This is a genomic window from Robinsoniella peoriensis, from assembly GCF_000797495.1.
Classification (GTDB): Bacteria; Bacillota; Clostridia; order Lachnospirales; family Lachnospiraceae; genus Robinsoniella; species Robinsoniella peoriensis.
In genome coordinates this window covers 115,344-205,635 of sequence record NZ_JTGN01000013.1, presented here as the reverse complement: position 1 = coordinate 205,635, position 90,292 = coordinate 115,344, and the positions used below count along the sequence as shown (strand labels likewise).

At 42.5% G+C, this 90,292-nt stretch carries 59 protein-coding genes and 4 pseudogenes (1 of these 63 running past the window's edge); 12 read left to right on the top strand and 51 right to left on the bottom strand.

What is annotated here, in order from left to right; translation table 11 throughout:
• Nucleotides 1–175, top strand: a pseudogene (locus QR40_RS33330) (IS110 family RNA-guided transposase); the annotation flags it as partial.
• 177 nt (nucleotides 176–352) lie between these two features.
• On the opposite strand, the gene QR40_RS23410 reads toward QR40_RS33330, so the two are convergent.
• From QR40_RS23410 to QR40_RS23390, 5 genes are all read right to left on the bottom strand, one after another.
• Entirely contained in the window at nucleotides 353–1,723 is a 1,371-nt protein-coding gene (locus QR40_RS23410) for an ABC transporter substrate-binding protein (protein WP_152614267.1), read from the bottom strand.
• Between the two features lie 419 nt (nucleotides 1,724–2,142).
• A complete protein-coding gene (locus QR40_RS23405; RefSeq protein WP_044296976.1) occupies nucleotides 2,143–7,272 on the bottom strand; it encodes a 3-keto-alpha-glucoside-1,2-lyase-like domain-containing protein in 5,130 nt (1,709 codons plus the stop codon).
• 233 nt (nucleotides 7,273–7,505) lie between these two features.
• Nucleotides 7,506–7,730 carry an HPr family phosphocarrier protein gene (locus QR40_RS23400; RefSeq protein ID WP_027295253.1) on the bottom strand — a complete coding sequence of 75 codons (225 nt, stop codon included), beginning with the start codon at nucleotides 7,728–7,730 and terminating at the stop codon, nucleotides 7,506–7,508.
• 298 nt (nucleotides 7,731–8,028) lie between these two features.
• Nucleotides 8,029–9,087, bottom strand: coding sequence for a Gfo/Idh/MocA family protein (locus tag QR40_RS23395; protein ID WP_044296974.1), 1,059 nt, complete (start codon nucleotides 9,085–9,087; stop codon nucleotides 8,029–8,031).
• 11 nt (nucleotides 9,088–9,098) lie between these two features.
• Nucleotides 9,099–9,830 carry a ThuA domain-containing protein gene (locus QR40_RS23390; protein ID WP_044296973.1) on the bottom strand — a complete coding sequence of 244 codons (732 nt, stop codon included), beginning with the start codon at nucleotides 9,828–9,830 and terminating at the stop codon, nucleotides 9,099–9,101.
• Nucleotides 9,831–10,007: 177 nt separating this feature from the next.
• Here QR40_RS23390 and QR40_RS23385 point away from each other — a divergent pair, with 177 nt between their 5' ends.
• Nucleotides 10,008–10,793, top strand: a complete 786-nt coding sequence (locus tag QR40_RS23385; RefSeq protein WP_027295255.1) for an AraC family transcriptional regulator — start codon at nucleotides 10,008–10,010, stop codon at nucleotides 10,791–10,793.
• 11 nt (nucleotides 10,794–10,804) lie between these two features.
• On the opposite strand, the gene QR40_RS30260 is transcribed toward QR40_RS23385, so the two are convergent.
• The 3 genes from QR40_RS30260 to QR40_RS23365 form a co-directional block, all read right to left on the bottom strand.
• Nucleotides 10,805–18,394, bottom strand: coding sequence for a family 20 glycosylhydrolase (locus QR40_RS30260; RefSeq protein ID WP_052431025.1), 7,590 nt, complete (start codon nucleotides 18,392–18,394; stop codon nucleotides 10,805–10,807).
• A 443-nt stretch (nucleotides 18,395–18,837) separates the two neighbouring features.
• Entirely contained in the window at nucleotides 18,838–21,039 is a 2,202-nt protein-coding gene (locus QR40_RS23370) for a protein translocase subunit SecDF (protein ID WP_044296972.1), read from the bottom strand.
• 62 nt (nucleotides 21,040–21,101) lie between these two features.
• Nucleotides 21,102–21,533, bottom strand: a complete 432-nt coding sequence (locus QR40_RS23365; protein WP_044296971.1) for a hypothetical protein — start codon at nucleotides 21,531–21,533, stop codon at nucleotides 21,102–21,104.
• Nucleotides 21,534–21,773: 240 nt separating this feature from the next.
• On the opposite strand from QR40_RS23365, the gene QR40_RS23360 reads away from it, so the two are divergent.
• The gene (locus QR40_RS23360) at nucleotides 21,774–22,220 is read left to right on the top strand and encodes a cupin domain-containing protein (RefSeq protein WP_138001819.1); all 447 of its coding nucleotides are present in this window, start codon (nucleotides 21,774–21,776) and stop codon (nucleotides 22,218–22,220) included.
• A 126-nt stretch (nucleotides 22,221–22,346) separates the two neighbouring features.
• Here the strand turns inward: QR40_RS23360 and QR40_RS23355 are convergent, their stop codons facing one another.
• From QR40_RS23355 to QR40_RS33325, 4 genes and pseudogenes are all read right to left on the bottom strand, one after another.
• Nucleotides 22,347–24,287: a glycoside hydrolase family 127 protein gene (locus tag QR40_RS23355; protein ID WP_044296970.1), complete on the bottom strand. Its 1,941-nt coding sequence runs from the start codon at nucleotides 24,285–24,287 to the stop codon at nucleotides 22,347–22,349.
• A gap of 146 nt (nucleotides 24,288–24,433) precedes the next feature.
• Entirely contained in the window at nucleotides 24,434–25,267 is an 834-nt protein-coding gene (locus QR40_RS23350; protein ID WP_044296968.1) for a carbohydrate ABC transporter permease, read from the bottom strand.
• A gap of 1 nt (nucleotide 25,268) precedes the next feature.
• Nucleotides 25,269–26,174, bottom strand: coding sequence for a carbohydrate ABC transporter permease (locus tag QR40_RS23345; protein WP_027295263.1), 906 nt, complete (start codon nucleotides 26,172–26,174; stop codon nucleotides 25,269–25,271).
• Between the two features lie 21 nt (nucleotides 26,175–26,195).
• A pseudogene (locus tag QR40_RS33325) lies at nucleotides 26,196–26,330 on the bottom strand (DUF6783 domain-containing protein); the annotation flags it as partial.
• Here QR40_RS33325 and QR40_RS33320 point away from each other — a divergent pair.
• Nucleotides 26,307–26,423 (top strand): annotated as a pseudogene (locus QR40_RS33320) (DUF6783 domain-containing protein); the annotation flags it as partial. The pseudogenes QR40_RS33325 and QR40_RS33320 sit on opposite strands and share 24 nt — an antisense overlap.
• Before the next feature lie 4 nt (nucleotides 26,424–26,427).
• Here the strand turns inward: QR40_RS33320 and QR40_RS23340 are convergent.
• From QR40_RS23340 to QR40_RS32700, 16 genes are all read right to left on the bottom strand, one after another.
• Nucleotides 26,428–27,789, bottom strand: coding sequence for an ABC transporter substrate-binding protein (locus tag QR40_RS23340; protein ID WP_027295264.1), 1,362 nt, complete (start codon nucleotides 27,787–27,789; stop codon nucleotides 26,428–26,430).
• A 114-nt stretch (nucleotides 27,790–27,903) separates the two neighbouring features.
• Nucleotides 27,904–29,070 carry a sugar ABC transporter substrate-binding protein gene (locus tag QR40_RS23335; RefSeq protein ID WP_242858578.1) on the bottom strand — a complete coding sequence of 389 codons (1,167 nt, stop codon included), beginning with the start codon at nucleotides 29,068–29,070 and terminating at the stop codon, nucleotides 27,904–27,906.
• A 40-nt stretch (nucleotides 29,071–29,110) separates the two neighbouring features.
• Nucleotides 29,111–30,622: a response regulator transcription factor gene (locus QR40_RS23330; RefSeq protein ID WP_044296966.1), complete on the bottom strand. Its 1,512-nt coding sequence runs from the start codon at nucleotides 30,620–30,622 to the stop codon at nucleotides 29,111–29,113.
• Nucleotides 30,603–32,444: a sensor histidine kinase gene (locus QR40_RS23325; protein ID WP_044296964.1), complete on the bottom strand. Its 1,842-nt coding sequence runs from the start codon at nucleotides 32,442–32,444 to the stop codon at nucleotides 30,603–30,605. The genes QR40_RS23330 and QR40_RS23325 overlap by 20 nt, the downstream gene beginning before the upstream one ends.
• 163 nt (nucleotides 32,445–32,607) lie before the next feature.
• Nucleotides 32,608–39,600 carry a LamG-like jellyroll fold domain-containing protein gene (locus QR40_RS23320; RefSeq protein ID WP_044296962.1) on the bottom strand — a complete coding sequence of 2,331 codons (6,993 nt, stop codon included), beginning with the start codon at nucleotides 39,598–39,600 and terminating at the stop codon, nucleotides 32,608–32,610.
• A 653-nt stretch (nucleotides 39,601–40,253) separates the two neighbouring features.
• A complete protein-coding gene (locus tag QR40_RS23315) occupies nucleotides 40,254–41,672 on the bottom strand; it encodes an MFS transporter (protein ID WP_027295269.1) in 1,419 nt (472 codons plus the stop codon).
• A 16-nt stretch (nucleotides 41,673–41,688) separates the two neighbouring features.
• A complete protein-coding gene (locus tag QR40_RS23310; RefSeq protein ID WP_044296961.1) occupies nucleotides 41,689–42,594 on the bottom strand; it encodes a sugar phosphate isomerase/epimerase family protein in 906 nt (301 codons plus the stop codon).
• A 94-nt stretch (nucleotides 42,595–42,688) separates the two neighbouring features.
• Nucleotides 42,689–43,522 carry a sugar phosphate isomerase/epimerase family protein gene (locus QR40_RS23305; RefSeq protein ID WP_027295271.1) on the bottom strand — a complete coding sequence of 278 codons (834 nt, stop codon included), beginning with the start codon at nucleotides 43,520–43,522 and terminating at the stop codon, nucleotides 42,689–42,691.
• A 24-nt stretch (nucleotides 43,523–43,546) separates the two neighbouring features.
• A complete protein-coding gene (locus QR40_RS23300) occupies nucleotides 43,547–44,554 on the bottom strand; it encodes a Gfo/Idh/MocA family protein (protein ID WP_200889767.1) in 1,008 nt (335 codons plus the stop codon).
• Between the two features lie 325 nt (nucleotides 44,555–44,879).
• Nucleotides 44,880–45,908 (bottom strand): LacI family DNA-binding transcriptional regulator, encoded by a 1,029-nt coding sequence (locus QR40_RS23295; RefSeq protein WP_044296957.1) that lies wholly within the window; start codon nucleotides 45,906–45,908, stop codon nucleotides 44,880–44,882.
• A 122-nt stretch (nucleotides 45,909–46,030) separates the two neighbouring features.
• A complete protein-coding gene (locus QR40_RS23290; protein ID WP_044296956.1) occupies nucleotides 46,031–46,708 on the bottom strand; it encodes a YczE/YyaS/YitT family protein in 678 nt (225 codons plus the stop codon).
• Nucleotides 46,709–46,781: 73 nt separating this feature from the next.
• Nucleotides 46,782–47,198, bottom strand: a complete 417-nt coding sequence (locus tag QR40_RS23285) for a MarR family winged helix-turn-helix transcriptional regulator (RefSeq protein ID WP_044296955.1) — start codon at nucleotides 47,196–47,198, stop codon at nucleotides 46,782–46,784.
• Between the two features lie 185 nt (nucleotides 47,199–47,383).
• Nucleotides 47,384–47,650 carry a 30S ribosomal protein S18 gene (gene rpsR, locus QR40_RS23280; protein ID WP_027295275.1) on the bottom strand — a complete coding sequence of 89 codons (267 nt, stop codon included), beginning with the start codon at nucleotides 47,648–47,650 and terminating at the stop codon, nucleotides 47,384–47,386.
• Between the two features lie 66 nt (nucleotides 47,651–47,716).
• Nucleotides 47,717–48,169, bottom strand: a complete 453-nt coding sequence (locus QR40_RS23275; RefSeq protein ID WP_027295276.1) for a single-stranded DNA-binding protein — start codon at nucleotides 48,167–48,169, stop codon at nucleotides 47,717–47,719.
• Between the two features lie 19 nt (nucleotides 48,170–48,188).
• Entirely contained in the window at nucleotides 48,189–48,476 is a 288-nt protein-coding gene (gene rpsF / locus QR40_RS23270; protein ID WP_044296953.1) for a 30S ribosomal protein S6, read from the bottom strand.
• 949 nt (nucleotides 48,477–49,425) lie between these two features.
• Nucleotides 49,426–49,548, bottom strand: coding sequence for a hypothetical protein (locus tag QR40_RS32700; RefSeq protein WP_276325460.1), 123 nt, complete (start codon nucleotides 49,546–49,548; stop codon nucleotides 49,426–49,428).
• Between the two features lie 98 nt (nucleotides 49,549–49,646).
• Between QR40_RS32700 and QR40_RS23260 the strand changes: the two genes are divergently transcribed.
• Together QR40_RS23260 and QR40_RS23255 are read left to right on the top strand one after the other, a co-directional pair.
• Nucleotides 49,647–50,357, top strand: coding sequence for a DUF1361 domain-containing protein (locus tag QR40_RS23260; protein ID WP_027295278.1), 711 nt, complete (start codon nucleotides 49,647–49,649; stop codon nucleotides 50,355–50,357).
• Nucleotides 50,358–50,459: 102 nt separating this feature from the next.
• Complete coding sequence (locus QR40_RS23255) at nucleotides 50,460–51,557, top strand: NADH:flavin oxidoreductase (protein WP_044296951.1); 1,098 nt, start codon at nucleotides 50,460–50,462, stop codon at nucleotides 51,555–51,557.
• 154 nt (nucleotides 51,558–51,711) lie between these two features.
• Here the strand turns inward: QR40_RS23255 and QR40_RS23250 are convergent, their stop codons facing one another.
• The 7 genes from QR40_RS23250 to QR40_RS23220 form a co-directional block, all read right to left on the bottom strand.
• Complete coding sequence (locus QR40_RS23250) at nucleotides 51,712–51,894, bottom strand: DUF951 domain-containing protein (RefSeq protein ID WP_027295280.1); 183 nt, start codon at nucleotides 51,892–51,894, stop codon at nucleotides 51,712–51,714.
• Between the two features lie 12 nt (nucleotides 51,895–51,906).
• Nucleotides 51,907–52,620, bottom strand: coding sequence for an NAD-dependent protein deacylase (locus QR40_RS23245; protein WP_044296950.1), 714 nt, complete (start codon nucleotides 52,618–52,620; stop codon nucleotides 51,907–51,909).
• Between the two features lie 63 nt (nucleotides 52,621–52,683).
• Nucleotides 52,684–53,520: a class B sortase gene (gene srtB, locus QR40_RS23240; RefSeq protein WP_052431024.1), complete on the bottom strand. Its 837-nt coding sequence runs from the start codon at nucleotides 53,518–53,520 to the stop codon at nucleotides 52,684–52,686.
• Entirely contained in the window at nucleotides 53,517–54,695 is a 1,179-nt protein-coding gene (locus QR40_RS23235) for a sensor histidine kinase (protein WP_044289560.1), read from the bottom strand. The genes srtB and QR40_RS23235 overlap by 4 nt, the downstream gene beginning before the upstream one ends.
• Complete coding sequence (gene vanR, locus QR40_RS23230) at nucleotides 54,685–55,380, bottom strand: VanR-ABDEGLN family response regulator transcription factor (protein ID WP_027295283.1); 696 nt, start codon at nucleotides 55,378–55,380, stop codon at nucleotides 54,685–54,687. The genes QR40_RS23235 and vanR overlap by 11 nt, the downstream gene beginning before the upstream one ends.
• Before the next feature lie 11 nt (nucleotides 55,381–55,391).
• Nucleotides 55,392–56,783: an asparagine--tRNA ligase gene (gene asnS, locus QR40_RS23225; protein WP_044296949.1), complete on the bottom strand. Its 1,392-nt coding sequence runs from the start codon at nucleotides 56,781–56,783 to the stop codon at nucleotides 55,392–55,394.
• A 107-nt stretch (nucleotides 56,784–56,890) separates the two neighbouring features.
• Nucleotides 56,891–57,748, bottom strand: coding sequence for an AraC family transcriptional regulator (locus QR40_RS23220; protein WP_044296948.1), 858 nt, complete (start codon nucleotides 57,746–57,748; stop codon nucleotides 56,891–56,893).
• A gap of 64 nt (nucleotides 57,749–57,812) precedes the next feature.
• Between QR40_RS23220 and QR40_RS23215 the strand changes: the two genes are divergently transcribed.
• Both QR40_RS23215 and QR40_RS23210 read left to right on the top strand, forming a co-directional pair.
• Nucleotides 57,813–58,871, top strand: coding sequence for a uroporphyrinogen decarboxylase family protein (locus QR40_RS23215; protein WP_044296946.1), 1,059 nt, complete (start codon nucleotides 57,813–57,815; stop codon nucleotides 58,869–58,871).
• Nucleotides 58,872–58,977: 106 nt separating this feature from the next.
• A complete protein-coding gene (locus QR40_RS23210; RefSeq protein WP_044296945.1) occupies nucleotides 58,978–60,192 on the top strand; it encodes a DNA polymerase Y family protein in 1,215 nt (404 codons plus the stop codon).
• A gap of 194 nt (nucleotides 60,193–60,386) precedes the next feature.
• Here the strand turns inward: QR40_RS23210 and QR40_RS23205 are convergent, their stop codons facing one another.
• The 6 genes from QR40_RS23205 to QR40_RS23180 form a co-directional block, all read right to left on the bottom strand.
• Nucleotides 60,387–61,628 (bottom strand): Gfo/Idh/MocA family protein, encoded by a 1,242-nt coding sequence (locus QR40_RS23205; RefSeq protein WP_044297009.1) that lies wholly within the window; start codon nucleotides 61,626–61,628, stop codon nucleotides 60,387–60,389.
• Between the two features lie 106 nt (nucleotides 61,629–61,734).
• The gene (locus QR40_RS23200; RefSeq protein ID WP_044296944.1) at nucleotides 61,735–62,559 is read right to left on the bottom strand and encodes a carbohydrate ABC transporter permease; all 825 of its coding nucleotides are present in this window, start codon (nucleotides 62,557–62,559) and stop codon (nucleotides 61,735–61,737) included.
• A gap of 1 nt (nucleotide 62,560) precedes the next feature.
• Nucleotides 62,561–63,427: a carbohydrate ABC transporter permease gene (locus tag QR40_RS23195; protein WP_027295290.1), complete on the bottom strand. Its 867-nt coding sequence runs from the start codon at nucleotides 63,425–63,427 to the stop codon at nucleotides 62,561–62,563.
• A gap of 81 nt (nucleotides 63,428–63,508) precedes the next feature.
• Nucleotides 63,509–64,918: an ABC transporter substrate-binding protein gene (locus QR40_RS30255; RefSeq protein WP_052431023.1), complete on the bottom strand. Its 1,410-nt coding sequence runs from the start codon at nucleotides 64,916–64,918 to the stop codon at nucleotides 63,509–63,511.
• Between the two features lie 208 nt (nucleotides 64,919–65,126).
• On the bottom strand, nucleotides 65,127–65,705 hold the full coding sequence (locus tag QR40_RS23185) for a flavin reductase family protein (protein WP_027295292.1): 579 nt from the start codon (nucleotides 65,703–65,705) through the stop codon (nucleotides 65,127–65,129).
• A 21-nt stretch (nucleotides 65,706–65,726) separates the two neighbouring features.
• The gene (locus QR40_RS23180) at nucleotides 65,727–67,379 is read right to left on the bottom strand and encodes a putative manganese-dependent inorganic diphosphatase (RefSeq protein WP_044297006.1); all 1,653 of its coding nucleotides are present in this window, start codon (nucleotides 67,377–67,379) and stop codon (nucleotides 65,727–65,729) included.
• Between the two features lie 320 nt (nucleotides 67,380–67,699).
• Between QR40_RS23180 and QR40_RS23175 the strand changes: the two genes are divergently transcribed.
• A complete protein-coding gene (locus tag QR40_RS23175; protein WP_081999027.1) occupies nucleotides 67,700–68,719 on the top strand; it encodes a S1 RNA-binding domain-containing protein in 1,020 nt (339 codons plus the stop codon).
• A gap of 411 nt (nucleotides 68,720–69,130) precedes the next feature.
• Here QR40_RS23175 and QR40_RS23170 read toward each other — a convergent pair whose 3' ends face one another.
• From QR40_RS23170 to QR40_RS23150, 6 genes and pseudogenes are all read right to left on the bottom strand, one after another.
• A complete protein-coding gene (locus QR40_RS23170; RefSeq protein ID WP_044296943.1) occupies nucleotides 69,131–70,678 on the bottom strand; it encodes an ABC transporter substrate-binding protein in 1,548 nt (515 codons plus the stop codon).
• Between the two features lie 220 nt (nucleotides 70,679–70,898).
• Nucleotides 70,899–71,789 carry a carbohydrate ABC transporter permease gene (locus QR40_RS23165; RefSeq protein WP_027295296.1) on the bottom strand — a complete coding sequence of 297 codons (891 nt, stop codon included), beginning with the start codon at nucleotides 71,787–71,789 and terminating at the stop codon, nucleotides 70,899–70,901.
• Nucleotides 71,790–71,803: 14 nt separating this feature from the next.
• A complete protein-coding gene (locus QR40_RS23160) occupies nucleotides 71,804–72,721 on the bottom strand; it encodes an ABC transporter permease (protein WP_027295297.1) in 918 nt (305 codons plus the stop codon).
• A gap of 275 nt (nucleotides 72,722–72,996) precedes the next feature.
• A pseudogene (locus QR40_RS33315) lies at nucleotides 72,997–73,179 on the bottom strand (DUF6783 domain-containing protein).
• Between the two features lie 45 nt (nucleotides 73,180–73,224).
• Complete coding sequence (locus tag QR40_RS23155) at nucleotides 73,225–75,513, bottom strand: helix-turn-helix domain-containing protein (protein WP_242858579.1); 2,289 nt, start codon at nucleotides 75,511–75,513, stop codon at nucleotides 73,225–73,227.
• A gap of 225 nt (nucleotides 75,514–75,738) precedes the next feature.
• Nucleotides 75,739–78,153, bottom strand: coding sequence for an ABC transporter substrate-binding protein (locus tag QR40_RS23150; RefSeq protein ID WP_044296939.1), 2,415 nt, complete (start codon nucleotides 78,151–78,153; stop codon nucleotides 75,739–75,741).
• A gap of 262 nt (nucleotides 78,154–78,415) precedes the next feature.
• On the opposite strand from QR40_RS23150, the gene QR40_RS23145 reads away from it, so the two are divergent.
• Together QR40_RS23145 and QR40_RS30250 are read left to right on the top strand one after the other, a co-directional pair.
• Complete coding sequence (locus QR40_RS23145) at nucleotides 78,416–79,087, top strand: response regulator transcription factor (protein WP_027295300.1); 672 nt, start codon at nucleotides 78,416–78,418, stop codon at nucleotides 79,085–79,087.
• Entirely contained in the window at nucleotides 79,088–80,383 is a 1,296-nt protein-coding gene (locus QR40_RS30250; RefSeq protein ID WP_052431022.1) for a sensor histidine kinase, read from the top strand.
• Nucleotides 80,384–81,137: 754 nt separating this feature from the next.
• On the opposite strand, the gene QR40_RS32695 is transcribed toward QR40_RS30250, so the two are convergent.
• The gene (locus QR40_RS32695; protein WP_276325459.1) at nucleotides 81,138–81,260 is read right to left on the bottom strand and encodes a hypothetical protein; all 123 of its coding nucleotides are present in this window, start codon (nucleotides 81,258–81,260) and stop codon (nucleotides 81,138–81,140) included.
• Nucleotides 81,261–81,430: 170 nt separating this feature from the next.
• On the opposite strand from QR40_RS32695, the gene QR40_RS23130 reads away from it, so the two are divergent.
• On the top strand, nucleotides 81,431–82,171 hold the full coding sequence (locus QR40_RS23130; RefSeq protein ID WP_044296936.1) for a peptidylprolyl isomerase: 741 nt from the start codon (nucleotides 81,431–81,433) through the stop codon (nucleotides 82,169–82,171).
• A 164-nt stretch (nucleotides 82,172–82,335) separates the two neighbouring features.
• On the opposite strand, the gene QR40_RS30245 is transcribed toward QR40_RS23130, so the two are convergent.
• From QR40_RS30245 to QR40_RS23115, 3 genes are all read right to left on the bottom strand, one after another.
• The gene (locus QR40_RS30245; RefSeq protein ID WP_052431021.1) at nucleotides 82,336–86,181 is read right to left on the bottom strand and encodes an alpha-galactosidase; all 3,846 of its coding nucleotides are present in this window, start codon (nucleotides 86,179–86,181) and stop codon (nucleotides 82,336–82,338) included.
• Between the two features lie 104 nt (nucleotides 86,182–86,285).
• Nucleotides 86,286–89,921: a glycoside hydrolase family 98 domain-containing protein gene (locus QR40_RS23120; protein ID WP_044296935.1), complete on the bottom strand. Its 3,636-nt coding sequence runs from the start codon at nucleotides 89,919–89,921 to the stop codon at nucleotides 86,286–86,288.
• 202 nt (nucleotides 89,922–90,123) lie between these two features.
• Nucleotides 90,124–90,292 carry the 3' end of a cob(I)yrinic acid a,c-diamide adenosyltransferase gene (locus tag QR40_RS23115; protein WP_044289563.1) on the bottom strand. 365 nt of this gene lie beyond the right edge of the window, so only the last 169 of its 534 coding nucleotides appear in the window; its start codon lies beyond the right edge, outside the window — the gene reads right to left on this strand; its stop codon occupies nucleotides 90,124–90,126.

Genomic DNA, 90,292 nt, shown 5'->3' with positions numbered 1-90,292 from the left:
GGAATATGGTGAATACTATGCTAAAAAATATGCTGAAGTAACCAAACATCAGCACAAGAGAGCACTCGCGCTTACATCTCGTAAATTTGTACGACTCGTTTTTGGTTTGCTGGTCAAAAACCAACTGTACACCGGCGAACAATTGGACGCCGAATATAATATTGAATCGAACTGATATTCGAAACTGACTTCATTTTTTCGAATGTTTATTAAGTGCACCCTTTTTTCAGAAAAACATATCAAAATCTTTTTCATTTTAGTCTTGACATATCACCAGAATGCTTTTTAAAACTGCCGTAAAACTTTTGTTTTACGGCAGTCATCCCATTTCTATTTATTCTGTGCCAGAGTTTTAATCACGCTTCAGCCATTCATCAAATTGTTTCTGTTTGGCCTCAATCACACGATCGATTCCGGCTGCTTCCAGATCTTTCAGAAATTTAGGAATGTATTCTTCCGGATTTACAGATCCGCTGTTTAGAGATCCCCGGTACTGTGACACCACATTTGCCAACGCTGAGACATCACTTTCTACCGCTGAATCGTCAAATAAAAATCCCATTGCTTTTGAATCCTTTGCACTCTTATTAAATTCCTCCATTTTTTGCCAGAGCTTTGGATCACTTCCATTCCATTTGTGGGCAATAAACTGATTGGGCAATTCCCATCCCAGGTTCAGGCTGTATCCTACATTATCCGTGGTAATTCCTTCCGGATAATTGATAATATCATTTTCCTGATCCTCGATGACATAGTCTGTACCTTCTTCACCCCAGTTCAGCAGATTCATAATTTCCTTACTACCATAGATATAATCTAATACCTGCATTGTCTTATCCGGATTTTCACAGTTTTGTGCCAGCGAGAAAATAATACCGGAATAGGTCTGACAGTTTTTAATCGGGTAATCCCTGAACTTCACTATTTCAAAATCGTATCCTGTAGAACTTTTAAATTCCACTGGTGTACCCGGATGATACGCAAAGAACAGTGAGAACAGATTTCCAGCCTTGCATACCGTTCTCCAGTTTTCGGTTGCCGTACCTGCATCCTTGCTGATATATCCTTTCTGGTACCAGTCATAAAGCATCTTTGTAGTCTGCATGTACCAGTCGCTTGCAAACAGATTTTCAATCTTCGTATTTTCGGTCTGATCCATCAGTACGCCTAAGCCATTTGCATCTGACAAAGTATCTCCCGGAAATAACCTGTCCAGAGGTGTATCCCCACTGTTAATAGAAAACAGCATGGTCATATCCGGTTCTCCTTTTTTAACAGCCTCAAAGACTTTTTCCAGATCTTTAGGTTCCTTAATTGCAGATGTGTCAATGTTATATTTTTCTATCATATCCTTACGCATGAAAACTGCCGGTATACTTCCCCTCTCGATTTGGTTTGGCACACCATAGAGGAATCCATCTATGGAATTCAGTTTTAATACCTCTTCCCCATAAATTTCTTTTAAGTTTGTCCCATATTTTTCTACCAGCTCTGACATATCCATGATCTGGCCTGCATGCATAAACTTCATTGCCCCTGTGGCATTCGTGTAAAAACAGTCAATTTTCTCATCACCGGATAGCATTAACTGCAGCTGCTGGGATGCACTTGCCCAGGGAAGCATCACAATATCCAGCTTGGCATTCAATTCTTTTTCCAGAATTTCATTGATCTTTCCTTCAATTCTCTCTTCATCCTGGGGCTGGCTTCCCTGCAGAACCATGGTTACCGTATAGGGTTCTCCTTTGTCATTCGTCTCACTGTCACTGGCTGCACTCCCGGTTCCGGCTGTGTCGGCTGTATTTCAACCTCCGCAGCCAGCCAGAGACAATGTTAATATACCTGCTAATAAAAGGCTGATCCACTTACTCTTTTTCATTAATTTTCCTCCTGCTTTGTCATACGACTGATTATAGTTGTATTATAACGGTGATTAAAAAAGATTGCTATAACTGGTCTGACTTAAAACTATCACTGGTTTGACATTACATTTTCTGAAAATTACAAGTTTATCTTGTATCACACAATGCAGAGAATAAAAAAAGACAGAGGCCTGTTATGGCTTCCTGTCCTTTTTTGATTTCTTTCTTATCAGATTTTCTTTAACCTTCTGATATATATCTTCCGGCTATTATGCGGCTCCTATTTAATCCTGACGCTCTTCACCTTACTATAACTACTATAGTATTTATGGTTTTTCACAGTCTTATAAGACCTTACCTTCACAAAATATTTAGTTCCTTTTTTCAGTTTGGACACCGTCTTTGTGATGGTTTTTGCATTTTTGACACTGACGTATTTCTTTCCTTTTGTAAATTTACTGTTCCTTGCATAAACGATTTGATATCCGGTTACTCTGGAATCTTTCTTCCAGGTTACTTTCATTCTGCCTTTGCCTGCTGCAGATACTTTTGAAATCACTGCCTTTTTCGGACGTACTTCGAATGTGATTGTCTTAAAAGCCTCATTGTATTTGCCAGTAGCAGATGCTTTAATTGTAATCTTTGCTTTTCCGTAATTTTTAACGATAACTTTACCGGAAGAGCTGATGGTAACAACTTTTTTATTATCAGACTTGTAAGAAAGCTTTCCATCGCCATTTGTCTTTACATTTAATTTGAAAGGCTTTGTTCCATATATTTTAGAAATATTCTTAGCACTGATTGTCTGATTCTTTTTCACCGGTTTAGAAGGTTCCACTGGTTTTACAGGTCCAACTGGCTTTTCTGTCTCCTGTGGCTTCTCTGTCTCCTGCGGCTTCTCTGTTTCCTGCGGTTTTTCTGTCTCCTGCGGCTTCTCTGTTTCCTGCGGCTTCTCTGTTTCTTCCGTTTCTGTTTCATCTGGTTCTTCCGGATCCGTCGGCTCTGCTACACGATTGTCTATTGCATATTTTGAAATCGTAAGCAGGCTGGATGCCAGATCATAATCCATCTGATTTCCTGTGGCTTCCTGAAGGGCTCCTGCATCTGCAATGGCTGTTTTCAGGCGCGCGAGATCTGCCGGTCTTGCTTTCGAGGTATCTGTTCCGGACACCTGTGATTTGGTATCATCCAGTCTCTGCGCATTTGCTGAAGTATCTTCCAGATATCCTGTATCCATCATCAATTCATTAGACTGTGCTACCACAATCTGTCCGGATGACAAGCCTACCAGACGGAAATAATATGTACCATCAAACGGTACTCCAAATGCAACTTTATCTTTTGTAAATACACCTCCGCCTTTATAGTTGTTGAATTTTACATCCACAAACTCGTTGGTATATACACCGGGTTCTGTGCCATATTGTACCTTGTAAGATGCAGCAGTTGTCTTTGGATATGTAATCTGGAATCCATCCTGGAATGATTCTGCTGTGATGTCGAATTCCTCGACTTCAATCTTAGAATAGATCTCTTTTTCTTCTTCTGTCAGGGTGCGTACCTGTATATTATCCACTTCGAACTGCCTGTTATATCCGCGAAGCCCTACACGCCCAATCTTGTGAGAACTGTCAGCAATAGAATAAACCTTGGCTCCGTCAATAAAGAAATTCAATTTGGAACCGTATGCAATTACCATAAGATGATGTGCCTGGTCAGGTTTAACCAGTTCCGATTCCACTGTTCCGCTTATTCCGTTCCACTTTTTATCCGTTGCTTTTCCAACTTCAAAGCTTCCCTTACCCTTGCCATATCCTATTCCAAAATAATAACCATTGTAACTGTCTGCGCCGCTTTCTTCCTTGGAAGACCGGAAAATAAGACCTGCATTCTGACCTTCTCCCCGCAGTGTTACATCTGCTTCATATACAAAATCTTTCCACTGATATGGCTCTGCTGTTACCAGCTTCATATCTGTACTTGATCCAAGTACCACTTTTTCATCCACAAACTGAATATCTGCCTGATTCGGTACCTTCAGCCAATTCTCCTGGGATTTCTGTGCATCACTAAAATCATCAGTGAAAAGTACTTCGTTCGGCTGTTCTCCCGGTTCTTCCTCAGTTTCCTCAAATACCCCAAGGTCTTCTTGCACAACCGGTCTCACATCTACCCCATACGCGGTAAATGCCTCATTGTAGGAACGGAAACCAATTGTTCCTTTTGTGAATCTGGAATCGCTGAATTTTGCAATAAATTCATAATCTGCATCGTCATGAGCTTTTAAATAAACAGCAAACTGGTCACCAAACGCTACTACCTTAATATCATACTTTGTGTTCGTCTGAAGTTCCGGCATGGAAAATCCCTTAATGTCATGCCATTGTCCATCTGCATAGCCAATCATAAGTCCCAGGCCATGGACATTGCCATCATTGTAATCAACTCTTCCAATACCAGCAAAGTATCCTGCATAAGCATCCGGATCATTTCCAAAATTACTTCCGCGGAAGATAATACCTGCATTATTTTTTGACATCTCATCAACAGATACCGTTCCGGTAACTACATAATCCGTCCAGTTCTGTGCCGAACCGTCCGCCGGCTCATAAGTCATCTTAACTCTTTCATTTTTACCGATTTTTGCTACCGTTCTGCCTTCATTTTCATCCTGTATATACCTGATATTATTTCCCGGATCATACTTCACCCATCCTGCTGACCCGTCCTCCATATAGTTCAGGGTTGTGAATCCGGAATACTGGGCATTGGGCGCACCCGGATTTGGTTTTAATCCGCCACCGTTGACTTCCTCAGCCTTTAATACAATGACATCGCTTGCTTTATCTTCACCATGAACCTTTGCAACGATCTGTACATAATAGTCCAGCGTGGGATCAATTCCTGTAATATACGCCGTCTGGGACTCAAATCCGATAATACTGTTGGTAAAATCCCCTTCTTCCGTTGTCTTATACAGAAGTTCATATGGTGTCTCCTGAGCATTTAAATTGGTATTAATCTTAATGTAATCATCTGTACGGCTATAGCTTTCAATATTAATATCCGTAATTTCCATATTTACCGGTGTAACCACCAGTCTGTCTACCTGAAGCCCTTCAGTAAACCGAAGGTTATTAAAATGTCCGTTGGTGAATTTGAAATTACCGTCTGAAATTAAGGTTTTCAGACCCTCCAGTGTTGCAGAGCCCAAAGTAAGATCAACTGACACTTTTCCTTTATTATTTACAATAACCTCTCCCTGTCCGCTTCCTTCTACCGTTAAAGTATAATTCTGAGCAGCCGGTACAATAATATTTTTAAACTCCTGATAGATATTACCCAGATGCTTAATTTTACTGCTGTCACCCTCTACCTTCACAACATCTGTGTATGGCTCTCCAATTGCCGGGAACTGGGATATACGCAGTCTGCCGCTGCCGTAAGGGATTAATTCTATATCGGTCTGTAAGCTTTCATCTGCCGGTGTTGCCCCAAATGGCTGAGGTCCTGCAATATTGCCATCATAGGTCCACTCAGGAATTAACTGTCCGGTAGCTTTGATGGTAACCGGTGCTGTCTGGGTGCTGAATGGCTGCAGAGCCACCTCATCTGCGTATGACACTTCAAATCCATCTTCTACAACCAATCCATAATTCCACTGGGATGCCGGATATACTTCTCTAAGCGGAGATTGTTCCTGATGATCTACCTTTAATTCCCTGGCATCATTGCTTTCCTCTACCCGCCAGTCCTCTTCTATCTTAAGCCCGTAAAGTAGCGGTCCTTTTTCTACTGCAACAGAGTCGTTGTACCAGGATGATGTTGCAATCTCACTTGGGAATCTCAGATCAATGGTATCTCCTTTTTTCCATTCCCTGTTTACTTTATAATATTCTCCATTTACAACACCTTCAGCCTCAGTACCATTTACTTTAACAACCGGATCTACTGCCCATTCGGGAATTCGAAGCTGAAGTTCAAAATCTGCCGTTTCACCCTTATAATCCAGGTGTACATCTTCTTTAAACGGATAATCGGTCTGCTGAACAAATTCAGCGGTTTTTCCGTCTGCCACCTTTGCTGTAATCTGATTTGGTCCGTAAGCGGTCAGCGCAAGTCCGTTGTTCTCAGTTGCCATCCACATATTCTGAACAAACTTCGGCCATCCCATATGTGTGTTGGAATAGCAGCAGTCAAATCCCAGCGGTGCTCCGAATGCCGAGCTGTCGCCATGGTCGCAGTCAAATTCATGATTTCCCAGTGTTGCCATAACCTGATTCTGCAGGACATAGTAGACATGTCCGGACATATCCGGTGTATAAGCAGCCGGAAGAGCATTATAAGCCAATTTCTCAATTCGGTCACCAATCCATGCTTCTCCCAGCACTTTCTCTGCGATCTCTGATGAAAGCAGCCCTTCCACAATACCACAGTTCTCTGTACCTCTGGTACTTCGGTTATCCCTTGCTGCCTCATCCGAATTGGGAAGCCCGTCTACCCGCCCATGGTCAATGGACATATTCAGCAGCCCGTTCTGAAGCGCATTCTTATCTCTATCATTTTTTGAATACTGATAATATACAGCCGGAGTCTTCATGCCCTGGCTGGTATTTACCACGTGCTGGCGGACAGTCGTATCATTATACTGACCTGTCCAGTCTGTTGTCTGCTCTTCCAGTATGTTACCCAGGTCAAGCAGCCAATCAGATGACTGCGGATCAGAATCATTATAAAGTCGGTTGTACAGCCAGTAAACACTGTCAATATTATCTCCGCCCCGGGCATCCGCCCAGTTGCTTAAGTGATTGTTCGGCAGTGCTGCTGCCTGGTACCGGAAATAACTTTCCATAAAAGGAATTACCCGCTCATCCGTTTCTCCTGCTGCTTCGGTTGCTTCATAATAATCCCTCATTGCCATAAGAACCGGCATCTTCGCCCACCAGTCAGTCTTGCTGCCTGCTCCAAAAGATCCGTCCTCCTTCTGGCTTGCCAGAATTGCTTCTACCCACATCTGAGCCTCTGTCTTCAGTTCCTCATCATCCAGCACATATGCCAGCGCAACAAGTCCTCTCATATAATAAGGACCTCTCTCCCAGCTTTCCCCATTTTCTGCGCCAAGCCATGCACTGGTAGCTTCATTATAATCATTGAACAGATGCATGTTTCCCGTTAAATTTACTTTTTGTAATAACAGCTGGTTTTCAAGCCATCCATTTGCACGCACCGCCCCCACCGGTAATTGTACAAATGGAGTGGTAATCAGCTCTCCCTGATTGGAAACATAATCTGCATTTCCCCGCCTTGCGCTTTTGTTTTTCATTTCTGCTGCATCAACTGCTCCTACTGATCCAGCCAGAAGTGATGCTGCCAACACCACAGACATAGTCTTTTTCAATACCTTTCTCATCTTCCCGCCTCCATTATTATTTTATAATATTCTTATTTTAATAGAAAAAAATACCAATATCTATAAAAATATCATGGAATTTGTTGTAATTTTTTAGCATAGTTGTAATTCTTTCAAAAGCCTGCTTTTTAATTTATCTATAGACATTAAAATAGCCCGAAGATTGACGTTTTCACCAATCTTCAGGCTATATCATTCCATTATACATTGTCTTTATCTCCATTCTCAGGTTTTCATGCATATGCTGAAACGTTTTCTACCAGATCCTGACAATCATTTGTATTAACGAGCATCTCTAAATCACTGGATGGGCTTAACACGATTGCACTGACAATGGACTTGGCATCCAGAACACAGTCACCGGATTTAAGCTCTACATCATAATTGTAGCGGCTTACGATATTCACAAATTTTAATAAATCATTGGCTGTGTTAAAATGAACGGGAATTCTTGTCATGTTGTCTTCCTCCTCTCTGCTTAGTCTATAATAGTATTATAAACCTCTATCGTGGACAAAATAGTAAGAATTTGTGAACAATTTAAGAACTTTCACTAAAAAATTTCTTTCTTTTGTTTATATTTATTTATGATTTGCACAATAATTTGTTTTATTTGTATTATTATCATCTTCCTTGTCTAAATAGCCCATATATTGTTTCGCATATAATTGCTATCAAAGTGTACTTAACAAAATGCCAAAAAAACAGAGATTAGTCTATTTTCATAGCATAACCCCTGTTTTCACATTTAATTTATTATATCCTTGTAGCCAGCTCTAAATAACTGCCTGCATTGCTGCTTTTCTCAAATCCGGTCATGATTTCTAATACATGTAGCATCTGATCGCCATTTGCCCTGAATTCATCAAGTCCTCTCAAGGCATCAGCCATATTAGACAATCCTAGTCCCCTGCTGTTCTCGCTGTAGTCAAATAATAACGGCATATCCCGGTATTCATTTTCTTTTCCACTTAAAAGCTTAACCGGTCCTCCGAAGGTATTCGGGTCGGGTACAATTAAAGTACCTTCTGTACCGTAGATTTCAAATCTTGCCTGCTGAGTATAATATACATCGAAAGTGGTGGTAACCGTAGCCGTAGCCCCACTTTCAAAATCAAGAATACCATTATAATGAGTGGGTACCTCTACATCAATTGTCTTTCCATATAAAGGTTCACTGGTAATAACCCGATGTTCAAAGTTTTTCTTCGCTATTCCGGTCAGTCCTTTTACGCTGCCCATAAGATTCACAAGGGCAGTCAGGTAATAGGGGCCCATATCCATCATTGGTCCTCCTCCGGTCTGATAGTAGAACTCCGGAGCCGGATGCCAGCTCTCATGCCCATGACAGATCATAAACGCCGCAGCTCCTATGGGCTTGCCGATAAATCCCGAATCTATTATTTTTTTACAGGTCTGTATTCCCGCCCCCAGAAATGTATCCGGTGCACCTCCAAGCAGTAAGTTTTGTTGTTTTGCCAGAGCAACTAACTCCTTACCTTCCTCAAAAGTAGTTGCCAGCGGTTTTTCACTATATACATGTTTCCCAGCCAGAAGAGCTGATTTTGTAACATGGTAATGCTCCAGCGGTCTGGTTAAATTAAGCACAATTTCGATTTCGGGGTCATCCAGCATTTCTTCCATATTTTTATATACTTTTGAAATTTGGTACTCTTCCTGTACTTTTTCTGCCTTTTCTTCAATCAGATCATAGATCCCCAGAATTTCCACATTCCGAAACACACTGCTAAGATTTTTTAAATAAATGCCGCTGATGGCACCCAGTCCCAATATTCCGATTTTTACTTTTTCCATAACGGTCCCTCCTAATACATTTTTGCGGTGCTTTCAAACCGCTCTGTTGTAAGTCCGTGATCCAGGGCATACTGCCTGCCCTCTGCTGCCCATAGAAGCCCCCGCTCCATGATTATCTGAGCGGTGGGGAATTTTTCAAATACATCATCGTGGTGCCCCAGGGAATTATAAAATACTCTTCCATTCCCCCAGAATTTTGTCCAGACTACCGGCATATCCACACATTTATTAGCACTGTGGTAATAATCCACAACCGGAAAACGTGTTGTTGCGAGCACCTCTACCGCCGGATCTACATGGAGATAATACTGCTCACTGCAGACATGAAAATCCGATACTCCTTCTACAATAGGGCTTGACCCAAACTTGATGTTGACTTCATAATCCACACCGTCTCCCCCCGGATGGCTGACCCACTGTCCGCCAGTCATAAATTGCCATTCCACATCATTTCGAAAGGAATCGCACATACCGCCGTGGCATCCGGCAAGCCCTACTCCGGCACCTACTGCTTTCACGATATTCTGGCGGTATTCCGGTTTGATCTCACCCATGGTCCAGCAAGGAACAATCAAGTCCAGCCCCATCAGCATATCCAGATCTCCTAAAACCTCCTGGGTATCTGAAATAGTACATGTATACCCATGTTTTTCTAATAGATCAGAGAACCTCCGTGCTACCTTATCCGGCTCGTGTCCGTCCCAGCCGCCTTGAAAAATAAGTACTTTTTTATTTGTTTCCATCTTAAATCTCCTCTCTTTTTTTCACCATTTAATTTAATTGAATTATGCGGTAATCCTTTTTAATTTAATTGCATTATAGCAGTAATCCATTTATAATGATTGTCATATCACATTATTTTGTAGCCAAAAATTGCTAATGGTTGTTGTAATAAATGCCTGAAGTGAGAGAGGTGAAATATGAATCCATTTTACGAGAAGAAGTTTGAGAAGCCACATATTAATAATATTCAGAATCTTAATTTCCCGGCTCATCTCCACGATGCAGTAGAAATTATTTATGTAAAAAAAGGCAGAATACAGGTTACCATTCAGGATCATACTCTGGAAATGGCAAAAGGGGAACTAGCGGTTGTCTTCCCGGAAACCGTACATGCATACCGAACCGAGGCGCCAAAAAGCTGCGATGTTATTCTCTTTATTTTTGATGAGAATATGTTCGGTCCATTTCTAAACCAGTTAAAAAGAAGCCATCCTCTGAATCCATATCTAAAATCTCATCAGGTCCACGGGGATATCTTATATGCCTTAGACAGATTAGAGGCATCTTCAAAAGAAGACGCCTCCGGATTTCTGCTGGGGGCCTGGATTCAGGTCATCCTGGCCCATGTACTGCCTTTATTTACTTTGGAAAAGAATGCCCGGCCTGATAATACGGATCTGACTTATCGTCTGGTTCAGTATATTTCCCTGCATTTTCAAGAACCAATGTCTCTGGATACGCTGGCACGGGAACTGAACGTAAGTAAATATTATTTGTCCCATATTTTTTCCAAAAAGCTTAAGATGGGCTTTCACGAATATTTAAATAATATTCGGCTGGATTACGCTCAGTATCTGACCCGTTCTACCAACGACACACTTACCAGGATATGGATGGATGCCGGATTTGAAAGCCAGCGTACCTTTAACCGGGTCTTTAAAGAAAAGTATGGGACAAGTCCGAAGGATTACCGGCTAAAATAAAATGCTGCCGGTTATTTCCGTTCCACAATTACCCTTATTCTTTTTGTAATTTTATTGCACGTCACGGTTATATGACAGCTTCCGGCTTTCTTTGCGGTTATAATGCCTTTTTTATCAACCTTCGCTATCTTACTGTTTGACGAACGGTAATCAATTTTATCGGCAGCTGTGACCGGTTTCCTAACCACTTCTATCTTTTGCTTCTCTTTTACTTTTAAAGTAACCTTTTTCGGCACCTTGATTTTGGTTGTTTTTACCGGAGCTTTTTGAACTGTTAATACGCAGCTTGCCCTCGCTCCGCTCTTCATGAAAACGGTAATTCTTGTCTTTCCGGCTTTTATGCCTTTTATTTTTCCTTTGTGATTGACACTGGCTATTTTCTTTTTGCTGGACGTGAATTTTACAACTTTATCCGTTTTTATTTTGCTCTTAATGGTTATGGCTTTTGTTGATTTTCCTGCCTGAAGCTTAGCCTTTTTTGCAGTAAGGGAGATTTTTGGCGTTTTTACCGTTACATTCACTGTAGCCGTCCCTTTTCCTGACGTGGATACGGTAATAGTTGCCGAGCCTTTTCGGATTCCTTTAATGACTCCTGCCGAAGTAACAACTGCCACCTTTGTATTGCTTGACTTATATCCTGTTACAGCACCTGCCGCTGCATTGGCATTTACAGAGGTCTTTATTGTCTGTGTGGCGTATAAGGAATATTCCGTCTCTGTAAATGATACCTCTGGCTTTGGCTGCGGCTGCATCATTTTTTTCCACTGGGCATACAGCGTCATATCGCTGGTTACCACCGTTGCTTCTGTTACCTTTGTACCTCCGGTTTGGGCGGTAAACCAGCCCTGGAATTCATATCCTTCCCTTGTGGTGGACGGCAGGCTTCCTATGGCTTTTCCGGACTCTGTCTCTATACTTGCCGGATTTACGGCTGTTCCTCCATTTGCATGGAATGTCACCCGGTAAATAACTGCTGGCGTCTGAAGGCCTGCAACGACCACCGTATATGGCATTACAGCTTTTTCCAGAATCGTGTTGGTTCCTTTTCTCTTTGTTACTTCCATTAATATCGTAACCGTCTGATCTGTATCTTCCCTGACAACCGTTCCATCCAGCGCTATGATGTCTGAATTGCCTGAGGCGATAATACGGGAACTGTAGGCGCCTGGCATTTCGCTTATTGGCAGATGTGTGTCCGTTAATTCAAGCCTTTCCGGAATTCCCAGATAATTCACCGCATCCCTTGCAGTTTCATTCACATATGGCTGCGGCTTCAGAAGCCTGTATAGCTCCGCTTCTTTTATATTGATGCCTGCCTCCGGGTTTACCTTGAATATGACCCTGATCTTAGATGTTGTCACATCCTGTCCCAGGTCTATGGTTAATTTTTCCCCAACAATTCCCACCGACTGGTCCAAGGCTGACAGCAGGTCTTCATATTTGCCATTCTTAAATACCTGTATCTCATAACCTTTGATCTGGGCAGTCAGAGTTTCACCTGTAATAGGTCCAAGCCCTTCTTTGATTACTAAAGTGTTAAATGTCTTTTCTTCCGCCAGTGTAAATTCTACCGGAACCTCTTTAACGCCCCTTTTCGTTGCTAATCTGGACTCCAGTGCATCGTCACCGTCTACCATTTTTTCCGGACCAAAGCCTGTGTGGCACTCTACCGACGTAGCTGCATAGGCGTCCGCCATGAGATTGATATCTGCCGGGTCTGCAGGAGCTTTCTCCACCTCTGCCTGCAGGGCCTGAGCTGCGCTTTTAATCTGTTCTTCTGTAAATGCCGGATTCGCCAGCACATTTGCCGCTGCTTTTACAGCGTTTAACATTGCGGTTTTTGCTTCCGGATCTTCAGACAGTCTGCCGGAATCCAATAATTCATTTGCCTCATTTACTTTTGCCGCCAATGCTCTGGAAGCATCTCCTTTCATATTTGTCATCTCCAGAATCTCATCTGCTTCCAAAACCCTGTTATAAATCCTGAAATCATCCGCAACGCCTTTAAAAGCGTTTGTCTTGCTTCCCAGAACTGACGTAGGCAGCATCAGTGTCTCAAAATAGGTGGGAATAAAATTGGGCTGTCCGCTTGGCTTGGCAAAGTTAGAATCGAAATTTAGGTTTGGCCATGGCTTGTCTTTTAATTCATCTATGAAGATTCCGTTTGCATATAATTTTACGCCATAGGCATCCCCTGTGAGAGCAATATGGGTCCACCTGCCTTCCGGTAAACGATAATGAAAATAATGGTCATAATTCCCTACCGAATAGCCTATTTTACCGGTTTTGCCCTGCTTCAGCTTAAGCGTTCCCGTCTTTCCTTCCATAAGGACTGCATCTGCGGCATTGCCCTCATCCGGATTGATCCACATTCCTACCGTCCAGTCAAAGCCTGTAGAGTCCACATCCGACTCAATATAGCTGTCTTTGCCGTTAAATCGAATTCCGGTTCCGTCCTTCCCTTGTGCGTCGCTTCCTACATTTACCGGATCTAATTGCATATCTGTCTGCTTGGATATATCATCTTCCTCTCCCAGATCCAGGATCTTGTCCTTGGTAAACCTGTTGTTCCGGTACAGGAAATCACTTCCGGGCGCATCTCCAATGATTTCTCCAAGCCGTTTAAACTCCGTGTAATTCATGGATGCATTACTTTCATCCACTGACCAGGATTTCTGGGCTATGGCTGGTATATTATACTGGATACGGAAGCTGATATCACCAGTTGATATTCCATTTCCAATCCAGTCATTCCATACTGCAAACTGTCCGCCCACTACTCTCGGGTGGCCCTTGGGAGCGGGCGCTCTGTCTCCGGAGAAGCTGATATCCCATGCCCGGTTGTCATTTGGAAGCCATGTGTTATACAAATGTTCCCCTCTTCCATACTGATTTACATACCATCCACCTCCGGGAACGATATAGGTCTCCATTTCATCCATCGTCAGCACCCGGTATCCTGCCTCCAATGCCTTTAGCGCCTCTGAATAATCCCAATACCAGGCATACATTAAGGCATCTGTAGTAACTGGCGTCGTTCCGGCGTTCTCTCTTAAGCATCCCCAGAATGCCGGTTCTTTTCCCCGGTTCTTCACATGCTGCAGGAGCTGGTCTATATATCCGCGAAAAGCTTCTTTATATCTGGCTCTGTCTGATTCGGGAAGGCCATTCGTTTTATATTCGTCTGTTCCTACATTTACTTCGGGACCAATGAAAACCTCTTCCTTACCATCCTGAGGCAGAATATATTCATCAAATAAAGCCTTGACCTTTTCTAAAACCTGAGGGTTTGTAACATCCAGATATTTTGCATTGTCCTCCCGCGCCAGTTCCGGCCAGACTCTGGTAAATGCAAGAGAGTGCCCTGGTGTATCGAATTCCGGAATGACATTTATCCCCAGATCAACGGCATCATACTGGAACTCCCTGAATTCATCCTTGGTATAGGACCCATCTTCTGCCGTGAGTCCAGGCACATTGCTTTCCAGACGAAATGCAGAATAGCGTTCCTGTCCCAGCTCCAGATTACCCCAGTTTTCACAGTCGTTCAGATGTACGGAAAATGTATTCATCTTATACCATGCCATCTGCTTTAAGGTATCCTCCAGGTATTCAAGCGGCAGATAGATACGTGCCGCATCCAGCATGTATCCCCGCTTCTCATATGCCGGATAATCCCTGCCGATCCCCCTTGGAAGGCTCAATGCCGTATTCTGCTTTAAGATCTGCAGGATCGTGATTCCACCATATAAAATGCCTGTCTTCTGAGGCGCCCTTACAATTACGGAATCATCGTCTCCATTTTGCCCGCCAAATTCTATCATATATCCTTCAGCCCCAAGTGATACCGGAGCGCCCTGGGCTGTAAAATAAATATCTGCCGTACCCGGTTCCTGATCCGTTACAATCGGAAGGTCAAGACCGGTCTGTGCCTTCAGATCTTCCTTAAACATATTCACCTGGGTATAGAAGTTGTCTGTCTTACTCAGGTTTTCGTTTACATGCGCAGCATCATCTTGTCTGAAGCTCTCTGAGTCCACAACAATTCTGGAGGTATTGGTGAGCTTGATCTCCCCGCTTGCGCCCTTCCATTCTCTTAAAGCAGGAATTACCCCGGGCTTTTCGTTGCTTCCGGACACAAAATCTTCCATCGGCGTCGCAGGAATTGTAATCTGCGCATTTACATTTGTCTCCAGGACCTCACCGGTTGCCCGGTTAGTCAGCTTGTAGATCAGGTTCACCGTAACATCCTCCAGTGGTCTGGTTACAGAATTATCCAGTCCAACCACCTCTTTGCGGTCAGACCCAAAGAGTTCAATCTCCCAGCCATCTGCCACTTTAGGCAGCGTGATATGCGTGTCTCCCTGATTCCATGCAGGAGGTACGTGAAAGCTCCTGTCCGGAGGCGTCACCGGGCCGCCGTCTTCTTTCCACCTGTATACATAGAATTCTGCTGCGGTAATAAGATTTTTTCCTGACGAATCACTTACCGCATCATATGCCCGGATTTGTATCCTCCTAGCATTTACTTTTTCAAAAGTGATTGATTTCAGCGTACTGTCTCCTTCCCAATAACCGATTCCACGTGGTATGGGTAAAAATTCCCCATCTTCCGTTTTACTGTAGAACAGCCTGTATTTTGTAATGGTGCCATTATTCTGGTTCTGCCTTGGCAGATACTCCAGTTTCTGTATGTTATAGTTTCCACCCAGATCTATGGTAAATCCGTTTCTTAACCCTTCTTCAAAGTCTGGCTGCATTGCTGCCGTTCCTGACCAGTTGGAATGCCAGTAAGTATTGCTGTTTCCATCGATGGCACAGGATGCCGGCCCCTCGTCCTCCTCAACACTTTCCGCTTCTGCGGTGAAACCGGAAGCGTCCATTTTAATCAGCTCCTTTTCCGGAACTACCGGCTGACTCTCCTTAAATACTTTAAAATAATCAAGATTTAAGTTTGTTCCGCTGGAGCTTGGATTCTTCATTCCCGATCTTTCTATTTTAATGGTATGAGTTCCGCTTTCGGCAAATGTCCGGGTAAATGCCATCCTTCCAAATGTCTCCTTCCCCTCATACTGGTCATCAGTGGCCGCCTTCTGTCCATCCAGATAGATATTTGCAACTCCTGCTGCCCCTCCGCTCTTGGTATATACAGAAATCGCTTTACCCGTAAAGGTGTATTCCGCTGACGCCCCATCCTCATCAGAACTGATGTGGAATCCGCCATGCGCACCGCCTGGATTAGTTTTGAATGCTGCGTGTTTGCTGACGCGTTCATCCTCTCCCTCCACATATTCGATTGTGAAATCATCAAATTCCGAAGGCTCTTCCGAAACCTCGGTGATATCGCTGAAGTCCTCATATTCTGTTTTTTCTACAGACACTCCATTGTATACACCGATATTAGGCGCTTCCCCAGCCGTTACAGGATTCCCATACAGATCCTCTTTCACACCGTCTTCCATCACTGTCCCGGCATTTAAAGCCTGGGAAGCGTGAGCCAGCATCGCCGCTGCCATGGCCTCTTCTATTCCTTTTGGAAGATACTGGTCTCCACCCTTTTCCACAAGGACTCCAGCTAACCCTGGCATTGCTGCTGAGATATTTTCATTTCCAGACGGCTCATCCTGAGGATGCACCCCCGCAAAAAGGTTATGGTTAAATATGGTTTTCGATCCCACATCATAAGCATCTGTTTTATTTTTCATTCCTTTATTCACCAGATAGAAGATGTTGTTCTCAAAGGCTATCTCATCTCCTTTATAAACAGGACGGACGGTCCTGGTGTTGAAAAATGTATTATTGTATACCCTGGCAGATTCAATTTTAGTTTTCGCATCCTCACCAACGCAGACTACAATTGCCTGGTGTGGTGCATAATTATGGGTGTCATTTACACTCAGATTGTAACGGATCGTATTATTGCGGTTATAGGAGTTTGTCCTCACATGAAGCATCGTGCCCCCGCCCACATTGTTATGGATATAATTATACTGGATAACGCCATTTTCCGTCATATCATCCAGATTAAAAGCCATCCCATCCATAGTATTCTGTCCGTTACAGACTTCATTGTACTGGAATACCATATCATTGGCACGGTCACACCAGATTCCGCAGCCATAACCTTCGGTAGTCTGCTGGAATGTATCTACTTTATTATGCTCCACCAGCGCCCCATCTGTATAAAGGGGAACAATACCTGCCCTCTGTACATTAGTGATGCAGTTTCCGCGGATAACAACATTTTTATGCCGGTAATCCCGGTTATCCATTTCACCTTTCACATTTGTGGTAGTAATTCCATTGGCGTCACAGTTCTCAATATTGTTTCCCTCAATCAGGACATCGTCAAATATCGTTGGCTCACTGTCTGATATTTTTCCCGGATTTGTTTTATCAGACGCATTATTTTCCCTGCCTGTATAACTGCAGAAATTTATGCCGCCTGTACGGTGAGTCGTCCTGGAACCAAAAAAGGTCGTTCCGCCGCCCACCGGGTCCACATCCCAGATGCTGTCCTGCCCCCGGTATCCCCTTACGTTAAATATTTCACAATCCTTAATATAAATATGGCGGAATATGCCGCCCCCGCTGGCCTCTACGCGGATGCCGCTCCTTTCACGGTTTGCTGCATCCTCATCCCAGTTCGTAACTCTTAAATCAGAAATTTCCCAATACTGGCTGTTGTGGAGATAAACAGCAGCAGCAGCTTCACCAAAAGGCCCTTCTGCACCATACTCCTGCTGGCCGCCATAGCGTCCATCGCCATCAATCAATGGTTTTTCTCCTTCTCCGTATGCATCCAGCAGAATTGGCTTATCCGCCGAACCAGACCCCTTTGGGTAAAGCAGACCTCTGAATACAGAACCGCGTTTGATAAAGATATGATCTCCCGGAGCAAACTCCCTACGATTTATTTCAAAAAGGGTGTTAAAAGGCGATTCCTGTGATCCGTCGCCGTTTTGGGCAGCTTCAGAATCCAGATAATAATCCGTATCACCAGGTGATACAATGGTGTCCCCGGCTTCTTCCTCTTCACATTGAATTACTTCAAAATAATCAAAATTAAACCATGGGCTGCCGTTAATTCCATTGGGGTTCTCGTCTGCAGCCGTCAGCACAATTGTATGCTCTGCATTTTTTTCACTTAAATTTAGTGCCTCGTATGTCTTAGACTGAAACTCCGGACTCCCACTTACATACTCATCTGCTTTCCCATGAAGCTCTCCATCAATGTCGACCCGCAGGACACCTGCGCCGCTTCCCTTTTTAGCATAGAAGCGAATGCCTGTCCCTGTAAAGGTAAGGGTTACAAATGCCCCGGCTTTCTGGGTTCTGATATGCTTCCCGCCATGAGATGCGCTATCGGTATCATCCGAAAAATCTCCCGGCTCATTTAACTGCGCATTTTCTGCCTCTACGATGAGAGTCCGCTCTTTTCCATTTGGATTGCCCGCCCTGGCTTCATCTGCTGTATTTTCTGGGATTTCCTTATAAGATGTTCCTTCTGCACCTGCCGAAATGATAAAACTGCTAAGACTTAGCGTAACCGCTAAGAAGATTGATAAGATTCTTTTCCATAATTTTAGTCTTTTCCCCATCCTGATACCTTTTGCATATTGCAGGAAAGCCCCGCAATACCGCCACGATATACTAGAGTGTGTTTAACACGCTCTAAGCTAAAAGAATTCTGTTGTGGCTCCTTTCTTTTTTAATTTCTTTCAGCCTGATCCCCCTTGAATCATTGTTATATTTAAATTATGCTCTTGCATTCTGCCAATGCTGCGGATCATTCAGATGCCTTCCAACTACCGCTCCTCACCCCTTTACCATAATTATTTCTGAATTTTCGCCTGCATAAGAACATACCTCATTAGTCTTATAAAAACAAAAAAAACCAATTTTAAGAAGAATATATTCTTCCTAAAATTGGTTTTGCCTGCTTAACAGTAACAACCCATCGTTAAATTCAGTTTATTTGGATTTATTATACCTATTATTCTAAATAATGTCAATTAAAATCTTGAATTTTTCTCATCTGATTTTATTTCTTTTTTCCCTTGCTCGTTTCGATCTTATCACTCTTCTTTGCACGGAACTCTTTCCAGGTTACCCAAAGTGGTCCTGCAATGCATACAGAAGAATAACATCCGCTGATGATACCTACCAGCAATGGCAATGAGAACACACGGATAGATTCTATATGGTAAATCAGGGCGAATATAAGAACGATTGCAACACAGATAGCGGTTGTGCATGCTGTCTTTACCGAACGTCCGATAGTCTCAGTTATGCTTCGGTCTACCAGTTCACACAAGGTTTCTTTTTTGCTGCCCGCCTTATTCCGGATATTTTCCCGGATTCTGTCATAGAGTACAATGGTGTCGTTAATGGAATACCCGATAATGGTCAGGGTAACCGCCACGAATGCATCATTTACCGGGATCTTAAATACTCCAAAAACGAAGAATACCAGAATGACATCATGTATAAGTGCAATTACCGCAGATACACCAGCCGATAATCCGGACAGGGATTTAAAACGCACCCATATATAAGCAATAATAAACAATGCGGATAATACAATTGCAATTACTGAATTATTTAACGCTTTTGCCCCGATATAAGGCTCTACGGCAAAGGTTTCCGATAATTCATAGGATGTATCGCCAAGTTTGTTAATTTCTTCTGTTACTTTCTTCTGATCATCCGGATTGATACCTTCATTTCCTGCAAGGGTCAGCACTAACTTTTTGTCACCCGTAGCGGAGTCCTGGGAGGTCTGTACGCTTACAGGCCTGTTCAAAGCAACGTTTACCGCATTGCCGATCTTTTCTGTATCTGTTTCACCGGAATATGTATATTTCAATATAACGCCTCCGGTAAACTGTGTATCCAGTTTTACTCCATTTACTCCTGTGATCACAGCTCCAATAATCAATACACATGCTGTGAATATAAATACCCATTTTCGTTTTGCTGCAAAACGGATCATTTTACGGTCTTTTTTCTTACGGAACAATTTTACTTTATCAAATATATCGTAGCGTATTACAGATTCCAGCATAAATCTGGACATCCACACACCTGCTGCCAGGTTGATGATCACACCTGTAAACAACGTATATCCAAAACTCAGCATTGTACCGGAACCAAACATCATTAAGATTAATGCCACTGCAGCTGTAGTCAGATTGCCGTCCAATACCGACGAGAATGCGTTTTGATAACCTTTTTTAACAGCCGCGCGGATACTTGAACCGTCTCTCAATTCCTCACCAATTCGTTCACTGATGATAATGTTGGCATCCACAGCCATACCAACAGAAAGGATCAGACCGGCGATACCAGGCAGGGTCAGCGTATACTGCGGAAATGAAAGTGCCAGTATCTGCAGGCACATCTGGAATATAAGGGTCAGACAGCTGATGAATCCGGGCAATCTGTAAATACTGATCATAAATATGATAACTAATAACAGTGCTACTATAGAAGCTGTTACCATTGCCTTCAGTGCCTGACTTCCAAGTGAGGGACTGATGGTATTGTAATTACTTGTCTTCATGGAAAATGGAAGTGCACCTGAATTTATTTTATCGGATAATGACTTTGCTTCATCGCTGTTCGCCATACCGTTAATAATTGCTTTACCACCAGTAATTGCCTGCTGTACCTTAGGATTAGAGATCATCTGTTCATCCATATAGATGCCCATCTGTTTGCCCACCAGCTCCTGAGTTGCCTTTGCAAATGCCTCCGCTCCAGTCTTATCAAACTGCAGTTCTACTACATATTCTCCTGTTTCCTGATCCCTTGTTACGGAGCTGTCTGACACATTTTCTCCTTCTACAAGTACATTGCCGTCAGGATCCCGGAAGGTAAGCTTCGCTGTTTCGCCCAATTCAGAGATTGCAGATTCTGGATTAAAGTCTTTTTCATCGGATTTCCATGGGAAACGCACGATAATATGACCTTCACTTTTATCCACCGTAACTTCACGGTCCGTAATATTTTCTGCATCCAATCTGCTTTCAATAACATTACGTGCCGATTCCATCTGCTTTTCTGTGGGAACACCGGTAACTCCAACCGGTTCAAATACTGCCTCAACACCGCCCCGGATGTCAATTCCAAAACGCATGTCCTGAATCCCTTTTACTTCCTTGCCCGCTCCAAAAATAGTAAGCAAAAGAAAGGCTGCGATAAGGGCTAACGCAAACCAAATATGATTTTTTTTATTTTTCAAAGTACGATCCTCCTGATTATCTTCTTTTTGTGAATTTCACTTCTTAAATTTTTAATGAAATACTAAAAGATAACAGTACGTTTCTTTCCATCGGATTGGTGTAAGATATGAACCTGACTGATCAGAATACATGAAAATGTAAGACAAATAGACAGTATCCAGAACAAACTGCTCCGTGCGCTGCCCAATAATACATTTGTTGCAATATACAATAAAACCGCCAGTACGCTTCCGTTAAACTGCCTTTGGTTATTCCGTTCTTCCACAAAATTCGTAATTCCCTGTGTCAGTACTTTTTCCTGGATTCCAGCCGGAGCATCTGCCGGTGTAAGCTTCGCAAAAATGCGGGGCTGGCCATAAGTGTAACCGGATCCACTGGCGTCAGCAGTCGCACTGGTTCCTGCGCCGGTTACAAGATGGGCTTCTGCCTTCACGTAAAAAAGGAGTCCAAGAAAAAAGAGTGTAAAAATAAACATGATGATATTCTTTTTCATGGGGCTCCCTCCTTCATAATCCGCAAATCGCAGCGTGCAGCTGCCGGAAAGCAATTTAATCTCGCTCAAAGCATATAGGCTTATTATATTTTATTTTAATCTGAATTGCAATTCTTTTCCCACTAAAAACCAGTTTTGTAGCCAGTTTATGTAACCAGTTTTCCTGCAATTCTAACATAAATTCACATTCACAATGAAATTACATATTTTAATATAGAAACCTGATTGGAGAATCTTCTTATGAATAATAATTGCTGTATGAGGCAGACCGATTATGGTCCTAACCCCTGTATATTGAGAGTTGAGGAAATGGCAGAGCAAAATAAAAACTTCCGTACCGCAGTGTGGACGGGATGCCATGTACAAATGACATTAATGTGTATCCCTCCATGTGAGGATATTGGCTGGGAAATGCATCCTGATACGGATCAGATTATAAGAGTCGAACATGGGAAAGCCATTGTAATGATGGGTTCCTGCAAAGGCCGGCCGGAATTTCAAAATGAAATGTGCCCCGGAGATGCTGTATTTATTCCTGCCGGAACCTGGCACAATATTATGAATCCCGAAAGATGTCCTTTAAAGCTTTCATCCGTTTATGCACCTCCCAGGCATCCATGGGGAACCGTACACCAGACGAAGATGGACGCTAACAAGCGTGAGAACAACGCTTCCTGCCAGTGGTAATTCCAAATAAATCTGTATTGAAATTGTCTGCTGTAGAGCGTGTTTGAAAATTGCTTTCGAAGCGCATTTTGAAAGAGCTGAGTCAAATATTTGTCTCAGCTCAATGTCTAATACTTTCGTATATAATTATAAAATCTCTCTCACCCAGACTAACATTTCTCCGGTAATCCGGTTTCCCCAGTATGCATACGGTACAAAAGTCAATGCTGCGTCTTCCATCTTTGGCGCACATTCCTTATACAGCTCTCCCTCTTTCCACTCATCTGATACAAGCCTTTTGCCCTGTGCTCTTATTACGGTTACTCCTCCCAGGAGATCCGGTTCAAAGTGTTCCTTAAGTGCTATGCCGGAATCCAGGAACAGGCCTGGCAGATTATTTCCATTGTCTGTTTCCTCCAGACAATACACGCAAGGTCCTTTCATGACTGCAACTTTTCCGGTATCCGCTTTTACAAGTGGATTTGCATGGAGAAGCCGCGGCTCCATGGAGAATTTCATTGTAAGTTCCATCTCTTTTCTGTCTACTGTGAAAAATGCATATCCCTTTTCTGTTTTATCCGGCATGATCTTTTCGCTGCCACTATAGAAAACGGGATCTTTTGTGTATTCCGGAATGCGGACTGCCAGAGAAACCTTTACATTTTCCTGGTTTTCTATGTGGATAGTTGTCTTGCCTTCATTTGGGAATCTGGTTTCCTGTTTCATCTGTATACAGCCAGACTCCAGTTTCTGCTGAACCTCACTTGTGACAAACAGGTTCACCCATACCGTATCCCCCTGTGTGCTGTAGATATACTGTCCCAGGGATGCCAGTGTCCGGGCAATATTCGGTGGGCAGCATGCTACTCCAAACCATTTCTGCCTTACCGGCTTTACATGTTCCTTGGAAGTTCTGGGCATACAAGCATCCGGCCAGACTTCTAACGGGTTTACGTAAAAGAAACTGCGGCCATCCAGGGCGATCCCCGCCAATATGGTATTATAAAGGGCGCGTTCCACTTCCTCCATATACTTGCCGTCTCTGGTGATCTGATTCATACGCAGCCCAAAGAGTGCAAGACCGATAGATGCACAGCTCTCAGAATAATTGTATTCATTCGGCAGGTCATAATCCGTCGTAAAGCGCTCCAGGATTCCCGATGAGCCAATGCCTCCCGTAATGTACATACGTTTACTCACCATATTGTTCCACAGGGTCTCACAGGCTTCCATCAGTGAATCATCCTGATACTCATAAGCCAGATCAGCCATTGCACAGTACATGTATACGGCACGAACGGCATGCCCTTCTGCTGTTTTCTGGTCACGCACCGGAATATGGGACTGGGAATACTTTGTATCATAATCTGCAAATTCCGGAAAAATCCGTTTATGTCCGTCCTTTTTCATTTCTTTTAGAAAATAGTTCTCACCCACGCCTCTGATATCGATAAAATACTTAGCCATATCCAGATATCTGCGTTCCTTTGTAATACGAAACAGTTTAATCAGACCAATTTCCACTTCCTGATGTCCGGGATACCCATGGATTTTACCCTCTTCTTCCCCAAATGTCTCACAGATCAAATCTGCAAATTTGCACATACAATCCAGAAACTTCCTCTTTCCCGTTCCTTCATAATAAGCTGCAGCCGCCTCCATCAAATGGCCCGCTGTATACAGTTCGTGTCCTTCACAGAGGTTGCTCCAGCGTTTGTCCGGCTCTTTTATCGTAAAATAAGTATTGATATAACCATCTTCACACTGTGCATCTGCTATCAAATCTATCACTTCGTCTGCAGTTGCTTCCAGTTTTTCATCTGGATTGCCTGCCAGTGAAAATCCTACTGCTTCCAGCCATTTTGCAATATCCGTATCCTGAAATACCGCGCCGTAAAAGTCTCCGCTGTTTTTCCCTGCTGCTATTTTGAAATTCTCCAGGCAGTGGCTGGACTCGGCATCCGCCACCCGGTCATTCATGATCTCCCACTGATAAGGGATTATTACATTTCTCACCAGGTCCACGTGTCTGGACCAGAATTCATCACTTATTTTAATATTCTTTAAATCCAATGATTTTAGTTTCATTCATTTTCCCATAATATACTGCAGTGCTCCTGCAATACAGCCACTATAAAACAGGTTGAAAGAACTACCGTGGCTTCCTTTCTGCATCAAATTTTCTATCAACATCAGTACCTTGTTATTCGTGTATTTTGTTATTCGTGTATTTTCTAAGCCTTAACAGCACCATTCGTAAGTCCGCTGACAATATATTTCTGCATAAAGATAAAGATTAAAATAACCGGGAAAATTGCAATAATACCAAATGCCATGGTGGAGTTCCATAAGGTCTGATACTGTTGTACATAATTGTAAATACTGGATGTAATCGGTCTCTTATTCGGGTCTGTAATAAAGGTAATTCCGTAGATCAGATCGCCCCATGCATATACAAAGGAAAATACGGCAGCTACCACTATGCCCGGTTTTGCAATAGGAAGCATGATTTTTACAAATGCAGTAAGATGTCCGCAACCATCTATTTTTGCTGCCTCATCCAGCTCTTTCGGTATGGAGAGGAAATAGGTTCTTAGGATAATAACGGAAAATGGAATACCAAGTGTTGCATCTGCCAGTATCGGCGCCATGTATGTATTTAAAAGTTTTGCGCCTGAGAACATGATGTACAGGGATGTTAATACTAACGTGGAAGGAAGCATCTGTGTAATTAAGAAAAGAAGGATTATAATCTTTTTTCCTCTGAATTTAAACCTTGCCAGTCCGTATGCTGCCGGAATTGCCAGTATGGTGGAAATTGCCATTGCCCCAAATCCGATTATTGCACTGTTTTTGAACCCTCTAAGCGTATCACTGGAAGCGGATAACTGCTTTTGGAATGCTTCGAATGTCAGCTCTTTCGGCCAGAGAGGCGTCGGTATCTGGAAGATTTCTACCTGCGATTTTAATGCGGTAACCAGCATCCAGTACAGTGGAAATATAAAAATAACAAATACGATTGCTCCGATTATTAATAAGATAATTTTATTTTTCGTCTCTTTTTTCATGTTACATCACCTCGTCATCATCAATAGTCCTGATGTAGAAAAATCCTACAAACAGCAAAATCAAGAACAGGATATTCGATGCTGCCGCACCCTTACTAAACTGAAACTCTTCAAAGGAAAGCCGGTATGCATAAGTGGAAACCAGTTCCGTAGCATTTACCGGTCCGCCTTTTGTCATTACCCATACAAGGTCAAATACCTTGAAGGTGTATACAAATCCCAGTGTCAGCACCGACATAATTGCCGGTTTGATCATTGGCACTGTTATATGAAATAAGGTCTGCCGTTTGGAAGCACCGTCCAAACTGGCACTCTCGTAAATTTCGGTTGGAATAGTTGTTAATCCGGTCAGAATTAACATCATATTAAATGGGATACCGATCCAGATGTTGGCTACTACAATTGCCACCATAGCGGTATTTCCATTAAGCAGCCATTCTATGGGTTTATCCAGAATACCTGCGGATGTAAGGAACTGATTAATAATTCCGCCATTTAACTGGAACATAAATTTAAACAAAAGTCCCGCTACCGTTACCGGTAAAAGCCAGGATATCATAGTCACCCCACGGAAAAAGGAGCAGCCTGGAAATTTTTTATTAAACAACAATGCAAGTCCAAATCCGATTACAAACTGAAAAAATATAGAAGCAAGTGTAAAAATTAATGTATTGCCGATTGATTTCATTAAAATAGAATCGGCTCCGCTGAACAAATCAACATAATTCTGCAATCCCACAAAACTCTGGGAAGCCGTATCTGCAAATGTATAAACATCTACATTTTTAAAACTTAATAACAGGTTCTTTACCATGGGGTACCCTATCAGCACCATCATATAAATCAAAGCGGGAAGTGCAAATATAACTCCCAGGTAAGCCGGTGTCTTTTTTTTACCATGTCTCACGTTAATCCCTCCTCATATCTTTTAAAAAGGGACTGTCGGAAGCAAGTCTACCAGGCAGTCCCTAGAGCGTGTTTGAAAATTCATTCCTGCCATCTGCACGCCCCACTTTGCGGCATATTTGCCCCGAATTCAGGTTACGTAGCCCGCTACGCGCCCTTCATCCGGAACAAATCTCCCACAAACTGTGACGCACAGGTGCCAGAAAGCAATTTTAAAACATGCTCTAGAGCGTGTTTAAACACGCCCTAATATTTTATTTTACTGCGTCTACAGCAGCCTGAGTACTGTCTGCTGCCTCCTCAGGCGTCTTTGCACCTGTCATAACTTCCTGGAATCCATTCTGGATTGCAGATGAATAAGATGGCCAGGATGCGGATGGTCCTCTTGGGATTGAAGTCTCAAGCTGAGTAATAAATGCTGCCTGAATCGGATCATCTGTCCAGTAAGAATCCTGTGCTGCTTCCGTTTTTGGAGGGAAGGAGCCATATTTCTTCATTGCATCGATCATAACTTCATTTTGGTCATAGTATTTCATGAAAGCAACTGCACCTGCGGTATCGTCTTTTTTCACAACGCCCATATTCTCACCGCCGAGGATTGATGTTGCCTGACTGGAATCTTTATCAAATTTCGGTAATACTGTTACGCCATAGTTTAAGTCCGGAGCATCTTTTTCGATACCTGGGATCTGCCATGGTCCATTCTGCTGCATTGCAATGTTTCCGGCCATAAAGTTGTTATTAACATCAGACTGTGTCCAGTTTACACATTCTTTTGTCCAGGAACCTGCATCAATCATTTCTTTCATTAAATCGTAAGACTTTACGCCGCCCTTAATATCGGTGTAAGTGCCGCCTGCTGTGTACAGCCACTGCAGACACTGGAAGGTACCTTCATCTGTACCAACTGCTGCATTACCAAATCCGGTTACGCCGTCTTTTGTTAACTTCGCTGCCATATCCTTGAAATCATCCCATGTGGTATTTTCATCGGGATAAGTTACGCCTGCTGCATCAAATAAATCTTTATTATAGAATAATGCGGTACAGTTTGTTGCAAAAGGAATGCCGTAATGTTTGCCATCCATCATTGTGGACTCCATTGGACCCTTCAGGTAATCATCCCACGCAATTGATGCATCGGATACATCCGCCATAAGTCCCAATTGTATGAAAGAAGCCATACTGCATCCGTCCATGATAACCAGATCCGGTAATTCACCGGAAGCAAGTCCTAAAGTAAGCTGTTTCTGATAATCCGCAAACGGCACATATGTATGTGTAGCCGTAAACTCACTCTGTGATGAATTAAATCCATCTATCAAAGTCTGCATCATTTCCTTCTGGGCATCTGTCTCAAAATAATCCCAGATCACAACCTCTTTCTTTTCACCGGTGGAAGCTGCTGCAGTTTCTGCCTGGGTCTCTGCCTGGGTTTCAGCCGCTGCTGTCTCCTTCGGTGCATCCGTTCCTGCTGTCTCAGCTGCAGTCGTCCCTGTTGTTTCACCTTTTGCTGCTTCGGTGGTTCCGGAGGATGAGCTTCCTCCACATCCTGCTGCCATTGTACAAACCATCGTTGCCGCAAGAGCCATTGCCGTAAGTTTCTTTAGTTTCATGATAAAAACCTCCCTTATATTTGACTCCAGTATCTTTCCTGGTAAGTACATTATAAGAGAGGTTCCTTTAAAGATTAATTCTAATATTTTAATAATGGTGGATAATTCTTGGATTTAATTTTCAGGCAGCATATCCACCGCTTCTTCCGGGGTTTTTTCCTTCGACACCATCTGATAAAAGCTCTTTGGTATCTGCTTTGAGATAGCAGACCATGAAGGTATGGAAGTCCTTGCAACCGCTTTTTCCATCTGTTCTTCAAAGACCCTCAGCTGTTCGTCTTTCTTAACCACCTTTTTTGCCTTTTTGATTTTGGCCGGCAGGGATCCGGTCTTTATGCAGAAGGATTCCATAACTTCCCCGTTCATACAGTACTGGAAAAATTTCAGGGAACCTTCTACATTTTTCCCTTTAATAAAACCAATATTTTCACCGCCGGTAATCATACTGCTCACCCGGTTCACCGGCAGTTTGGTGATTCCATAAGAGATGCCTGCTTCCTGAAGCATCGATAATATCCATGGCCCGTTTTCAATCATTGCCGCTTCGCCTGCTATGAATTTTCTGGCAACATCGATCTGTGTCAGATTGATGCATTCATTTGACATGCTTCCATCCTCCACCATACTATCTAAAAATACAAAAGCTTCCTTTGTCTTCTCACCTCCGATTTGATCCGGATTTTCTCCGGCTGATAAAATCCATGGCAGGATCTGGAATGCCCCCTGTTCAGAATCAACCGCGGACATTAAAAATCCTTTGCGCTCTCCCACTGTGAGCTCTTTCGCCGCAGTCTTTAATTCTTCCCAGGTACCCGGCGGTTCCACCCCGGCTTCCTTTAACATCTCCTTATTATAAATCAATCCCAGGTTATTGCAGATAAATGGAATACCATAATATCTTCCATCCAGGCTTACCGTTTCTACTGCCGCCTTATAATATTCTTCTTCCAGCTTCCAGGATTCTATCTGCTGTGTGATATCCTCAAATACACCCAGGCGTATAAATACCGGCATGTCGGGATTATCAATAAGAACCATATCCGGCAGGCTTTGCTCTGTATATGAACGGGAAAGTTGTTTGTCAAAATCGGTCATGGGGACATACTTCCAGGAAGCACGGTACTGGGTCTGGGACTGGTTGAACCCGTTTACAAGGTTATCCAGACCTCTTCTCTGGGCATCGGTCTCATAATAGGACCAAAGAACCAGTTCCTCCCTTGCCTTGCTTTCCTCCTGCCCGTCACTTTCCTGGTTCCTGCAGCCTGCCATCTGGACTGCCATCAGTAAAATAAGAAAATAACTGCAGGCTTTTCGTCTTCTTTTATGACTGCCTGTAATCCCCCGGCGAGACTCCGACCTCTTCACGAAAAACCCTGTTAAAATATTTCGGGTCACCATATCCAACCTCATTTGCCACTTCATAGATCTTGAGCTCACTTCCTTTCAGCAGCCGTTTCGCCTGGCTGATACGAAATTTCTTAAGAAAAGTTGAAAAATTAATCCCCACCTCTTTATTAAATAAGGTACTGAGGTATTCGGGGGTAATGTCCAGACGTCTGGCCATTTCTTCCAGGGATATCACTTCCATATAATGTTCCCGTATGTAGCTGATTGCTCTGTTTACCGTATAATTACGGATATCATCTTTCTTATTTACCGTCTTTGCCAGAATCTGAATAATCTTTTGGAAACAGGTCTCCAGTTCCGATAAGGTAATGGCATTACCGAGAGTTTTAATAGGATTCTGCTCCTGTATCAGCCGATAGCCCTCCTCTGCAACCTCCTGGGAAATATTTAAAATGTAATTTACCATTTTCATATACCCCTGACGGATATGATAAGGTTCACATTTCTGATCCCTCATATATGACCGGAATTTATCCCCACAGCTTGTTAACTCCTCACTATCTCCCTTGCATACAGATACTTTGATCCTGTTTTCCAAAAATACCGGATATGTAAATTCCTCCGGAGTAAACAGGCTGATTTCCCTTTTCGTCAGCAAATGTGTATATCCCAATGCCATTGCATAAGAAGTAAGCTTTCGCAGTTCATTTACCTGGCTGCGCAGCTCTGTAAGAGACGGGATGCTTCCGGCTGTCCACACTGCCTGCCCCTCTCTTACATTCTTCAGATATACTCTGTGGCTAATCCTCTTATTCCATCCCTCCATCGGATTTTCGCTCTGAATGACACACACATATTCCTGCGTACTTTCAATAAATACCATATAAATGCGGTCCTTGCCGTATTTCACTTTCATTTCCTCAAGCTGGTTTTTGCAAAATTCAACATATGCCGGCTCTGCATTTCCAAGATAGCCTGCATAAAGAAAACACGGTGATTCCAGATCTAATCCGCCGATATCGGCAAGGCGCTGGTAATTCTCCCTGGTTTCCGCCAGGCTGCCCAGGATAATATCCCTGATATATCCCTGAGGCGTTCCTTCAATCTGCCTTTTTTCCAGATCCAGTTTTTCTTCAATCCTATCCAGTACCTCTTTTACGTCTTCCGCCGCAATGGGCTTTAACAGATAGTCATCCGCTCCCAGGGTTATTGCCTTTTTCGCATATTCAAATTCTGAATATCCACTGAGAATAACACTATGGCAGGCAACTTTGTCCTCCTGAATCTTTGCCAGCATTTCCAGCCCATTCATGACAGGCATTCGGATGTCGGTGATGATCAGCTCCGGGCGAAGCCGGATTGCCATCTCATATCCCTCCATTCCGTTTTTTGCTTCTCCAACAATTGTGTGACCGCTCTGAGACGAGATCAGTTTTGATATTCCAACTCTGATCTTTACCTCATCTTCAACTATTAATATCCTCATTTTCCTTCCTCATTTCATCAATAACCGGCAGGCGCAGGGTGATGACCGTTCCCAGGCCTTTTAAGCTGCTGATTGTCCAGCTGGCTTTATTTCCATAATACATATACATCCTTGAGAATGCATTGTTTAGTCCGATGCTCCTTCCATCATCAATAATTGCCCGTTTCGGGTCATTAAACTCCTGTACCTTACTTTCCGGCATGCCCACTCCATTATCCTCTATAATAAATACAACCCCCTTCCCGTCATCTGAGAGTGAACATTCAATTCTCAATAAGCCTCCCGCCATCATTCCATCAAACCCATGTATAATAGAATTCTCAACAAATGGCTGCAATAGCAGCTTATATACTTTCACCTTTTCTGTATTTTTGTCTATTTGCAGATTGTACGTAAATGCATCATTAAATCTCATTTTCTGGAGACTGATGTATTTATGAAGCCAATCCGACATTTCCCATATGCTGACTCTCTGATTACTCTTATTTACACTGTAACGCAGTATAACACCTAAGTTTCTCAGCATGGTACTGATCTCATACTCTCCCTTTTCAATTGCCATCCAGTTAATGGAATCCAGGGTATTATATAGGAAATGCGGGTTAATCTGTGCCTCCAGCGCACGGATTTCTGCATTTTTCTGACTGTTTTGTGCCTCTTTTACGGTAGTGACCAGCTCTTTCACTTTTACGGTCATGGTATTAAAATTTCGTGCAATCAGACCAATTTCATCCTGGGTATCTTCCGGAATCACCACATCCAGATGCCCCTGCTGTACCTGTCCGATTCCTTTTAATACCGAACGGACTGACCGGTTTAACTTATATACCGTATAACTAATAATGCACGTTACGAAAATAACTGCGGCAACGCCTACAAGCAGAAAAATCTTCTGGGTATTTACCAGATCCTTCAGCATATAGTCTTTATCATACACGTTGTAAAAAACCCATCCTGTCTGAGGGTCTCTGTATTCGTTGATAGCCGTTTTTTTATCCCGCAGATATCCTGTAACTTTTACAAATTCCGCTACCGTTAGCCGGGGATTCATTTTCAGAGTCACAAAACTCTCATCCGGATAGGTAATTACCTGCCTGTTTTCATCCAGAATAAAATTCAGGCTGTGCTGGGACAGTTCCTGGTTGGCACTATCCTCTGGCTTATTACAGATTTCCTCAAGGATCCGTTCATCAATAGACATAATAATGGTAGCAATGCTTCCCTGTTCCAGATGGTCAAAATCAAATACCCGTTTGGACATATGAAAATAATACCCTTCCGTTCCGTTCTCCTGAAACTTCATAGTGGGCGTAATGACCATGCTTGGTTCATCAATGCAGTCTATGTAAGGCTTCGTCGTTCTCAGATCCGGATAGCCTCTCCATAAATTATCAATTGCAGAATCTGTCTGAAAATCAGCTACCACTGAACTGCCGTCCGCACACACCAGACTGATACACCGGATACCCAGATTGTCATTGTTATACTGCTTCAGGCAGTTGTATGCTCTGTTGTATGCAAATGCTTTCTGGCTGTCTGTAATATCCATCAGAGTTTTTATACTCTCTGTCAGCTGTTCATCCGTGTACAGTTGGTATAAAAGGCTGGAATAGGTTTCCATATTTAAGTGCACCCGTTCTGATATCTGGGTCAGATTACTAACCATTAACTGATCTACCTTTTCCGTTACTATATTTTTATTTACATAGTATCCTATTAACTGTATAGACAGAATCGGTATAATTGAGCCAAACAAAAAACCGAATAACAATTTTCTTCCAAGTGTCCAGTTATTATATCGTACGATTATTTTTTTCAACATGTTTACAGGCTCACTTTCCGCAATACTCAAATACCATTATTTTACACTTATCCGGATATATATCGCAAGCTTGCTTAAAATATAATCTAATAAGTATTGTTCATTTTAATTATTTTTCTACAACACAAGCCAGCGTAAGAACGCTGGCTTGTGATTCTGCTTTTTACTTAATTACTACGCTGCTCTTCTGTCCTCTGTTTTTAAATACTTTTTTATATGTCTTCACTTTAGACTTCGGAACTCTAATCACTGCCTTGGAAGAAATATTCTTCAAACAATTGCTGTATGCATTCTTCAGTACTTTTGACTTAACAGTGATATTGGTAAGCTTGCTGTCCCCATAGAATGCCTGTTGTCCAATCGCTGTTACATTTGCACCGATTGTTATCTGCTGCAGCTTCTTGTAATTCTTAAATGATTTTTGTCCAATCTTTGTTACCTTGCATTTTACTCCTTTTAAGGTTACCGTAGATGGTACCGTTACCTTCTTAACGGACTTGCTGGATGCTCCAACCACCATTACAGTTGCTTTTCCTGCTGTTGGATTGGTAACTTTGTAGCGCAGTCCTTTGTAAGTAAGGATCTGGCCCTTTTTCAGTGCAGGTACTACCGGTTTTGGAGTCTCTGCAGGTTTCATTTCCAGTGCTGTAGCTGCTGACATCAGTTTTGATGCTGCCAGATCAATCTGATCCTGTGTTGCATTTGCATTATTTAAAACTGCTGCTGCCGCTGCCACTGCATCTTTTAAAGCTTTTGCGCTGTTGTCTGTATATTTGCCGGTATCAAGTCCTGCATAGGCATTATATAGTACCTTTAATGTTGTTGTATCTGTGGTAACAGTTGGTTCTTCCGGTTTTACCGGCTCTTCTGTCAATTCTGCTGCTGCCTTAGCCAATGCCGACGCTGCCTGGTCAACTGCTGCCTGATCTGCATCAGGGTTATTCAGAACGTCTTGTGCACCTTGACGTGCTGCAAGGAATGCATCGGTACTTTCTTTTGTATACTTAGCGGTATCAATGCCTGTATATGCATTGTAAAGTACGCTCAGTACGGAGAAGTCTACCTCTACTTCCGGTTCTTCCGGATCTTCCGGCATTACTGCAAGTGCAGTCGCTGCTGACAGAAGATTTGCTATGGTATTGTCAACTTCTTCCTGTGCTGCATTTTCTTTTCCGATTACCGTCTGCAGACTGCCTAATGCTTGTGTAAATGCTGCTGCACTTTCTTGGGTATATCCGGAAAGATCCAGGTCTTTGTAAGCACTGTATAATGCTTTTGCTAATGATTTATCAATTACCGGTTTCGGTTCTTCTGCTTTTTTCTCCAGTCCTGCAAGGGCTACCAGTAATCCTGATTCTGCTTCTGCTGCTTCCACTTTTGTAGCATTTTCTTTTTGAATTACTGCGCCTGCATTTTCCAGTGCATTTTTCAATACATCTGCGCTTTCCTCTGTGTAGATGCTCATATCCATCTGTGAAATAGCATTGTACAGGGACTGTAACTGTGTCAGATCAGCCAGAATACTTTCCAGCTGGGCAATTGCTTCTTCAAGCTTGCCAATCTGCTCATCTACTGCATCCTGATCCGCATTCTCATCTTCGAAAACTTTCCTTGCTTCAGCAATTGCTGCTTCCAGTACGGCGTAACTCTCTGATGTATATCCATCCGGAATGTAAGCTTCTGCTGTTTCCAGCGCCGTCTGTAAAACAGTCTTGTCTACATTGTTGTCATACTCTGTATAAAGCTCGTTAATCTTTTCGCTGTTTACCGCACCGTTGTAAATTCTAAGGTCATCCAGTTCCAGATTGTTCGGATACTGTGAGTCATTGCTGTAACCGTTCTTTCCTACACGGTTTACTGCTGTCTCTGATCCGGTAATTGTCTGCGGATCTCCCAGTACTGTGACTTCCTGTTCCTGTCCATTCTTATAGATCTTACCCGTTTTGCTGTCTGAATCCCAGGTTACTGCAATATGTGTCCATTCATTTAATGGAAGGAAGTCATTCGGGTTCTGTGCTACATAAATTCCATTGAATCCATCCATTACGAAGAAGGATGAGTATTCATCGCCTACCGGATAATTTGTATAGAATCCTTTTCCATTATAGGCTGATTCATCTTTTGCCCATAACAGGGAGTTATTTCCTGATAATTCTTCTGTACGCTTAAACCAGTAGGAGATTGTGATATCCCTGGAAGCCAGGTTTGCACCTGCCGGAATTTCAAATGAGGTATCTTCTCCGTCAAATTTAAGTGCATCGCCGCTCTTGCCTTTTACAAAATCAATATCTTCCAGTTTTGGAACTGCTACCGTATAATTACTAACAGAATTGTCCTTGATCTGGGTAAGATCATCCTGTTTATCAAAGCTATAATGTAATACCAGTTCTGCATTTTCAATCTTATCCAGTTGTCCCATTGCTGCCTTTAATGCTTCTACTGCTTTATTTACATCTGCTTCAACGGCGTCTTCCGACTTTAATATTTCTTCTGCATCGATAATTGCTTTGCTAAGTACTGCATAACTTTCCTCTGTGTATTTTGCAGGATCAAATGTTTTTGCTTCCTGCAGAGTCTTTTGCAGTTCTGTCTTTAATCCTACTAAACCGGAAACTGCAGTGTTCAGATCATCCAGTGCTTTGTTAATCTGTGCCTGTGTCACATTACTGTCCTTTAAGAGTTCTTCCGCTGCCGTAATTGCATCTGTTAACTTCTTAAATGATTCTGCGGTATAATCCTTAGCTGCATAATCTTTTGCCTTAATCAGTTCTTCTGACAATTTGGAGGTATCTACGGACATTCCTCTTACATTAACCGTCATTTTTGCTTTTGTTGTTGTACCTTCAACAACTCCTTCAATGGTAAATGTTCCTTCCGCTGCAACCTGGTCTGCGGTAATCTCAGGCCATGTTACCTTGACACTGACATTGTCCTTTACACCATTGTTGTACAGAACCATAACGGTCTGCGGCATATATGGAAGGTTTCCTGCCAGGGTGTTGACTGTTGTGTCGTCGACGGTTGTAATGGTTGCTTTATCCATATCAGACCTTGCTGTAATGGTCGCCGTAACAAATTTACCGGTTTCTTCATTTACACCATTGATTGTAAACTGTCCGTCTGCAGCTACCTGATCCTGTGTGATAGCATCCCAGAGTACTTTTACGGATCTCAATTCGCTGTAAGAAGTTTTTGCAATAATATCTTTTGGCATTTCCGGAATGGTTCCGGTTTTTGTTCCTTTGAATACCGGAAGGATTTCTTCTACCGGTGTGCTGTATACTTTCCAGCGGTAAATTCCGGTTCCTGCTGCGGAAAGCTTCATATTCATGCGCAGTGCGGTTGTGGTTACCGGGATCATATCGATGGTATTATATTTGTTCTTCTTATTCGCATCCTGGAAATCGGTAATTACATTAGCGTCAACCCATTCGCCTGCATCATTTCTGTATTGGATCTGAATGGAGGATGGAACGCGGGTTCCTCCGTTATCATCGTACCAGTAAATATCATTCTTGTAGATATTGACAGCTTCTTTCCAGGTGTACTGTACCCAGTGGTTAGATCCGGCTCCGCCTGAAACGCCCCAGTTGCCCCAGCCTTTGCCAGTACCGCCAGCAGATTTTGTCGGCTCAAATGCTGTATTATTGATTCCGTCCAGTTTTTCCCAGCTTGCTGTATAATCTGAACTTGCAGCAGCAGAAGGCGCAACATCTATATCTGCCTGTGTATCTGCTTTTTTAATCTCTACGGAAAGTTCTTTTACTGTTTGTATTTCCCCATCATCTGCTGTGAATCTTACTTTGTAAGCTCCTTCTTCGGAACCGATTAACGAAGTATTTAAGGCTTTTTCATCGCTTAAGTAAGCAGATGCCGTATCAGATGGTTTTTCGGTTACTTCCCATTTATAAGTAAGTGTCTTATCATATGGCAATCCGTCATCTGTACACTGTGCGGTCAGTGAAGCTTTCATATTCTCCAGCTTCTCTGTATTTACTTTTACTGTTACGTCCGGCGCCTGGTTTTCTACTGCCGGACGGTCTCCGCCCTCTTTAAATAGCTGGACTTCTGTAACTGCCGTATATCGTCCCGGCTGATTCGTTACGGTTACCCGTACTTTGTCTGTGGTAATTTCTTTAAATTTGTCCTCGTTGTAATTTGCCCTTGGAATTGCAGGAGTCCTGTTCTGGTTTTCTGCATGCTTCCATGCACTGCCGTCCCAGTATTCCAACGTGTATTTCGTCGGTTCTGCATAACCTCCGCTTTGACGGTCATTGTAGAAATAAATATCCATCATATCGATATTCTTCTGTCCGCCTAAATCAATTACCAGGGAATCTGCTGCATTGGTACTCTGGTCATTGCCCCAGAATGGCATATTAACGGTCATTCCATCGGTTACAGCCTGTGGGTCCGGAGCTGTCTCGTTTACTGCCTTTGAGGTAGCGTCACTTCCATCTGCGCGATGCTTCTCTGCCCATGTTGCAGCTCTTGCTTTAGCCGGAGTATAAGATGCGGTTACAGCTGCACCTTCTGCTTCATTTGTCAAACCATTGATTCCGGATTTTTTCAGCAATTCAACGGCATTTCTGTCTGTAATAGCAACATCCATTGCTGCCGGTATCTCAGAAACAGAAGCTTTTGAAAGTACTGTAGTTTTTTCATTTTCCGGGAATTCCAGTTCGCCTGTCTTAGCGTCATATACAACGTGAACCAGATCATTTAATACAAATGCAGATTCGCCGTCGATCCATACTGCAAAACCTTCCGGTACATTGTCACCGTAATATTTATTTCCGTCCGGTTTATCCCAGCTGATTGTTATGTCCTTGCCATGATAACGAATATTATTTACCATGAAATGGTCATAGCTGAAATCGATTGGATCCAGTTCCAGTTTTTCATCGGAACGGGGCTGTACGCCTGCCATATCTTCAATAAAGAGATAGGTATAGTTACCAAGGATATTGTGGTAAATCCAGGAACGGTAGTAGGTCTCTAATGTCTTATCATCAATATTGAAGAATTCGTTATTATTTGGATAACGGATGTCTCCGCCATTGGGATACATATTCCATGCGCACCACTCAACCATGAGGGCAAGCATATCATCCGTTACATATTCCTGCTCTACGTCATAGGTACGCAGTGCTGCTTCATATGCTCTTGCCTGAACAGTAAAGTTAATATTCGAGAAGTTATTGGATCCCGGAAGCTGCTTATTGTGTACCTGATTTGCCGTATAATACGGGAAGATCGGGAAATCGTCTCCATTGGTAAAGGTCTTAAGTGCTTCTTTATATTTTGCAATGGATGCTTCGTCTGTGGGAACTGCTCCAACAGAGAAATAATTGTAGTTATTGGATTCTGTCAATTCTACCAGATTTGGTTTGTCCGGATTATGGGAAACAAAAGAGCCGGTAGGATTTACGGCACGTGTTTCAAATTTCTGACACTGGTCACACCACAGGTACTCCAGAATATCACTTTGAATATTATCAGCCAGAGTTTTCATTTCCTCTGATTTTTCAATATTTCCTAACATTCCATAGAGGTCAGAAGCAGATTGAGCGGCTGCATATACGTATGCATTTTCTCCATGTGTCTTCCAGTTTCCGATTCCTTTTACATGCATGGAAATCGTATCTGCATCGTTTCCTGTCATATAATTATTCTGGTAATCAATCAGATAATTTTCAGGAGTGGTTGCACTTGTATGGTTGCCGTAGTGGTCAAGTTGTCCTTTGGCATCATGTTCAAAATAATATGCCAGGTTTTCAGCCAGTTCTGCACCGCCGCCAATAACATTAAATGCCTCTAATCCTGCGTCTGCGATATACTGTCCATAATGGTTATTCCAGTTTGAACGGTTACCCGGATTGTCCAAAAATGCGCTGCTCTGGGAACTGTTTCCTACTGATAACAGCTGACCCAGCGGTAAGTAAGCATTTCTTAACCATTTCGTATCCTGTAAATGCATTGGCTGAGTCAATGCAATTGCATTGTTATAACCCAATACACCTTCAACCGTTACCGGGTACTGGAAATCATATCCTGGAATATTAGCATCCATTGTATTAAAACGTTCCAGCCACCAACGATAGTCAATAGCCTTCTGGACTGCTTTATTCGGTACGTCTATGTATGGAAGGTTGTCCGCCCAGTACTGATTGTACTCTGCCTTCTGTGCTTTTAATGCGCTTGTACCATCCAGTTCCAGAAAACGTACGTAATCTGTTGTGGACTGTGGAAGTTCTTCTGTGGTAAAAGCCATAACAACTTTTACTTCTACTGTTTGTCCTGCCGGGATGGTGACTGTTTTCACCATGGACTTATTAGATCCTTCCGCATACTCAAATCCATTTCCGGATAAGCGGGTAGTGATCTTTGTTAAATCAGCTGTAGAATTCATAGATCCGGTAAGTTCCTGCTGGGTTTCGCCTCCCACCGTCACTTCATCACGGCTGCTTACAAAGTTGGAATTTACATTAACCGTTATCGTTTTGTCAGATCCCTCTGTATTAGTCAGATTAACCGTCGTTACCGCAACATTTTCATTGCTGATGAATTTCTCCACATCTGCTGTCAGGGAACCAACCTGATACTGGCTTACCCAGTTACTTGGATAATTCACACGCTTACTTGTTACTTCTTTGGAGCTTAATGTGCTGGAACCCTCCGAAAAACTAATCGCATACATGTCTCCTCCCAGGGAACTGCCGGAAGAACTGCATCCATAGCTGGTTTTGCCGCCAAAACCAATAATGGCCGGATTGCTGGTGTACATATAAAGTGCCCGGCCTCTGGTCATAAACGTATTGCCATCATCATCCCCATTATTGCCCGCGTTGCCATTTGCCACTCCATAACGCGCCAGAATACGGTCCATATAAAAGGAATCTCCTCCGTTATCCAGATCCTGCTGATAGAGCGCTTTCATCATTTCTTTTGAATCATACGTTACGCCTCCCAAATCGTATACATCCGCCAAGCTTTCCGTGTTCTTAAATGTCGGATGTCCAATTGCTAATGCCCCCGGTTCTGTTCCGGTACCTGTGTTGGCAAACGCTGTCATCGCACTGCCTGGCAGCATAGAAACCGCTACTGCAACTGCCAATGCCTTCGTCGCCAATTTTCGTTTACTTTTCTTCCCCATAACATTCTCCTTTTCCGTGCTTATTTTGTTACAATCTCATTATAGCGTTATCAATTGCTTTCAAAAATTGCATTATCTTAAGGAAGGTGTACTATCTTATAGTATTATTTTAATATATTTGACGCTGCAGACGGAAAATCCACTATACTTCTGATAGAAAGAAGGATGCCGGAAAGGCATTAGAAATAAAAAAAGAATTGACATTTATTGCAAAGTGTTATATTATAAAAGCATGCAAAGCAACTATGTATTCTAGATGCACGAATCCCCACGGAGCCTATTTCCGTGGGGATTTTTCTTTAGCTGTCTTTGTTGTTCTTTTCTATCCATCTGCAAACATAATATCCAGCTATGCTAGCTGTTACTGATATTATAAAAGCAACTATGTATTCCATAGATGCACCTCCTTCCTGCTGGAAAGAGTCGACAGCATATATATTATAATTCATAACCTATCCCTTGTCTATAGTCTAATAGTGATTTATTTCTATTTATTCTAATTTTTATATACATTATGTTGTATATAGCCGGGTACAGATAATTTTAACTTTTATCGTTACATCGTTTCTTACAACAATAAAATGAGCAGATACAAAATTTATCAAATTCTGCATCTGCTCATACCATTTTTTCATCTAATTGTTTTTAATAATCTAAACCTCTTGCTCCCTTTCCATCAATTCCCCCATCATGCGGTCATACTTTCTGTCCAGCCGATAACAGGCAGCTATGAGAAACATGATAAGCCAGATTCCTATGGGAACATAGAGATAAAACGATTTTATTGCCTCAATTGCCGCCGGTGCCTGTTCAGCGGCAGTTGCTTTTAAACCATCAAATGCAGCCATGGATAAAATTGCCCCCATAATTGCCGATGTGAATCCCGATCCGGCTTTTTGCCCCATACTCATGGATGAGAACATCAACCCTTCTATGCGTATTCCGGTCTTCCAGTGGCCGTATTCTATCGCATCACTTGGCAGAGAATATTGTACTCCATAAAATGGTGCTATGCCTATCCCACGCATGATACAGGTCAGGATGCCCAAAGGAACGCTTGTTATGTTAAGAAGAAATATGAGCTGCCCTGCAATTCCCACTAAACATCCTGCACAGATGAGGCTGCGTTTCCCGAACCTGGGAAGTATTCTGGGCAGCAGCGCAATACCGGCAATGGTAGCTATTTTTTCTGCCGCAGATAATGGCATGACCAGGTCCACATCATTTAAAACATACTGGCAGTAATAGGTTAAATCTGTCCCGATGATGATCTGGTAAACCGTATAGAAAAGCATTAACCCCAGTGCTATCAAAAAATATGGGTTCGTAACAGTTGCCTTTAAGGCTTTAAAAAATGGAATATTCTCTTTCACCTTCTGTGCCGTACATACACGTTCGGTACAGGTCATATAAGTATTGATCAGTACGAATACAGAGATTACTGCATATACCGCCGTAACAATAATCCATGCAGCCTGTTCATTCCGAATCACCCCTGCAAGCTTGTTAATAATGGGCAGCGTAAATGCCGTAATAACCATACTTGCCGTAATGGAAAGTATCATACGAATATTGCAGATAACATCCCTCTCTCTGCGGTCCCTGCTCATTAAGGAACCCAGCGCATGAAACGGCTGGCTGATTGCCGTATAAACCACGGTATTCATGATATTATAAGTGACAAAGGCATAAATAACTTTTCCCATATCACCCATTCCCGGCATTGTAAAAAGAAAAACCGCAGCCAAAGCATAGGGCACCGCCAGACGCAGAATCCAAATCCTTGCCTTTCCGTATTTGGAATGTGTCCGGTCAATGATTGTCCCCATGATTACATCCGAGACACCGTCGAATACCCTGGATACCAGCATAATCATACCTACTGAACCGGCTGATATTCCCACTACATTTGTGTAGAAATAAATCAACAGAGTAGTTGTCATGGTGTACATCAAAGTAAGTGCCGGATCACCAAAGCAATATGCCAGCTTCTCTTTAGCAGGAACTTTGGCAAACTCATTCATGTCTTTTCCTTTTTGCTTAAAATTTAATAACTCTGGTATTCTCCCCATACATTATCCTCCGGCTTTATTTTCCCAAGAGCTCATTTTCTATCATTTCCCTTGCACGCGGCGCTTCTATATTCATTCGTTCCGGATAGCCAAAAATAGATACACAGGAAATAGCATCTCCTCCGACCGGAAAAGTTCTGTTTGCAAAGTCCATTTCACGCAATTTTGCAAAGATACCGGAAAAGTCCACATCACCTTCTCCCATAGGATTATGCTGGTGAACGGCCACATCTTCTTTTCCCATGCGGTTCAGCCAAGGCGGATTCAGAATATATCTGCAGTCTTTTACCTGATTGAACGTATCTGCAAACAATACATGGCTTAAATCATCCCCTGCATATCCGAGCATGGAACGGACATCCCCTTTTCCCTGATCATAGAAAAATCCATGAGGTGCAGAATACACATATTTCAGATTCTCGGATCGGTAACTCTTTACCATATCGCAGGTTTCATTGTTCAGTTCGCAGAAATCCCAGGGATGAGACTGTATCTCAACCCGGATTCCTTCTTTTTCAAATAGCGGCAGCAGTTCATCCATAGAGCGAAACCACATCCCATTGCAGATTTCCTGCTGGTTCGGATCTCCCGAAAGCTCCGTATTGATAACCTGTACCCCCATATTCACTGCAATTTCCACAATTTTCTTCCAATTTGCTACTGCTATATTTCGCTGCTCTTCCGTTGGCCCAGACCATCGGTAAACAACTATAAAAGATGATATCTCAACACCGGTTTCCTTTAATGCTTTCCGGTATTCCATTTCACATTCAGCCGAAAAAAGCGGGTGCTTGTAAAATGGATTAATACGTGGGTGAGGGGACTGTTCTATGTACTTGTATCCCCAGTCGGCCACCTGATGCACCATATCATTAATACTCATTTGTTTTGCTAAAACATCCACATCAAATGCTATTTTCATGATTTGCATTCTCCTTTTTGTGATATGATCCGGACTGTGATCTCAGATCACAACCTGGGGCTTCTGGTAATGCGGCACCATATCATAGATGCAGCTATTCAAAATACTTTGCAACAAAACTCCTGGTTACCTCTGCCGCCTTTTTTACATTTTCATCATGAGTCATCTCATAATATTCCGGACGGAATTCTTCAATTGTACATACACCGTCAAATCCAATTTCCTTTAGCGCTTTAGCTATACCGGAATGATCAACAACTCCCTCTCCAGGCCATAGACGTTTGTCATCTCCACAAGAACCCAGTGGAAGATCTTCACAATCATTTAAATGATACGCGAAAATCTTCTTGCCATCGGCATTTCGAAGATCTTCCAGTTTCGAGCACATTTCATGAAAGTGAAACGTATCCAAAGTAACTCCCACGTTTTCACGGTTTACCGCTTTCACTACATCGTATGCCGTTCCAAACTGATTAATGGAACAGTTTGGAGCACCACAGAATTCCAGGGAAATCTTAATCCCGCTTCCTACTTTATCGGATAGATAACGCAGTCTGTCCACTGCTTCTTCTTTAATGTCAGTGACTGATATATCCTTTACGTCAAAAGATGGAACTGCAATGAGCATTTTCATATCAATTGCCTTGCAGACCTTTATGATGAATTCTGTCTCCGCATCAATTTCTTTCACTCCGGCTTCATCTCTCTGATTGAAAAAAATCAGCGTATTATAAGCCCATGGTTTTAAGTGATGGTTTTGAAACCATTCTGCAAGTTCCTCTAATGTATGATCTTTCAGATAATCCTTTACGCAATCAAAACGAATCTCAATATAATCAAATCCATACTTCTCACATGCTTCCAAGTCCGCCATTAAGGACTGACCTTTGCATTCCAGTGCCGTTGCTTCATTAAATCCAATCTTCATATCAATTCCTCCATTTTCATATTTCTATTGATAAAATTCTGGTTTTTCCATATCGGTTTTTATAAGTTCGACGTTACCGGTTTCCTGAGCCTTTACAAGTGCATCTGCGGTAACTGCTGCCAGATACCCATCCCATGCGGTAGGTCCTGTGACAACTCCTTTTTTTGCATTTTCAACCCAGTTCTGCATTTCCGTATCATAGGAATCACGGAAACGAACAAAACAGTCCGTATCAATTGTCGTTGATAATGCAGCATTTCTCCGGATAACAGGATATGCCGGAGCGGGCATCTTCACAACGCCATCTTCACAAACAACCTCACAATTAATGTCATAACCAAATTTACAATTTACAAAGACCTCTACATCAATACAGATGCCCTTTTTTGTCCTAAGAAGCATAATCTGAGGATCTTTTAACTTAGAATGTGAATATTTTGTACAGCCTGGCATAATAACCTGTGCTGACTCATACTCATCATCAATCAGCCAGTGCAATACATCTATCTCATGGATTGCCGTGTCATGCACTGCCATGGGTGTGGTATAATTTGTGCCTACCTCGGGGTTTCTATGGGTGCAATGGAGCATTAATGGCGCACCGTACTCTCCGGAATCCAAAGCTTCCTTCACCTGATTGTAACCCTTGTCGTAACGGCGCATAAAACCTACCTGAACCAGATGTTTTCCGGATTCCAGCTCTGCTTTTACAATCCTGAGACAGTCATCTGCTGTTGTTGCCAGGGGTTTCTCACTAAATACCGGCTTTCCTGCCTTAATTGCCTCTAAAATAGATTCCGCATGTGCAAAACCAGGGGAGGTAATGACAACTGCATCTACTTCAGGATCATGAATCAGCTCCTGACTATTGTGATAAACCTTCGCCTGGCAGATAGCCGCCGCTGCTTTAGCCCCTTCTTCAAATACATCTGAAACTGCTGTAACTTCCGCCCCCTGAATCTTGTCTGTAAGTCTCTTAATATGATCCTTACCCATTCCACCGCATCCAATAACTCCAACTCTTAACATCATTTTTCCACCTTTCTTATTATCATTTTGGTTAACTGATTTACTTCTTACATAAGGTTTTTTTAACTAAACTATCTTTCTGATACGGCTATAATATCATTGCGTGCGCGTGAACACAATTGCTTTTTTATACAATTTGCCAACGGTATTTTTGGAACATTTTGCTATTTGTTAAATGATAAACAAAAAATATGTGCAACATGATTGATGATTGTCTTTATCATCAACACATCTTGCACATATTTTGGTTATTTTTACCAATTTATATAAAACATTATTTTTTCTTTGGTCATATCTTAGTTACTTCATTTTTCATTCTTGATCAACTTTATATATTATATCTATTTTTTATAACAATTTCAGTATAATTATATTCCTTATCCGGCTCAATACCGTCAAAAAGTTTATGAAATAAAATCATTACAGAGTTATTCCCCTGAGCAAAAGGATCCTGCCCCAGCAAAAACTGAATGGTTCTTTTTTTTAAATATTCTTCGTTCTTACCTGTTAAGTCATTGGAAATAACTTTTACCCTGCCTGCCATTCCATAATGTTCGATTACTTTGCATACACCTTCCACACCTGATGCAGTCAGGTATATGCCCGCTAATTCCTCTGTATTATGCAATGCTTCTTCCACTATCTTCTCAGCTGCCCAATCATCGTCATATGCATATTTCATATCCAGAAGTTCCACATCCGGTCTGCAAGCCTTCAGCTCTTCCACGAAACCTTTTGCTCTGTTCTTATGACCCTGATTCGTTGGATGTCCAGATATGACCAGCACTTTACCATGAGTACAGACAATTTCACTCATTAATCCTGCCGCTGCTTTCCCGCTTTGTAAAGTATCCTGCCCTATAAAGCACAGACGTTTAGATCCTGCTATATCAGAATTAAAGGTAACAACAGGAATCTGATAATCCTGCACAAATGTATCTACCGTAGTCTTTAAAAACTCATCTTCACTTGGTACAAGCGCAATCGCATTGCATCCGCTCTCCCTCATTTCTTCCATATAAGCAATTGCAGCGGAAGCATCAATACCCCTGATTTCTTTTATTTCCACCCCGGCCCCCATGCGCTGGACCTCTTCCTTTGCAGATTCAACGCCCTCTTTTACCTGCTGCATAAAAGGGGTATCTATCGACTGTAAAATAACACCAATCCTGATAGAATGCCTGGACATCGCCAATGCTCTGCCTGCTCTGTTAGGCTGATATCCCATTTCTTTGGCAATCCGCTTAATCCGTTCCTCTACTTCCGGATTAATCCGCCCCCGGTTATTCAATGCCCGGTCCACAGTACCTCTCGATACCCCTGCTTTATCAGCTATTTGCTGTAATGTAACCGCCATAATTTCCTCCTATGTTACATTTTCTGTCACTAATTATATGCTTTTTCCATATAAACCGCAACTGCTTTGTTATCTGTTTTCTTCCTCAGGGTGTGGTCCAGACAGCCCTCATATTATCGGGGTTACACATTCTCTATCAGTTTGTCATGTTCTTTTTCCGTGGCCGTAGTAAACAATATTTTTTCCATAAATCCCAGCCTTTTGCCGAAGAACTTTGCAACAAATCCTACAACCAAAGCTGCAACCACAGTTCCTTCCCTAACTCCTTGTATCTCCTGAAATATTACAAAAGAAATAATTCCTGCCATAATTGTCATAGAAGCGTCAAATACCACCTTTGTTGGTCCAAAATCCTTTTTCCACGTAAGCGTAACTGCCTGGACAAAAGCTTCTCCCGGAAGCATCACCACATTTGCCAGTACTTCCAGATATACTCCAAATCCCAAAATTATACATCCGGCAAGCAACATGATAATTTTCATAATGTATGCTCCCGGATTCACCCAATTGATCAAGAGCATGGTGAGATCAATAAAATATCCAAACAAAACAGAAACTGGAATTTGAAGCAAAGATTCTTTTCGAAACCCTCTACGGAGTATTGCTATTTGAAGCAATATAAGAAGCAGGCTGAATGCAATTGTAAATTCCCCCAGAGTCATATCGTATTTCAGACTCAGCGTATAGGGGATGGATGAAATAGGAGAGGTTCCAAGATCCGCCTTTGTAACAAAACTCACCCCCAGGGAACTGACAAATAAGCCTGCCATAAATACTCCATAACGTTTTAATTTCTCCACTTTTTATTCCTTCTTTCCAAAGTATGTCTTAAATTTTTTATATTTAGAAGTGAGATACAGTTTAATACCTGCTCTATTTCTCATCGGAAATATTTTGATTTATTTTCATGAACATTTCCATAAAACCCGTTCTTTCCTCCGCAGAAAATCCTTTAAATACCTCCTCTTCCAGTTCTAAAAAGGCTTTTTGAATTTTTACGATCTCCCTCTTTCCCTTATCTGTTAAAAACACATGAAGTGATCTTCTATTTCCCGGTTGGTTTCTCCGTTGTACCAAGCCTGCTTCCTCCATACGGAGTAAGAGACTGGTAACGGTAGCCGGGTCAATCTGACAAGCTGATGCAATATCCTTTTGTACACTGCCGTCATGATCCTTTAAGTAATCTAATACTTTTGGCTGCCCTGAAGTCAGACCTGTCTCTGCAATTTTTGCAAAAAACTTTCTTTGGAACACTGCCTGGTTTACCATTAATAATACGTGAAAATCCATTGATTGGAGTCTCCTTTTTTATTTGTATTCTAATACTTAGAATTCTAACTATTAACACATAGTATTATATACAGAATTTACCAAGGTGTCAAGTATGATGTTTTCTTGCTTGATCATCTGGCTGTTACAGACAAAAAAACCGCCATTGTTTCAAACAATGGCGGTTAAGCTATCAATTTTAATGATTAGTCCATTACGTATGGCATTAAAGCGATATGACGTGATCTCTTAATTGCAACTGTAAGAGCTCTCTGATGTTTTGCACAGTTTCCTGTGATTCTTCTAGGAAGAATTTTTCCTCTCTCAGATACATATCTTTTTAATTTATTAACATCCTTGTAATCGATTTCGGTATTCTCTTTACCACAGAATACGCAAACTTTTTTTCTTCTACGTCCGCCTCTTCTCTTCATTGGAGAATCGCCGCCTCTATCATTTCTATTATAAGCCATGTTTGTTACCTCCTTTTACAAATTTCGAATTCATATAATGTATGAGATCTGCTTCTCATTTTAGTTTTAATTAAATGGTAATTCCTCATCAATGCCATCCGGGATGTTCATGAATCCGTCTCCTGATGCCGCACTTGGTGTCGGTCTGGATGATGGTGCAGCTGACTGCATGCCCCCTTCGCCGCCAGCCATAGATGCGTTCTTGCTCTCACAGAATTCGTGATCTTCAACAACAATATCCGTAGTGTAGACTTTCTGTCCGTCTTTGTTTGTATAACTTCCTGTCTGAATACGTCCAGTAACAGCAATCTTCATACCCTGACGAAGATACTTTTCTGCAAACTCAGCCTGTCTTCCGAATCCAACACAGCCGATAAAGTCAGCGGTTGCTTCTCCGTCACGTTTGAATCTGCGGTCTACTGCTAATGTGTATCTTGCTACTGCCATGGAATTTTCTCCTGATGAATAACGAACCTCAGGATCTCTGGTTAAACGCCCCATTAAAATGACTTTGTTCATACTTTCTCCTCTTTTCTATCTATGCATCCTGTCTTACGCATAAATATCTGATAACATTTTCCATGATACGGACACGTCTTTCAACTTCCGCTGGGCATGTTGAATCAGATTCGAAATGGATGAAGTAGTAAAATCCTTCTTTCATTTTCTGAATTTCGTAAGCTAATCTTTTCTTACCCCATTCATCAACGTCTGTGATTGTTCCACCAAAACGGGTAATGTATTCTTTTACCTTTTCGATAGTTGCTACTCTTACATCTTCTTCGATTTTTGCGTTGACAACAACGGCTAATTCATATTTGTTCATGCTCTTGGCACCTCCTTATGGTCTCTGGCCCCCTATCTATGTGGGGAGCAAGGAAATTAATAAATAATATATCACAAGTTAAAATCATATCATAAGGCTGGCAATTTTTCAAGTACTTTTTTCCAATTTTCGCGTATATCTGCAGCTCTTACTTATTTTAATAGTTTTTAGACCTTTCCTGTGTTAGAATAAGCCTAGAGCTACAGCGAACAGTTTCTTAAATTGGGGTTTAGCTGAGGAAGACGCTTTGTATATGATAGGTAGTGTACAGAAAGAGAAGGGGGCGGACCAGGACATTGGTTTGGAAGGCTTACCGCAGAACTGGCATTTTCTAACCTTCCCGGAGCACTTTTTGGCGGCACGCGGGCATTCGCTCCGAAATCCTGATGCATTTCGCAGCTCACTGCCCGCTTACAATCCGATGGGAGCCAGTCGAATTGTATCCGCCAAAAAGCACTCCGGGAAGGTAAGTAAATGCTCAGCTCTGCTATACGCCTTCCAAACCAATGTCCTGGTCCGCCCCCTTCTCTTTCCGAGATAGCATTCGTTGATACAAAGCTGGTTTTCTCAGCATGATGGGACCCCGGGGTTGTGGCATGCCGGACGCGATTGGCTGAAAGCAACTGATCTGGAGAACGGAATTTGTTTTTCATTCTGTAACCAGAAAAAGGAGCAAACTTTCATCTTCTTTTACGCAAACAGCCGAACCATACTGCGCAGCATCCAATAAAGAACAGCCCGCCACAGCCCAAGGGTCTCCACTCGGCTGAGAAAACCAGCTTTGTGGCGACAACCTGGATCTCGGAAAGATGGGTGTGGGAAACTGGTATGGGCGGAGGAAGCGTAGAGCAGAGCTGAGTATTTACTTACCTTTTCGAAGTGTTTTTTGGCGGATAGTATTCGACTGGCTCCCATCGGATACTAAGCGGGCAGTGAGCTGCGAAATGCATCAGGATTTCGGAGCGAATGCCCGCGTGCCGCCAAAAAGCGCTTCGGAAAGGTTAGAAAATACCAGTTCTGCGGCCAGCTGACGGAGCCCATGCCAGTTTCCCATGCCCATCTTTCCGTACACTACCTACATCTACAAAGCGTCATTACTCAGCTAAACCCAAATATAAGATGAAATTGTTCGCTGTAGTACTAGAGCTTGTCTGAAAGGAGAAACGGATCATGCTAAAAACTTTAAAAAACTATCATATTATCATCTATCCTGTGATCCTGTACTGGTGCATCTGCTTATTGATGTACCTGAAATTCCCACATACACTATATTTAATGCTGGGCTGGAATGTTTTACTGGCTGCCTTGCCGCTGTTTTTTATTGGAATTTCTATATATTTTTATAACAGGAAAATGAAGTTATGGGCTGCTCTTTTCTCTTTATCCTGGCTGTTATTTTTCCCAAATTCTATCTATATCATTACCGATTTTATCCATATTTCTAATGACAGCCTGGTATGGATAGAAAAAGCAGGAGAACTGTCAGAGAAAGGTAGAACCGTATATAATACGGATATTTTTGCTTGGTTTAAAATGTTTACTATAGGGATTGGTTGTATCTACGGAGTTATTCTTGGATTGGAATCTCTTCGTTTGTTTTTAAATATGACGGCATCATTTACTTCACATTTTATATCCTGGATCTGCATAGCAGCCGTTTCTCTTCTGAGCGGATTCGGTGTCTATCTGGGAAGATTTCTCCGCTTTAACAGCTGGGATATCTTACAGCCCATAAGCCTGATAAAAGGTATTTTGGCTGAAATGGATATCTTTGTTTTACAATTTACCCTTTGCTTTGCAGCCGTGATACTTTTACTATTTTTCTTTTATCTGACTATAGTCCGCCTGATACGATCAGAGTTAAAGATACAACACTCATGAATACAGGTCCGTGTACTTTTTCAGAATGAATTCTTGCTTTTTTAGCCTTTTGGGTCTACAATTTAAATGTAATATATTTTTATGTTGATAGGAGTTGATAACATGAAACAGCTATTTGAACCTCTTAAGATAAATTCTATGGTGTGCAGGAACCGTTTTCTGCGCAGTGCTACTTGGGAGGCTCTATCTGACGACCAAGGACACATCACTAATAAACAAAAGAAAATATATACGGAACTCGCCAAAAATGAAGTTGGGTTAATTTGCACCGGATATGCCCGCATTTTGGAAGAAGAACAGCCAAATGAAAGAATGATGGGGATTTACAATGACAGCTTTATTCCTGAGTATCAGGCTTTAACGAAATCCGTACATAAGTATGGTGCCAAAATTATGATGCAGCTGGCATATGGCGGCACAAAAACCACCTATCAGACAAACAGCCGAAGGATTTTTGCTCCAGGCGATATCGCTGAGAAATCCACCGGTACCGTTGGGATTCCAATGACAAAAGAAGATATTCACTATGTAACAGAGGCATATGTACAAGCCGCTCTGCGGGTTAAGGAAAGCGGTTTTGATGCTGTCCAGATACACGGTGGACACTCTTACCTGTTAAATCAATTCTTAAGCCCTTATTACAATAACCGATCGGATGAATATGGCGGCAGTATTACAAACCGAATACGTATTATACGTGAAATATATACTGGAATCCGTCAGGCAGCCGGAGAAGATTTTCCGATCTTAATTAAAATTACCTGCTCTGATTTCTTTGAAGGCGGACTGACATTTAAAGAAGTTCTTCCAATCTGCAGGGAACTGGAGGACATGGGATTTGATGCCATTGAAGTATCCGGAAATATACATGGGAAAGCGAACAGTATGTCCGGTCAGATCTTCGACGGCTATCCTCTGACAAGAGGCGGATATTTTATAGAATACGCTAAAGTAATTGCAGAAGAAGTTAACATTCCCGTATTGGTAACGGGAGGTGTTTCTCATTTTGACAAAACATTGGACTGGCTCCAGAACAGCCGTATTGCCGGTTTTGGTTTTTGCCGGGCACTGCTTACCGAGCCTAACCTGATAAAACGTTGGAAAGACGGAGATATGACTCCTGCCAGATGTCTGCACTGTTCGAAATGCAGGACCAGGGAAGGAAACTATTGTACTGTGTTTCATAAAGGAAGTTTTTAAGATGTGTTTTTCTGAGGATTTCTATATTAAGATATGCGTTCCAGCTTATGGTAGGAATGTGTCAAATTTATTCAGCGAACTCACTGAATAAATTTGGCTCATTCCTGTTTTTTTGATTTTGAATATCAGATAACTTTGTATTTCATTTTCAACTTTACATTTTCTTCTGAAGTCCCTTAGTATTCTTCTCAACCAGCTTCCTGGCAATCATGATCTGATGTCCGCACCCCATGCATTTCAGGCGAAAATCAGCGCCTACCCTAAGGATTTCCCAATCATTGCTGCCACATGGATGCTGCTTTTTTAATTTTACGATATCGCCAACTTCATAAACCATATTTTTGCCTCCTTATATCGCTGCAAATATTTCCCCGATGCTTCCCTGCACAAGTAAGTCCGCATTATGATCCATTGGAGTTGTTGTTTTATTCACTAAAACCAGTTTATTCCCTCTGTAATAATCAATCAGACCTGCTGCGGGATACACTGCCAGAGACGTACCGCCTACAATGAGCACATCCGCCTTGGCAATATAGGATATTGCCCTGGACATTATCTGCTCATCCAGTCCCTCTTCGTACAACACCACATCCGGTTTTATAATACCGCCGCATTCACAGGATGGTATCCCTTTAAATTCCAGCATATACCCGGCATCATAAGGTTTTTTGCATTTCATACAGTAATTCCTATGGACACTGCCATGCAGCTCCAGAACTTCTTTGCTTCCGGCTTTCTGATGCAGACCATCAATGTTCTGGGTTATGACTGCCTTTAGCTTTCCTTCTTCTTCCCACTGTGCCAGTTTCCGGTGGGCAGTGTTAGGCTTCGCATCCAGACAAAGCATCTTATTCTGGTAAAAACGATAGAACTCTTTTGGATCCCTCATAAAGAAGGTATGGCTTAATATCGTTTCCGGCGGATAGTCATATTGCTGATTATACAGGCCGTCTACACTTCTAAAATCCGGAATCCCACTTTCTGTAGAGACTCCCGCTCCTCCGAAAAACACAACATTCCGGCTTTCTGCAATCATTTGTTTTAATTGCTCTGTTTTATCCATTTCCATTCCTCCTTCACTTATTGTTTCCATATCTTTGAATAACGATAACTTTGATTGTTAAAATTATTTCACTTTAATAGAATCCACAAGTACCCCTTGCACCACAAACCTGGTTGCTTCATTTCCGGTACAGGTTGAAAGAGTTACTATATGGTCTTTTGCTGTAACCTTTGCTGTGCTTTTCACTACGGAATGCTCCACAGCTTCATCCAGATAATCCTGGAAATCTTTATCTTTAGCAAAAGATATCTGATAGGTATTGCTCACTGCTCCTACTTCATGGCAGGAAAAGATCTCATATTTATAATTCATCTTTGGCGTATAAATCCAGAAATAATGGCTTTTTTCAAACACTTCTTCTTCACGAAACTGCTTCAGCGTTCCAAACATGGATCCATTTTTCATATTGTGCCCATAGATAATCGTATTTTGATCCTTAAGGTTTGGATTATTCAGATAATCCATGAAAATAGAGCCGGCAAAATTATCTTCCTTCTTAAATGTCCGGTGCAGATAGTAGTCATTATCTGTTCCACGTACCATTGGATAGCTGATATCAAGTGCTTCTACATTTAACCAGCCGATTACATCTTTATTAATCGCTTTTAGACCGGCGAAATCAACGGGACTTTCCATATAACGTTCTGTTTCACCCTGCTCATTGGTTTCAACCCTGACATCTGATCCTTCAGACTCACTGCCAGTACTACCGGATATATTGGCAAACCCTTCCAGGGAAGAATACTCATCAGTTCCTGCTTTATACTCAAGGTATATTGTCAAAAGACGAAAGCCGGAATATACAAATACTCCAATTGCGATCAGCAGTGCAATAATACGGAACACATCTCCCGCTGTCCGTTTTCTCTTTTTCGGTCTTCTATCTCTGTTTTCTGTCATATATTTTTTGTTCCTGCCTTCCCGCGCACACGGCGTCTCTTTGCCATTCGATCACGGTAAACCGGCAGATGCACAATAAACGTTGTATAATGCGCATCACTGAATGCCTCTATGGTGCCGCCATGCAATTCTACAATTTCCTTTGCAATGGACAGCCCAAGCCCCGCTCCGCCTGTCTGGCTGGAACGTGCATTGTCTACCCGGTAAAATTTTTCAAAGATGGACTTTAACTTCTGAGGCGGAATCTGGGGACCCTGATTCCGAAAGTTAATGATAATGTTTTCATTCTGGAGAAATGCTTCTATATTAATATCCGTACGGGGATAACTATATGCGATAGCATTTCTTAAAAGATTATCAAATACTCTTGCCAGTTTGTCCGGATCCCCGTCCACTACCAGCTCTTCATCCGTCCTGATAGAACAAGTTAAATCCTTATCCGCTAATACGCCATAACTTTCATCTGCAAGCTGCTCTAACATCATAGACAAATTCAATTTTTCCTTCTCCAGGACTATGTCCTGCAGGTTAAAGCGTGTAATTTCAAAAAACTCGCTGATTAATTCACCCAGCCTTGTAGCCTTTTCAAGTGTGATATGCGTATATTTTAAACGCTCCTCTTCCGGCATGTTCGGCTGTTCATCCAGCATTGTTAAATATGCAATAATGGAGGTCAGCGGCGTTTTCAGATCATGGGCAAGATATACCACAAGGTCGTTCTTACGCTGTTCACTTTCAATTGCCGCATACTCTCTTTTTTTCAAAGTCATTTTCAAAGTGTTAAGTTTCTCCGAAATCGGGCCCAGTTCCGGAACCAGATTAATCGGCGCATCTTCATCAGTCAGAATCATATCGATTTCCCTGCCGATATCATCCATATAACCGGTAAGTTTAGAAACCGCCATATAGAAGAACACAAGAAATAAAATGATAAAGCCCGTAGTCAGAAAAATTTCTTTATTATCCATAAAGATTTTCCCATACATTTCATTGGCTGTATCATAATCCATATTGAATTTCATCATGAAGCTGATAAACAGGCTGGCAAAGCTGCTTTGAAATACCCCGTCTATCAGGAATTTCACAATCACAATTCCAACCACTAAAGCCAGGGCAGCAACCAGGACTGCCCTCAGCAATATTGTTCTCTTTAGTTTGCCATAATTATTTTTCAACTTTATAACCAACTCCCCAAACGGTTTTTATAAATTCCGTCTTGCCGGTAGGTCCGCTCATTTTCTCACGCAAATGACGAATATGAACCATTACGGTATTGTTACTGTTCTTGTAATACTTTTCTTTCCAGACCTGCTCAAAAAGCTGTTCCGAACTAATTACCTGTCCTCTGTTTTCGCATAAAATCCAAAGAATATCAAATTCGATCGGCGTGAGTGTCAGCTCCCGTTCATTATAAGTACATTCATGGGTGCTTCTGTTAAGCACTAATCCAGCAAAATCAATAATGTCTTCCTGGGACTTGCTTCCCTCATTATACTTGGTAAACCGGCGAAGCTGCGCTTTTACTCTTGCAATTAACTCCAGCGGATTAAACGGCTTTGCAATATAATCATCTGCACCTAACGTAAGCCCGTTGATTTTATCCATATATTCCGTCTTGGCTGTCAGCATGATAACCGGAAACGTATGCTCTTCCCTTATTCTCTGCAAAATTGTAAATCCATCTATATCCGGAAGCATGACATCTAAAAGTGCCATATCCAGCTTTTCATTTTTAATACATTCCAGCGCATCAGTCCCATTATAACATTTTACAACATCATAATTTTCATTTTTCAGATATAGCTCCACTACATCTGCAATCTCCCTTTCGTCATCGACGATTAATATCTTACTCCCCATCTATATTCCTCCTATAAGTCGCAGTTACCTACTGTTCTTGGGAACGGAACTACGTCACGGATATTTGACATTCCAGTCAGGTACATTACGCAGCGTTCAAATCCAAGTCCGAATCCTGCATGTCTTGTAGAACCGTATTTACGAAGATCCATATAGAACCCGTAATCTTCCTCTTTTAATCCCAGTTCATTCATGCGGTTCAGCAGTTTATCATAGTCATCTTCCCTCTGGCTTCCACCGATAATTTCACCGATTCCAGGCACCAGACAGTCCATCGCGGCAACTGTTTTGCCGTCTTCGTTTAATTTCATATAGAATGCTTTGATCTCTTTTGGATAATCCGTTACAAATACCGGACGCTTATAGATCTCTTCCGTCAGATAGCGTTCATGTTCTGTCTGAAGGTCACATCCCCAGAATACTTTATAATCAAATTTGTCATTATTCTTTTCCAGAATCTCAACTGCTTCCGTATAAGTAACATGAGCAAAATCAGAAGCCGCCACGCTTTTTAAACGTTCTAACAGACCCTTGTCCACAAATGAATTAAAGAATTCCATTTCTTCCGGTGCATGTTCCAGTACATAATTAATCACATATTTTAACATGGACTCTGCAAGCATCATATTATCCTGCAGATCTGCAAATGCGATTTCAGGCTCTATCATCCAGAACTCTGCTGCATGTCTGGTCGTATTGGAGTTTTCTGCCCGGAAAGTCGGACCAAATGTATAAATGTTACGGAATGCCTGCGCATAAGTCTCACCGTTAAGCTGTCCGCTGACTGTCAGACTTGTCTCTTTTCCGAAGAAATCCTGGCTGTAATCGATTGCTCCATCTTCTGTTTTCGGAATATTATCCAGATCCAGCGTGGTAACACGGAACATTTCACCCGCGCCTTCACAGTCACTTCCGGTAATCAGTGGTGTATGAACATATACAAAATCTCTCTCCTGGAAAAACTGATGGATTGCATATGCGATCATGGAACGCACGCGGAACACTGCCTGAAATGCATTTGTTCTGGGTCTTAAATGAGAAATGGTCCTCAAATACTCAAAACTGTGTCTCTTCTTTTGAAGAGGATAATCCGGTGTGGAGTTTCCTTCCACTTCAATCTCGGCTGCCTGGATTTCAAACGGCTGTTTTGCCTGAGGTGTGGCAACCAAAGTTCCTTTTACAATAATGGCTGCTCCCACATTTAATTTGGAGATTTCCTGAAAGTTATCCATTTTATCATGATATACAATCTGAAGTGTCTCAAAGAAAGTTCCGTCATGCAGAACGATAAAACCAAATGTCTTTGAATCACGAATGCTTCTGATCCAGCCGCCAACGCGGATTTCCTGATCTAAATATTTTTCTCTTTCTTTATAAATCTCTCTAACTGTTACCAATTCCATTGTTCGAACTCCTTTGTTCTTTATTCTTTCTCACTATTTTTCTAGTATAGCCTATTCCTGGCTGGTGTGCAAGCCACTAACACTATTTTTCTCTCACATTTCCTTCTCTATCCATTCAATCTCTTTTTGCGGTATTCCCTGGGAGGCACCTTCTCGTATTTGCGGAAAAACCTGGAAAAGTAAAACGGATCACAAAACTGAAGCTCATTGGCAATCTCCTGAAGCTGAAGATCTGTTGTAAGCAAAAGGTGTTTTGCTTTCTTTAAAAGCATTACTTCCAGATATTCTTTAATTCCAATTCCGGTATCCCGCTTAAAATTCCGGGACAGTGAATAATAAGACACATGCATATCTTTCGCCATATTTTCTATTTTAAGCTGAGCCGAAAGATTCTTTTCTATATAATACAGACTTTCCTTCTGTCTGTAGTATCCGCTTAAATCCATCTGTGCTATACCGTCTTCCTTCATTTTTATATAGAAGTGTCCAAGAATTTCATTTAATGCCCCTTTAAAAAACATTTGGTCACCCAGCGTCCCGCCCTCCAGGAGATCTATTAGTCTTTTTGTTTTCTCTGTATCATATGGCATGGACATTGCCCTGCCCAGACTCTGAAACACATCAATTCCCGGAAGCCGCTGCAATTCAAAATGAAAATATAACTTTATAAACGCACTCATTCCTATGTAATTATACTTTGTCCCTGCCGGAATCAAATATACATTTCCAGGGATTAAATTATGGTGATATTCCCCATTTTCAATACATCCTTCTCCTTTTATTACAAAATACAGACGGTTAAAAGGAGATACTACCTCTTTGTGATTCCAGTCTGTATCCCCGTACAGAAGTCCGTGTTCAATTATTTTTATCTGCAGACCGTTGAAATCTTCATCTATCATACGAAACTTTTTATCTTCCATAACAAAAATATCCATCTTTCTTCCTGTTATCTTCATGTACATTCCAGATACCTTTTTATATAATGATCATAACATATAATCTTAGAAATAGAAAGGAAACTGCCATATGTCACTGCAAAATGGTTTAAGCGCACTCAATTTGGAAATGCCTGACAGGATTCCCCGCACGGAGTATTCCGCACATTTCCACTGGGACCTGGTACAAAAAGTTACAGGTATTCCGGTTTCTTCAAAGAGCACCGCAGAAGAACAGACAAACGCATCCCGTGAATTTATAAAAGCATGGGATTATGGTCTCTTCTGGAATATTCTCCCCTTTGGCTCAATTTTTGGAGAAAAGAAAACGAAAATGGGGCATGCCTCTTATCAGGCTGATGCCGTAGATTACTCTAATGAAGTAAAAAGTTTTATAGAAGAACCCGAAGATGTATTTGATTTTGATTTTGATCAGGTCTATGGCAGAAGAAACAGCCAGGATCTGATTCAGGGTTTTCAGTCTGATTATGATAAAATGTGCCTGGAACACCCCGATACGGTAAATATGACCGGTATGTATACGACCTGTATGTCCGGGATCATCGAAATACTGGGCTGGGATATGCTGCTGCTGGCTGCAGGTATAGACTCCAGAGAATTTGGAGAATTTATAAACCGGTATGTAACCTGGAACCTGCAGTACTTTGAGGCACTTGCGAAATGTAAGTCGGACGTAATCATGGTTCACGATGATATCGTCTGGGGTTCGGGTGCCTTCTTATCTCCGGATTTTTACCGCACCTATATTTTCCCAAATCACAAAAGACTGCTGGCTCCTTTATTGGAAAGCGGCAAAAAAGTCCTTTTTACCTCGGATGGAAACTTTACACAGTTTATTGATGACATTGCAGACCTTGGAATCCATGGGTTTGTGATGGAGCCCTGTACCGATATGTCCTATATCTGTGAAAAGTACGGAAAAAGCCATGTAATCATTGGTAATGCGGATACCCGCGCACTATTATATAAGGATAGGGAATACATCGAAAATGAAGTAAAACGCTGCATCGGTCTGGGACGCGGCTGTCCGGGCTATTTTCTTGCAGTAGGCAACCATATACCGCCAAATACACCTGTAGAAGCCTGTCTGTGGTATCAGGAATTCTACGAAAAGTATAGTAAACGATAAACAGATGCGCCTGCCGAATCTTTCCTTGCGAAGGAACGGACGTTCTTGTATAATATGATATAGATAACCTGTCTAAATTATATTTTATTTGAAAGGCCGTGAGCATATGAAGCGCATTATCTTCCATATAGACGTTAATTCCGCATACTTAAGCTGGACTTCTGTGGAAAATTTAAAGAATCCGCAAGGGATTGACCTTCGTTTAATTCCTTCGATTATCGGAGGCGACCGTTCAAGCCGGCATGGGGTTGTACTTGCAAAATCAATCTCAGCCAAAGCATATCATATACACACAGGTGAGCCCATTGCTGCTGCATTAAAAAAATGCCCGGATTTATTAATCTATCCCCCAAACCACAACCTTTACTCTGAATACAGCCACCGCCTTATGGATTTTCTAAAGGGGATTACTCCGGATGTGGAACAGGTGAGCGTGGATGAATGTTATATGGAGTTTTCCGGGATTTCCCATCTGTATGATTCCCCGGTAAGTGCAGCCACACAGATCAAAAACAACATTTATGATAAATTCGGCTTCACTGTTAACATTGGAATATCATCAAATAAACTGCTGGCTAAGATGGCTTCTGACTTCGAAAAGCCCGGGAAGGTTCATACCCTGTTTCCCTCTGAAATCCAGACCAAGATGTGGCCTCTGCCTGCTGCGGAACTGTATATGGCCGGGAAAGCATCCGTAGCAACACTGAATAAACTTGGTATTTACACAATTGGGGATCTGGCGGTAACAGATCCGGCACTGCTCACGCCTCATTTAAAAAGTCATGGAAAGATGCTCTGGGAATACGCAAACGGCATAGACAGCACCCCTCTGGTCTCTACTCCCGAAAAAGCTAAGGGAATCGGGAATTCCACTACTCTGTCCATGGATGTAACCTCCGCCAAAGATGCAAAAGCTGTTCTGCTGAAACTGGCTGCAAGTGTATCCGGCCGTCTTAGAAAAGCCGGGCAGCTTGCGGGAAATGTCTGCGTGGAAATAAAATACAGTACCTTTAGCGTATCATCCCACCAGATGCAGCTACTGTCTCCATCCAATACGGAAAAAGCAGTCTACCGTGCCTCCTGCCAGCTATTTGATGCGTTATGGGATCAAACGCCCATACGCCTTCTTGGAATCCGCTGCTCAAAACTTGTATCTGACGATACGCCGGTTCAGCTAAGCCTCTTTGATTTACCAGCCTCTGATAACGCAAAACAGAAAAAGCTGGATCAGGCATTGGATTCCATCCGGCTGAAGTTTGGTAATACTGCCATCACCCGTGCAAGTATGCTGCCGCCTAAGGATGACCCGGAGGATGTCTGATAATGGAGATGTCTGATAACGGAGATGTCTGATAACGGAGATGTCTGTAAGCTGAGGCGTAAAATATCTAATGCATTTTACTTAAATCTTATCAAAAATAAATCATGGAGAAGCCGCTCTTTTTATGGCTCCCCCATGATTTTTAGGTTATTCCTATTTTCGATAACCTCTTGCAAAATCCATATATTTTTATGTTATAATACCACAACTTCCCCGTCATGTTTTCTGGAATACTCTGCTGCAAAAGCCATAACATGCCCCTGCAGCGATAATTCCGCACCAAATCTCCTGCTTTCTTTATCCGGATTTAACAGTGCCTGGGTAAAATTACGCATAATACATTCATCCCCACCGGAATGTAACGTCCTGGGTGTATGTATTTTTATGGTTGTCTCATTTCCTGTGGCAAAGTCCCTGACCACATACTGGTCTTCATCAATGCTTCCCTCCAGTTCCCCTTTCGTTCCCATAATCTTTGTCTGGCGTTTGATATCCATCGTAAATGCCGATGCCTGCCAGGACACTGTCACCCCGTCTTCATAGACCATGCTCACCACCTGATGGTCTGCCGCATCATTATCACATTGATAGACGCATCTGCTGTATGGCGACTCTTTTAAATGGGCAAGAAAGGCTTCCCTGTCATCTGTCCGCATTACAATATCCCTGAAGTTCTGCCTCATTTCCCGGTCATCCAGATAATTGTAGGCAGAGTACAGACAGGTCTTATTGTGGGGACATCCATCCATACAGTTTTTTGTAGCATGTTCCGGCATATTTGCCCTGGTGAAATAAGACAAGGAACCAAACGATGAGATTCGTTCACATTTTTTTCCTCCCAGCAGGAAATTAAAGATATCCGTATCATGGGAGCATTTTGCCACGATCATTGGCGTTGTTTCTTCTGTATTACGCCAGTTTCCCCTGACATAGCTGTGGGCAAAATGCCAGTACCCGATATTTTCAATGTGATGTATAGACTTTACTTCTCCAATCACACCGCTGTCCAGCGTCTCTTTTACTGACTGGAAGAATGGTGTATGCCGCAGTACATGGCATACCATCAGCAATACGCCCTTTTCTTTTGCTGCCTCCACGATTGCCTTTGTTTTTTCAGCTGTTTCCGCCATGGGTTTTTCCAGCAGCACATTTAATCCTGCCTGTATCGCAGCCATCGCAGGCTCATAGTGCTGTCTGTCCTGGGTTGCAATAATAACGCCATCCAGTTCATATCCTTTCCCAATCATGTCCTTCCAGTCTTCGTATCTGTCCTCATCCGCAATGCGGTGCATCTTCCCAAATGTATTGCGCCTGTCTGCCAACGGTTCTGCCACACAGACAAACTTTACCTCTGAGGGGAACTTAAGCGCATAGGGCGCATAACAGTTCGCCCCTCTTTCCCCGGCACCAATTAATCCTAACTTTATCTGTTTCATAAAAGCTTCATTCCTCTCCGGCATACCGCCCTGTCTATTTGTACTTTTTATTCGCAAATAATTATTTTGCACCATTGTGATACATAAGCCTTTTTTTCTTTTTCAATCAGCCCTTTACCGCGCCTGCAGTCATACCTGCTATGATATATTTCTGTCCGAAAGCATATACAACAATGATCGGCACGAGAATTAAGACCATGATGACGCAGACCAGGTTCCAGCTTCTCTGGAATTGCCCGAAGAAACTGTACACCATTGTGGTAAGGGGCATCTTTGATGAACTGTTCATTACATAGAACGGAGTGATAAAATCATTCCATGCATTCATGAAGTTTAAAATGATAACCGTTACGGTTACCGGCTTTAACAGTGGAAATACTACTTTCCAGAAAAGCCCCATGCAGCCGCATCCGTCAATAATTGCAGCCTCATCGATTTCCCTTGGCACCGACCCGATAAACCCATAATAGAGAAATATGGTAAACGGTGTTACTAATGCCGAATACAGCAGTATCAGTCCGGCCAGCGTATCCATCAGTCCCAGCCTCTGCAGAACCAGAATGGCAGGTACCATATTCAAAGGGGCTACCAGTCCCAGTAAAAAGAACAGGTACATAAAACGGTGGAGCTTTGTTCTCCTTCTTGACAGTACAAAAGAACAAAGTGCTGCACCAGTTGTGGCTATAATGACGGTACAGACAGATACAACCAGGCTGTTGCGGAAAGCGCCAAACACATCCACCTGGCTCACAACCTCCTGATAATTGGTAAAAATCCATTGCTTTGGCAGTGAAAAACTCATATTTACCGCGTCACCCTGTGCCTTAAAGGAATTCAGCAGAATAATAATCAGCGGCACAAAAACAAGGATGGAGAAGCCCCAGAGAACGATACATTTTACAATTCTCCCGATTTGGTTTTTTCTTGTCATTTCAATCCTCCTCCCTGGTCATGCCTTTTAAAACAGAAAATGCCACAATACAGGTAAAAATAAAGAGAATCATTCCCAGCGCCGTAGAAAATCCATACCTTCCGGAACTGTATTCCTTATAAATAACCGTATTTAAAACCTCTGTCTTTCTGGCCGGACCACCGTTGGTCAGCACAAATACCAGATCAAACACTTTTAGTCCTGCGATCAGATTCAGCACCAGATTTATGGTAATGGACGGCATCAGCTGGGGAATTATGACATAGATTAATTTTTGGAATCCGTTTGCCCCATCAATAGAAGCCGCTTCCAGATAGTCTTCGGAGATAGCCTGCAGTCCCGCTATATAAATGACCATGTTCTGTCCCACCAGGCGCCAGATCTCCACACAGATTACCGCTCCCAAAGCGGTGTTCACATCCCCCAGCCAGTCTCTCTGTAAAAAGTCCAGACTTATGAAACCCAGGAATCCATTAATTACACCATATTCCGGATTAAAAATGGATTTGAACACCAGACCGATAATCAGTGGTGAGAGCATAACCGGGAAAAAGAAGATTGTTCTTAGAAAATTTCTGGTTTTAAATCCTTTATTCAGAGCCAATGCCATTCCCAGCCCGATTGCATTCTTAAAGATGGTGGTGACCAGGGCAAAAACAATAGTAGTAAAGATAACCAGCAGGTATCTCTGGTTCGTAAATATTTCTTTAAAATGTGACAGTCCTACAAAATGGATCTCGTCATTCATTGCATTCCAGTCTGTAAATGACAGAGCCAGCCCCATGGCGCTTGGCACGATGAAAAATACCAGATATAACACCAAAGGAAGCAGAATAAAATAGGACGGGTATATTTTTTTATGATTCATTGAGCTTCCCTTCTTTCTCCGCTCCGGTTTTTCACACAGCCGGTGTACCAGACACCGGCCGGAAAACCAGGCTTATTTTATTTAGAATCCTTCCTGATCGGAATCTTTTGCAAGAGCTCTTCTGGTATTATCATACTCTTCCAATACCTGTTCCGGTGTCAGGGAACCGGTGAACATTTCCTGGCAGAGTTCGCTGATCTTGCCGCCGTCATAGAAATATACACTTGCTTCTGCACCCTGAAGCTGTTTGTCACCGACAATATTCATCAGGTCTTTATATGCCTTTGTAGGGCTTGCTTCAATCCCTTTTACGGAGGAGGAAACGTAAACTGTTTTTTCTTTATACAGTTTTTCCAGGTTCTGTTTCTCTGCCAGGAAATCAAAATATTGTTTTGCTTCTTCAATGTGTTTGCTGCCGGCACTAATGCATTTTGTAGTTCCTCCAGCGGTCAGGGTAGCATACTGGTTATCTGCCAGCGGGCTTGGGAACATGCTGTATTCCTCCGGATTAACGCCATTGATATTATTGACCATTTCGTTTGGATAAGATCCGTGAATAATAATCATTCCATATTTGCCGCTTGCAATTGCGTCATAAGAATTATCGTAAATATTAGACATATGGTTTTCACCAAAATATCCGCTGTCCGCCATTTCCTTGAGCTGTGTCAATGCGGTAACAAATTCAGGTACATCTGCAAATCCGATTTTATTGGTATTCAGGTCATCATAAAGTCCGGGATGGTTTGCTGCCGCAAGGGCACTTGCACCTTCCATCCAGTAATGGGTATGCCACAGATCTTTTACAAATTCATAGACCGGGGTAATGCCGCCTGCCTGCAATTTATCACATGCTTCTTTAAACTCAGCGTAATTGGTGGGTACTTTGATTCCAAGTTCTTCAAACACTGCCGGCTTATAAAGAACTCCGTTGGTGTCATCCACCCCAGCCGTATTCTGTGCATAAAGCCTGCCTTTGTAAGAGCATCCGTCGATTGCCCACTGCTCTAATTCACTTACCCAGGATTCCTCTGACAGATCAACCATATTTTTTTCAGGATTAAAATCCTTTAATTTCGTTCCGGAATAGGACATGAAGATATCTGGTCCTTCACCTGTATTCAATTTGGATTTCACAATGGTCTGATACTGGTCATCCGGACTTAACTGGAAATTGATTGCAATACCGGTCTTTTCCTCAAACTCTTTTGCCAGTTCCTTATCCACATCTTCGATCCAGTTTTGTGATGCCGCAAAATTTAAAGTAACTTTCTCACCGCTTCCTTCATCATTATCCCCAGCCGTTGTCTCAGCTTTTGATTCCTCTGATTTTCCATCCTCTGTCTTTGCCGCTTCTGTCAGCGTCCCGTCAGTCTTTGCTGTTGTATCCGCCGTATCTTTCGTATTCTGATTCCCACATCCTGCCAGGGATCCAATTGCTAATGTCAGGCACATTCCACCTGCTAATAACTGCATTTTTCTCTTTTTCATGTTTGTTTCCTCCTTTAACTTGAATTGTTGAGTTCATTATAGCCGATGGCATCGTGGTTGGAAATGCACAATGTGAGACTCTTATGTGGATAATCTTGAACAGTATTCTTACACGCAAAATAAGGACAATAACCATCAAACGGGTTATTGCCCTTACCTCAGAGTGTATTCTATAAAAATAATTATTCTGCCTATTCGTGTTTCTGTATTATCTGCGTTTTCTCTTTTTCTTTTTAACGGAGTACCCAAATGTCCCCAGATGTTCTCCAAGTCCCAGATATTCACCATGGGAATAAGCCAGAAGTCCGGTCTTATTCAGTTCAAATTTACCATTTTCATTCATGTAAGCCTCGTCTACATGGACTGCAAGTACATCCGCAATAAACATATGGTGTGAGCCCAGTTTTTTTATTTCTTTTACCCGGCATTCAATGTTAACCGGACACTCACCAATCATGGGAACTTTGACCTGCTCTGCTGCCTCAGGCGTCAGATGAAGCTCCTGAAACTTGTCTACATCCCTGCCGGACCGGACACCGCAGTAGTCTGTCGCCTTCGCCAGTTTCTGGGTCGTAAGATTAATCACAAATTCCCCTGTTTCCCGAATCATATCATATGAATACCGTTCCGGCTTCACCGATATATAAACCATGGGAGGATTAGTACAAATCGTGCCTGTCCACGCTACCGTAATAATATTCGGCTTTTCGCCCTCCCTGGCACAACTTACCATCACTGCCGGCAGCGGATATATCATATTGCCCGGCTTCCAGGTCTGTTTACCCATAGCACAACCTCCCTTTTTTCGTTATTGCTGTAATGCATTCATAAATGCAGGAATCAGCTGTTTCTTCCTGGAAACTATCCCTGGCAGATATACCGAATGATCCTCTGGCTGCTGATGAAAAGCTTCTCTTACCAGGTCTTCCGAATCTCCGCCAAAGCATAGCAGCTCCGTGGATTCATTCATGATATCCGTGAGCATGAAAAACAACATCGACTCTCCATGCTGCCCCAGTGCCTTTTCCAGATAAGGAATCAGCCTACCCTTAATATCCTTTAATTCCGAAGCATTCATAGAATTGATCTGCCCAACTCCAAAATTTGCCTGGTTAAGTTCAAACTTTTTAAAATCTTGATAAAAGATTTCTTCCGGGGCCTTTTTCTTTAAATTACTTCCAGCTGCAAACATTTCAGATGCAAAGGTTTCAATTTCAATTCCCGCAATCTGTGCAAGTCTCTGTGCCGCGTCTCTGTCCACTGCCGTACAGGTTGGGGAGCGGAACATCAGAGTATCCGAAATAATTGCGGAACACAGCAGCCCTGCTATATTGGACGGTATCTCAATTCCCTTTTCCTGATAGATCTGATAAATAATTGTCGCCGTACATCCAACCGGCTGATTCCTGAAAAATACCGGCGCCATGGTTTCCAGCGAGCCAAGTCTGTGATGGTCAATAATCTCCAGTATCTCTGCACTTTCAATGTTGTCCACTGCCTGAGAAGCTTCATTATGATCTACCAGAATCAGTCTGTTCCGCTTCATACCCAGTAAGTTACGTCTGGAAATCATACCCACATAGCAGCCGTGCTTGTCCAGTACCGGGAAATCACGGTATCTCTTCTTCGCCATGGTATCCTTAATATTATCCGTAAAATCATCCAGCTCAAAAGTCAGAAGGTCATTTTTCTTCATAAAGAATTTGACCGGCATACTTTGGTTTATAAGTCTTGCTACGGTGTAGGTGTCATGGGGTGTGCTGATAATCGCACAGTCCTTTTCATGAGCCAGATGCTGAATGGTTCTGGATACCGGAGCGCCCTCACATACAATAATACAGCTGGCATTCATTTCGATGGCACATAACTGGGATTCATACCGGTTTCCCAGGATGACCAGATCATCCTCTCCAATATAGTTTTCCATCAGATCAGGGTTTGCAGCTGCAACAACCACTTTTCCTTTCACAAAATAGGCATGTTCATTTCCAACCACCATATTCCCTTCCAGGGTCTCCAGAATATTGCTGTATTGGGTTCTTGCCGTAGACAAAATTTCATTGTCTAATATATCCATATAAGACTGTGCAATATCGCTGATAGTAATAAGTCCCTCCAGAATATTATTATCCTTTGTAATCGGCAGTGTATTTACATTTTCATCTTTCATAAGCGTCCATGCCTTTTTCAGGGAAATGCTGTGGCTGACACCCGGTATTCTTCGGATATCCATATCCTTTACTCTGGTTCCCACATTTGGAACATAGCCCGGAGGTTTTATTCCAAACCGGTCCAGAACAAACTGCGTCTCCTCGCTGACCTGTCCGGCTCTTTTCGGGACATAGATTGCATCACCTATCTTATTCTTTACATCTGCGTAAGCGATAGCGGAGCAAATAGAGTCTGTATCCGGGTTCTTGTGTCCGATGATATATACTTTTTTCTTCATTGTCTCCTGCATTTCATCGTTATCCTTTCCGATTAATGTACTCAATTCTCAATTACCTCTTTTACTAAATTTTTTCATATCCTCATGTTCTATCAGTGCACCGCCATCTTTGATTCTATTCATCATTCTGATGAATTCCTCTGCAATCCTGTACACATACTATATTTTTCACATAATTCTTTGTCATTATCCGACTTTCATCATATCATACTTCTTTTTGCTTTTCAAACACTGTATTGCCTATTCTGCCCATTTTAAGCCATTTCTGTTGCTTTTTTTATACAAAAATGTTATAGTTTTATCATTCTATAGTGGGAAATAAGGAGGATCATATGTCAGAAGAATTAATCAACGAAACAACTGCCACACCGGAAACCGCTGAAGCCGTAACAGAAACAGAAACTGCTGCCGGCATCACACCAGAAGCTGAAACTGCTGTACCTGATGAGACTGCAGCGGAAAGCATGGCTGATTACGAAAAAGAGCTAACCGCTTCTCTGAAACAAATCCATGAAGGTGATATCATTACAGGTACCGTAATCGGGGTTACGGAAACAGAGATCACTTTAGACCTTAAATATTACACCGAAGGTGTGATCCGTCTGGAAGATTATAGTGCAGACCCGAGCTGCTGTCTGAAAGAATCTGTTCATATTGGCGACGAAATCTCCGCAACCGTTGTCAGAAGAGATGGCGGACAAGGTCAAATCATGCTCTCCAGCAAAGAAGCTAATGAAGTGCTGGCATGGGATAAATTAAAAGAGCTGAAAGAAAATCAGACAAACCTTACCGTAAAAATAGGCGGCGTTGTTAATGCCGGTGTCATTGCATATGTAGAAGGCATCCGCGGATTTATTCCGGCATCCAAGCTTTCTTTAAATTACGTGGAAGACTTGAACGAGTGGCTGGGACAGGAAATCCAGGTTCGTGTCATTACTGTTGATGAAGAAGACAATAAGCTTGTATTATCCGCAAAAGAAATCTTAAGAGAAAAAGCGAATGAAGACAGAAAAGCAAAAGTGTCAAATGTAGAAGTAGGCCTTGTAACGGAAGGTACCGTTGAGTCTATTCAGCCTTACGGTGCATTTATTAATATCGGAAACGGTCTGTCCGGACTTGTACATATTTCACAGATCTGTGAAAAGAGAATTAAAACTCCAGCAGCAGTTCTTACAGTAGGAGATCAGGTAAAGGTAAAAGTTATTAATATTAAGGACGGAAAACTCAGCCTTAGTATGAAAGCACTGAACGATGTTGCTGCGGAAGAAGTGACAGAAGAAACGTTCGATCTCCCTGAAACAGAAAGTGTTTCAACTAATCTGGGATCTCTTTTCGCTAAAATTAAATTATAATCGGCAAACTATCTGTCATTTTGACTTTTATATTACATCAATTTAACGCGGTACTTTGTCGTAATTCACTAAAACAGGTTCTTGACGAACCTGTTTTTCGTTATTTTTTACAATAAATTCACTTAGAGTTCATACTTCGTTCACAATTGATTGTTATACTTTAAACATCTTCAAAAGAGATAACTTCCGGTTTATAGCGTAATGTTTTCATTACACATATAGATAAATTTTTTCATAATAGCCTCGGTGTACCAGACACCGGGGCACTCCTCATTTTATGGGGGAAATAAGGGTTTGCATCTTACACGAGGCAAATCACAGGTGTTTTTAAGATTCCCATCCGTATCAACTGATACTCATAAGCATATCTTTCATCTAGCGTCCGCCATTCAATCGGACCAAACCATTTTTTCATTTTTGATTCCCTTTTTCATTCATAAATGCATCAAACTGCTTTTGCAGCTCTTCCATAAATTTATCCAGTCCTGCTGCTTTTAGTTTCTCAATTGCCTTATCAATATTTTCATCGTAATCTTTGAATCCATTGGAGATGGGATTCAGGTACTCGGATTCTACAGCCTGCAGCTGCGCATACTCCGATTTTACAGGCTCCGTGTCAAAAATGAAATTGGTGGACTTCATGGTAATACTTCCCTCTGCCTGTTTGTTAAAAGTTTCAATCTGTTCATCTGTAATATAGCTTGGATAACGGCGGAATTCCGTATTAACCGGCATCCAGTTATGAATGATTTCATCCGTACAGATCCTTTCCACACGACCATTTTCAGTCAGCTTATAATCGGTTCCTTCAATTCCGTATATCCACAGATCCACCCATTCCTGGTTCTTCTGGAACAGGTTAATGACCTTGATATATGCTGCCAGCTCATCCGGGTCCTCTACTCCTGCGCTGATCCCAAAGGCGGTAACGTAGGTTCCCCAGCTCATCAGAGGCTTTTTGGCTGTATCACCCAGATATACATTTTCAAATACTGCATTTGATGCAGAGGAACGGACGCTTTCCATCATCTCGAAGATACGGTCATTGGAGCTTACTGCAAACATGGCTCTTCCGGCGGCAAATTCACTGCTGGACTGCTCTCCGTTTGACAGCTGGTAGGATGGAATGATTCCCATCTGGTTCCAGCGCTTTGCAATCTCACTTACCTGCTTATACTCTTCGGACTCATAGTAGCTGTAGACTTTAGGATCATCCGGGGCATTGGCATCCGTCATGGCAAAATTGTTGATAAAGTTCATATTGATGTCAGATGCTATGGCTCCATTTAACACCTTAGGATTCAATCCTCGCCCCAGGCCAATATAATCGGGATGTTTTTCTTTGCATAGCGTATAGAAATTTTCTAAATCCTCTATGCTTTTAATTTCTGAGACTCCTGCCTCATCCATCAAATCTTTTCTCACCATCATGAGATAATCTTCACCGGCATTTGGCTTATATCCAACCGGTATGGAATATATTTTGCCGCCAATGGTAAATGCTTTTGCAGCATTTTCTTCGTCACAGTATTGATACAGTTCCGGGGCATTATCCTTCAGCAGTCCTGTAACATCCGCATAATAACCCTTTCCAACCATTTTTGCAGTGACTTCCGTATTGGTGTAGCACATGAATTTTTCACCTGCGGAAAACATCAATTCCGATTTCCCCCCTGCATATTCAGTCCAGGGAAGATACTGGATTTCCAGGTCCACATTGATCTCATCCAATACTTTTTGATGAATTTCATTGGCCATCAGCTCTTTCATACGGGGAGATTCTTCCCCGAACATCACCAGTTTCACAGGAACGGCATCCTGAGAGGCAGTATCGGAAGCTTCTGCATTTGTACCTGCTGTCTTCTTTTCCTCTGAGGAAGCACATCCTGTAAACATGGCTGTTACCATAGCCCCTGCCGCTAATAATGCTGTTACCTTTTTTAAACTCTTCATTCTCATACCTTTTCTCCTTTTCTGTGTGACCTCGTGTCACACTTACCTTTTTCTGTTCGATCTCGTGTCACACTACCCTTTTCTGCGCGACCTCGTGTCACACTTCCCCTTTTCTGTGTGACCTCGTGTCACACTTACCCTTTTCTGTGCGACCTCGTGTCGCACTTACCTTTTTCTGTGCGACCTCATGTCACACTTACCTTTTTCTGCGCGACCTCATGTCACACTACCCTTTTAAAGCACCCACAGTTACACCCTTTACAAAATATTTTTGTACAAACGGATAGACCAGTACGATTGGTCCGATGGCAATACAGGTAATTGCCATTTTGATCGTCTGAGTGGGCAAAACAATATGCCCTGCTCCCATCCCATTTGGATTCGTCGCCAGATACTGGATATTGGCATTCATTATGTACAATATATACTGCATGGAATAGTACTCATCTTTGTTAACCAGCATTAGCGGAAGATAAAAGTCATTCCAGTAGGTCAATGCGTAAAATAAAACAATGGTTACAATTCCTGCTTTTGACAGGGGCAGGACTACTTTCCAGAAAATCTGAAAATATCCGGCTCCATCAATTTTAGCACTCTCCGTCAGTTCATAGGGCAGCCCCTTGATAAAGTTTCTGATCAGATACATATAGAAAACATTCATGCTGTAAGGCAGAATCAACCCCCACAAGGAATTTCCCAGATGGTAATACTTTGTGCAAACCAGATACCAGGGAAGCATCCCCCCGCTGAACAGCATGGTAAAGTAAGCAAAAAATGCCAGTTTGTTCGCATGACGGAAATCTTTAACCGAAATAACATAGGCAAAGCAAGTTGTAATAATTACGGATAAGATGGTTCCCAGTATCGTAGTCGCCAGAGTTACCCCATATGCACCCAGCAGCGTGTCTCCCTGGCTTTGGAAAACGTATTTATAGGTATCCAGGGAAAATCCTCTTGGTACCAGAGAAAATCCTTTTGTGGCAATTTCTACTTCATTTGAAAACGAGCCGGAGATTGCCAAAACGATGGGAAGCAGGCAGATCAGGGAAAATATTCCCAAAAGTACATAGAAGCCGCCCAATAAAATACGATCCGATTTTAAAGTCCTTTTTCTCATTTCTAATTTCCTCTCTAAAATAATGAAGTGTCTTTATCGAATTTTTTCGCTATCTTATTGGAGATTATAACTAAAAGGAATCCGAATATAGACTGGTAAAGGGAAACTGCTGACGCAAATGCCATGTCTCCATTCTTTACACCGCTGCGGTAAACAAATACATCAATTACATCCGTTACTGGAAGAAGCATTGGATTTAGATTTGTAAGTCCGATCATCATGTTCAGATTTCCTTTCAGCATATTTCCTACGGAAAGGAGAAACATAATGATAATAGTCGGCCTTAACAGCGGAAGTGTTATCTTGCGGATCTGCTGCCATTTACTTGCCCCATCCACCTGTGCTGCTTCATATATAGAAGTATCAAAGCCTGATAATACACCGTAATAAATAACAGAATTATATCCGGTACTCTGCCAGATCACGACTAAAACTAAAATGATGACCCAGGCAGCAGGACTGGAGTAAAAGTCAAAATGAATCCCTGCTCCTTTTAACAATCCGCTGATAACTCCCACTTCAGAGCTTAACAAAGCGTTTAGTATGGCGCCCATAACCATCCAGGAGATAAAATAAGGAAAGAACATAACGCTCTGGCTTCCCTTTATAAACTTCTTACTTTTTATTTCACTGAGCATGATGGCTATTGCCACCGCAAAAATCGTCCCAAATACAAAGAACAGGATATTCAATCCAATAGTATTTCTTGTGGCTCTAAGTGCCGTATCCATATTATTGAAAAAGAAACTAAAGTTCTTAAACAATGGATCAGCCCATTCGCTTCCGAAGATCCCCCCTTTAAAATGGTAATCTTTAAAGACCAGTATCAGGCCCGCCATAGGAACATAGGCAAAAGCAAGCAATACCACAACTCCCGGAAACGCCATCAGATAGAGCGGCAAATCCTTTTTAAATGTGTGTTTTCGTTTCATAGCCTCCCTCTTTCTTTTTATTTTCACTGTACGTACTTGTGTTATGGATGCATCTTATCGTCATTTTGACTTATTATCAATCATAAAAATACGTATTTTATATAACATCATCTAATATAATACTGTTTTTATAATATTAATTTCATCTCGTATTGTTTATTTTATACTTTTCTTGTTGTTAATGCAGATTATTTTGTGCATTATTACTCTGCTCCAGACACAAAAAACAAGCAGGAAATCAGGCTTTTCGCCCGCCTCCTGCTTCTGATCTTATATTAATTCTTAGTTATAAGGGAATCTGCGTTTGGCACACGCGGGAATGCCCTAGAGCGTGTTTGAAAATTCATTCCTGCCATCTGCACGCCCCACTTAGCGGCATATTTGCCCCGAATTCAGGTTGCGTAGCCCGCTACGCGCCCTTCATCCGGGACAAATCTCCCACAAAGTGTGACGCACAGCTGCCAGAAAGCAATTTTAAAACACGCTCTGGTTCTGTTCTTATCTTAATCCTTAGTCTTAACCCTCCGTATCTGGGACGGAGATACTCCGTAAAATTTTCGAAATGCCGCCGAAAAATAAGAGGAACTGTTAAAACCAACTTCCTTTGCAATTTCCTGTATTGTCATGTTTTGCTTTTCCAAAAGCATTTCCCGTGCTTTTTTAAGCCGCAGCTGACTGATATAATCAGGGAATGTTTTTCCTGTATGCTGGTTAAAAAGCTTACTGAAATAAGAAACGCTCAGTCCATAGTGCTCAGCAACTGCCTCTACTGATAACCCGCAGTCACGGTAATTCTCCCCCACATAGACCTCTACTTCTCCCATAATATATACCGCATTAGGCTGCCGGCTGCTTTTTAGCTGGGCCCTGACTTGTAAGAACAGCTGGCAGAGCCACTCCTCTATGTCCGCCTGCCCGATAAAAATCTGATTGGTGAGAAAATCCTCCAGATACATCTCATACTGTTCACTCTTTTCCCCGGAAATGCTTTCTGAAAGCCGAATCACATCCGCTATGAGCTCTTTCAGATACTTCTGTGCCTCCAGGATATGGTAGGAGGTAAGATTCTTAAGAAGCCTTTGCATACATGCATTCAGGTCTTCCTCTGTATCATTCTTAACAAACCTTAAAATGTGCTCCCGTTCGGGTTCCTGTACCGCTCCCTGCCGTTTTGCCTTCAGTACGGATTCGTCCGTTACCTGCATATCTTTTGCCAGTATATAATACTCCGTCAGCAGTTCTGCACGGTGATATGCTTTGGGAAGCCTGTCCGGCCTGCTGCAATGGGCAATTCCCACACAGCCTTTCATTCCATATAGGGTTTTTAATTCCTCCAGAAGTTTTCCCGCCTCTTCTTCAAGGGGGATACTGTCTGACCTTTCCTCCGTCATCCCATGGCTGTCATAGCACACCGCATGGGGGCCTCCCTCTTCTCTCATACTATAATCTAAAAATATAATCTCTCCCTGAGAAGCACGGTAACAGTGCATACCGCCTTTTCTATTTTCTCTCTGCACCCAGCGAATTTCCTTTACATATGCAAACAGTGCTTCATTTTTAGACCAGTCCTCCAGAAAATACCGCAGTACAATTACCGTAAAATTATCCGGTTCACAGTCTCCAAACTCAAACATTTTCTGATCAACCACATCCCCACTCCTGCCATACCGCAAAAAACGCACGGCTGCATTATTACGGATCTGGCTCTTCAGCAGGTTCATATTCTGGTTTACATCTTCCAGCGCATCTGTTGCCAGAATCAATTCATCTTTTCCTTTTACCGTTTCTTCCCCGCTCTGTGCCAGTTGCAGTATATTGCGGAAAATAGCACCCACAGGACGGTATACCCAGCCAGACAGCACCCACACTGCCCCTGCAATAACCAGCATCCCCAAAACAGTGGCAAATAATATAGTCTGAAGCGCCCTGTTTATCTGTATCTGGCTTCCCGACATATCCTGTATCCGTAGGGATAAAAACCTTCCATCCCCTTCCCTTACATAAGAAATTGCCCGTTTTTTCCCGTCTACGGACTCATTAAAGGAGCCTTCGTCAATTTCCTTTGTACAAATTTCCTGAAACATTTTCTGGGCTTCTTCCTTGTTTTCATTTCTCTGGGCAGCAACCAGTTCTCCGCTCTTATGGAATATGTAGATGGGATTTACTGCCTTTTGGTTCCATGGTATGACTTTTTCCTGCACAGCATCCATATTAATCGCCAGCGCCACGCCATAGTTACTGGGCGCATTTGGATAATCCCGGTCACTCCACAGAATAACCATATGTTTTTGATATTTGCGGTCATTGGGCCACACGTAGAAGATATCTTTATCCGACACCGTATCTGAGGCTGCTTTCACTAACTCTTCTTTTGCAGCCACGGTTACCATTCCCGTATCGTAGCTTGCCAGAATATCCTCTTTATAGAATAAGATAACGGAAGAGATGCCGGTCATATTTCCAGCCATAGCTTTCATGGATTCATAGATCGTATCGATATGGGAATCTTCCCGCCCTCCAGATACCAGGAAAGCCTTCACATTCAGATTCCGATACAGGAGTTGTGCCTGATCCTGATACTGCATGACCTGATTCTCATAAGAGTTATTCAGATTACGCAGCATTTCCCTGGTTTCCTTATCCGTATCCTCCCTGATATTTGCAGACAGCCCGCGAAATACTGCAACATCTGTAAACCCGATGGCCAGCACAGCCACGGCAAAAAATGCCAGCAAAATCCGCATTTTGTATTTTAACCTTCCGCTTCTTTTCAGCCTCTTACAGAACCCCATCTTCTCCACGTTTTGCGCCCTCCCATATACTTTCCCTCAGGTTACATAATATCTCAACAGAATAGTAAAATTATAGCAAAATCCTATTGTTTATTCAATTTTTTGGTCTATTAAAATCATTGTATTCTGTCAAAAACATCTTATTTTGCATAAAAAGGAGGGAAGAAACCAAAATATTTGATTTCTTCCCTGCATTTTATCTATATTTTCAAACACTCGTCCCCGTCACTCAGCCAGATAGATACTGATCTTCTTCATGACATTTTTTACCGCGTCTTCTACCGACTCCCCTGTGATCAGACACTTCTTTCCTTCTTCCATCACCGTCTTATTAATCATATCGTCCAATAGAGCCGGAGTTTTTAAACTTTCGATTTTCTGCTTAAAATCATCAACATCACTAGTTGAAGGCCAGATCCGATCCAGATGAAACTCACCTCTTCCAGTATCGTCTACCAGCTCATAACTGTCTTTGAATTCCGCCGGCTTTTCCATATTTTTATCAAATACCTTTTGATTTAGAGGATAACCTAAGACCGAGATCGATTGCATATCCGACTGAAGCATCATTGTCATAAAGCGTTTTGCCAGATCTGTATTTTCACTTCTGGAACTGATTCCCATTGGATCAATAGGGATATATACCTCACCGGGTGCCGTTTTATATTCTGCATCACCCAATCTGCTCCTCATGGACAATATCCAGCATAGATCTTCTGCATTGGCTGCATTAGAAACATTAATTTTAGTATCCTCATACCCCATCATACCCAACAGATAAGTACTGGTTGTCATAAAACTTACCATTTCCAGCATCTGAGTGTCTGACAGGGTTTCCCCCTGAAATTCTCCATCATCTGCGTTCCCTGTTGTTCCCAGTTGTGCATCCTGGATTTTACTCAGAGAACTAAAAAATGCTGTCAGACTATTTTCATCTAAAGTTCCATCCTCTGAGATCCAGAATGGCGCTGAGTTTGCCATGAATAGTCGGATTAATACATCTGCCGGCATACTTCCCAAAATGCTCTGCGCCCCGGGATTTTCATTTCTCAGCTGTTCTGCCAGTTCCGCCATAGAATTTAAATCCTGATACCGGGATACCAGTTCTGTTTTACCCATGACCACCGGAACTGAAAACCGCATTGGTACTGCTAAAATTTTATCTTCTTTTTTGTAAGATGAGGCAATGTTTTCAAAAATACCATCTGTATCTGAAACTTCTGCTATCACATCACTGATATCCGCTAATAAGCCTTTTTCCATATAGGATTCCGTGGGCATTCCATTTAAAAGCAGAATATCGGGACCCTGTCCGGACATGATATTCGTATTCAGGGTTTTTATGGCATCGCTTACAGTTATGGCATCCTCGCCGGTAAGCCCTATATCAAAATTCACAAATACATCCGGATTATTTTTCTGAAATACAGTAACTGCCTGCCGGACAAGGGAATTGTCATACAGCGAATAGATCGTAAGCTCCTTCTCAGGCACAGCTGTCACATTCGGATCATATTGGTATCGTACCAGTGACATACTGTCTGCAACATAGTAATTTAATATAAACGAGTCCTCATTTATAACCGTTCCCCCCACAAGATAAGCAGCAGGGTTGTACATTTTCCCCAATGCTCCGTTGAAAATCTTTTCTACAACGGAACTGTCCAGGGTATATTTATAGACACCGGTAATATCTGCTATATAGATATTTTTATTTACAGGATCTGTCATAAATTTGGGCATGTTCGTCTGATTAGCCACCTTTTCCTTACTGGAAAAAAATTCATTGAGTACCTGGTTTTTTTCCTCTGCCTTATGGGATGTCAGGTCATATGTATCCACCTCTATATCTGCCGCCTCCCAACTGTCATTAAACTTGCTGTAAGCCACAAAAAGCTTACCGCCTATGGGAATCAGATCCGGAGATGTGAAATTTTCTCCATTGGATGCCATATTATAAGTATGCACTATTTCTCCTGTGCTGCAATTGATCTGAAAAATATTCCCCTCCATATCACAGCATATTAATTCCCCCTCTTCGGTGAATTCGGCTGCTGCAATTTCATTCAAGTCTCCGGATAAGGATATATTGATTTCCTTTCCATTACCATCTTTATCTATATATTTGTATATTCTATCCTCACCCTTTTTTGTTTTGTAAAATAAACTGCCATCATATCCAATTGCTATAGGTAGAACGCCTCCGCTCTCTAGAACAAATGACGTGGAAGATTTGCCGGAAGCCGTTTCCGTATCCCCCTTATCCTGCATATCATCCGTCAGCTCTTTAGGCTGCTTCTCCCAGGCAACCCATGTGTCACCGCTATCCCGGGATTCATAAACCCCTTTTTCGGTAAACGCCCTAAGGGTTTTGTCAGAAAGCGTTTTGACTAGTGTGGAAAGATCTCCCTGGGGTAAATTCAAATCCTGTTCTATAAATCTTCCAAGAGATTGATTGCCTGTTGTCTCCAGACTTGCATTCCCCTGTTCTCCTTTTTTGTCTTCTGGTGCAGTTTCATGTTGTTTACACCCGCCCAGAATAATCATTACCATCATTAATAAAACCGATAAAACTATTCTTTTTTGTCTGTTCATTGCAAATCCTTTCCTGGAGCGTACCTGATTATTCTTTCCCACCATTTGCACGCCTCCTCTCAGGAAATTAGCCCGGGCATTCTTATACATTTCCTGTCTGTGATCTTATTATAACACAGACCTTTTTTTGCTGCCTCTAAGAAACCTTTATCTTATCTCTAATTTATCTCTAATTTTCCCGAAACAACCAAAAGGAGTTATTGATATGCTATAATATTCAAAAGATTCTGGATTTCTGCATTTTAGCTTTTGCAGTTGTTAATACCTAATAAACCGGATTGGATTCTATACAAAGGAGCTTTAAAATATGAGAATTTTAATTATTGATGATGATGTCAAACTGTGCCAGTCTCTTTCCTACAAATTAAAGAAAGAAGGCTTTTCTGTAGATATATGCCATAACGGGGAAGACGGGCTTTATCTGGCTTTCCAGAATGCCCATGACCTGATTCTTCTGGACCGAATGCTTCCGTCAATGAGCGGAACCATGCTTCTATCCAAATTAAGAGAATCCGGCAGTACCACCCCCGTCATATTGGTTACTGCTCTTGGCGAAATTAACGACCGGGTGCAGGGGTTGGACACAGGTGCGGATGATTACTTGGTTAAGCCCATTGCTTATGAAGAACTCATGGCCAGAATCCGCTGTATCAGCCGGCGTCCAAGAAAAATAGAAATTATGCAGCATATAACCTGTGGGGATGTGACCTTCCACACGTTGGAAAAAGTATTATACAGAGACAGTCTCTCCTGTTCCCTGTCTAAAAAAGAAGGGGAACTGATGGAAGTATTTCTAAGAAACCCAAACCGGGTACTCCCCCGAATGCTGCTGCTGGTAAAGGTATGGGGACCGGATGCCGAAATCGAGGATGGCAATCTGGATAATTACATTCATTTTTTAAGAAGACGCCTGGGAACGGTAAACAGCAGCCTTACCATTAAAACGATCCGTGGGATCGGATATCGGCTGGAGGTCTGAATGTTTCATAAAATTCATATAAAAATGACTCTTTTTAATACCCTTGCCACCAGTGCAATCCTGATTGTTATGTCCCTTGCCGGGCTTTTTGTGTTTGAAGGCCTCTTAACAAAAAATGAATCTGCGGTCTTTGACAAAAATCAAAATGCGATCCTGACTTATCTGGACGGACAGAATATCATTGACCATGAGAAACTTCTTCGACTGGCTGATAACCGGTATTATACGATTGTACTTTTGGAAAAGGGCAGGCTGCTTTTTCAAAATCAAAGCAGGCAGGATTCCTTGCAGAAAGACCTCATAGACACTGCATACCAGACCGCAAAAAAGGATTACCAGTTCGATATTGCAAATCCTCCTGTCTCCAAAAGGATGGTTAAATATCTGGACTTCGGAATGTCTTCACAAAACAAAAAATATTATGTTTCGGTGGCTTCCCTGCCGAATTCCACAGGAGTATTATGCGCTGTTATCCTGTTCGACCGCTCCCAGCTGTTCTCCCAGATCTTTCAGCTGCGCCTGACATTTTTCTGCATTGACGTAACTGCGATTTTACTGCTGTATCTCTTTGCCCGGAGATTTACCAGGCAGATGCTGTCTCCAATCGAAGAAAACAGAAAACAACAGGTGCACTTTGTAGCCTCTGCCTCTCATGAGCTTCGTTCTCCCCTTTCGGTTATGCTCGCCAGCGTCACTGCATTAAAAGCCGCTGATGAGGAAGACCGTGCAGTCTTCTATGAAGCAATCGAGAGTGAGGGCGGACGTATGAAGCGTCTGATCGATGATATGCTGACTCTGGCCAATGCCGATAACCAATCCTGGTCGGTCCATTTTGAAGATACACAGCTGGATACCCTGTTACTGGATGTCTATGAGAAATACAGCCCCGTTGCAAGGAGCCGCCGGATGACTCTGCATATCACCCTGCCGGATGGACCGGTCCCCCAATGCATTTGCGACAAGCAGCGTATTGAACAGGTCCTTTCCATTCTTCTGAATAACGCTATCAGTTATTCTCCCGGGGGCAGTTCCATAACGCTTGGCATTTGTCAGACCGACAACAAACTGAAACTATGGGTTGCCGATAAAGGTTACGGAATACCGGATGAATTGAAGCAAAAGATTTTTCTGCGGTTTTTCCGTGCTGATCCGGCACGCAAAGACCGGGAGCATTTTGGTCTTGGACTTTGTATCGCCAGTGAAATCATCCGTCTCCACCAGGGTAAAATATGGGTGGAAGATAATCCGGGCGGCGGCAGCGTCTTTTATTTCACACTTGCCTCCCGCATACTTTAGTACTACAGCGAACAGTTTCTTAAATTGGGGTTTAGCTGAGGAAGGGGACACTTTGTATATGATAGGTAGTGTACGAAAAGAGAAGGGGGCGAGCCAGGACATTGATTTGGAAGGCTTACCGCAGAACTGGCATTTTCTAACCTTCCCAGAGCCCTTTTTGGCGGCACGCGGGCATTCGCTCCGAAATCCTGATGCATTTCGCAGCTCACTGCCCGCTTACAATCCGATGGGAGCCAATCGAATTGTATCCGCCAAAAAGTGCTCTGGGAAGGTAAGTAAATACTCAGCTCTGCTATACGCCTTCCAAATCAATGTCCTGGCTCGCCCCCTTCTCTTTCCGAGATAGCATTCGTTGAAACAAAGCTGGTTTTCTCAGCATGATGGGACCCGGGGGTTGTGGAATGCCGGACGCGACTGGCGCAAAGCAACTGATCTTGAAAACAGAATTTGTTTTTCATTCTGTAACCAGAAAAAGGAGCAAACTTCCATCTTCTTTTACACAAACAGCCGAAACATACTGCGCAGCATCCAATAAAGAACAGCCTGCCACAGCCCAGGGGTCTCCACCAGGCTGATAAAACCAGCTTTGTGGCAGTAAACTGGATCTCGGAAAGATGGGTGTGGGAAACTGGCATGGGCGGAGGAAGCGTAGAGCAGAGCTGAGTATTTACTTACCTTTTCGAAGTGTTTTTTGGCGGATAGTATTCGACTGGCTCCCATCGGATACTAAGCGGGTACTGAACCGAGAAATGCATCAGGATTTCTCGGTGAATACCCGCGTGCCGCCAAAAAGCGCTTTGGAAAGGTTAGAAAATACCAGTTCTGCGGCCAGCTGACGGAGCCCATGCCAGTTTCCCACACCCATCTTTCCGTACACTACCTACATCTACAAAGCGTCATTACTCAGCTAAACCCAAATATAAGATGAAATTGTTCTCTGTAGTATTAGAGCGTGTTTTTAAATTCCTGTTTTCTATTTACTTTATATAGCTTTATGTACTATAATATTACGCGTACAATCAATTAGAGAAAGGACAAGTTAATATTATGAGAAAACCATTTATTATGCTGGGCGCTCTTTTACTGGCTGCCGCTGTTTTCACCGGATGCGGGCAAAAGGGATCAACATCTGATACGCAAAGTAATACTACGGCACAAACGGAAACAGTTAAGTCCAGTGAAGCTGCCTCAGCAAAAGAAGCCGGCGAAACTGACACAACTGCAGAATCTGCTACCGCTGACACCACTAAAACCACGGAGGCTGACGCTGCCGCTGACTCAACCTTACTCTCAGGCAAGCATCATGTAGAAATCACGGTGAAAGATTATGGTACCATTAAAGTAGAACTGGATGCAGATAATGCTCCTATCTCTGTAACAAATTTTGTCAATCTGGCAAAGAACGGATTCTATGACAATCTTACCTTCCACCGCATTATCAGCGGATTTATGATTCAGGGCGGTGACCCTGAGGGAAACGGAATGGGCGGTTCCGATGAGACAATAAAAGGCGAATTTTCCAATAATGGCGTTGAAAATCCCCTGAAGCATACAAGAGGTGCCATTTCCATGGCGCGCTCCCAGGATATGGACAGTGCCAGCTCCCAGTTCTTTATCGTTCACGAGGACAGTGACTTCCTGGATGGCGATTATGCTGTATTCGGTTATGTAACCGAGGGAATGGAAATCGTAGATAAGATCTGTGAAGATACGAAGGTTCAGGACAGTAACGGAACGGTATCTCCGGAAGACCAGCCAACTATTGAGAGTATTAAGGTAGTCGATTGATCTGACTATGCTATCATTATAGCTTTCACAATAGCTTCAACTATCGATTTCATTGTGACTAGATCGTTGATCAGGTTGTTTACCTAACTATTCTTATCTTATTACAAATTACAAAAAGCGGCGTGCAAGGAATTAGTTTCCCCTGCATGCCGCTTTTTATAATTTCATAATACCATTTTGTATTTCTTTATATTGGAAAAGCTGCCGTAAATCACCTGATTTTTATTTTTAACATAAGCCCTGACTTTAAAGTAATATGTTTTTCCTTTTTTTAATCCGCTCTTTATGGCTGTTGTCTTCGTACTGGTGGCTGCCTTCTTATAAGAACCCTTTCCATTCTTCATCCATATTTCATATCCGCCTGCTTTTACTTTTCCATAGTTTAACTTTACTTTTGATGTGCGGTACCTGCTGACGGATTTTAATTTGACTTTTTTGGGCTTTGCTGCCGTATACACCTGTGATGAATATTTCCCCTGCCCTGCTTTATTGACCGCAGCAACTTTTACGGTGTATTTCGTTCCCGAAACCAGTTTTTTTATCTTTATGGATGTCTTTGTAGTTTTTCCAGCCAGGCGCCATTTGCCGCTTTTATAAATATACACCTTATAGGATTCAGCATTATTCAATTTCTTCCAGGAAACCGTCAGATAATCAGTCTCCGCTTTCGACTTCAAACCAGATACCTGTTCCGGCTTTTTTAGAGCTGGCTCTGGTGTTGGATCGGGCGTCGGTGTTGGATTGGGCTTTGGGTCTGGCGTCGGGTCAGGTGTTGGATCGGGCTTTGGATCTGGTCCCGGGTCTGGTGTTGGATCAGGCTTTGGATCGGGGTCCGGATCGGGTTTCGGCGGATCTACCGGATCCTTTAGTTGTAGCTGATCTTTTGCATCTCGCAATTGTTTGATACAATCACTGATCTCCCCATCCATTGCATTTTCATCCTGATACACCTTTTTAGCGGCTTCTAAGGATTCTATAAATAAAGCAGCGTCTTTATAAACGGTGGTATCTACCTTTCCGTATTCATCCAGAAGTGATAACAGTTCCTCTTTTGATCCCCTGATATAGCTGCTATATTGCACTGCATTCATTAACTCTGCCCACGCTCTGTCTATTTCCGGCTGGGATGCATCCTGGCGTTCTGCTATGGAGACAGCCTTATCATAAGAATCGTTCAGCTGTTCTTTTATGGCAGGAATAATCTCATCTCTGTCCAACTGCCCAGTATAAGATATTACTTTAGCAAGGTTATCTCTGCTGATATTTTCTGTCTGTATATCCTGCGGGATTGGTCCGGGAAGCCCGATCCAACTCTTATCAACTTTTTTTCTTATTTTCAGCATGGCATTCAGAAGGTATTTCTGTTCTTCATTTACAGCCCCCTGGGTTACATCATCCGCTGCCAGAAGCTGGTTGGCACGAACTAAGGATACCCCCAGCTGGTCTTTGTAATTGCCATCTGCAAAACTGTTCATATCGTATTGGTTTGCTATAACAGTCAAAGCCCGGAGGTCCGCCGTCATTACTTTAGCAGGAACTTCTTCTCCTTTGATGTAAGTCAGCCTGTCAATATCAATTACCGGTGTCTCACATTCTATTTTAATCCTGTGGGAAGCCAAGTCCAAGCCGCTGATTTCAAACAATTTAATATTTATTCCAGGTTCTCCCATGCATGATACGGTCTTGACATAGGTTCCGTCTATATATATCCGTGCACTACCAAAGTTAACGTCGTGCTGTCCATACCAGGCAGCACCTGTTCCATAGAATGCCAATTCTACAGAAGCTTCTGCTTCTTTTGTATAACGGGCTCCTCCTCCATGGTATCCGTCATTTTCTTCCCTTACCCAATCCCCTGTATATACCAGTTCAGGATCATTTTCCTCTACTGTTACCGCCCCCTCAGGATCCGGTACAGGTCCAGGTCCATCCGTATCCGGTTCGCTGATTTCTACTGCTTTTACCAGCAAGTAATCGCTGAAAGGGTAAGAAAATACAGCATTGCTACTGGTTACATTTGTGGCAACTACCTGATTATTTACATAATCTACGATGCGGTACAGCTTTCCGTCTTCCAGCCCTTTTAATTCGATATCCGGGTTACCGGACGGACGGTACCGGTTTCCGTCTTTATAGAATGCATAATACATGATTCCGTCTTTATACACCGTATAGGTTTCATAAGGGTCATATCCGTAACTGTACAAATCCCCAATAAATGTCCCTTTATGCAATTGGTTTTCCTGAGCAATTTTAAGCCATTTTGCATACTCCTCCTCTTCCCAGCCTGACAAGTCACGTTTTTCAATCAGTATGGCTCCCGTTCCTATGGTTGAAGGATACCAGACTTCATTATGATCTGTCGTAACAGGGAAATAATCACCGCATAGTGCTTTATATGCCTTTACCCTTCTCCTTGTCTGATCCACAGAAGTGGGATCGGCAGTAGGCACCTGGGTTACATAGGGCAGAGAATAATAATCCTGTGGCGTTCCGCAGTTGCATAGAAGGTGAAATGCATTCGGGTCATTGTCTGTCATAGCCTCATAAACTGCCCGGTAGAACACAGCCTGCTGTTCTGTGGATTCTTCCGGGTATTCATGGTGATGGTCCTGACTGTAGCACTTTGGAAGGCTCCATACATAATCACTTTTAAATCCATCAAATCCCCATTCATTCATAGCACGGTTAATAAAATCAACCTGGCTCTGTACTGCCCCTTCTGACAAAGGACACAGCGCATAACCGCAGCTTCCCAGAAAACTGTTCCACTGTCCCGGTCCTGCCAGCTTCCCAAAGCTTCCGTCCTGGTTTTTTATAAAATACTCTGGATGCTCTTTAAATAATGCGCTGTCTTCCCTTCCACCGTCACAGGGACGCCACCACAATACTGCAGTCATCCCCCTTTCATGAATTGCATCAGTCAGATGCCGCATGTCCAAAGCACCATTAGGAAGCTTCCAGTTGTTCAGCCCCCATTCTCCTGCGGCATTATACCAGCCGTCATCCAGGGTAATCTGTTTGATTCCCATCTCTTTTAACTCGTCCAGCTTATTGATAATCAGTTCCACTGTCCAGTCAAATTCCCATCCCCAGCTCTCCCAGCGGAGATCATAGCTGCTTTCAGGAATCTGTTCCCGGGAGAGTGTGGTAAATCCTATCTGCTTCATACCATCGGCATAACCCCGCAGCCCCGAATAATAGTCGCCTCTGTGTACATTGACAAAGCTCTGGCTGATTTCTGTTTCCCTTTGGGTAATAACTGCACCTGGATGTTTCACGGACACATAAGCGGTACCATTCCTCTCGTTTACCGGAGTGGAAAGCTGTCGCCGGGTCACACTGGCATCACCCACCGTAATACCCCCGTCTTTCCCGTAGATATCCGCCACCGGAATACCTGCCGCAGTTTGATTCTGTAAGTTCTCCCTATAGAAGCTTTCACCATCCGACAGATCTATTTTCTGTAGAGTATCGTATCGGCTCTGGGCCCCCTCACCGCCGCCATTGTAACTCCAGACTGTATCTGAGGGATTATCCAGGCTGAATCTGCTGTCAATAAATTCGTCTGCATCTACCTCTTCTTCTGCCCTATAAGAACTGCTGATATGGAGCAGGCCTTTTACCTCATCTACCGTCTCAATGACTACCGACCGCTGAATCCCCCTGCCGCTGGAAATGGAGGTGATTGTCATCCGGCTGCCGGCTCCCGCAGCTCCGGTTACGTTTTCCTGTACTTCACATTGAAAGTCTGAAAAGTCTGTTACTTCCTCCCCACCCACCACCGGATAAGAGACCTCTGAGTTCCTGGTCATAAAAGCAGTATTGCCATCATCCTCTATACAGGATAACTGCACCGTGCCATCTTCCTGAAAAAACGTCACCGATACCCCGTTTCCGGTTATTTGTGCCACCTCCCTTGGCGAGGCTTTCACCTCTAATCCGTTCCCGCCCAATGTACCTGCAAGCATTAGAAGTGCTCCCAGCATTGCAAAAGTTTTATTCTTCATCGTACTTTTCCTTTCTGATATTCAGACACGATTCAGCTACAGCCGGACCAGATAGCTTTTCTACTATTCAAGTCCGGCTGTGTATTTAATTCATTTGACTATTTCTATTTCGCTTTTACGCTGATATCTGCACTGTAACTGCCTGCAATATTTTTTTTGCCAGATTTTTTGTAAGCCTTTACTTTATAAGTATATTTCTTATTCTTTTTCACATCTTTATCTTTATAAGATAATTTACCGGCCTTTAGTTCCGCTGCCTTTCTCCAGGTCTTTCCTGTCTTTTTCATTACCACATAGCCGGAAACTCCGCTTACCTTTTTCCAGGATATAGTCACAGATCCCCGTAAAACTTTGCTCTTGGCAACAGGTGCTGCCGGAACGGCTTTTTTGGTAATTGTCCGATTCTGGCTGTAAACTGTTTTGTGATCAATTACTTTATAGGCTTTTACGGAAAATTGGTACTTGCTTCCCGGAGTGGTATTTTTATAAATATAAGAAACCGTTGCATTTCCTTTTATATTCTTTACGGTTGACCATTTGCCTTTATTTTTGACCTGAATAACGTAGCCGTCCGCATCCGCTGCTTTTTTCCAGCTAAGCTTAATATTCTTAGACTGATAAGGTACAGCTTTTAATGTTAACCGGACAGACTGAAATTGTAATTGCTCCAGACGGGTTTCTGCTGCAGTTAAAACCGAATAATTTTTAACCAGGTTTTTCTGTGCAGGAGTCAGTTTGTTATATGCATTACGCGCTTCTTTTATAAGAGCTTCACTGTTCAGAGTTACCGTTTTGATCCCGTTGATCTGGTTTATCACAGGCTCTGCCGCGCGGGCATCCAATTCTGCCTGAGCAGGCAGCTTCTTCAACCCGGCAATTGCTTTCACCAAAGCGGCTGTACTTGCATCAACCTGCTGCTGATCCGCTTTTTCACTATCTGCCACTGTCTGAGCTGATTGAATGGCATCTGCCAGCACTTTATAAGTATCCGCTGTATATAAGGATGCATTTATCCCTTTTGCTTCTTTTAACTTACTCAGTAATTGCTGCTTATCCGCTTTTATTACTTTATGAACCACAAAATTAACCCACCCATTGCTGTCTATGGATATTTTGGCTTCCTTTGTTGCCGGGTCATAGGTGACCTTTGGAGTGCTGTACTGATTGTGGTTATTACCGGAATCATACATTCCGTCTATCACTTCAATTACCGGCTCCTCTTCCTGATTCGTCAGGGTAATTACAGTATTGCGGAACTGCTCATCTCTCCTTGCCCCATCCGGCATATAATTGTTCAGCAGATACTTAGGCCACAAGTCGTTATTATCCGAATCCCAATGCTGTGTCTCTCCCGGCCCGGTAGCAATATATCCTTCCCAGATATCATCCTTATCAACAAGGAAGTTATTCAGATTTACCTTATAAGCATTGTCTTCCTCTTTTAACAGAAGATAGGTGTAGTTATCATATTCCACATGAATATCGGTGTTGCTGTCATTGGTGGGAAGGGTTACTTCCTGTCTCATCTCCTGCTGCCATTTGCTGTTGTATGTATACCAGGTATTATCCAGTTTGTACGCATATCCGGTACCGGTATAAGTCTGAGGATAAGCTCCATCAAACAGCTCTTTTAGTTTTTCAGGTGAATTATAGGAATTCCTGATATCGGATTTTGTCAGTGTCAGAATATTTCCGTTCTTCTCCTTAAAATCTTGTATCGCTCTTGGAATAATGGATGGCAATATGCCGTACCTTCCTGTAGTCTGGGTCATGAAGGTTTTTTCATCTCCCTGTTTCCCCCCATCTCCGTACAGGGTGCCTACCACATTCCATCCCATGGAGCCTGCAAAGTTATTGAGAGATCCATCTGTGCTGTCATAGGCGATTTTAGTTTTCGCCAGCATTTCTTCCTTATCCGGTATTTTTTCATTCAGCATATAATCAACTGCTTTACTGATCGCATGATTATATACGGGTCCTATCTGGTTACGGATACCGGTTGAATTAAACGGATGTTCAAAGGAATACACCGTAGCACCACTCATAGACTCCTGGATCATACGCATGGGATAGAGCAGTTCCGGAAATGCAAATGCACCTCTGCACTCTTCCGGTCCATGGCTTCCAATACTTCCGTCCGGATTTTCATAGAGCTTCCAGTAACCCTCGATAAACCACATCCAGGAATCGATCAGGGAACCGTAATTATCGCACATATCGGAAAGCCAGGCACCATAGGTAACGCTTTCAAAGGAATTATAGCTTACGTTTGTGCTCCATGCACTTGTTGTTTTCGACATCAGAATAAGATTCTCTTTGTTTTCTTTTGCCGTATTGTAAAACCGTTCATTATTGATAATTGTCTCAACAGAATCGCCCTCATCGTTCATATCTGCAACCCAGACATACCCGCCATACTGAGCGGCCAATTCAATTTTATCTGCTATTTCGTTGCTGAGCCTTGTACGATTCCCTGCACTGTGAAGCTCGGAATATGCCGTTCCCATAAAATATTCAAAGTTTTGGTAATACTCTGCCACCTTGGCATTTGACAGATAATTACTCGTAAATGAATTACCAACCATAACGAAAAACGGGATATGGTTTTCCTCTGCAAGTCTGGTCTGTTCATCTAAAAACTCCATATGCCCCGGATAATCTACATTCAGGTAATACCCAGGATGGATGACAATTGCAGAGTATGGCTTCTGGTTCTCCGGAAGCTGATTCCAGAACGTAACGATATCATGTCCGCCCTGAATTGGTCCCGGGGTAGCTTCTGAGGGGTTCATTTCCCTTGCCATGTGATGAATGATCAACGGATGCTCATTGTCTATCGTCATTCTGAGAGCCGCTTTTCCCATTACATCCACCGGTATTTCCTTTATCAGGTCTTTGCTGGTAACGGTAAGTACAGCCGATCCGATTCCAATTCCCGCAACAGTTAATCCATCGCTGACTTTTACGATCTCCTCATTGCTGCTGACCACTTCCACTTCCTGATTATATACATGCGCAGTTCCCATAAGTACATCAACACTCAGGCTGGTAGTTTTTCCAACCTTCAAAGATATTGTGTCCGGGTTTACACTTAAGGTATCCGCCTTTACTTCACTGGTATCCCCGGTATATTCAAACGCATCCACCTCAATATAGTTCTGATACTGTATCTCAGGTCCTACCGCTTCAACGCGGAGGGTATGCTCACCAAAGGGAATTCCAACCAGCGTATAGAGGTCTTCCTGCATTACTGCTGTCCCTGCTGCATTTACCCTGGCTATTTCTTCTCCATCCAGGTAAAGCCTGGCTTCCCCATAATTGGTATCTTTTTGTCCGATCCAACGAATACCAGTACCGGTGAACGTAACCTCTGCCCATGCACCCGGTGCATTGGATTGCCTGGCATCTCCTCCAATATGGGAGTCGCCCGTTTCCACTTCCCATTTACCGGAGTATTTTACCAGGTCTGATTTGTTGTCAATCTCAACCCAGTCTGCAAAAGCCTCTTTTGCCTGGTTCTCATCCATAAGCACCTGGTCCGTCTCTGTTTCGCTCCCGGCCTCTGTTCTGCCTTCCTGTGTGCTGCCGTCTTCTGTTCGTACCGCATATTCCATTTCTGTCTCAGCATGTTCAACGACAGAACTCTGTTCTCTCACCTCAGCCGCTGCAGTGAGCGGAGTACTGAGGCATAAGCACGTTGCAGCCAATAAAGCTGTCAGTTTTTTTCCTCTCCATTTCATCTTATTTCCTCCCTTTCGTATATCTTTATCATCAGTATAATGATTACAAATAACAAAGTACATACGATTACTTGTCACAAAAATTTACTTTTTTGACCCCTATGGGAGGAATTTTACAAAATGAAAAATAGTAGTAAAAAATTCAACTTTTTACTACAAAAATATATCATTTTTATATGTTTTCTCTTCTTTTTACAATCATCTACCGCTCAATACCGTCACGTGCAGCCTGTCCCTGGTTGAAGGGATGTTTAATCTTTCTTATCTCAGATACATAGTCGGCAGCATCTATTAGTTCCTGGCTAGGAGTGTTTCCAGTTATGATGACCTCAAGATTTTCCGGCTTATCTTTGAGGAAATCTAAAACTACC

Excerpts from the sequence above, each read along its gene's own strand:
- QR40_RS23185 (WP_027295292.1), bottom strand. The coding sequence starts at position 65,705 with ATGGGTAAACAGACCTGGAAGCCGGGCAATATGATATATCCGCTGCCG.
- QR40_RS23160 (WP_027295297.1), bottom strand. The coding sequence starts at position 72,721 with ATGAAACGAAAACACACATTTAAAAAGGATTTGCCGCTCTATCTGATG.
- QR40_RS23385 (WP_027295255.1), top strand. The coding sequence starts at position 10,008 with ATGAATCCATTTTACGAGAAGAAGTTTGAGAAGCCACATATTAATAAT.
- QR40_RS23195 (WP_027295290.1), bottom strand. The coding sequence starts at position 63,427 with ATGAATCATAAAAAAATATACCCGTCCTATTTTATTCTGCTTCCTTTG.
- QR40_RS23350 (WP_044296968.1), bottom strand. The coding sequence starts at position 25,267 with ATGAAAAAAGAGACGAAAAATAAAATTATCTTATTAATAATCGGAGCA.
- QR40_RS23165 (WP_027295296.1), bottom strand. The coding sequence starts at position 71,789 with ATGAGAAAAAGGACTTTAAAATCGGATCGTATTTTATTGGGCGGCTTC.
- QR40_RS23255 (WP_044296951.1), top strand. The coding sequence starts at position 50,460 with ATGAAACAGCTATTTGAACCTCTTAAGATAAATTCTATGGTGTGCAGG.
- srtB (WP_052431024.1), bottom strand. The coding sequence starts at position 53,520 with ATGACAGAAAACAGAGATAGAAGACCGAAAAAGAGAAAACGGACAGCG.
- QR40_RS23130 (WP_044296936.1), top strand. The coding sequence starts at position 81,431 with ATGAGAAAACCATTTATTATGCTGGGCGCTCTTTTACTGGCTGCCGCT.
- QR40_RS23365 (WP_044296971.1), bottom strand. The coding sequence starts at position 21,533 with ATGAAAAAGAATATCATCATGTTTATTTTTACACTCTTTTTTCTTGGA.
- QR40_RS23395 (WP_044296974.1), bottom strand. The coding sequence starts at position 9,087 with ATGGAAAAAGTAAAAATCGGAATATTGGGACTGGGTGCCATCAGCGGC.
- vanR (WP_027295283.1), bottom strand. The coding sequence starts at position 55,380 with ATGGGGAGTAAGATATTAATCGTCGATGACGAAAGGGAGATTGCAGAT.
- rpsR (WP_027295275.1), bottom strand. The coding sequence starts at position 47,650 with ATGGCTTATAATAGAAATGATAGAGGCGGCGATTCTCCAATGAAGAGA.
- QR40_RS23325 (WP_044296964.1), bottom strand. The coding sequence starts at position 32,444 with ATGTTGAAAAAAATAATCGTACGATATAATAACTGGACACTTGGAAGA.
- rpsF (WP_044296953.1), bottom strand. The coding sequence starts at position 48,476 with ATGAACAAATATGAATTAGCCGTTGTTGTCAACGCAAAAATCGAAGAA.
- QR40_RS23285 (WP_044296955.1), bottom strand. The coding sequence starts at position 47,198 with ATGGATTTTCACGTATTATTAATGGTAAACCAGGCAGTGTTCCAAAGA.
- QR40_RS23390 (WP_044296973.1), bottom strand. The coding sequence starts at position 9,830 with ATGGAAACAAATAAAAAAGTACTTATTTTTCAAGGCGGCTGGGACGGA.
- QR40_RS30250 (WP_052431022.1), top strand. The coding sequence starts at position 79,088 with ATGTTTCATAAAATTCATATAAAAATGACTCTTTTTAATACCCTTGCC.
- QR40_RS23315 (WP_027295269.1), bottom strand. The coding sequence starts at position 41,672 with ATGGGGAGAATACCAGAGTTATTAAATTTTAAGCAAAAAGGAAAAGAC.
- QR40_RS23120 (WP_044296935.1), bottom strand. The coding sequence starts at position 89,921 with ATGAAATGGAGAGGAAAAAAACTGACAGCTTTATTGGCTGCAACGTGC.
- QR40_RS23295 (WP_044296957.1), bottom strand. The coding sequence starts at position 45,908 with ATGGCGGTTACATTACAGCAAATAGCTGATAAAGCAGGGGTATCGAGA.
- QR40_RS23305 (WP_027295271.1), bottom strand. The coding sequence starts at position 43,522 with ATGAAGATTGGATTTAATGAAGCAACGGCACTGGAATGCAAAGGTCAG.
- QR40_RS23330 (WP_044296966.1), bottom strand. The coding sequence starts at position 30,622 with ATGAGGATATTAATAGTTGAAGATGAGGTAAAGATCAGAGTTGGAATA.
- QR40_RS23170 (WP_044296943.1), bottom strand. The coding sequence starts at position 70,678 with ATGAGAATGAAGAGTTTAAAAAAGGTAACAGCATTATTAGCGGCAGGG.
- QR40_RS23360 (WP_138001819.1), top strand. The coding sequence starts at position 21,774 with ATGAATAATAATTGCTGTATGAGGCAGACCGATTATGGTCCTAACCCC.
- QR40_RS23175 (WP_081999027.1), top strand. The coding sequence starts at position 67,700 with ATGTCAGAAGAATTAATCAACGAAACAACTGCCACACCGGAAACCGCT.
- QR40_RS23155 (WP_242858579.1), bottom strand. The coding sequence starts at position 75,513 with ATGGGGTTCTGTAAGAGGCTGAAAAGAAGCGGAAGGTTAAAATACAAA.
- QR40_RS23400 (WP_027295253.1), bottom strand. The coding sequence starts at position 7,730 with ATGACAAGAATTCCCGTTCATTTTAACACAGCCAATGATTTATTAAAA.
- QR40_RS23150 (WP_044296939.1), bottom strand. The coding sequence starts at position 78,153 with ATGGTGGGAAAGAATAATCAGGTACGCTCCAGGAAAGGATTTGCAATG.
- QR40_RS23250 (WP_027295280.1), bottom strand. The coding sequence starts at position 51,894 with ATGGTTTATGAAGTTGGCGATATCGTAAAATTAAAAAAGCAGCATCCA.
- QR40_RS23340 (WP_027295264.1), bottom strand. The coding sequence starts at position 27,789 with ATGAAACTAAAGAAACTTACGGCAATGGCTCTTGCGGCAACGATGGTT.
- QR40_RS23205 (WP_044297009.1), bottom strand. The coding sequence starts at position 61,628 with ATGAAACAGATAAAGTTAGGATTAATTGGTGCCGGGGAAAGAGGGGCG.
- QR40_RS30245 (WP_052431021.1), bottom strand. The coding sequence starts at position 86,181 with ATGAAGAATAAAACTTTTGCAATGCTGGGAGCACTTCTAATGCTTGCA.
- QR40_RS23335 (WP_242858578.1), bottom strand. The coding sequence starts at position 29,070 with ATGGCAGTCCAGATGGCAGGCTGCAGGAACCAGGAAAGTGACGGGCAG.
- QR40_RS23310 (WP_044296961.1), bottom strand. The coding sequence starts at position 42,594 with ATGAAAATAGCATTTGATGTGGATGTTTTAGCAAAACAAATGAGTATT.
- QR40_RS23145 (WP_027295300.1), top strand. The coding sequence starts at position 78,416 with ATGAGAATTTTAATTATTGATGATGATGTCAAACTGTGCCAGTCTCTT.
- QR40_RS23410 (WP_152614267.1), bottom strand. The coding sequence starts at position 1,723 with ATGGTTCTGCAGGGAAGCCAGCCCCAGGATGAAGAGAGAATTGAAGGA.
- QR40_RS23320 (WP_044296962.1), bottom strand. The coding sequence starts at position 39,600 with ATGGGGAAGAAAAGTAAACGAAAATTGGCGACGAAGGCATTGGCAGTT.
- QR40_RS23275 (WP_027295276.1), bottom strand. The coding sequence starts at position 48,169 with ATGAACAAAGTCATTTTAATGGGGCGTTTAACCAGAGATCCTGAGGTT.
- QR40_RS23245 (WP_044296950.1), bottom strand. The coding sequence starts at position 52,620 with ATGGATAAAACAGAGCAATTAAAACAAATGATTGCAGAAAGCCGGAAT.
- QR40_RS30260 (WP_052431025.1), bottom strand. The coding sequence starts at position 18,394 with ATGGGGAAAAGACTAAAATTATGGAAAAGAATCTTATCAATCTTCTTA.
- QR40_RS23355 (WP_044296970.1), bottom strand. The coding sequence starts at position 24,287 with ATGAAACTAAAATCATTGGATTTAAAGAATATTAAAATAAGTGATGAA.
- asnS (WP_044296949.1), bottom strand. The coding sequence starts at position 56,783 with ATGGAATTGGTAACAGTTAGAGAGATTTATAAAGAAAGAGAAAAATAT.
- QR40_RS23405 (WP_044296976.1), bottom strand. The coding sequence starts at position 7,272 with ATGAGAAAGGTATTGAAAAAGACTATGTCTGTGGTGTTGGCAGCATCA.
- QR40_RS23220 (WP_044296948.1), bottom strand. The coding sequence starts at position 57,748 with ATGTACATGAAGATAACAGGAAGAAAGATGGATATTTTTGTTATGGAA.
- QR40_RS23260 (WP_027295278.1), top strand. The coding sequence starts at position 49,647 with ATGCTAAAAACTTTAAAAAACTATCATATTATCATCTATCCTGTGATC.
- QR40_RS23180 (WP_044297006.1), bottom strand. The coding sequence starts at position 67,379 with ATGCAGGAGACAATGAAGAAAAAAGTATATATCATCGGACACAAGAAC.
- QR40_RS23300 (WP_200889767.1), bottom strand. The coding sequence starts at position 44,554 with ATGATGTTAAGAGTTGGAGTTATTGGATGCGGTGGAATGGGTAAGGAT.
- QR40_RS30255 (WP_052431023.1), bottom strand. The coding sequence starts at position 64,918 with ATGAAAAAGAGAAAAATGCAGTTATTAGCAGGTGGAATGTGCCTGACA.
- QR40_RS23200 (WP_044296944.1), bottom strand. The coding sequence starts at position 62,559 with ATGACAAGAAAAAACCAAATCGGGAGAATTGTAAAATGTATCGTTCTC.
- QR40_RS23215 (WP_044296946.1), top strand. The coding sequence starts at position 57,813 with ATGTCACTGCAAAATGGTTTAAGCGCACTCAATTTGGAAATGCCTGAC.
- QR40_RS23210 (WP_044296945.1), top strand. The coding sequence starts at position 58,978 with ATGAAGCGCATTATCTTCCATATAGACGTTAATTCCGCATACTTAAGC.